General features: G+C 55.8%; 103 protein-coding genes, 1 tRNA gene, 3 rRNA genes, 1 other RNA gene and 1 other annotated feature (2 of these 109 cut by a window edge). Of the genes, 70 read left to right on the top strand and 38 right to left on the bottom strand.

The window, feature by feature from the left end:
• Positions 1-335 carry the beginning of an SDR family NAD(P)-dependent oxidoreductase gene (locus tag AC2TE5_RS17300; protein ID WP_252052509.1) on the bottom strand. 448 nt of this gene lie to the left of the window's left edge, so 335 of the gene's 783 nt are visible here — the first part of the coding sequence; its start codon is at positions 333-335; its stop codon lies beyond the left edge, outside the window.
• 75 nt (positions 336-410) lie between these two features.
• Positions 411-1502, bottom strand: a complete 1092-nt coding sequence (locus tag AC2TE5_RS17295) for an alkene reductase (RefSeq protein ID WP_252052510.1) — start codon at positions 1500-1502, stop codon at positions 411-413.
• Between the two features lie 129 nt (positions 1503-1631).
• Here AC2TE5_RS17295 and AC2TE5_RS17290 point away from each other — a divergent pair, with 129 nt between their 5' ends.
• A complete protein-coding gene (locus AC2TE5_RS17290; RefSeq protein WP_180264377.1) occupies positions 1632-2180 on the top strand; it encodes a TetR/AcrR family transcriptional regulator in 549 nt (182 codons plus the stop codon).
• 478 nt (positions 2181-2658) lie between these two features.
• On the opposite strand, the gene AC2TE5_RS17285 is transcribed toward AC2TE5_RS17290, so the two are convergent.
• The 4 genes from AC2TE5_RS17285 to smpB form a co-directional block, all read right to left on the bottom strand.
• Positions 2659-6288, bottom strand: coding sequence for a DEAD/DEAH box helicase (locus AC2TE5_RS17285; protein WP_332942171.1), 3630 nt, complete (start codon positions 6286-6288; stop codon positions 2659-2661).
• Positions 6289-6426: 138 nt separating this feature from the next.
• Positions 6427-7668, bottom strand: a complete 1242-nt coding sequence (locus AC2TE5_RS17280; RefSeq protein ID WP_332942172.1) for an integrase domain-containing protein — start codon at positions 7666-7668, stop codon at positions 6427-6429.
• Positions 7669-7872: 204 nt separating this feature from the next.
• Positions 7873-8236: a transfer-messenger RNA gene (ssrA, locus tag AC2TE5_RS17275) on the bottom strand.
• An 89-nt stretch (positions 8237-8325) separates the two neighbouring features.
• On the bottom strand, positions 8326-8808 hold the full coding sequence (gene smpB, locus AC2TE5_RS17270) for an SsrA-binding protein SmpB (protein WP_008502505.1): 483 nt from the start codon (positions 8806-8808) through the stop codon (positions 8326-8328).
• 156 nt (positions 8809-8964) lie between these two features.
• Between smpB and AC2TE5_RS17265 the strand changes: the two genes are divergently transcribed.
• A complete protein-coding gene (locus AC2TE5_RS17265; protein WP_484612085.1) occupies positions 8965-9402 on the top strand; it encodes a type II toxin-antitoxin system RatA family toxin in 438 nt (145 codons plus the stop codon).
• The gene (locus AC2TE5_RS17260) at positions 9392-9679 is read left to right on the top strand and encodes an RnfH family protein (RefSeq protein ID WP_484612084.1); all 288 of its coding nucleotides are present in this window, start codon (positions 9392-9394) and stop codon (positions 9677-9679) included. The genes AC2TE5_RS17265 and AC2TE5_RS17260 overlap by 11 nt, the downstream gene beginning before the upstream one ends.
• A gap of 106 nt (positions 9680-9785) precedes the next feature.
• Here the strand turns inward: AC2TE5_RS17260 and bamE are convergent, their stop codons facing one another.
• The 3 genes from bamE to nadK form a co-directional block, all read right to left on the bottom strand.
• The gene (bamE, locus tag AC2TE5_RS17255) at positions 9786-10124 is read right to left on the bottom strand and encodes an outer membrane protein assembly factor BamE (RefSeq protein ID WP_008502502.1); all 339 of its coding nucleotides are present in this window, start codon (positions 10122-10124) and stop codon (positions 9786-9788) included.
• Positions 10125-10262: 138 nt separating this feature from the next.
• Positions 10263-11924, bottom strand: coding sequence for a DNA repair protein RecN (gene recN, locus AC2TE5_RS17250; protein ID WP_484612083.1), 1662 nt, complete (start codon positions 11922-11924; stop codon positions 10263-10265).
• 85 nt (positions 11925-12009) lie between these two features.
• Positions 12010-12888 (bottom strand): NAD(+) kinase, encoded by an 879-nt coding sequence (nadK, locus tag AC2TE5_RS17245; RefSeq protein WP_008502500.1) that lies wholly within the window; start codon positions 12886-12888, stop codon positions 12010-12012.
• A 122-nt stretch (positions 12889-13010) separates the two neighbouring features.
• On the opposite strand from nadK, the gene grpE reads away from it, so the two are divergent.
• The gene (grpE, locus tag AC2TE5_RS17240) at positions 13011-13604 is read left to right on the top strand and encodes a nucleotide exchange factor GrpE (RefSeq protein WP_023308880.1); all 594 of its coding nucleotides are present in this window, start codon (positions 13011-13013) and stop codon (positions 13602-13604) included.
• Positions 13605-13656: 52 nt separating this feature from the next.
• Here the strand turns inward: grpE and AC2TE5_RS17235 are convergent, their stop codons facing one another.
• Together AC2TE5_RS17235 and AC2TE5_RS17230 are read right to left on the bottom strand one after the other, a co-directional pair.
• Positions 13657-14943, bottom strand: a complete 1287-nt coding sequence (locus AC2TE5_RS17235) for an HlyC/CorC family transporter (protein ID WP_032640969.1) — start codon at positions 14941-14943, stop codon at positions 13657-13659.
• Positions 14944-14961: 18 nt separating this feature from the next.
• Entirely contained in the window at positions 14962-15753 is a 792-nt protein-coding gene (locus tag AC2TE5_RS17230; RefSeq protein ID WP_014884879.1) for a cytochrome C assembly family protein, read from the bottom strand.
• A 166-nt stretch (positions 15754-15919) separates the two neighbouring features.
• On the opposite strand from AC2TE5_RS17230, the gene ffh reads away from it, so the two are divergent.
• From ffh to AC2TE5_RS17195, 7 genes are all read left to right on the top strand, one after another.
• Positions 15920-17281 carry a signal recognition particle protein gene (gene ffh / locus AC2TE5_RS17225; protein WP_014884878.1) on the top strand — a complete coding sequence of 454 codons (1362 nt, stop codon included), beginning with the start codon at positions 15920-15922 and terminating at the stop codon, positions 17279-17281.
• Between the two features lie 136 nt (positions 17282-17417).
• Positions 17418-17666 (top strand): 30S ribosomal protein S16, encoded by a 249-nt coding sequence (rpsP, locus tag AC2TE5_RS17220; protein ID WP_003863133.1) that lies wholly within the window; start codon positions 17418-17420, stop codon positions 17664-17666.
• Between the two features lie 15 nt (positions 17667-17681).
• Positions 17682-18221, top strand: a complete 540-nt coding sequence (gene rimM, locus AC2TE5_RS17215; protein WP_029741020.1) for a ribosome maturation factor RimM — start codon at positions 17682-17684, stop codon at positions 18219-18221.
• A gap of 31 nt (positions 18222-18252) precedes the next feature.
• Complete coding sequence (gene trmD, locus AC2TE5_RS17210) at positions 18253-19020, top strand: tRNA (guanosine(37)-N1)-methyltransferase TrmD (RefSeq protein ID WP_014832949.1); 768 nt, start codon at positions 18253-18255, stop codon at positions 19018-19020.
• Positions 19021-19063: 43 nt separating this feature from the next.
• The gene (rplS, locus tag AC2TE5_RS17205; protein WP_002914145.1) at positions 19064-19411 is read left to right on the top strand and encodes a 50S ribosomal protein L19; all 348 of its coding nucleotides are present in this window, start codon (positions 19064-19066) and stop codon (positions 19409-19411) included.
• A gap of 132 nt (positions 19412-19543) precedes the next feature.
• Positions 19544-19948 carry a DUF2946 domain-containing protein gene (locus tag AC2TE5_RS17200; RefSeq protein WP_484612082.1) on the top strand — a complete coding sequence of 135 codons (405 nt, stop codon included), beginning with the start codon at positions 19544-19546 and terminating at the stop codon, positions 19946-19948.
• 39 nt (positions 19949-19987) lie between these two features.
• The gene (locus AC2TE5_RS17195; protein ID WP_484612081.1) at positions 19988-21358 is read left to right on the top strand and encodes a PepSY-associated TM helix domain-containing protein; all 1371 of its coding nucleotides are present in this window, start codon (positions 19988-19990) and stop codon (positions 21356-21358) included.
• A gap of 2 nt (positions 21359-21360) precedes the next feature.
• On the opposite strand, the gene AC2TE5_RS17190 is transcribed toward AC2TE5_RS17195, so the two are convergent.
• The 4 genes from AC2TE5_RS17190 to AC2TE5_RS17175 all read right to left on the bottom strand — a co-directional run bounded on the left by AC2TE5_RS17190 (position 21361) and on the right by AC2TE5_RS17175 (position 24136).
• Entirely contained in the window at positions 21361-21846 is a 486-nt protein-coding gene (locus AC2TE5_RS17190) for an OmpA family protein (protein WP_213328583.1), read from the bottom strand.
• 12 nt (positions 21847-21858) lie between these two features.
• Complete coding sequence (dgcN, locus tag AC2TE5_RS17185; protein WP_407602773.1) at positions 21859-23079, bottom strand: diguanylate cyclase DgcN/YfiN; 1221 nt, start codon at positions 23077-23079, stop codon at positions 21859-21861.
• Positions 23072-23623 (bottom strand): regulatory sequestration protein YfiR, encoded by a 552-nt coding sequence (gene yfiR / locus AC2TE5_RS17180; RefSeq protein WP_228057921.1) that lies wholly within the window; start codon positions 23621-23623, stop codon positions 23072-23074. Before yfiR ends, dgcN begins: the two co-directional genes overlap by 8 nt.
• Before the next feature lie 138 nt (positions 23624-23761).
• Positions 23762-24136 carry a DUF2799 domain-containing protein gene (locus tag AC2TE5_RS17175; protein ID WP_213328581.1) on the bottom strand — a complete coding sequence of 125 codons (375 nt, stop codon included), beginning with the start codon at positions 24134-24136 and terminating at the stop codon, positions 23762-23764.
• Between the two features lie 214 nt (positions 24137-24350).
• Here AC2TE5_RS17175 and aroF point away from each other — a divergent pair, with 214 nt between their 5' ends.
• The 3 genes from aroF to AC2TE5_RS17160 are packed head-to-tail and all read left to right on the top strand — an operon-like array spanning position 24351 to position 27486.
• Entirely contained in the window at positions 24351-25421 is a 1071-nt protein-coding gene (gene aroF / locus AC2TE5_RS17170) for a 3-deoxy-7-phosphoheptulonate synthase AroF (protein ID WP_023308871.1), read from the top strand.
• A gap of 10 nt (positions 25422-25431) precedes the next feature.
• Positions 25432-26553, top strand: a complete 1122-nt coding sequence (gene tyrA, locus AC2TE5_RS17165; RefSeq protein WP_121424407.1) for a bifunctional chorismate mutase/prephenate dehydrogenase — start codon at positions 25432-25434, stop codon at positions 26551-26553.
• Positions 26554-26613: 60 nt separating this feature from the next.
• Positions 26614-27486 (top strand): SMP-30/gluconolactonase/LRE family protein, encoded by an 873-nt coding sequence (locus AC2TE5_RS17160; protein WP_484612080.1) that lies wholly within the window; start codon positions 26614-26616, stop codon positions 27484-27486.
• Here the strand turns inward: AC2TE5_RS17160 and pheA are convergent.
• The 4 genes from pheA to bamD all read right to left on the bottom strand — a co-directional run bounded on the left by pheA (position 27483) and on the right by bamD (position 30257).
• A complete protein-coding gene (gene pheA / locus AC2TE5_RS17155; RefSeq protein WP_484612079.1) occupies positions 27483-28643 on the bottom strand; it encodes a bifunctional chorismate mutase/prephenate dehydratase in 1161 nt (386 codons plus the stop codon). The genes AC2TE5_RS17160 and pheA overlap by 4 nt on opposite strands.
• Before the next feature lie 30 nt (positions 28644-28673).
• Positions 28674-28799 (bottom strand) — a sequence feature (Phe leader region).
• On the bottom strand, positions 28751-28798 hold the full coding sequence (gene pheL / locus AC2TE5_RS17150; protein WP_100249759.1) for a pheA operon leader peptide PheL: 48 nt from the start codon (positions 28796-28798) through the stop codon (positions 28751-28753). (Overlaps the previous feature by 48 nt.)
• Before the next feature lie 110 nt (positions 28800-28909).
• Positions 28910-29251: a ribosome-associated translation inhibitor RaiA gene (gene raiA / locus AC2TE5_RS17145; protein WP_003863162.1), complete on the bottom strand. Its 342-nt coding sequence runs from the start codon at positions 29249-29251 to the stop codon at positions 28910-28912.
• Positions 29252-29519: 268 nt separating this feature from the next.
• Entirely contained in the window at positions 29520-30257 is a 738-nt protein-coding gene (bamD, locus tag AC2TE5_RS17140) for an outer membrane protein assembly factor BamD (RefSeq protein ID WP_063144127.1), read from the bottom strand.
• Between the two features lie 131 nt (positions 30258-30388).
• Here bamD and rluD point away from each other — a divergent pair, with 131 nt between their 5' ends.
• From rluD to AC2TE5_RS17100, 8 genes are all read left to right on the top strand, one after another.
• Positions 30389-31369 carry a 23S rRNA pseudouridine(1911/1915/1917) synthase RluD gene (gene rluD, locus AC2TE5_RS17135; protein WP_023333072.1) on the top strand — a complete coding sequence of 327 codons (981 nt, stop codon included), beginning with the start codon at positions 30389-30391 and terminating at the stop codon, positions 31367-31369.
• Positions 31366-32097 (top strand): purine nucleoside phosphorylase YfiH, encoded by a 732-nt coding sequence (yfiH, locus tag AC2TE5_RS17130; RefSeq protein ID WP_484612078.1) that lies wholly within the window; start codon positions 31366-31368, stop codon positions 32095-32097. Before rluD ends, yfiH begins: the two co-directional genes overlap by 4 nt.
• Before the next feature lie 129 nt (positions 32098-32226).
• A complete protein-coding gene (clpB, locus tag AC2TE5_RS17125) occupies positions 32227-34800 on the top strand; it encodes an ATP-dependent chaperone ClpB (RefSeq protein WP_213328577.1) in 2574 nt (857 codons plus the stop codon).
• A gap of 428 nt (positions 34801-35228) precedes the next feature.
• Positions 35229-36768 (top strand): 16S ribosomal RNA (locus tag AC2TE5_RS17120).
• An 85-nt stretch (positions 36769-36853) separates the two neighbouring features.
• Positions 36854-36929, top strand: a tRNA-Glu gene (locus AC2TE5_RS17115).
• Positions 36930-37122: 193 nt separating this feature from the next.
• Positions 37123-40028, top strand: a 23S ribosomal RNA gene (locus AC2TE5_RS17110).
• A 72-nt stretch (positions 40029-40100) separates the two neighbouring features.
• Positions 40101-40216 (top strand): 5S ribosomal RNA (gene rrf / locus AC2TE5_RS17105).
• Together the 16S, 23S and 5S rRNA genes with 1 tRNA gene alongside form the textbook arrangement of a ribosomal RNA operon.
• Positions 40217-40424: 208 nt before the next feature.
• Positions 40425-41720, top strand: a complete 1296-nt coding sequence (locus AC2TE5_RS17100; protein WP_484612077.1) for an MFS family transporter — start codon at positions 40425-40427, stop codon at positions 41718-41720.
• On the opposite strand, the gene AC2TE5_RS17095 is transcribed toward AC2TE5_RS17100, so the two are convergent.
• The 5 genes from AC2TE5_RS17095 to trxC all read right to left on the bottom strand — a co-directional run bounded on the left by AC2TE5_RS17095 (position 41717) and on the right by trxC (position 47438).
• Entirely contained in the window at positions 41717-42040 is a 324-nt protein-coding gene (locus AC2TE5_RS17095; RefSeq protein WP_090420245.1) for a YfiM family lipoprotein, read from the bottom strand. The genes AC2TE5_RS17100 and AC2TE5_RS17095 overlap by 4 nt on opposite strands.
• A 45-nt stretch (positions 42041-42085) precedes the next feature.
• Positions 42086-43441: a CDP-diacylglycerol--serine O-phosphatidyltransferase gene (gene pssA, locus AC2TE5_RS17090; protein WP_213328229.1), complete on the bottom strand. Its 1356-nt coding sequence runs from the start codon at positions 43439-43441 to the stop codon at positions 42086-42088.
• A gap of 110 nt (positions 43442-43551) precedes the next feature.
• Positions 43552-46215, bottom strand: coding sequence for a bifunctional acetate--CoA ligase family protein/GNAT family N-acetyltransferase (locus AC2TE5_RS17085; RefSeq protein WP_484612076.1), 2664 nt, complete (start codon positions 46213-46215; stop codon positions 43552-43554).
• 35 nt (positions 46216-46250) lie between these two features.
• Entirely contained in the window at positions 46251-46949 is a 699-nt protein-coding gene (locus AC2TE5_RS17080; protein WP_213328028.1) for a tRNA-uridine aminocarboxypropyltransferase, read from the bottom strand.
• A 69-nt stretch (positions 46950-47018) separates the two neighbouring features.
• The gene (gene trxC / locus AC2TE5_RS17075; protein WP_023308858.1) at positions 47019-47438 is read right to left on the bottom strand and encodes a thioredoxin TrxC; all 420 of its coding nucleotides are present in this window, start codon (positions 47436-47438) and stop codon (positions 47019-47021) included.
• A 204-nt stretch (positions 47439-47642) separates the two neighbouring features.
• On the opposite strand from trxC, the gene AC2TE5_RS17070 reads away from it, so the two are divergent.
• Positions 47643-48773 carry a tRNA/rRNA methyltransferase gene (locus AC2TE5_RS17070; protein ID WP_484612075.1) on the top strand — a complete coding sequence of 377 codons (1131 nt, stop codon included), beginning with the start codon at positions 47643-47645 and terminating at the stop codon, positions 48771-48773.
• 40 nt (positions 48774-48813) lie between these two features.
• On the opposite strand, the gene ung is transcribed toward AC2TE5_RS17070, so the two are convergent.
• Positions 48814-49503: a uracil-DNA glycosylase gene (gene ung / locus AC2TE5_RS17065; RefSeq protein WP_023333064.1), complete on the bottom strand. Its 690-nt coding sequence runs from the start codon at positions 49501-49503 to the stop codon at positions 48814-48816.
• A 313-nt stretch (positions 49504-49816) separates the two neighbouring features.
• On the opposite strand from ung, the gene grcA reads away from it, so the two are divergent.
• On the top strand, positions 49817-50200 hold the full coding sequence (grcA, locus tag AC2TE5_RS17060; RefSeq protein WP_008502190.1) for an autonomous glycyl radical cofactor GrcA: 384 nt from the start codon (positions 49817-49819) through the stop codon (positions 50198-50200).
• A 50-nt stretch (positions 50201-50250) separates the two neighbouring features.
• Here grcA and srmB read toward each other — a convergent pair whose 3' ends face one another.
• Positions 50251-51579 carry an ATP-dependent RNA helicase SrmB gene (srmB, locus tag AC2TE5_RS17055; protein ID WP_023308854.1) on the bottom strand — a complete coding sequence of 443 codons (1329 nt, stop codon included), beginning with the start codon at positions 51577-51579 and terminating at the stop codon, positions 50251-50253.
• A gap of 132 nt (positions 51580-51711) precedes the next feature.
• Between srmB and trmN the strand changes: the two genes are divergently transcribed.
• Positions 51712-52449 (top strand): tRNA(1)(Val) (adenine(37)-N(6))-methyltransferase TrmN, encoded by a 738-nt coding sequence (trmN, locus tag AC2TE5_RS17050; RefSeq protein WP_023344703.1) that lies wholly within the window; start codon positions 51712-51714, stop codon positions 52447-52449.
• Here the strand turns inward: trmN and nadB are convergent.
• Positions 52434-54053, bottom strand: a complete 1620-nt coding sequence (nadB, locus tag AC2TE5_RS17045) for an L-aspartate oxidase (RefSeq protein ID WP_484612074.1) — start codon at positions 54051-54053, stop codon at positions 52434-52436. The genes trmN and nadB overlap by 16 nt on opposite strands.
• Before the next feature lie 363 nt (positions 54054-54416).
• Here nadB and rseD point away from each other — a divergent pair, with 363 nt between their 5' ends.
• The 12 genes from rseD to acpS all read left to right on the top strand — a co-directional run bounded on the left by rseD (position 54417) and on the right by acpS (position 63809).
• Entirely contained in the window at positions 54417-54479 is a 63-nt protein-coding gene (gene rseD / locus AC2TE5_RS17040) for a rpoE leader peptide RseD (protein ID WP_229255512.1), read from the top strand.
• Positions 54476-55051, top strand: a complete 576-nt coding sequence (rpoE, locus tag AC2TE5_RS17035; RefSeq protein ID WP_006176728.1) for an RNA polymerase sigma factor RpoE — start codon at positions 54476-54478, stop codon at positions 55049-55051. Before rseD ends, rpoE begins: the two co-directional genes overlap by 4 nt.
• Before the next feature lie 31 nt (positions 55052-55082).
• The gene (gene rseA / locus AC2TE5_RS17030; RefSeq protein ID WP_008502186.1) at positions 55083-55733 is read left to right on the top strand and encodes an anti-sigma-E factor RseA; all 651 of its coding nucleotides are present in this window, start codon (positions 55083-55085) and stop codon (positions 55731-55733) included.
• Positions 55733-56686, top strand: coding sequence for a sigma-E factor regulatory protein RseB (gene rseB, locus AC2TE5_RS17025; RefSeq protein WP_121425087.1), 954 nt, complete (start codon positions 55733-55735; stop codon positions 56684-56686). Before rseA ends, rseB begins: the two co-directional genes overlap by 1 nt.
• Positions 56683-57159 (top strand): SoxR-reducing system protein RseC, encoded by a 477-nt coding sequence (gene rseC / locus AC2TE5_RS17020; RefSeq protein ID WP_023308850.1) that lies wholly within the window; start codon positions 56683-56685, stop codon positions 57157-57159. Before rseB ends, rseC begins: the two co-directional genes overlap by 4 nt.
• 185 nt (positions 57160-57344) lie before the next feature.
• Positions 57345-59144: a translation elongation factor 4 gene (gene lepA / locus AC2TE5_RS17015; protein ID WP_063143397.1), complete on the top strand. Its 1800-nt coding sequence runs from the start codon at positions 57345-57347 to the stop codon at positions 59142-59144.
• A gap of 15 nt (positions 59145-59159) precedes the next feature.
• Positions 59160-60134 carry a signal peptidase I gene (gene lepB / locus AC2TE5_RS17010; protein ID WP_213328033.1) on the top strand — a complete coding sequence of 325 codons (975 nt, stop codon included), beginning with the start codon at positions 59160-59162 and terminating at the stop codon, positions 60132-60134.
• 222 nt (positions 60135-60356) lie between these two features.
• Positions 60357-61037 carry a ribonuclease III gene (gene rnc / locus AC2TE5_RS17005; protein WP_003860711.1) on the top strand — a complete coding sequence of 227 codons (681 nt, stop codon included), beginning with the start codon at positions 60357-60359 and terminating at the stop codon, positions 61035-61037.
• Complete coding sequence (era, locus tag AC2TE5_RS17000; RefSeq protein ID WP_042715851.1) at positions 61034-61939, top strand: GTPase Era; 906 nt, start codon at positions 61034-61036, stop codon at positions 61937-61939. The genes rnc and era overlap by 4 nt, the downstream gene beginning before the upstream one ends.
• A gap of 17 nt (positions 61940-61956) precedes the next feature.
• Positions 61957-62664 carry a DNA repair protein RecO gene (gene recO, locus AC2TE5_RS16995; protein ID WP_159514707.1) on the top strand — a complete coding sequence of 236 codons (708 nt, stop codon included), beginning with the start codon at positions 61957-61959 and terminating at the stop codon, positions 62662-62664.
• A gap of 33 nt (positions 62665-62697) precedes the next feature.
• The gene (gene pdxJ, locus AC2TE5_RS16990) at positions 62698-63429 is read left to right on the top strand and encodes a pyridoxine 5'-phosphate synthase (RefSeq protein ID WP_213328034.1); all 732 of its coding nucleotides are present in this window, start codon (positions 62698-62700) and stop codon (positions 63427-63429) included.
• Entirely contained in the window at positions 63429-63809 is a 381-nt protein-coding gene (acpS, locus tag AC2TE5_RS16985) for a holo-ACP synthase (protein ID WP_213328035.1), read from the top strand. The genes pdxJ and acpS overlap by 1 nt, the downstream gene beginning before the upstream one ends.
• Here the strand turns inward: acpS and AC2TE5_RS16980 are convergent.
• On the bottom strand, positions 63806-64066 hold the full coding sequence (locus AC2TE5_RS16980) for a YfhL family 4Fe-4S dicluster ferredoxin (protein WP_213328036.1): 261 nt from the start codon (positions 64064-64066) through the stop codon (positions 63806-63808). The genes acpS and AC2TE5_RS16980 overlap by 4 nt on opposite strands.
• Positions 64067-64112: 46 nt before the next feature.
• The gene (locus AC2TE5_RS16975) at positions 64113-64961 is read right to left on the bottom strand and encodes a MurR/RpiR family transcriptional regulator (RefSeq protein ID WP_023308844.1); all 849 of its coding nucleotides are present in this window, start codon (positions 64959-64961) and stop codon (positions 64113-64115) included.
• A 117-nt stretch (positions 64962-65078) separates the two neighbouring features.
• Here AC2TE5_RS16975 and murQ point away from each other — a divergent pair, with 117 nt between their 5' ends.
• From murQ to tadA, 4 genes are read left to right on the top strand one after another with little or no spacing between them, the layout of a single operon-like run.
• Positions 65079-65972, top strand: a complete 894-nt coding sequence (gene murQ, locus AC2TE5_RS16970) for an N-acetylmuramic acid 6-phosphate etherase (protein WP_484612073.1) — start codon at positions 65079-65081, stop codon at positions 65970-65972.
• Between the two features lie 11 nt (positions 65973-65983).
• On the top strand, positions 65984-67345 hold the full coding sequence (locus AC2TE5_RS16965) for a PTS transporter subunit EIIC (protein WP_213328038.1): 1362 nt from the start codon (positions 65984-65986) through the stop codon (positions 67343-67345).
• A gap of 3 nt (positions 67346-67348) precedes the next feature.
• On the top strand, positions 67349-67984 hold the full coding sequence (gene yfhb, locus AC2TE5_RS16960) for a phosphatidylglycerophosphatase C (RefSeq protein WP_484612072.1): 636 nt from the start codon (positions 67349-67351) through the stop codon (positions 67982-67984).
• Positions 67985-68008: 24 nt separating this feature from the next.
• A complete protein-coding gene (gene tadA / locus AC2TE5_RS16955; RefSeq protein WP_032659480.1) occupies positions 68009-68548 on the top strand; it encodes a tRNA adenosine(34) deaminase TadA in 540 nt (179 codons plus the stop codon).
• Here tadA and mltF read toward each other — a convergent pair.
• Complete coding sequence (mltF, locus tag AC2TE5_RS16950) at positions 68436-69986, bottom strand: membrane-bound lytic murein transglycosylase MltF (protein WP_484612071.1); 1551 nt, start codon at positions 69984-69986, stop codon at positions 68436-68438. The genes tadA and mltF overlap by 113 nt on opposite strands.
• 267 nt (positions 69987-70253) lie before the next feature.
• Between mltF and purL the strand changes: the two genes are divergently transcribed.
• The 5 genes from purL (at position 70254) to glnB (ending at position 78570) form a co-directional block, all read left to right on the top strand.
• Complete coding sequence (gene purL / locus AC2TE5_RS16945; RefSeq protein ID WP_484612070.1) at positions 70254-74141, top strand: phosphoribosylformylglycinamidine synthase; 3888 nt, start codon at positions 70254-70256, stop codon at positions 74139-74141.
• Positions 74142-74675: 534 nt separating this feature from the next.
• Entirely contained in the window at positions 74676-76103 is a 1428-nt protein-coding gene (gene qseE / locus AC2TE5_RS16940; RefSeq protein WP_213328043.1) for a two component system sensor histidine kinase QseE/GlrK, read from the top strand.
• A gap of 1 nt (position 76104) precedes the next feature.
• Entirely contained in the window at positions 76105-76842 is a 738-nt protein-coding gene (gene qseG, locus AC2TE5_RS16935; protein WP_193939301.1) for a two-component system QseEF-associated lipoprotein QseG, read from the top strand.
• A complete protein-coding gene (gene glrR / locus AC2TE5_RS16930; RefSeq protein WP_484612069.1) occupies positions 76829-78166 on the top strand; it encodes a two-component system response regulator GlrR in 1338 nt (445 codons plus the stop codon). The genes qseG and glrR overlap by 14 nt, the downstream gene beginning before the upstream one ends.
• A gap of 65 nt (positions 78167-78231) precedes the next feature.
• Entirely contained in the window at positions 78232-78570 is a 339-nt protein-coding gene (glnB, locus tag AC2TE5_RS16925) for a nitrogen regulatory protein P-II (protein ID WP_003860685.1), read from the top strand.
• A gap of 81 nt (positions 78571-78651) precedes the next feature.
• Here glnB and hmpA read toward each other — a convergent pair whose 3' ends face one another.
• Positions 78652-79842, bottom strand: a complete 1191-nt coding sequence (gene hmpA, locus AC2TE5_RS16920; protein ID WP_484612068.1) for an NO-inducible flavohemoprotein — start codon at positions 79840-79842, stop codon at positions 78652-78654.
• A 304-nt stretch (positions 79843-80146) separates the two neighbouring features.
• On the opposite strand from hmpA, the gene glyA reads away from it, so the two are divergent.
• Positions 80147-81400: a serine hydroxymethyltransferase gene (gene glyA, locus AC2TE5_RS16915; protein ID WP_008502165.1), complete on the top strand. Its 1254-nt coding sequence runs from the start codon at positions 80147-80149 to the stop codon at positions 81398-81400.
• Between the two features lie 54 nt (positions 81401-81454).
• Here the strand turns inward: glyA and AC2TE5_RS16910 are convergent, their stop codons facing one another.
• Positions 81455-81877: a DoxX family protein gene (locus tag AC2TE5_RS16910; RefSeq protein WP_063143407.1), complete on the bottom strand. Its 423-nt coding sequence runs from the start codon at positions 81875-81877 to the stop codon at positions 81455-81457.
• Positions 81878-82050: 173 nt separating this feature from the next.
• Between AC2TE5_RS16910 and AC2TE5_RS16905 the strand changes: the two genes are divergently transcribed.
• Positions 82051-83196: a 3-phenylpropionate MFS transporter gene (locus AC2TE5_RS16905; protein ID WP_484612067.1), complete on the top strand. Its 1146-nt coding sequence runs from the start codon at positions 82051-82053 to the stop codon at positions 83194-83196.
• Here the strand turns inward: AC2TE5_RS16905 and csiE are convergent.
• Positions 83191-84468, bottom strand: a complete 1278-nt coding sequence (csiE, locus tag AC2TE5_RS16900; RefSeq protein WP_484612066.1) for a stationary phase inducible protein CsiE — start codon at positions 84466-84468, stop codon at positions 83191-83193. The two genes, AC2TE5_RS16905 and csiE, sit on opposite strands and share 6 nt — an antisense overlap.
• A gap of 125 nt (positions 84469-84593) precedes the next feature.
• Here csiE and AC2TE5_RS16895 point away from each other — a divergent pair, with 125 nt between their 5' ends.
• Both AC2TE5_RS16895 and AC2TE5_RS16890 read left to right on the top strand, forming a co-directional pair.
• Positions 84594-85232, top strand: a complete 639-nt coding sequence (locus AC2TE5_RS16895) for a DUF1007 family protein (RefSeq protein WP_484612065.1) — start codon at positions 84594-84596, stop codon at positions 85230-85232.
• Positions 85223-86203 (top strand): nickel/cobalt transporter, encoded by a 981-nt coding sequence (locus tag AC2TE5_RS16890; protein ID WP_484612064.1) that lies wholly within the window; start codon positions 85223-85225, stop codon positions 86201-86203. The genes AC2TE5_RS16895 and AC2TE5_RS16890 overlap by 10 nt, the downstream gene beginning before the upstream one ends.
• A gap of 61 nt (positions 86204-86264) precedes the next feature.
• On the opposite strand, the gene suhB is transcribed toward AC2TE5_RS16890, so the two are convergent.
• A complete protein-coding gene (gene suhB / locus AC2TE5_RS16885; RefSeq protein ID WP_028014077.1) occupies positions 86265-87068 on the bottom strand; it encodes an inositol-1-monophosphatase in 804 nt (267 codons plus the stop codon).
• A 131-nt stretch (positions 87069-87199) separates the two neighbouring features.
• Between suhB and trmJ the strand changes: the two genes are divergently transcribed.
• From trmJ to sseB, 11 genes are all read left to right on the top strand, one after another.
• Entirely contained in the window at positions 87200-87925 is a 726-nt protein-coding gene (gene trmJ, locus AC2TE5_RS16880) for a tRNA (cytosine(32)/uridine(32)-2'-O)-methyltransferase TrmJ (RefSeq protein WP_023333041.1), read from the top strand.
• A gap of 219 nt (positions 87926-88144) precedes the next feature.
• Positions 88145-88636 carry a Fe-S cluster assembly transcriptional regulator IscR gene (iscR, locus tag AC2TE5_RS16875; RefSeq protein ID WP_023308826.1) on the top strand — a complete coding sequence of 164 codons (492 nt, stop codon included), beginning with the start codon at positions 88145-88147 and terminating at the stop codon, positions 88634-88636.
• 117 nt (positions 88637-88753) lie between these two features.
• The gene (gene iscS / locus AC2TE5_RS16870) at positions 88754-89968 is read left to right on the top strand and encodes a cysteine desulfurase (protein ID WP_008502157.1); all 1215 of its coding nucleotides are present in this window, start codon (positions 88754-88756) and stop codon (positions 89966-89968) included.
• A gap of 24 nt (positions 89969-89992) precedes the next feature.
• Complete coding sequence (gene iscU, locus AC2TE5_RS16865; protein WP_003860661.1) at positions 89993-90379, top strand: Fe-S cluster assembly scaffold IscU; 387 nt, start codon at positions 89993-89995, stop codon at positions 90377-90379.
• 13 nt (positions 90380-90392) lie between these two features.
• Positions 90393-90716 (top strand): iron-sulfur cluster assembly protein IscA, encoded by a 324-nt coding sequence (iscA, locus tag AC2TE5_RS16860; protein WP_003860659.1) that lies wholly within the window; start codon positions 90393-90395, stop codon positions 90714-90716.
• A 198-nt stretch (positions 90717-90914) separates the two neighbouring features.
• Positions 90915-91430, top strand: a complete 516-nt coding sequence (hscB, locus tag AC2TE5_RS16855) for a co-chaperone HscB (protein ID WP_119915345.1) — start codon at positions 90915-90917, stop codon at positions 91428-91430.
• 15 nt (positions 91431-91445) lie between these two features.
• Positions 91446-93296, top strand: coding sequence for a Fe-S protein assembly chaperone HscA (hscA, locus tag AC2TE5_RS16850; RefSeq protein WP_484612063.1), 1851 nt, complete (start codon positions 91446-91448; stop codon positions 93294-93296).
• 1 nt (position 93297) lies between these two features.
• Positions 93298-93633 carry an ISC system 2Fe-2S type ferredoxin gene (fdx, locus tag AC2TE5_RS16845; protein ID WP_032659448.1) on the top strand — a complete coding sequence of 112 codons (336 nt, stop codon included), beginning with the start codon at positions 93298-93300 and terminating at the stop codon, positions 93631-93633.
• A 1-nt stretch (position 93634) separates the two neighbouring features.
• Positions 93635-93835, top strand: a complete 201-nt coding sequence (iscX, locus tag AC2TE5_RS16840) for a Fe-S cluster assembly protein IscX (RefSeq protein WP_003860650.1) — start codon at positions 93635-93637, stop codon at positions 93833-93835.
• A 60-nt stretch (positions 93836-93895) separates the two neighbouring features.
• Positions 93896-95182, top strand: a complete 1287-nt coding sequence (pepB, locus tag AC2TE5_RS16835) for an aminopeptidase PepB (RefSeq protein ID WP_252032822.1) — start codon at positions 93896-93898, stop codon at positions 95180-95182.
• 141 nt (positions 95183-95323) lie between these two features.
• A complete protein-coding gene (gene sseB, locus AC2TE5_RS16830) occupies positions 95324-96100 on the top strand; it encodes an enhanced serine sensitivity protein SseB (protein ID WP_238459952.1) in 777 nt (258 codons plus the stop codon).
• Positions 96101-96117: 17 nt separating this feature from the next.
• On the opposite strand, the gene AC2TE5_RS16825 is transcribed toward sseB, so the two are convergent.
• The 4 genes from AC2TE5_RS16825 to AC2TE5_RS16810 form a co-directional block, all read right to left on the bottom strand.
• A complete protein-coding gene (locus AC2TE5_RS16825) occupies positions 96118-96888 on the bottom strand; it encodes a MurR/RpiR family transcriptional regulator (protein WP_213328051.1) in 771 nt (256 codons plus the stop codon).
• Positions 96888-97733, bottom strand: coding sequence for a 3-mercaptopyruvate sulfurtransferase (gene sseA, locus AC2TE5_RS16820; RefSeq protein ID WP_484612062.1), 846 nt, complete (start codon positions 97731-97733; stop codon positions 96888-96890). Before sseA ends, AC2TE5_RS16825 begins: the two co-directional genes overlap by 1 nt.
• 90 nt (positions 97734-97823) lie before the next feature.
• A complete protein-coding gene (locus AC2TE5_RS16815) occupies positions 97824-99191 on the bottom strand; it encodes a 6-phospho-alpha-glucosidase (protein WP_484612061.1) in 1368 nt (455 codons plus the stop codon).
• Positions 99192-99203: 12 nt separating this feature from the next.
• Positions 99204-100748 (bottom strand): PTS transporter subunit EIIC, encoded by a 1545-nt coding sequence (locus AC2TE5_RS16810; RefSeq protein ID WP_484612060.1) that lies wholly within the window; start codon positions 100746-100748, stop codon positions 99204-99206.
• Between the two features lie 286 nt (positions 100749-101034).
• Between AC2TE5_RS16810 and AC2TE5_RS16805 the strand changes: the two genes are divergently transcribed.
• The 9 genes from AC2TE5_RS16805 to bamB form a co-directional block, all read left to right on the top strand.
• Positions 101035-105987: an alpha-2-macroglobulin family protein gene (locus AC2TE5_RS16805; RefSeq protein WP_484612059.1), complete on the top strand. Its 4953-nt coding sequence runs from the start codon at positions 101035-101037 to the stop codon at positions 105985-105987.
• A gap of 1 nt (position 105988) precedes the next feature.
• Positions 105989-108313, top strand: coding sequence for a peptidoglycan glycosyltransferase PbpC (gene pbpC, locus AC2TE5_RS16800; protein ID WP_484612058.1), 2325 nt, complete (start codon positions 105989-105991; stop codon positions 108311-108313).
• Positions 108314-108469: 156 nt separating this feature from the next.
• A complete protein-coding gene (ndk, locus tag AC2TE5_RS16795) occupies positions 108470-108901 on the top strand; it encodes a nucleoside-diphosphate kinase (RefSeq protein WP_003860625.1) in 432 nt (143 codons plus the stop codon).
• 169 nt (positions 108902-109070) lie between these two features.
• A complete protein-coding gene (gene rlmN, locus AC2TE5_RS16790) occupies positions 109071-110237 on the top strand; it encodes a dual-specificity RNA methyltransferase RlmN (RefSeq protein ID WP_014171168.1) in 1167 nt (388 codons plus the stop codon).
• A 293-nt stretch (positions 110238-110530) separates the two neighbouring features.
• Entirely contained in the window at positions 110531-111544 is a 1014-nt protein-coding gene (gene rodZ / locus AC2TE5_RS16785; RefSeq protein WP_193939316.1) for a cytoskeleton protein RodZ, read from the top strand.
• 26 nt (positions 111545-111570) lie between these two features.
• Positions 111571-112689 carry a flavodoxin-dependent (E)-4-hydroxy-3-methylbut-2-enyl-diphosphate synthase gene (ispG, locus tag AC2TE5_RS16780; protein WP_023308814.1) on the top strand — a complete coding sequence of 373 codons (1119 nt, stop codon included), beginning with the start codon at positions 111571-111573 and terminating at the stop codon, positions 112687-112689.
• A gap of 80 nt (positions 112690-112769) precedes the next feature.
• Positions 112770-114044, top strand: a complete 1275-nt coding sequence (hisS, locus tag AC2TE5_RS16775; RefSeq protein ID WP_484612057.1) for a histidine--tRNA ligase — start codon at positions 112770-112772, stop codon at positions 114042-114044.
• 13 nt (positions 114045-114057) lie between these two features.
• Complete coding sequence (locus tag AC2TE5_RS16770) at positions 114058-114678, top strand: YfgM family protein (protein WP_063143428.1); 621 nt, start codon at positions 114058-114060, stop codon at positions 114676-114678.
• A 10-nt stretch (positions 114679-114688) separates the two neighbouring features.
• Positions 114689-115343, top strand: the 5' portion of a protein-coding gene (gene bamB, locus AC2TE5_RS16765; protein WP_213328058.1) for an outer membrane protein assembly factor BamB. The gene runs 524 nt beyond the window's last position; only the first 655 of its 1179 coding nucleotides appear in the window; the start codon lies at positions 114689-114691; the stop codon falls past the right edge of the window.

Here is a 115343-nt window from a genome sequence, read left to right as displayed (position 1 = left end):
ACATTAAGCGCGATTAGGCGTTCTATCGATTCAGGCGTCTGCTCTGTAAAACTCCTGTACTGCGCGATACCTGCGTTATTGATAAGAATACCGATCTGCTCGTCTTCACGCAGACGCGCTTCGATAGTCGCTAAATCGACCGCTTGCGTGAGGTCGGCTGGAAGAACATCAACAGAAATGCCATTTTCCCGTCGCAGACGATCGGCCAGTATCTCTAACTTTGCTTTGTCGCGGGCGACCAGTACCAGGTCATGTCCCCGACGGGCAAATCGTTCAGCGTAAACAGCACCAATACCTGTGGATGCACCCGTAATGAGAACTGAAGCGTTAGTCATAAGTTGCTCTTCTTTATTAATGTGTAAACTGATTCCGCAATGTGCGATTCAGGTCGAACCGTGATATTCACAGATCTACTTGCTGGTTCCGGTAAGCGACGGATAATCGGTGTACCCTTGTGCACCACCGCCATAAAGCGTTTCAGGATTAAGTGAGGCCAGCGGCGCACCCGTCTTCAGTCTTTCAACCAAATCCGGGTTGGAGATGAACGGACGACCGAAGGCAAACAGATCGGCCTTGCCTTGCTCAAGCTGAGTGGTCGCCAGCGCCAGGTCATAGCCATTGTTACCGATCCAGGTGTTGTTAAAGCGTCGACGTAGTGAGTCGTAGTCGAACGGTGATACATCGCGCGGGCCGCCCGTAGCACCTTCAACCACGTGGAGATACACGATGCCTAATGCATTGAGTTGCTCAGCGAGGTAGTCATATTGAGGTTGCGGATCACTGCAAGAAATTGCATTAGCAGGAGATACCGGCGAAATGCGCACGCCGGTGCGTTCCGCGCCAATCTCATCTTTTACGGCAGCAGTGACTTCTAACAGCAGGCGAGCACGATTCTCGACAGAGCCGCCGTATTCATCGGTACGCTGATTAGCACCATCTTTAAGGAACTGTTCCAGCAGATAACCATTCGCACCATGGATTTCGACTCCGTCAAACCCGGCGACAATGGCATTTGCAGCTGCCTTTCTGAAATCATCGATGATCCCCTTTATTTCCTCCACTTCCAGCGCACGTGGTTCAGAAACATCAGCAAAACCGTTGTTCACAAAGGTTTTCGTCTCAGCGCGGATAGCGGACGGTGCGACTGGTGCAGCGCCACCAGGCTGTAAATCGACATGCGAAATTCGCCCTACGTGCCAGAGCTGTACAAATATACGCCCACCTTTGGCATGGACTGCGTCAGTCACTTTGCGCCAACCCTCTATTTGAGCTTGCGTATAGATCCCCGGTGTATCCTGATATCCCTGCGCTTGTGGCGAAATCTGCGTGGCTTCGGTAATCAATAATCCTGCTGAAGCTCGCTGGGCGTAGTAAGTCGCTGCCAGTTCGCCCGGTACCAGCCCAGCACCAGCCCGGTTACGCGTTAGAGGGGCCATCACGATGTGGTTGGCAAGTGTTATGAGGCCAAGATCATAAGGTTGAAATAATGCCTGGTTCGTCATGTTTATCCGCCTGTAAATGATTGGTTGAGGTACTGATTTAATGATGGTGATCATAATCTAAAAAGTCAACCAGTTTGATTATGATCATCATCAATGTATAATCAGGCTCTATTTGAAGAGGGTAGAAACGTGAAAGTGTCAAAAGAGCAGGTTCGCGAGAACAGGATGCGAGTTGTTGAAACGGCCTCAGAACTTTTTCGTGAGCGTGGTTACGATGGTATCGGGATATCGGAACTGATGTCTGAGGCAGGGTTAACTCACGGTGGCTTTTACAAGCATTTTGGTTCCAAGGCAGATTTACTGTCTGAGGCCATGAACTGCGGCTTTACGCGATCCGCAGAAAAAACTGAGGGTGTTAATCGGGAAAAATTTATTGAATATTATCTCTCCCGACAACATCGTGATGACATGGGAAAAGGCTGCGTGATGTCGGCTCTGGGTACTGATGCAGCTCGTCAATCTGAATCAATAAAAGAGACGTTTGCGGCCGGAATTGAGCGGCAACTGGAAGTTTTAGGAACCGAAAATGGCACGCGCGCTGACTTGATAAATACCATCGCGCATCTTGTTGGCGCCCTGGTGTTGTCTCGTGCCTGTCCAGATAATTCCGCTCTTGCTGACGAAATTCTGGATGTTTGTCGCGAGCGTCTTATCAGTCATGACTCTTGTAAGGGATGAATTTTCTGGTAAAAGAATTTTGCTGTGCGGTTCATTTAAATAAATTGCGAATGTCCGTTCCTGGCACTAAACGGGCTAAAGCAGACTGATTTGATGAGATAAGGGTATAGATGAATTCTCCATACCCTTAAACGATTACTTCCCAGTTGATTTGCTTGGTTTCAGTCCTGGGGTATTGCCGGGTGTATCCTTATTATCACGTCTGCGTTGATCGGGTTTTCCTGTTGATTTTGCGATTGGTTTTGGACCAGGTTTAAGCCCCATAATCATACTCCTTAGCCATGTCAGAGGTTATTCCTCAGTGTGGATATAAGGGGAGCGGTAAGAATAATCAAGCTTGGATGGGCGGTGAAAAGTGACTGCTTGACTATTATGTGAGCAATGTCAGATTTTAACACATAGCGGCCAGCCCATTACTGAAGTTAGCCAAAAATGAGTCGCGATGAGCCCTCAATAATGAGGGCCACCTCGGAGATTGTTAGGCTGATTTCGCCAATTGCCGATGCAGGACCTGAAGGCTAGTTCCCGCCCCTGCCCATGCAGCAGCCGAGCCGACCACATACAGGTTTTGCTTGGCGCGTGAGACGGCTACATTGATTATGTTTGGTGGGCTTGCCGCCCACTGACGTGCCCTTTGCTGACTCGCTTTCGGCGCACCCAGCAACAGGATTACCGTGTCCGCCTCTCGGCCCTGGAACGTGTGGATTGTGCCTACACGATCACGGCACCATTCATCCAGCTTTACGCCGAACGTTCGCAGCAGATCAGTTTCACTGTCGAGACGCCGACGCATGTTCTGCTCTACGATCTTGAATGGTGTGATGATAAATACGTCCGGATTTGTAATGCCCGATGCTGCCAGCTCTTTGAGCATTCGCACAACCGCTTCGCCCTCGTCGGGACACCACTTCGTCTCAGCATCGCCATTGATATCCACCCAGTGAGATCTCCCCAAAGCCGAGCCGATAGATCCGGGTTTTTTAGGCCCGACAGCATGGACCATCTGCCCGGCATAGGCGATGGAGTTAGAAACATCAAACATTGGGTTCTGGCAACGCCTGTGAACGAGCAATGGCAGCCCGACTTCTCGATCACCTACGTCCATGACGAAGGTGGATTTGAAGCGCGATGCCTGATCAGCAAGGGTCTGCGTAGATGCTGCGGGGGCAGACCATTCGACTTGGTCAATGTCAAAGAACTTGCAGATTTCGGCGTTCAGCTTTTCAGGAAGTGAAACTACAGGTGGGATTTGCAACGGGTCACCTACCACGATGGAGCGCTTTGCCCGCATGATAGCTCCAACTGCTGCCTGAGGAACGGCTTGGCCCGCTTCATCTACCAGAAGCCAACCAATGCTCTCTGGTGGCAGATCCCCGAACATCGTCCGAACAGAGGCGAATGTCGTGGACACGGTCGGCACAACCACGAAAAGGCTTGACCAAAGGTCGGGGAGAAGTTCACGGTGAGCGGAAGACTGGAAGGCACCAGCTACCATGCCTGACATCAATAACCCAAGATTGTGTTGCAAGCGGCTGGCCGAAGCATCAATGAACGTTTTATGCACAGTCAGGGCAGCGGCGAAAAGATCCTCCCGCAGGCGATGAACCTCATCGGGAAGCCAGGGTGCAGTGAGGTGGATAGCCTCGTGCTCGCGCTCGAAGAACCTCTCATCAACGACCCTGTCTCCCATACGGTTTCGTGCCTGTGCCTCGGTTGCCTTCAATTTCGAGACAGCCTGACATTTGCTGGAAATTTCCTGGTCGAGTTGCTGTAACTGGGACTCAGTATTGCTCCACTCAGCCCTTGCAAGCTCTAGGGCACCGTCCGTCCCCTGCGCCCGTATGACTGATTGCTGCAAGGTCGCCGAGAGCTTCTGCAGTGTCGATCTCCACGACTTCCAGGCCGCAGTCGCAAACAAACGGGAGAAGAAACCTGGACGGCAAGCAAGATGGCTGTCGAGCATGATCTTGTCCTGCTCGATCTGCGATTTTGCCTTCTCATGCTCTCGTTGGCAGGATTCAGCAGTCTTGTGTGCCTCTTCGACGGCTTCATTCAGACTCGGTCGACGCTGTTCAGCTCTTTGAAGTTCGGTGATCGCTCCCTTGAGCGCCTGGATATCCCGTCGCATCTCTTCGATGCTGGCGATTTCGGCGTCTACCGTCTCCTTAAGTTTAAGAAAGGCGGTTCGCGCTTTCTGCCAGGCCGCAGCAGCATCCGCTTCGTTGGTGCTGGGCCGCTCATTGACAACCACGCTGGGCATCACGCGATCGATGGTTTCGCCAGTTCGCTCGTCCTTGATCTCACGCATGACATTTATGCCGCGAGCTGCTTTCAGGTAGGTAAGGAAACCACCGTCTTCATTCCACCAGAAACCTTGCTGAAACGCGCCTCGGTTGCTGCTCTTGCCGAGAGCTGCGGCGATCAAACCCCAGGTTTCGACAGTGTCGGAGGGGATGTCCCCCTCGGCCTCGGCTTCGAAATAGCCGGCGCGTTTGGGATTCGCAATCAGGTCGCTGATGGACCGGAAGTAGGCGATCTGTTCATGGCGACCATTGGCTACCTTGAGAGGAAGCTCTTTACTGACGTTTTCGACTGCTTTGTTATTGGAGGAGGCTACGACGATCTCATGGCCCTTCAAGGATGCATGTAACTTGTAGAAGTGCAGGAATGCATTGGAACCGAATGCCAGCTTCTCGCCAGTTGTGGAAAAGGCATCCTGCGGTTTGTTGAAGCCGGACATCGCCGTGGCCCGATCGAGAATGCATCCAACGACGATATCCCGGAGAAGAGTGGTCTTTCCGGTTCCCGGAGGCCCATTGACGCCGATGATACCTGGAGCATCATTCAGCTCAGCACGCGCCGCATTCACGGCAGCCTGTTGAAGCAGCACCAGTGGATGGCCACCTTTCGAAGGCCAACGAGCCTGCGGCATGAGCGACGGTGCGACGAACGGCTCAACTGCGGAAATGGGCGATAGCACGTCGATTTTCTGGTCAGGTCTTCCAATTCCCATGTAGCGGCGCAAACCGGTTCCGGCTTTGCCCGTCTCGAGCAATTTGGTTGCTTCACCGAGATCTTCAAGATAGAAGGAATTCAGTAACGAAGGTTCAGGCGGCGCCTTAGCCTTGAAATGATGAAACACCTTAATCGCGAATGTGGGTGGCTCAACCAAATGCTCGGGTACACTGAACTGCGATACAAGCCATTTATAAGCGTTATGAACAACATTCAGATCGATCGGTATGGGTTCTCCATCTTTGTTGTGGTGGCGAACCATTCGAACCAGATGATCGATAATGCGCGGCTCAACATTCGGCCAATTCCCTAAACTCCCAAGCTTCAGATCGAGAGCCGGCTTGAGTGCCCAGGCAAAACTGGACACGGCAACGCCTTTGTCCTCAAGCACAAAGCCTTCTTTGTCGATCAGGATCGAGCCGATGGCCGCTTTCTTACCGTCCGGGCGTGAACGCTCCTCATCCTCGCCAAAAACCTTGACCAGCTCGTCCGTCGCCTTGTCGAGAGCGATGGAGCCGAGGACGACCTCGAAATAAAGCTTATAACTGGGCTTGCTGCGGGCATTTGGTCCCCATGGAACACCTCGCTCCAATAGAGCAACCCTAGAGCGGTCGCCGGTTGCCATATCCTCTGGGCGTTTATAAGCTTGAGGCGACAGTGCTTCGAGGGCTGTCCATGCTGCCAGTATTGCTCGCGCATCATTCGCCTTACCTGATGGAGAAAAAGACGGGATCGGACCAAGGTCGATTTGGTCTTTGTCGAATTGCTCTCGTATGGCAGAGTCTGGGATGGCCTTCAGTTGAAGTTGCTCTTCCGCAGCAGGCGAATTGTGGGGCACAACTCGAGAAGATTGAATGGACACCGAATCGGGATGGTGTGTTGATGGGCTGGAAGCCGATATGGCGACCACGCTGTGGCCGCTAAGAGCAAATAGAGATTGCTCGATTTTAGCCGTCAGCGTCCGCGCCCTGGCAGTGTTGCGAAAGGTCAGCTCGCTCAACAACTGTTCAAGTTCGCTAGCATTGTTGCTGGACTGCTCGAAGATTGCTTCCAGATCGAAGATTGATTTTTGCGCATACTGCCGTGTCTTCATTTATTTCTGCGGCTCCATATCCCTTCAATTAAGAGATATTATGCTAATTAGCTTGATTTCTAAAACTATTAGCTTTCGCTTGAAATATAAATTCTCATCTGGCCCACTACTAAAGTGGGAACTGTCATTAATTATCCGTCATCCCGTTAAACGCTCTCCCCTCATACCTCCCACAATCATACTTCCGCGATCAGCAGCCATAACAAAATCAGCCCACCATTGCATCATCGGTCGCCGTTGCTCAAGGTAATCACTGCGGTTATAAGCGCGACGTACCTCATTTTTGTCAACATGAGCCAGTGCTGCTTCAATGACATCAGGCAGAAATCCTTCCTCATTGAGTGCCGTACTAGCGATAGAACGTAAACCATGTGATACGAGTATGCCTCCTAAGCCAGCACGCTTGAGTGCAGCATTCACTGTCTGGCTGTTCATCGGCTGGGTAGGCTTAATGCGACTGGGAAAGATAAATTCTCGATTACCACTTAACGGCTTCATCATCTCCAGTATCGCGATTGCTTCATCTGACAATGGAACAGTGTGGTCGCGGTTCATTTTCATGCGTGATGCAGGAATCTTCCATTCTCGTGCCTCCGTGTCTATCTCTTCCCAACGAGCCTCAGCCGCTTCGGCAGGGCGGGTTATGGTAAGAAGTTGCCACATGAACAGGCAGCGTGTGGAAAGGCTAATGCTGGCCGTTCGCATCGTCTGCATTAACTGAGGCAGCTGATCCGGACGAATACTGGGCATGTTTTTCTTCTGCGGCTTCTCGAATGCCTTGCCAATATTGACACTGGGAACAGCATCAATCAGGCCCGTGTTTTGGGCATAGATCATGACCTCATTGATGCGTTGGCAAAGGCGACGAACAGTTTCCAGTGCACCTCTGGCCTGTACCGGTTGCACGGCCTGAACCAGCATATGAGCTTTGATATCTGTAACGCTGACGTCACCAATCGCTGGAAATACATCTCTTTCAAGAGAGCGCCATATGTCCTCTGCATAGTCCTCGGTAACACTGGCTTTCTTCACATTCCACCAACGTTCTGCCACTAGCTGGAAAGTATTAGTTTTGGCTTCAAGCAAACTACGCAGTTGTTCTTGCTGATGTTCCTGGGGATCGATTTGTTTCACAAGGAGAGAACGGGATTCTGCCCGATAGCTTCGAGCATCGGCAAGCGTAACTGACGGGTAGTGGCCAATGCTCTTTTTCGCTCGCTTCTTGGTCACGGGGCGAATGTAGCGAAATTGCCAGATTTTACTCCCGCTGGATTTGATCAGTAGCTCAAGGCCATCGCCATCATAGAGCACATAGTCCGCTTCCTTGGGTTTGGCAGATTCGATTTCCTTAACGGAGAGAGGTTTGGTTTGTCTTGCCATTGCCAGATTTCCATAGTTTTAGGCACCTCAAAAACAATATAGCTTTATGAGGTGCCTAACAAGGTGCCTAAAAGGTTCGGATTTAATTAGTTCTCTTCGGACTTCGCGGGACAAATTGAGGGCACAAAAAAGCCCGCAGGGCTTGCGCCGTGCGGGCTCTTAGGACTTCATCGGATGACTCTGGTAATCACCGATGGAGAATTTTGGTGGAGCTGGCGGGAGTTGAACCCGCGTCCGAAATTTCTACATCCTCGGTACTACATGCTTAGTTTGTCTTTACATTCGCACGTCAGCTGCGGACAAACACGCCACTAACGAACTAGCCTGATTAGTTTTAACGCTTCAACCCCAGGCAGGGCTTCCACGCGATCTCTTTTGGGTTTGACCTCTCTTTGATCCCCGTCTTAAGAGCGGAAGCTAGGGAGAGAGGGCTCAGAGCAGGTTATTAAGCTGCTAAAGCGTAGTTTTCGTCGTTTGCGACTATTTTTTTGCGGCTTTTAACGAGGCAAACCGCCCCTCGGCATGCACCTTGGGTTTCGCAAATCCCGTCGAATCCAGAATCAGCCCCAATAGTGTTGAACTGAGTATACCAGATTTCACTTCCTGGATACCAGCCCGGAACGCTAACTTATTGAATAGTACAATAAGTGTGCAGAATCAACGTCCTGCGTTTTTCATGATGCGCGCTTTATCCAACTGCCACTCGCGCTCTTTCAGGTCAGTACGTTTGTCGTGCTGTTTTTTACCCTTCGCGACGCCAACTTTCACTTTGCACCAGGCGTTTTTCCAGTACAGCGACAGGGCGACCACGGTGAAACCTTCACGGTTGATGCGTCCGTAGAGAGATTCCAACTCACGCTTGTTCAGCAGCAGCTTGCGGGTGCGCGTTGGGTCACACACGTAGTGCGAGGAGGCGACGGTCAGCGGCGTAAAGTTCGCGCCGAACAGGAAGGCTTCGCCATCTTTCAGGATCACGTAGCTATCGCCAATGTTGGCTTTCCCGGCGCGCAGCGATTTTACTTCCCAGCCCTGCAACGCAAGGCCAGCTTCGAATTCTTCTTCAATGAAATACTCGTGGCGAGCACGCTTGTTGAGCGCAATGGTCGCCGAGCCTGGTTTATGTGCTTTTTTCTTCGTCATAAGTGTCGTAAAGCCGTCGGTAATCTGATTTCAAAAAGTCACCTCATTGCGTCCTGTGAGGTCTAACGCGCTATCTTAGCACGAGATGAGGCTTAGCGTTTTTTTAACAGGTGATAAATGTTATTATTTGTCCGTTGTGTGACCATGGGAAATGCTATGCCTCAGATTAGCCGTACTGCGCTCGTGCCTTACAGCGCGGAACAAATGTACCAGTTAGTGAACGATGTTCAGTCTTATCCAGAATTTATTCCGGGATGCACCGGGAGCCGCGTTCTGGAGTCCGGCCCGACGCAGATGACTGCGGCGGTGGATGTCTCCAAAGCGGGGATCAGCAAGACGTTCACCACCCGCAATACGCTGACCAGCAATCAGAGTATTTTGATGCATCTGGTGGATGGTCCGTTTAAAACCCTGATGGGGGGTTGGAAGTTTACGCCGCTGAGCGCTGAAGCCTGTCGCATCGAGTTCCAGCTGGACTTTGAATTTACCAATAAGCTGATTGAGCTGGCGTTTGGGCGCATCTTTAAAGAGCTGGCGTCCAATATGGTTCAGGCGTTTACCACCCGCGCCAAAGAGGTTTACAGTGTCGCATAAGATTGCTGTAGAAGTGGTGTACGCGCTGCCGGAGAAGCAGTATCTGCAGCGCGTGACGCTGGAAGAGGGGGCAACCGTTGAGGCGGCTATCCGCGCGTCCGGCATCCTTGAGCTTCGCAGCGATATCGACCTGGCGAAGAATAAGGTCGGGATTTACAGCCGTCCGGTGAAGCTGGGTGATGTGCTGAAAGAGGGCGATCGGGTGGAGATTTATCGTCCGCTGATTGCCGACCCGAAAGAGCTGCGTCGTCAGCGTGCGGAGAAAACGGGTAAGTAGCGTTTTCTCCCCCGGGCGCTTCGCTTACCGGGGCTACGATTCTGCGCAAGAATTCAGATACAAAAAAGGTGCTCATTGAGCACCTTTTTGCATTTCTGACTTCTGATTATTTGGTCAGGGCAGGCTTGTTGTCGATGTTGGTCAACACACCGGCGCTGCTGAAGGTCAGCGTCAGGGTCTGCTGGGTCGCATCTTCGTGGCCCGGCTTCTGACGGAATACATAGAACCAGGTGTTAGTGCCGAACGGATCGGACATCATCGGGGTTCCCAGTGCATAAGCGACCTGCTGTTGTGTCATCCCCACACGGATTTTGGACACATCGTTAGGGGTAAGGTAGTTCCCCTGGTTGATGTCAGGACGGTAAACCACTTTCTCCAGAGTGGAACAGCCTGCGGTCAACATCAGAAGAACCGCTGCGGCAGCGGTCAGCATTTTACAACGCATAGTGATTTGATTCCTTTTCGGGCCCGAGCAGAACGCGGCTCATATGTAATATGCCGATGATAATAGACCTTGCCCCACTTTGAAACCGGTCTGGCGGCGTTTTTGTTGTTCTGTATGACCCTGAGATCCCGAAAAAGTTTATGCCGCCAGCAGTTCTTTCGCGTTCGCGAGCGTGTTACGCGTGACTTCGCTGCCGCCGAGCAGGCGTGCCAGCTCCTGCAGGCGCGCACGTTTATCCAGCGGCTTCATGTGCGTTTCGGTCATTTCGCCGTCGGTTTCTTTGCTGACGATAAAGTGATGGTGGCCACAGCCCGCGACCTGCGGCAGGTGGGTGACACACATCACCTGCGTTGATTCGCCCAGTTGGCGCAGCAGTTTACCCACCACCGCCGCCGTTGGGCCGCTGATGCCGACATCCACTTCATCGAAAATCAGCGCCGGGGTTTCCATTTTACGCGCGGTAATCACCTGAATCGCCAGTGAAATACGCGACAGTTCACCGCCGGAGGCCACTTTGGAGATAGCCTGCAGCGGCTGCCCCGGGTTAGTGGTGACGCGGAACTCGATGCGGTCCGCACCTTCCGCCGTCAGGTGGTTCTCTTCAAAGCGAACATCAATGGTAAAGACGCCGTGCGGCATCGCCAGCGTGTGCATGCTGTCGGTGATGTGCTGGCTTAGCTCCTGGGCGTAATGCTGACGGATTTCATGCAGCTTTTGCGCTGTCGCCAGCGCCTGTTCATGGTGCAGGTTCACCGCCAGAGAGAGGGTTTCCTGCGAGTCAGCCTGATCGTCAAGCTGCTGCTGTTCTTCCAGCAGAGACTGGTAGTAGCCCGGCAGCTCTTCCGGCGTGACGTGGTGCTTGCGCGCCAGTGAAATCTGACGGGAGATACGCTGCTCCAGCTCAAACAGACGGTTCGGGTCGAGATCCAGACGTTCACAGTAGTGGCGCAGTTCGTCACTGGCTTCGGAGATCTGAATGGCCGCTTCTTCCAGCATATCCAGTACGCCTGAAAGCTTGCTGTCCATGCCGACCAGTTCGGTAATCAGCTGGCGGACGTTATACAGCTGGCTCTGCAGGTTCACGTCTTCGCCATCCGCCAGCAGGTTGAGCGCATTCTGGCTGGTTGAGAGCAGGTGGCCGCTGTTTGCCAGACGCTTGTACTCTTCGTCGATTTGCTCAAACTCACCCGGCTGCGGGTTGAATTCGTTCAGCTCTTTAAGCTGGTACGCCAGCAGCTCCGCACGTGCGGCGCGCTCCTGGCTTTGCTGCTGGTGCTGGGCAAGTTCACGGCAGCTCTGATGCCACTGGCGATAGTGCTCCGCCATAAGCTGAGTAAGCGCGTACTCACCCGCATAGCCATCCAGCAGCGCTTTCTGCTGTTCAGGTTTGACGAGTTGCTGATGCGCGTGCTGGCCGTGGATCTGGATAAGCAGCTGGCCGAGTTCGCGAAGCTGGGAAAGCGGAACCGCCGTGCCGTTGATAAAGCCACGTGAACGACCGTCGCTGCTGATCACGCGGCGAAGTAAACACTCACGTCCATCTTCAAGCTGGTTCTGTTCCAGCCAGCGCTGGGCGGCAGGGGTGTCTTTCAGGGAGAAACGGGCGCACAGGTCGGCACGGTTTGCGCCCATGCGCACCATATCGCCCTCTGCGCGACCGCCAAGGCACAAGCCGAGGGCATCAATGGCAATGGATTTACCTGCACCGGTTTCCCCGGTGATCGCCGTCATGCCGCTGTGGAAATCGATCTCAAGCTCACGAACAATGGCAAAGTTGCTGATGGTCAGTTGTGCCAGCATAATTGTTTTCCTGTATGAAAAACCATAACTGTGTTTTCATACAGTATAAACTGGTTTTTTATACAGTAAAGTACTGGATGCAAAATCAGAACAATTTTTTTGACCAGCCAAGCTTCGAGCTTAATGTGTTGAAATAGCTGTAATCTTTCGGATGAATTAGATTCAGGTGGTAATCACACCGACGAATGAGGACATCTTCACCTTCCTGGATCGGCAGCGCTATCTGGCTGTCGCAGCTGATCTCCAGGTCGTTACGGCGGTGCGAGAAGCGCAGACGTATCGTGCTGTCGCCGTTGATAACCAGCGGGCGGGCGGAGAGCGTGTGCGGGAACATTGGCACCAGGGTGATGGCATCCAGCGAAGGCGTCAGGATCGGGCCGCCGGCAGAAAGCGAGTAGGCGGTTGAGCCGGTCGGGGTGGAGATAATCAGCCCGTCAGAACGCTGGGAGAAGGCAAAAATTTCGTCAATATAGACTTCGAACTCGATCATGTGCGCCACTTTACCGGGGTGCAGCACCACCTCGTTAATCGCGGTGCTGATGCGCTTCTGGCAGTCCTGCTGGCATACCTGCGCTTCCAGTAAAAAGCGTTTTTCACTGATATAGTGGCCTTCCAGCACGTCGGCCAGCTGCTGTTGCGCATTGTCCGGGTCGAGGTCGGTTAAAAAGCCGAGATTGCCACGGTTGATGCCGATGACCTTAATGTCATAGCGCGCCAGCGTGCGGGCCGCACCGAGCATGTTGCCGTCGCCGCCCACCACCACGGCGAGATCGGCCTGTTGGCCAATTTCCGCCAGCGTGCCGGTTTTGACGCTCTTGAGCTGCAGCTCCTGGGCAATCTGCTGCTCGACCATCACTTCATAGCCTTTGCTACACAACCAGCGATACAACATTTCATGTGTCGTTAGTGCGGTAGGGTGACGCGGATGCCCGACTATCCCAATACACCTGAAATGATTATTCATTTTCTGGAGGTCCTTGTGCCTGATGAATGATGACAATCTGTCTTGTTCCCTTGAATCCCGGAAACTGATCCCCATAATAAGCGAAGTTAGCGAGATGAATGCAGAAAAACGCGGAGAAATTCATGAGTAGTAAAGAACAGAAAACGCCTGAGGGGCAAGCCCCTGAAGAAATTATCACGGAACAGCACGATGAAGTTGAGGCTGTAGAGCCAGACGCATCTGCTGAGCAGGTGGACCCGCGCGATGAAAAAATTGCGAATCTGGAAGCCCAACTGGTAGAAGCACAGAATCGCGAACGCGATGGTGTTCTGCGCATCAAGGCGGAAATGGAAAACCTGCGTCGTCGTACCGAGCAGGACGTTGAGAAGGCGCATAAATTTGCGCTGGAGAAATTCGTCAACGAACTGCTGCCGGTAATTGATAGCCTCGATCGCGCGCTGGAAGTGGCTGACAAAGCGAATCCGGACAACGCGGCGATGATCGAAGGTATCGAACTGACGCTGAAATCCATGCTCGACGTGGTGCGTAAGTTTGGCGTGGAAGTGATTGCCGATACCGACGTACCGCTGGATCCAAACGTTCACCAGGCGATTGCCATGGTGGAGTCCGAAGAGGTGGAAGCCGGTAAAGTGCTGGGCGTGATGCAGAAAGGTTACACCCTGAACGGCCGTACCATTCGCGCTGCGATGGTGACCGTGGCGAAAGCGAAAGCGTAATTTGCCATTCGTAGTGCCGGGTGGCGGCGTTCGCCTCACCCGGCCTACAGCCTTACTCAGCGATACTTTCGCGCAGGGGTTTAACGGGCAGGACTTTCACCTGCTTAATCATATTGTCCTGCACGTCCAGGATATCAATATCGTATTGCTCAATGCGTACCCGCGTGCCCGCCGCCGGGATTTCTTCCAGCGCTTCCAGAATCATCCCGTTAATGGTTCGAGCTTCATCTTCCGGCAAATGCCAGTTAAAGGCTTTGTTGAGTTCACGAATGTTCGCGCTACCGTCAATCAGCACCGAGCCGTCGTTTTGCGGGGTAACCTCTTCCGCGAGGGAAGGCGACATTGACGTGGTAAAGTCCCCGACAATCTCTTCCAGAATATCTTCGACCGTCACTAGCCCCTGAATATCGCCGTACTCATTGACCACCAGGCCTACTTTCTTCTTGTTGCGCTGGAATTTCACCAGCTGCGTGCTGAGCGGGGTCCCTTCCGGCACGTAGTAAATCTCGTCGGCGGCGCGCAGCATCACCTCTTTGGTGAACTCTTTTTTCTCGGTCATCAGACGGTAGGCTTCGCGCACGCGCAGCATGCTGATGGCGTCATCCAGCGAGTCGCGATAGAGCACAATGCGCCCGTGCGGGGAGTGCGTCAGCTGGCGAACGATGGCTTTCCAGTCGTCATTGATGTCGATACCGACGATTTCGTTACGCGGCACCATGATGTCGTTTACGCTCACCTTTTCCAGATCCAGCACCGACAGGAGCATGTCCTGATTGCGTCGGGAGATCTGCGAGCGGGATTCATGCACGATGGTGCGAAGCTCTTCTTTGCTGAGCGCGCTGCTGATGGTGACATCGGCTTTGATCCCCACCATCCGCATCAGTACGCGCGTCACCATGTTCAGCAGCCAGACCAGCGGCATCATCAGGATCAGCAGCGGTGCCAGCAGGAAGCTGCTCGGGTAGGCAACTTTCTCAGGGTAAAGCGCGGCGATGGTTTTCGGCAGCACTTCGGCAAACACCAGCACCACGAACGTCAGCACGCCGGTGGCAATCGCCACCCCGGCGTTGCCGTACAGGCGCATCCCGACAATAGTGCCGAGGGCGGAGGCCAGAATGTTGACAAGGTTGTTGCCGATGAGCACCAGGCTTATCAGGCGATCCGGCTTGCGGAGCAGTTTTTCAACGCGACGTGCGGCACGGTTACCCTGCTTAGCGCGATGACGTAACCGGTAGCGGTTTAAGGTCATCATGCCGGTTTCCGAGCCGGAGAAATAGGCGGAAATGACCACCATGACGATCAGCGTAACGATCAGCGTGGTGGTAGAGATGTGTTCCAGGGGGAACTCCTTTGTTTCTTAGCCAGCAAATTGCTGTATGAAGCGGCTGCCAAAATAGGCAAGGGTGAGAATGCCCGCACCCGCGACGTTGAACCAGACCACGCGACGACCGCGCCAGCCTTCATGATAATGGCCCCATAACAGGACAATATAGACAAACCACGCGATGATGGAGAGTACCGCTTTATCGATGTTCTCCACGCTGAACAGGTTCTTCATGTAAAACAGGCCCGTGCAGAGCGTCAGCGTCAGCAGCACCACGCCCACCTGGGTGATGTGGAACATCTTACGCTCAATGACCATCAGCGGCGGCATTTCATGGTTAAACGCCAGCTTTTTGTTTTTCAGCTGGTAGTCAATCCAGGCGAGCTGCATGGCGTAAAGCGCGGCGATGATCAGCGTCGCGTAGGCAAAGAGCGACAGGCCGATATGCACCAGCATCCCCGGGGTAGCCTCCAGATGCGTAATGAATTCATTAGGCATAAAGGTGGCGAGGGCCAGATTGATCAGCGCGAAGGTATAGACAATCGGCAGCAGCAGCCAGCCGCGATTTTTAGACGCGACGATGGTCATTACCGTACAGATCATCAGGCTGACCAGCGAGCCGACGTTGAGGACGCTCAGGTTTTGCACGCTGCCGTCGCCGGGAATGATGCGTGATTCCAGCGCAAACGCGTGGCTAATCAGTGCGATCACCGCGGAAAGAATAGCCATGCGCCGCCAGCCGCTGTTTTTTTGCAGCAGTCCGGGAACGATCAGCGCAAGGCTGACAGAGTAGGCAACAAGGGCGATCAGTGCGAAAACAGGCATATAGGCATCGACAGTTGTCTTAATAAGAAAGAGAAGCAGTATAACGTTACGTGACGCCTGCTCCAACCGTTGCATAACAACAAAGGCGCCTTCATGTTATACTCCGGCAAAATTCTGTGTATGTGTCGCCCATGGCGGCCCAACGTTTCTACTCAGGCGAGAGACAATGTTTGATAATTTAACCGATCGTTTGTCGCGCACGCTGCGCAACATCAGCGGCCGCGGACGCCTTACTGAAGAGAACATCAAGGAAACGCTGCGCGAAGTGCGCATGGCGCTGCTGGAAGCAGACGTCGCGTTGCCGGTTGTTCGTGATTTTATCAACCGCGTAAAAGAGAAGGCGGTTGGTCATGAAGTTAACAAGAGCCTGACCCCGGGTCAGGAGTTCGTCAAAATCGTTCGTAATGAACTGGTTTCGGCGATGGGCGAAGAGAACCAGGTGCTTAACCTGGCGGCTCAGCCGCCGGCCGTGGTGCTGATGGCGGGCCTGCAGGGTGCGGGTAAAACGACCAGCGTCGGTAAGCTGGGTAAGTTCCTGCGTGAAAAGCACAAGAAGAAAGTGCTGGTGGTCTCTGCGGACGTCTATCGCCCCGCGGCGATCAAACAGCTGGAAACCCTGGCCGAGCAGGTCGGCGTAGATTTCTTCCCGTCCGACGTGGCGCAGAAACCTGTCGACATCGTTAACGCTGCGCTGAAAGAAGCGAAGCTGAAATTCTACGACGTGCTGCTGGTGGATACCGCCGGTCGTCTGCACGTTGACGAAGCGATGATGGACGAGATCAAGCAGGTACATGCCTCTATCAACCCGGTAGAGACCCTGTTCGTTGTCGACGCCATGACCGGTCAGGATGCGGCGAATACCGCGAAAGCGTTTAACGAAGCGCTGCCGTTAACCGGCGTGGTGCTGACCAAGGTGGACGGTGATGCCCGCGGCGGTGCGGCGCTCTCCATTCGTCACATCACCGGTAAGCCGATTAAATTCCTCGGCGTGGGTGAGAAGACGGAAGCGCTGGAGCCGTTCCACCCGGACCGTATTGCCTCCCGTATCCTCGGCATGGGCGACGTGCTGTCGCTGATCGAAGATATCGAGAGCAAGGTTGACCGCGCGCAGGCCGAGAAGCTGGCCAGCAAGCTGAAAAAAGGCGACGGTTTCGATCTCACCGATTTCCTTGAGCAGCTGCGTCAGATGAAAAACATGGGCGGCATGGCCAGCCTGATGGGCAAACTGCCGGGCATGGGCCAGATCCCTGACAACGTGAAAGCGCAGATGGATGACAAGGTGCTGGTGCGTATGGAGGCGATCATCAACTCGATGACCCTCAAAGAACGCGCTAACCCGGACATCATCAAAGGTTCCCGTAAACGCCGTATCGCAGCCGGTTGCGGCATGCAGGTGCAGGACGTTAACCGCCTTCTGAAACAGTTCGACGACATGCAGCGCATGATGAAGAAAATGAAGAAAGGCGGCATGGCGAAGATGATGCGCGGTATGAAAGGGATGATGCCTCCAGGATTCCCTGGCCGATAAACCGTGTTTCGTGCTCAGTATCAATATGCTGATTGCATTTTCCCCAAAAATCAGTAAAATTTTCGGGCTTTTAATATGACACCCGGGCTCCGTTCCTCGATGGGGCCCGGTTGTTTTATTCACACAAGAGGATGTTATGGTTACTATTCGTTTAGCTCGTCACGGCGCTAAAAAGCGTCCGTTCTACCAGGTTGTTGTGACTGACAGCCGTAATGCACGCAACGGTCGCTTCATCGAGCGCGTTGGTTTCTTCAACCCACTGGCCGCTGGCGCAGAAGAAGAAACTCGTCTGGATCTGGATCGTATCGCTCACTGGGTTGGCCAGGGCGCTACTGTTTCCGATCGCGTTGCTACGCTGATCAAAGCAGCAAACAAAGCAGCTTAATCTGTCACGGTGGTCATGATGAGCAATAAAGCACCTGTTGAACCGATCGTATTGGGAAAAATGGGTTCTTGCTACGGTATCCGTGGTTGGCTCAGAGTGTTTTCCTCCACTGAAGACGCTGATAGCATTTTTGATTACCAGCCCTGGTTTATCCAGAAAGGCGGTAAGTGGGAAGAGGTCGAGCTGGAAAGCTGGCGTCACCACAATCAGGACATCATCATCAAGCTGAAAGGCGTTGACGATCGTGATGCCGCGAATGCGCTGACTAATTGTGAAATTGTCGTGGATTCGTCGCAGTTGCCACAGCTGGAAGAGGGCGACTACTACTGGAAAGACCTTATGGGTTGCCAGGTAGTCACTACCGAAGGCTACAGCCTGGGGAAAGTCATCGATATGATGGAAACCGGGTCAAATGACGTTCTCGTCATTAAGGCAAACCTGAAAGATGCATTTGGCATCAAGGAGCGGTTGGTTCCGTTCCTCGATGGACAGGTTATCAAGAAAGTCGATCTCACTACTCAAACCATTGAAGTAGATTGGGATCCTGGTTTTTAAATTCTCCGGATAAACGGTAAAAGACGGCGCTATGTGGATTGGCATAATTAGCCTGTTTCCTGAAATGTTCCGCGCGATTACCGATTACGGGGTAACTGGCCGGGCAGTAAAGAATGGCCTGCTGAGCATCCAGAGCTGGAGTCCTCGTGACTTTACTCATGACCGGCACCGTACCGTGGACGATCGTCCTTACGGCGGCGGACCGGGGATGCTAATGATGGTGCAACCCTTACGGGACGCCATTCACACAGCAAAAGCCGCGGCAGGTGAAGGCGCAAAGGTGATTTATCTGTCACCTCAGGGACGCAAGCTTGATCAAGCGGGCGTGAGCGAACTGGCGACGAATCAAAAGCTGATTCTGGTCTGTGGGCGCTACGAAGGGATAGATGAGCGCGTAATTCAAACCGAGATTGACGAAGAATGGTCTATCGGCGATTACGTTCTCAGCGGTGGTGAGTTACCCGCAATGACGCTGATTGACTCCGTCGCCCGGTTCATTCCGGGGGTTCTGGGCCATGAAGCTTCGGCAACGGAAGATTCCTTTGCCGATGGGTTGCTGGACTGTCCACACTATACTCGTCCTGAAGTGTTAGAAGGGATGGAAGTACCGGCAGTTTTACTGTCTGGAAACCATGCCGAGATACGTCGCTGGCGTTTGAAGCAGTCGCTGGGCCGAACCTGGCTTAGAAGACCTGAACTTCTGGAAAACCTGGCTCTGACTGAAGAGCAAGCAAAGTTGCTGGCCGAGTTCAAAACTGAACACGCGCACCAGCAGCATGAACATGATGGGAATGCGTAATACGCTCCCGAATATCAGTTTACCCAGGATAAGAGATTAAATTATGAGCAACATTATTAAGCAACTTGAACAAGAGCAGATGAAGCAGGACGTACCTTCCTTCCGTCCAGGTGACACCGTGGAAGTGAAAGTATGGGTTGTTGAAGGTTCCAAAAAACGTCTGCAGGCATTCGAGGGCGTGGTTATCGCTATTCGTAACCGCGGTCTGCACTCTGCATTCACTGTTCGTAAAATTTCCAACGGCGAAGGCGTTGAGCGTGTCTTCCAGACTCACTCTCCGGTAGTTGACAGCATTGCTGTTAAACGTCGTGGTGCTGTACGTAAAGCTAAACTGTACTACCTGCGTGAGCGTACTGGTAAGTCTGCTCGTATTAAAGAGCGTCTGAACTAAGATTCGCTTAAGCGACATCCTGTTAGAAAGGGCTGGCCGAAAGGCCGGCCCTTTTTTTATCCCTGCGCATTTCTCACGTTAACCCTTTTGTCATAAATCATTTACAATGCTCGCCTCTTGAATGGAGGGGACGTGGATAACGTACTGCATCAGCCTAACCGGAAACGCGCAGCGGCATTGACCGCGCTGTTTGCGATCCTGCTGATCGTGGTAGCGCCGCTTATCTCCGTCTCGTTGCAGAAAGATCCCATGAGCGCGATGCCAGCCATGCATCATGACATGAGCATGATGTCGATGGATGAGCATCACGGCGATATGCCGCACACGATGCCTGTCGACCATGCGGAAGCGTGCGGCTACTGCGTGCTGTTAGCGCACGTCCCTGGCGTGATGCTGGCGCTGATCGTCCTGCTCAGCGTGGTGCTGCAGAGGCTTCGCGTTAAGCCGCCGCGCCAGGCGGTCAGTCACTGGCACTTTTTCCCCTGGCTTTATCCTGATACCCGCGCGCCGCCGCGGCAGTCTGCTTTTTCCCTTTAAAAAATAAATCGATAACTTACTGCCTTAAAAAGGAAAAGTATGACTACCTGCACTCCGCGCGCGGCATGGGGAAACCTGCTGCGTCGCCTCCATTTCTACGTTGGGCTGTTTGTCGGCCCGTTTATCTTCTTTGCCGCGCTGACCGGTACGCTGTATGTGGCGACCCCGCAGCTGGAGAATGCGCTCTACCGGCACGCGCTCCACACGGATTCCGTGGGCGTGCCGCAGCCGCTGGCGGAACAAATTTCCGTGGCGGAAAAAACCGTTGGATCGGATGTGCGTTTGCACGCCGTTCGTCCGGGGCTGGCTGAAGGGGAAACCACCCGCGTGATGTTTGCTGACCCGGCGCTTGGGCCATCGGAGAACAGGTCTATTTTTATTGATCCGGTAAGCCTGACGGTGCTGGGGGATATGACGGTATACGGCACCAGCGGGATTTTACCGCTGCGTCAGACCATTGATTACCTGCATACCTCTCTGATGCTGGGCGACGTGGGGCGACTCTACAGCGAGCTTGCGGCCTCCTGGATGTGGGTTGCCGCGCTGGGCGGTGTTGGCCTATGGTTTTTTACCCGCCCCAAACGGCGGATCAATAATCGCTTCCAGAATCGACGTCGCCTGCACGTGACGCTGGGCTGGAGTCTGCTGGGCGGAATGCTGCTGTTCTCAGCAACCGGGCTGACCTGGTCCCAGTGGGCTGGCGGGAATGTTGACAGGCTGCGGGCTGAGATGAACTGGCTGACCCCGCAGGTGAACACGACGCTTTCCGGCCAACATGAGATCGTGGATGAACATGCCGAACACCGTGGCCATCACGGCGGAATGACGATGCCGGAAATGGCGATGGATTTGACGCAGTTTGACGGGGTGTTAAACGCGGCGCGTAAAGCAGGGATTGATGCCAACAGGCTGGAGATCCGCCCGGCGAAAACGGCGGATCGCGCCTGGACCGTGACGGAAATCGATCGCAGCTGGCCGACCCAGGTCGATGCCGTTGCGGTTGATCCTTCTACGATGCAGGTCCTGGACAGAACCCGATTCGAGGATTTCCCGCTAATGGCAAAACTGACCCGCTGGGGCGTAGATTTCCATATGGGGATCTTATTCGGGCTGGTGAATCAGCTGCTGCTCGTGGCGTTCGGCCTCGCCCTCTTCGTGCTCATCATCTGGGGTTACCGGATGTGGTGGATGCGTCGTCCGGCACAGTCGGCCGTGGATCCGGTGCAGACGCTTAGTCAGAGCTGGCTGGCGCTGTCAGGGTGGGGAAGAGGGGTTACGGTGATAATCAGCGTACTGCTTGGGCTGGCCTTGCCGGTCATGGGCGTGAGTCTGGCGCTGTTTGTTCTGGTGGACTGGCTGCGCTGGCGAGCGGCAACCAGGGTGACGCTCGCCGAAACATCCGCTAAATAACCCTATGGCGTGCTGATAACCACTGCGACGCGGCGGTTTTCAGCGCGCCCTTGCGGGGTACTGTTGCTCGCAACCGGGTATTTTTGACCTAATCCCTGCGTGGTGAGATTGCTGCGCGGGATATTTGCCCCCTTCGCCCAGGCATCGGCCACGGCGTTGGCGCGTTTTAACGACAGCGCTTCGTTGTAGCTTTCTTCACCGTAATTATCCGTATGACCGTCCATTCGCGCGTGGTTCAGGCCGGTTTCCGCCAGGCGGGAGGCCATGGATTGGATCTGCGTTTCACTTTCCGATCGCAGTCTGGCGTCATTTTTATCAAACAGGATGGTGTCCGACATGCCGAGCGACCAGTCACCGTTCAGTTCGTTAAAACCGTAAGACTTCATCGCCGCAATTTGCTCAGGAGTGAATTTGCCTTCCGGCGGCGACTGACAGCCTGCCAGAACCAGTGAGGCCAGTACTATCGGCGCGAAGTAACGTTTTAACATAGTGTATCCTTTCTAACTTATTGTTTTCGTACGCTGGTTTTTCACCTGGTACATATTGCGGTCAGCCCTCTCCAGTAACGCTTCCACGGAAGCATTTTCCCACGCCAGAGCAAAGCCAATGCTGAGTGACATCGATGCCTTTTGTCCGTTATGAAGATCAAACGGACGGATAAACTGCTGCGAAAGCGCAGCGCAAATATGTTGAACCTCAAGCTCAGAGTGCACGCCGTACAGCACCATGGCGAATTCGTCACCGCCAAGCCGGTATGCCTGGTGACGCTTGTCGCCAAACTCCATCATCCTGCTGGCGACTTCAATCAGCACGCAGTCTCCTGCCGCATGTCCCCAGGTGTCGTTAATAAACTTAAAATTATCACCGTCGAGGAAGAGCAGGGCCGAGTTCATTTTGGCAGAAGGGTCGTTCATTAAGGCAGCAATGCTGTTACGAAACGCAGCGCGGTTGGCAAGACCGGTGAGCGGGTCGTGCATGGCGGTACGCAACAGCTGGGCGTTTTTCGCCTGGAGCTTCAGCTGCCACTCTTCCATCTCATCCAGAAGGCTGTTGAAGTCTTCACCAAACTGGTGAAACTCTTCGATACGCCCGTCTTTCACCCGGCGGGAGAAGTTGCGGTTAGTACGAACGTCATGCACGACGTCGGTAATGTTTTGCAGGGCCGTGACCATGCCGTGATGCAAAGACTGGGTAATGGCGAGCGCGACGGCGGTAGCAAAAAGAATGCAGCCGGTAAGCACGGCAAACGACATCCAGATGAAATGGCTGATCAGGCTGTCGCGCGCGGTAAGGCGAATTTCGCCGATCGTTAAGCCGTTATGCATGATGGGCTGCGCAACCGGTACGGGGAAAAGCCAGCGGCTGACCAGCGCGCCCAGCGTGTCGTTGTTATCTTCCGGGTTCCAGGACCAGTAGGCAAACCGCTTTTTATGCGCGTTGATAACCTCGGCCTGGGCAAACTGGCCCTGTTTGCCCAGGGCTGCGAGCGTTTCGTTGGCCGCCAGGGAATCGTTGAACACCAGAGAGGCTTCCAGGCTGTGGCTCATTGTGGCGCCGGTTAGTTCGAGATTCTTTTGCGCGTATTGTTTTAAGGTTACGACGGAAGCAAAACAGAGCAACAGCCATATTAACGTCATCGTGATGATGACGCTTATCATGCTGTTTCGCCTTAACGTTCTTTTAAACGTCGGACGCGGCGTTGAAGTGAAATCTTTATCCATGCTGCTTATTCCGGGCAAGCATTAATACATCCGGATTGACTCTTACGCCACTGCGCGTCAATGCATCCAGGTTGACGGAGAACCGTACCTGGCCGCGATCGATTATCAGGCAAAAGGCACTGCCAATTACACATTCCGGATTTTGCTCTGAGATTAATAGCAATGCTCTGCCCTGATATTGACTTATTAATTCAAGTTGTTTTGCCGGTGATTCAGACCCGAAATAAATCGCATCGCACGTCGCGGCCAGGGCTTCCCGATCGTTACGAACAATAACGGGAGTATAAGGTAACTCGCTATGCCCCTCATCGCCGCTGAGGGCGTGCGTATAGTGAGAAGTGGCGTAGACGCAGAGTTTAGGCTGGCCGGAAAGTGACGGCCATCGCGTATAGCTCACAATGCCTGAGACAATCGAGCGTACCGATTTATCCGTTTCCGTAAGCGTGCCTGCCGCCGCAGGGCCCACCATAAGGAACAGCATTAACACCAGAGTGAGTCGGAAAAAAGAGATCAAGAATAAATTTCTCACCAGAATCCGCCACATCGCTCCGGAAATAGATGTCCTTAAGAGTTGCGGGCAGAATACCATTGTTTATCAGAGCCGTCATTATGTCAGAAATAGCCTAAGGCCGACCTAAGCTAAATCCTACAGTTGGTTATTTTCCGGTGGATAAAAATAGCCTTAATTCAGCCTGCTGGATTGCATACTTTCATCCATCCCTTTCTGCCATGACGCACGCAGTTTTGCCGCGTTTTCGGCAGTATCGCAGCTGGCAGGGAAAGATTTTCCTGCTAATCCCCAGGCATGCATAAACCCTTCTTCGCAGACTTTCTTCTGGCCATCGGCATAGCCGCGAAGATATTCGCTACGATCAACGTGTGTGTCGTTAAAACTATCGGCCAGGGCCTGGTTATCTTTAACCGGCAGGCCATTCATGGCGTCTTCTTTACCGGCATCAAACCAGGATGGGCTGGTCCAGTCAGGATGGAAAGTATAAGGATTGATCTGACAGCCCGTTAAAAACAGCGACAACAGCGCGAGAGCAATTGAACGCATAGCTATTCTCCTTTTTCTTCAGCATAGCCTGGCTAAAGAAAATCTGTGTGTAATTTAAATTTTACGGTTTTATCGGCTGTTTTTTTGCAATAAATTGGCTTGTGTAAAGTAAAGTGTACGTATTTTGGATTGAAATGTTTACTTTTTATGGTATCGTGGTTTCACCTCATTGAGGAAAACAACTATCGCAAACGAGCTTTACAGGATCGCCATCATGCAAAAAGACGCGCTGAACAACGTACATATCACTGACGAACAGGTTTTAATCACTCCGGATCAGCTGAAAGCGGAATTCCCGCTGAGCGTCGCGCAGGAGGCTCAGATCGAGCACTCCCGCCAGACCATTTCTGACATTATCGCTGGCCGCGATCCGCGCCTGCTGGTGGTATGCGGGCCTTGCTCCATTCACGATCCTGAAACCGCCATTGAGTACGCTCGTCGATTTAAAGCATTAGCGGAGGAGGTCAGCGATAGCCTCTATCTGGTGATGCGCGTCTATTTTGAGAAGCCACGTACTACCGTCGGCTGGAAAGGGTTGATTAACGATCCGCACATGGATGGCTCGTTTGATGTGGAAGCAGGCCTGAAGATTGCGCGTCGCCTGCTGGTGGAGCTGGTTAGCATGGGGCTGCCGCTGGCAACCGAAGCGCTGGATCCAAACAGCCCGCAGTACCTGGGCGATCTGTTCAGCTGGTCCGCGATTGGTGCGCGTACCACGGAATCGCAAACCCACCGCGAGATGGCGTCTGGTCTGTCGATGCCGGTTGGTTTTAAAAACGGTACCGATGGCAGCCTGGCGACGGCGATCAACGCCATGCGCGCTGCCGCCATGCCGCACCGTTTCGTCGGTATTAACCAGGCAGGCCAGGTCTGCCTCCTGCAAACGCAGGGCAACCCGGACGGCCATGTGATCCTGCGCGGCGGGAAAGCGCCTAACTACAGCCCGGCGGACGTGGCGCAGTGTGAAAAAGAGATGGAGCAGGCGGGACTGCGCCCGGCACTGATGGTAGATTGCAGTCATGGTAATTCAAATAAAGATTACCGTCGCCAGCCTGCGGTTGCGGAATCCGTGATCGCACAGATCAAAGATGGCAACCGTTCGATTATCGGACTGATGATTGAGAGCAACATTCATGAAGGCAATCAGTCATCGGAACAACCGCGTAGCGCAATGAAGCACGGCGTCTCCGTGACGGATGCCTGCATCAGCTGGGAGACGACCGATGCGCTGCTGCGTGAGATCCACAAAGATTTGAACGGCCAGCTGGCGACGCGTCTGGCTTAAGAGGTTTGTTATGGTTGCTGAATTGACCGCACTGCGCGATCAAATTGATGAAGTGGATAAGGCGCTGCTGGACCTGCTGGCGCGCCGCATGGCGCTGGTTGCCGAAGTCGGTGAGGTGAAAAGCAAATACGGCCTGCCGATTTACGTCCCGGAGCGCGAAGCCTCAATGCTGGCCTCCCGTCGTAAAGAGGCCCAGGCGCTGGGCGTTTCACCGGATTTGATTGAAGATGTTCTGCGCCGCGTGATGCGGGAATCCTATTCCAGCGAAAACGACAAGGGCTTTAAAACCCTCTGTCCGTCCCTGCGGCCGGTAGTGATTGTCGGCGGTGCAGGGCAGATGGGGCGTCTGTTTGAAAAAATGCTGACGCTTTCTGGCTATCAGGTGCGCATTCTGGAAAAAGAGGACTGGGGGCATGCTCCGGAACTCATGAAAGATGCCGGGATGGTTATCGTCAGCGTGCCGATCCACGTGACGGAGCAGATCATCGAAAAGCTGCCTCCTTTACCGAAAGACTGCATCCTGGTGGATCTGGCCTCCGTCAAAAATGGTCCGCTGCAGGCCATGCTGGCTGCGCATACGGGCCCGGTGCTGGGTCTGCACCCGATGTTTGGCCCGGACAGCGGCAGCCTGGCTAAGCAGGTGGTGGTTTACTGCGACGGTCGTCAGCCGGAAGCCTACCAGTGGTTCCTGGAACAGATTCAGGTATGGGGTGCGCGACTGCACCGCATCAGCGCGGTCGAGCACGATCAGAACATGGCGTTCATTCAGGCGCTGCGTCACTTTGCGACGTTTGCCTACGGTCTGCATCTGGCGGAAGAGAACGTGCAGCTTGAACAGCTGCTGGCACTCTCTTCACCTATCTATCGTCTGGAGCTGGCAATGGTCGGGCGCCTGTTTGCTCAGGATCCGCAGCTTTACGCGGACATTATTATGTCCTCCGAGAACAACCTTGCGCTCATCAAGCGCTACTATCAGCGCTTTGGTGAAGCCATTACGCTGCTGGAGCACGGAGACAAGCAGGCGTTTATCGACAGCTTCCGCAAGGTCGAGCACTGGTTTGGCGATTACGCGCAGCGTTTCCAGAGTGAGAGCCGAACGCTGTTGCGCCAGGCAAATGACAGTCGCCAGTAATGCGATGATGTATATACTGAAAGCCAGCAATGCTGGCTTTTTTTATTTTGGGGAACTGTCATGGCCGAACCGCAGCTGCTGTTGAATTATACCGGGCATCTGCCTGAATGCCCGACGTGGAGCGCAGAAGAGCACGCGCTCTACTGGGCTGATATTCTGGAAGGGGAGATCCACCGCTACCATCTGTCGACGGCAGAACACACCGTGCTCTCTTTCCATGAGGAGGTGGGCTGTTTTGCTCTGCGCGAGCAGGGTGGTTTTATCGTTGCGATGCGAACGGGTATCTGGCTGACCGATAAACACGGCCTGCTGCGCCGCAAGGTGTGTGATAACCCCTCTAACCCACAGCTCGCACGTTTTAACGACGGCGGCACCGATCGTCAGGGCCGGTTCTATGCGGGCACCTTTTGGGGGCCGGGAGATTACAACGGCGCGTTGCTGATGCGCATCGACAACGACCTGACGCCGAAGGTGATCCAGTGCGATATTCACGGGCACAACGGCTTAGCGTTTAGCCCGGACAAGCAGTGGATGTTTACCTCAGACACGCCAAACGGCGTAATTTACCGCACGCCGCTTGACGAGCAGGGCGAACCCGGCAGGCGAGAGGTGTTTCGTCAGTTTAAAGAGGGCGAAGGGATACCGGACGGCGCGGCCATGGATGTGGAAGGCTGCTACTGGAGCGCGCTGTTTGACGGCTGGCGTATTGCGCGATTTTCTCCGCAAGGGGAGCAACTGGAAGAATATCGCATGCCGGTACGTTGCCCGACGATGGTCTGTTTTGGCGGCGATGACATGAAAACGCTGTTTATTACCACCACGCGGGAAAATATGGACGTGGAGGAGGTGGCGAAGTATCCGCTCTCCGGCGCCATCTTCACCCTGCCCGTGAGCGTGGCAGGGATGAAGAAAAGCCGCTTTATCGAACGTTAAGCCGGGTCAACCGGGACCACGTTCTCGCTCGGATAGCAGCCCAGCACCTTCATGGAGCGCGTGATCTCGCCCAGTTCGCGCAGGGCTTTCTGCATGGATGCAGATTCCAGGTTGGCCTGGATATCAAGGTAGAACATCTCTTCCCACGGATTACCGTGGATCGGACGTGATTCCAGCTTCGTCATGATCAGATTGTGATTACGCAGTACCAGAAGGGCTTCAACCAGCGCACCGGCCTGTTGGCCAGTGGCCATGAGCAGGGTGGTTTTAGCCGGAACCTGATCCGAGACATCAATAGCTTTACGCGCCAGCACCACGAAACGGGTGATATTTTGCGTCTGGTTTGCCAGATTGCGTTCCAGTACCTGTAAAGCATACAGCGCGCCGCCCGCTTCGCTGCCGAGCGCAGCGACGGTTGGGGAGTTAGCCTGCGCCACTTTTTCCATCGCCGCCGAGGTGCTTTCGGTGTACTCAATTTTCCAGTTCGGATAGCGGTTCAGGAACTGGCTGCACTGCTGGAACGGCTGTGGATGACTGTAGACCGTCTCAATTTTGCTTAAATCCGTTGAGCCGGAGACCAGCACGCAGTGATCGATAGGGATCGTCAGCTCGCCAACCAGCGACAGGCTGGTGTGCTGCAGCAAATCGTAAACGTCGTTGATGGCGCCGGAGCTGGTGTTTTCAATCGGCACCACGGCGTAATCCGCCTGGCCGGTCTCAACCTGATTAAATATGTCGGCAAACTTCGCACAGCCGCTCTCGATAAACTCTTCGAAATGGCGTGCGGCATACTGTCGCGCGGCCAGGTGTGAATAAGAGCCTTTCGGCCCGAGGAAGGCGATACGCGCAGAGTGCGGATTGGTTTTATTCAGATGCTGCTGGAGTAACGCTTGCTGGGTGAGAACAGAGTCTTCGATGATGAGCTGGAACAACCGGGTGATGTAGTGGGCATCGAGGTGATGCGCTTTACCGAGCTGGATCAGACGCTCCAGCAGATCGCGCTCGCGGTCGATATCACGGACCGGGCGATGGGAGTCCAGCTTGGCTTTGCCCACTTCGACGGCGAGCGCGCGGCGTTCGGCCAGCAGCGCCAGTAATTTCTCGTCCAGCGCGCTGATTTTTACGCGCAGATCCAGTAACGGGTTTTCCGGTGTCATAGTGTTGCCTGTCTCATTTTATCGTTATCAATAAAAAAGGCCTCCCGCTGTGGGAGGCCTTGTTGTTCGTCTTCGCATTCTTTATCACACGACGAAACGCCTCCCAGTCAGGGGAAGGTAAAAAAGAATGCGAAGAAGAACGGCGTAAGTTTCATAAAGTCATCCTGTGATTGATACCGTTAAAGTACCCGTACTGTTTTCACCCTGTCAATAAAAAACAAAAAACGCGCCCGGAGGCGCGTTGGCGGTACACTCAATTTAAAGGATTACTCTTCTTCAACTTCTTCCGCGAAGCTGGCGTCTTTCACCGATGTTGCGGCGCGACGGGCTTCACCTTTGTGTTGCACTTTATTGAGCTGCCGTTCCAGCTTGTTGATCAAATCGTTAATAGCGGTGTACATATCCTCGTGTTTTGCGCTGGCGACCAGATGGCCGTTTGGAGTATTGATAGTTGCGTCAGCGATGAAACCCTGCGGCTCCTTGGACAGGATGATATGTGGATTAATCAAATGAGTTTGCCATTTATCCAGTTTGGCGAGACGGTCTGCGACGTGCTGGCGGATTGCCGGAGTAATTTCCATTTGTTTACTGGTAATGTTCATTGTCATAAATTTTACCTCTTGTCTTTCCGTCTTGGTGATTCCAGCATACCCGACCTAATGTCAAAATGTGTGATTTAGATCACGTTATTTTGTCGGTTTTTGTCAGGGAATCTTTTTTGTGAGGCAGGGCAGGAAGAGGTGAGATTTACCTTGTCGAAGGCAAAAATTGGGGCCATAGTTGACTGGATGTGTTGAGGCTAACGCGCTTCGGCGACGCTCTAAAATGAATAAAAAAACGGCAGCCTTCGGGCTGCCGTTTTGCATTGAGGCAAGATCAGGTGTTGCTGCTGTTCGCGGCGATGATTTTCGCCACTTTTTCAGCCTGAGCGGTCATCTGCATCTGACGGTAAGCGTTCTCCATCAGCTTCAGGCCGTCGCGCGTTGCCTGAGTATCCGGATAATCACGCAGCATACCTTCTACGCGGTTAACCACGGCAACCCATGCGCCACGGCGGGTATAGTATTCCGCCACGGAGTATTCATATTTCGCCAGACGATCTTTCAGGAACACCAGACGCTTGGTGGCGTCGGTCACGTACTGACTGTTCGGATAGCCGCGCACCAGCTTGGAGAAGTCATTGAAGGCATCACGCGCATGCTGCGGGTCACGGTCGGAACGATCCACGCCGAAGAAGCCCTGCAGCGCACTGTCGTCCAGCGCCATGTTGGTGAGGCCGCGCATGTACATCACATAGTCAATGTTAGGATGAGTCGGGTTCAGACGTATGAAACGATCGATGGTTGCCTGAGCCAGCGGCAGATCGGCATTTTTATAGTATGCATAGATAAGATCTAACTGTACCTGCTGCGAATACGGACCAAATGGATAGCGATTATCCAACGCTTCCAGTTGCGTTATCGCCTGTTTCCAGTTACCGTCCTGCAACTTTTGTTGTGCAGTCGCATAGATTTCATTCGGCGGATTGTCAGGGACCTGTTCATTTGAACCGGAGCAGCCCACCAAAGCCAGGCTCAACGTGGCCGCTGCCACCAGATATTTCATGCGCGTCATGACGTTTTGACTTTCCTCAAATGTTTGTCCGGGAGAAACTCTGTTCCTGCTCCCGATTAAGACCAGCTACAATAGCACACTATATTAAACGGCAAAGCCGTAAAACCCAACGTTAAACGAAGAAGCAGTTTATGGCACAACGAGTAGAACTCACCGCAACAGTCTCCGAAAATCAGCTCGGTCAACGCTTAGATCAGGCTTTGGCCGAATTGTTCCCTGATTATTCGCGTTCACGCATAAAAGAATGGATCCTTGACCAGCGCGTGCTGGTAAACGGCAAGATCTGGGACAAACCAAAAGAGAAAGTGTTAGGTGGGGAAGCTGTCGCCATCAATGCTGAAATCGAAGAGGAAATCCGCTTCGAGCCGCAGGATATCCCACTGGACATCGTCTATGAAGATGATGACATTCTGGTGATCAACAAGCCGCGCGACCTGGTTGTTCATCCGGGTGCGGGAAATCCTGACGGTACGGTACTTAACGCACTTCTCCATTACTATCCGCCGATCGTTGATGTCCCGCGCGCGGGCATCGTGCACCGTCTGGATAAAGACACCACCGGCTTGATGGTGGTGGCGAAGACCGTTCCTGCTCAGACTCGTCTGGTGGAGTCGCTGCAGCTGCGTGAGATCACCCGCGAGTATGAAGCGGTAGCCATTGGGCATATGACCTCTGGCGGAACGGTGGAAGAGCCAATCAGCCGTCACCCAACTAAACGTACCCATATGTCGGTGCATCCGATGGGTAAACCGGCGGTGACACACTATCGCATTATGGAACACTTCCGTATTCATACGCGCCTGCGTCTGCGTCTGGAAACCGGGCGTACTCACCAGATCCGCGTGCATATGGCCCACATTACCCATCCGCTGGTGGGGGATCAGGTCTACGGTGGTCGTCCGCGTCCGCCTAAAGGCGCATCGGATGAGTTCATCAGCGTATTGCGAAAATTCGATCGTCAGGCGCTGCACGCGACCATGCTGCGTCTTTATCACCCTATCACCGGTATTCAGATGGAGTGGCACGCGCCTATCCCGCAGGATATGGTGGACCTTATTGACGCCATGCGTGCTGATTTCGAAGAACATAAGGATCAAGTGGACTGGTTATGACCAAACTGATTGTCCCGGAGTGGCCATTGCCTGCAGGCGTGGCTGCCTGTAGTTCAACCCGTATTGGCGGTGTTAGCCAGGGCGCGTGGGAGTCTTTGAACCTCGGTGCGCACTGTGGCGACAACCTGGAACACGTTGAAGAGAACCGCAGGCGTCTGTTTGCTGCGGGGAACTTGCCGTCGAAACCGATCTGGCTGGAACAGGTTCATGGTAACGCGGTGCTGAAGTTGACGGGGGAACCCTATGCTTCTAAACGCGCTGATGCTTCTTACAGTAATACTCCGGGAACCGTTTGTGCCGTGATGACCGCTGATTGTCTGCCGGTTCTGTTCTGTAACCGTGCAGGTACCGAGGTGGCAGCAGCACACGCGGGCTGGCGTGGTCTGTGTGAAGGCGTGCTCGAAGAAACAGTCGCCTGCTTTAACGATGAGCCCGCCAATATTATGGCCTGGCTTGGCCCGGCCATTGGTCCTCGCGCTTTTGAAGTGGGGCCAGAGGTTCGCGAAGCCTTTATGGAAAAAGATCCGCAAGCGGTGGAAGCCTTCCTGCCTTCGGGGGAGAAATATCTGGCCGATATTTACCAGCTCGCCCGCCAGCGCCTGAATAACGTCGGCGTGACGCAGATCTTCGGCGGCGATCGCTGCACATTCACCGAAAAGGGTGATTTTTTCTCCTATCGCCGCGACAAGACCACGGGACGTATGGCAAGTTTCATTTGGCTGATATAACCTAAAGAATCAAGACGATCCGGTACGTGCCGTTTTCTTTTCACATAATTCAGGTCATTAACCTTGAATAATTGAGGGATGACCTCATTTAATCTCCAGTAGCAAATTTGACCTGTTATGGGAGGAGTTATGCGTCTGGATCGTCTTACTAATAAATTCCAGCTTGCTCTCGCCGATGCCCAGTCCCTCGCACTGGGGCACGACAACCAATTTATCGAACCTCTTCATTTAATGAGCGCCTTGCTGAATCAGGAAGGGGGATCGGTACGTCCTTTATTAACGTCCGCTGGCATTAATGCTGGCCAGTTACGCACCGCTATCGATCAGGCGCTGAGCCGTTTGCCGCAGGTAGAAGGTACCGGCGGCGATGTTCAGCCGTCGCAGGATCTGGTACGCGTGCTGAACCTTTGCGACAAGCTGGCGCAAAAACGTGGGGACAACTTTATTTCGTCAGAGCTGTTTGTTCTGGCGGCGCTTGAATCACGCGGTACCTTGACCGACCTGCTGAAATCTGCCGGCGCGACCACCGCCAATGTGACTCAGGCGATTGAGAAAATGCGCGGAGGTGAAAGCGTGAACGATCAGGGAGCCGAAGACCAACGTCAGGCTTTGAAGAAATTTACGGTCGATCTGACCGAGCGTGCTGAGCAGGGCAAACTTGACCCGGTTATCGGCCGTGATGAAGAAATCCGCCGTACGATTCAGGTACTGCAGCGTCGTACCAAGAACAACCCGGTGCTGATTGGTGAACCGGGTGTCGGTAAAACCGCCATTGTTGAAGGGCTGGCGCAGCGTATCGTCAACGGTGAAGTGCCGGAAGGCCTGAAAGGCCGCCGCGTACTGGCGCTGGATATGGGCGCGCTGGTGGCCGGTGCGAAATACCGCGGCGAGTTCGAAGAGCGTCTCAAAGGCGTGCTTAACGACCTGGCGAAACAGGAAGGCAACGTTATCCTGTTTATCGACGAACTGCACACCATGGTCGGTGCGGGTAAAGCGGACGGCGCGATGGATGCCGGGAACATGCTGAAACCTGCGCTGGCGCGCGGTGAACTTCACTGCGTCGGCGCCACTACGCTTGATGAGTATCGTCAGTACATTGAGAAAGATGCTGCGCTGGAACGTCGCTTCCAGAAAGTGTTTGTTGCTGAGCCAAGCGTTGAAGATACCATCGCGATCCTGCGTGGTCTGAAAGAACGCTATGAACTGCACCACCACGTGCAGATCACAGACCCGGCCATCGTTGCGGCGGCGACGCTTTCTCATCGTTATATCGCTGACCGTCAGCTGCCGGATAAAGCGATCGACCTGATTGATGAAGCGGCTTCAAGCATTCGTATGCAGATTGACTCGAAACCGGAAGAGCTGGACCGGCTCGACCGACGCATCATTCAGCTCAAGCTGGAACAGCAGGCGCTGAAGAAAGAGTCTGATGAAGCCAGTAAGAAACGCCTGGATATGCTCAATGAAGAACTGGACGATAAAGAGCGCCAGTATTCTGAGTTGGAAGAAGAGTGGAAAGCCGAGAAAGCATCCCTTTCCGGCACTCAGACCATCAAAGCTGAGCTCGAACAGGCCAAAATTGCCATAGAGCAGGCGCGTCGCGTCGGCGATCTGGCGCGGATGTCTGAACTGCAGTACGGCAAAATTCCTGAGCTGGAAAAACAGCTTGAGATAGCGACACAGTCAGAAGGGAAAACGATGCGTCTGTTACGTAATAAGGTGACGGATGCAGAAATCGCGGAAGTGCTTGCTCGCTGGACCGGTATTCCGGTGGCGCGCATGCTGGAAGGCGAGCGTGAAAAACTGTTGCGCATGGAGCAAGATCTCCACAATCGGGTGATTGGTCAGAACGAAGCGGTTGAGGCGGTATCGAACGCTATTCGCCGTAGCCGAGCGGGGCTGTCCGATCCAAACCGTCCGATTGGTTCGTTCCTGTTCCTGGGGCCGACGGGTGTCGGTAAAACCGAGCTGTGTAAAGCGCTGGCTAACTTTATGTTCGACAGCGACGATGCGATGGTGCGTATCGATATGTCCGAGTTTATGGAGAAACACTCCGTCTCACGTCTGGTCGGTGCGCCTCCGGGATACGTTGGTTATGAAGAAGGTGGCTATCTGACGGAAGCGGTTCGCCGTCGCCCTTATTCCGTCATCCTGCTGGATGAAGTGGAAAAAGCGCACCCGGATGTGTTCAACATCCTGCTTCAGGTGCTGGACGATGGTCGTCTGACCGACGGGCAGGGGAGAACGGTCGACTTCCGTAATACGGTTGTCATCATGACCTCGAACCTGGGTTCCGATTTGATTCAGGAACGTTTCGGCGAACTGGATTACGGTCATATGAAGGATCTGGTACTCGGTGTGGTCAGCCATAGCTTCCGTCCGGAGTTCATCAACCGTATTGATGAAGTAGTGGTCTTCCATCCTCTGGGTGAGAAACACATTGCGTCGATTGCGCAGATCCAGCTGCAGCGTCTGTACAAACGTCTGGAAGAGCGTGGGTATGAAATTCACATCTCCGACGATGCGCTGAAGCTGCTGAGCGAGAATGGTTACGATCCGGTGTACGGTGCGCGTCCATTAAAACGTGCTATCCAGCAGCAGATCGAAAACCCGCTGGCGCAGCAGATCCTCTCCGGAGAGTTGATTCCAGGCAAAGTTATTCGTCTGGAAGCCAACGACGATCGCATTGTGGCAGTGCAGTAAGTCACAAAACGCAAAAACGAGCCGCTTGCGGCTCGTTTTTGTTTAAAAACTAGGCGAAAATTGAGGTCTGGAGTTAGTTTTGCCTGGAAAATGAGCAGTCAGTAAATAAATTTAACTTTATCCTTGCAGGTTCGGAATTACTCCCTATAATGCGCCTCCACTGACACGGAACAACGGCACACACGCCGCCGGGTCAGCAGAGAAAAGCAAAAATAAACGCTTGACTCTGAAGCGGGAAAGCGTAATATGCACACCCCGCGCCGCTGCGAAAAGCGAAGCGGCACTGCTCTTTAACAATTTATCAGACAATCTGTGTGGGCACTCAAAGTGACATGGATTCTTAATGTCTTCGGACAATAAATGAATACCAAGTCTCTGAGTGAACATACGTAATTCATTACGAAGTTTAATTCACGAGCATCAAACTTAAATTGAAGAGTTTGATCATGGCTCAGATTGAACGCTGGCGGCAGGCCTAACACATGCAAGTCGAGCGGTAGCACAGGGAGCTTGCTCCTGGGTGACGAGCGGCGGACGGGTGAGTAATGTCTGGGAAACTGCCTGATGGAGGGGGATAACTACTGGAAACGGTAGCTAATACCGCATAACGTCGCAAGACCAAAGAGGGGGACCTTCGGGCCTCTTGCCATCAGATGTGCCCAGATGGGATTAGCTAGTAGGTGGGGTAACGGCTCACCTAGGCGACGATCCCTAGCTGGTCTGAGAGGATGACCAGCCACACTGGAACTGAGACACGGTCCAGACTCCTACGGGAGGCAGCAGTGGGGAATATTGCACAATGGGCGCAAGCCTGATGCAGCCATGCCGCGTGTATGAAGAAGGCCTTCGGGTTGTAAAGTACTTTCAGCGGGGAGGAAGGCGATAAGGTTAATAACCTTGTCGATTGACGTTACCCGCAGAAGAAGCACCGGCTAACTCCGTGCCAGCAGCCGCGGTAATACGGAGGGTGCAAGCGTTAATCGGAATTACTGGGCGTAAAGCGCACGCAGGCGGTCTGTCAAGTCGGATGTGAAATCCCCGGGCTCAACCTGGGAACTGCATTCGAAACTGGCAGGCTAGAGTCTTGTAGAGGGGGGTAGAATTCCAGGTGTAGCGGTGAAATGCGTAGAGATCTGGAGGAATACCGGTGGCGAAGGCGGCCCCCTGGACAAAGACTGACGCTCAGGTGCGAAAGCGTGGGGAGCAAACAGGATTAGATACCCTGGTAGTCCACGCCGTAAACGATGTCGACTTGGAGGTTGTTCCCTTGAGGAGTGGCTTCCGGAGCTAACGCGTTAAGTCGACCGCCTGGGGAGTACGGCCGCAAGGTTAAAACTCAAATGAATTGACGGGGGCCCGCACAAGCGGTGGAGCATGTGGTTTAATTCGATGCAACGCGAAGAACCTTACCTACTCTTGACATCCAGAGAACTTAGCAGAGATGCTTTGGTGCCTTCGGGAACTCTGAGACAGGTGCTGCATGGCTGTCGTCAGCTCGTGTTGTGAAATGTTGGGTTAAGTCCCGCAACGAGCGCAACCCTTATCCTTTGTTGCCAGCGGTTCGGCCGGGAACTCAAAGGAGACTGCCAGTGATAAACTGGAGGAAGGTGGGGATGACGTCAAGTCATCATGGCCCTTACGAGTAGGGCTACACACGTGCTACAATGGCGCATACAAAGAGAAGCGACCTCGCGAGAGCAAGCGGACCTCATAAAGTGCGTCGTAGTCCGGATTGGAGTCTGCAACTCGACTCCATGAAGTCGGAATCGCTAGTAATCGTAGATCAGAATGCTACGGTGAATACGTTCCCGGGCCTTGTACACACCGCCCGTCACACCATGGGAGTGGGTTGCAAAAGAAGTAGGTAGCTTAACCTTCGGGAGGGCGCTTACCACTTTGTGATTCATGACTGGGGTGAAGTCGTAACAAGGTAACCGTAGGGGAACCTGCGGTTGGATCACCTCCTTACCTTAAAGAACCTGCCTTTGCAGTGCTCACACAGATTGTCTGATGAAAAGTAAATAGCAAGGCGTCTTGCGATTGAGACTTCAGTGTCCCCTTCGTCTAGAGGCCCAGGACACCGCCCTTTCACGGCGGTAACAGGGGTTCGAATCCCCTAGGGGACGCCACTTGCTGGTTCGTGAGTGAAAGTCGCCGACCCCCGTATCTCAAAACTCATCTTCGGGTGACGTTTGAGATATTTGCTCTTTAAAAATCTGGATCAAGCTGAAAATTGAAACGACACATCTTAAATGGTGTGTTCGAGTCTCTCAAATTTTCGCAAGTCGGTGATGAATCGAAAGAAACATCTTCGGGTTGTGAGGTTAAGCGACTAAGCGTACACGGTGGATGCCCTGGCAGTCAGAGGCGATGAAGGACGTGCTAATCTGCGAAAAGCGCCGGCGAGGTGATATGAACCTTTGACCCGGCGATGTCCGAATGGGGAAACCCAGTGTGATTCGTCACACTATCGTTAACTGAATACATAGGTTAACGAGGCGAACCGGGGGAACTGAAACATCTAAGTACCCCGAGGAAAAGAAATCAACCGAGATTCCCCCAGTAGCGGCGAGCGAACGGGGAGCAGCCCAGAGTCTGAATCAGCTTGTGTGTTAGTGGAAGCGTCTGGAAAGTCGCACGGTACAGGGTGATAGTCCCGTACACGAAAGCACACAGGTTGTGAACTCGAAGAGTAGGGCGGGACACGTGGTATCCTGTCTGAATATGGGGGGACCATCCTCCAAGGCTAAATACTCCTGACTGACCGATAGTGAACCAGTACCGTGAGGGAAAGGCGAAAAGAACCCCGGCGAGGGGAGTGAAAAAGAACCTGAAACCGTGTACGTACAAGCAGTGGGAGCACCTTCGTGGTGTGACTGCGTACCTTTTGTATAATGGGTCAGCGACTTATATTCTGTAGCAAGGTTAACCGTATAGGGGAGCCGAAGGGAAACCGAGTCTTAACTGGGCGTTAAGTTGCAGGGTATAGACCCGAAACCCGGTGATCTAGCCATGGGCAGGTTGAAGGTTGGGTAACACTAACTGGAGGACCGAACCGACTAATGTTGAAAAATTAGCGGATGACTTGTGGCTGGGGGTGAAAGGCCAATCAAACCGGGAGATAGCTGGTTCTCCCCGAAAGCTATTTAGGTAGCGCCTCGTGAACTCATCTTCGGGGGTAGAGCACTGTTTCGGCTAGGGGGCCATCCCGGCTTACCAACCCGATGCAAACTACGAATACCGAAGAATGTTATCACGGGAGACACACGGCGGGTGCTAACGTCCGTCGTGAAGAGGGAAACAACCCAGACCGCCAGCTAAGGTCCCAAAGTCATGGTTAAGTGGGAAACGATGTGGGAAGGCACAGACAGCCAGGATGTTGGCTTAGAAGCAGCCATCATTTAAAGAAAGCGTAATAGCTCACTGGTCGAGTCGGCCTGCGCGGAAGATGTAACGGGGCTAAACCATGCACCGAAGCTGCGGCAGCGACACTTAGGTGTTGTTGGGTAGGGGAGCGTTCTGTAAGCCGTTGAAGGTGTCCTGTGAGGGATGCTGGAGGTATCAGAAGTGCGAATGCTGACATAAGTAACGATAATGCGGGTGAAAAGCCCGCACGCCGGAAGACCAAGGGTTCCTGTCCAACGTTAATCGGGGCAGGGTGAGTCGACCCCTAAGGCGAGGCCGAAAGGCGTAGTCGATGGGAAACAGGTTAATATTCCTGTACTTGGTGTTACTGCGAAGGGGGGACGGAGAAGGCTATGTTAGCCGGGCGACGGTTGTCCCGGTTTAAGCATGTAGGCGGAACGATTAGGTAAATCCGGTCGTTTATTAACGCTGAGGTGTGATGACGAGGCACTACGGTGCTGAAGTAACAAATGCCCTGCTTCCAGGAAAAGCCTCTAAGCATCAGGTAACATCAAATCGTACCCCAAACCGACACAGGTGGTCAGGTAGAGAATACCAAGGCGCTTGAGAGAACTCGGGTGAAGGAACTAGGCAAAATGGTGCCGTAACTTCGGGAGAAGGCACGCTGATGTGTAGGTGAAGCCCCTGCGGGTGGAGCTGAAATCAGTCGAAGATACCAGCTGGCTGCAACTGTTTATTAAAAACACAGCACTGTGCAAACACGAAAGTGGACGTATACGGTGTGACGCCTGCCCGGTGCCGGAAGGTTAATTGATGGGGTTAGCGGCAACGCGAAGCTCTTGATCGAAGCCCCGGTAAACGGCGGCCGTAACTATAACGGTCCTAAGGTAGCGAAATTCCTTGTCGGGTAAGTTCCGACCTGCACGAATGGCGTAATGATGGCCAGGCTGTCTCCACCCGAGACTCAGTGAAATTGAACTCGCTGTGAAGATGCAGTGTACCCGCGGCAAGACGGAAAGACCCCGTGAACCTTTACTATAGCTTGACACTGAACACTGGTCCTTGATGTGTAGGATAGGTGGGAGGCTTTGAAGCGTGGACGCCAGTCTGCGTGGAGCCGACCTTGAAATACCACCCTTTAATGGCTGGTGTTCTAACGTAGACCCGTAATCCGGGTTGCGGACAGTGTCTGGTGGGTAGTTTGACTGGGGCGGTCTCCTCCCAAAGAGTAACGGAGGAGCACGAAGGTTAGCTAATCCTGGTCGGACATCAGGAGGTTAGTGCAATGGCATAAGCTAGCTTGACTGCGAGAGTGACGGCTCGAGCAGGTGCGAAAGCAGGTCATAGTGATCCGGTGGTTCTGAATGGAAGGGCCATCGCTCAACGGATAAAAGGTACTCCGGGGATAACAGGCTGATACCGCCCAAGAGTTCATATCGACGGCGGTGTTTGGCACCTCGATGTCGGCTCATCACATCCTGGGGCTGAAGTAGGTCCCAAGGGTATGGCTGTTCGCCATTTAAAGTGGTACGCGAGCTGGGTTTAGAACGTCGTGAGACAGTTCGGTCCCTATCTGCCGTGGGCGCTGGAGAATTGAGGGGGGCTGCTCCTAGTACGAGAGGACCGGAGTGGACGCATCACTGGTGTTCGGGTTGTCATGCCAATGGCATTGCCCGGTAGCTAAATGCGGAAAAGATAAGTGCTGAAAGCATCTAAGCACGAAACTTGCCCCGAGATGAGTTCTCCCTGACCCTTTAAGGGTCCTGAAGGAACGTTGAAGACTACGACGTTGATAGGTCGGGTGTGTAAGCGCAGCGATGCGTTGAGCTAACCGATACTAATGAACCGTGAGGCTTAACCTTACAACGCCGAAGCTGTTTCGGCGGACGAGAGACAGAAGATTTTCAGTTTTGATACAGATTTAACAGAATTTGCCTGGCGGCTTTAGCGCGGTGGTCCCACCTGACCCCATGCCGAACTCAGAAGTGAAACGCCGTAGCGCCGATGGTAGTGTGGGGTCTCCCCATGTGAGAGTAGGGAACTGCCAGGCATCAATTAGAAGAACCCCGTACCGGAAGGTGCGGGGTTTTTTGCTTTGTGCTTCCCTCTCTGGCCTTTCTCTTAATCCCTTATCCTGCTAATGGAATGTGTGATCTCTGTCTCAATGTAATCTATAACAAAATTATAACATTTCATTTACGAGGTAATTGAGTCTCCAGGCTCAATACGCCGCTGTTTATGGCAGGAGCATAATCACAATGACAGAAAGCATTACATCAAACGGGACGCTGGCCAACAGTGATACCCGAAGAAGGGTATGGGCAATCGTCAGCGCCTCTTCAGGGAATCTGGTTGAATGGTTCGACTTTTACGTCTACTCATTCTGTTCACTCTACTTCGCACATATTTTCTTCCCCTCCGGCAACACCACGACGCAGCTGCTTCAAACGGCAGGGGTATTTGCCGCAGGATTCTTGATGCGACCCATCGGGGGGTGGCTGTTTGGCCGCATTGCGGATCGTCGCGGGCGTAAGGCTTCTATGCTGATCTCGGTGTGTATGATGTGCTTTGGCTCTCTGGTGATCGCCTGCTTACCGGGATATGAATCGATTGGTACCTGGGCGCCGGCGCTACTTTTACTGGCCCGCTTATTCCAGGGATTATCGGTGGGCGGTGAATACGGTACCAGTGCGACCTACATGAGTGAGATTGCACTGGAAGGCCGTAAAGGTTTTTACGCCTCATTCCAGTACGTCACGCTGATTGGTGGTCAACTGCTGGCCATCCTTGTGGTGGTGATCCTGCAGCAGATTCTGACGGACGAACAACTTTATGCCTGGGGATGGCGAATTCCTTTCGCGATGGGCGCTGTACTGGCAGTTGTTGCACTTTGGCTGCGCCGTCAGTTAGATGAAACCTCTCAGAAGGAAGTCAGAACGCTGAAGGAGGCGGGAACATTCAAAGGGTTATGGCGTAACCGCAAAGCTTTCCTTATGGTGCTGGGCTTTACTGCGGGCGGCTCTCTCAGTTTCTACACGTTCACCACCTATATGCAGAAGTACCTGGTGAACACTACCGGCATGCACGCAAACATCGCCAGCGTAGTCATGACCGTGGCGCTGTTTGTCTTTATGCTCATACAGCCCATTATCGGTGCACTCTCGGATAAAATCGGTCGACGCACGTCGATGCTGATTTTTGGCGGGCTGTCGGCGTTATGTACCGTACCTATTCTGTCTGCCCTTCAGCATGTGACTTCTCCATATGCCGCGTTTGCGCTGGTGATGCTGGCGATGGTGATTGTCAGTTTCTATACCTCTATCAGCGGGATACTGAAAGCTGAAATGTTCCCGGCGCAGGTCCGTGCTTTAGGGGTAGGGCTCTCTTATGCGGTTGCTAATGCGCTATTTGGCGGATCGGCGGAGTACGTTGCGTTGTCGCTTAAATCATGGGGAAGTGAAACGACATTCTTCTGGTACGTAACGATAATGGGCGCACTGGCCTTTGTTGTATCCCTGATGCTGCATCGCAAAGGGAAAGGCATTCGACTTTAATAGCGCGCCATCTGCCACACGGCATAGCCGGTCGTTGCGCCGGCGACATCCCAGGCGAAATCTTTCCAGCTCCAGCCGCTCCCTGCGGGGCGGCTATCCCACAGTTCTTTTGAGGCCCCAAGACCGACTGAGAACATCAATCCTATCGCCGCGCTACGATCCCGGCTATATCCCTGATGCTGCGCATATTCATTACCGGCTGCGGACAACATCGCAGAAGCGAGGAAATGCTGTGCTTTATCCTGTCCGGACCAGCTATCGTTGGCCATATGGCTACAGCCGCTCAAAAAGAAGACGCTCAATAACAGAGGAATACGCATCAACGGGCCCTATAAAAAAGCCCTGCGGATGGCAGGGCCTGGACATTACAGAATACGGCTGATAAGTCGGTCGATACGGATACGACGTAAGCGGCGGATAAGCTTGCGGACTTTCACCGGATAATCGGCAATGCTCTGCAGTTCGCGGTAATGATTAACCACAGTGGTATGTGTGCGAATCAGCTCCAGCTCACGCTCACGTTTTGTGGCTAACTCATGCTGCGGGTCATGGATCAGGATAGCGTTTTCCAGATCCAGTCGCCACGCGCGTGGGTTCAGGTTGTTACCGGTCAGCAGCATCCACTCATCGTCGACCCACATTCCTTTCAGATGGTAAGTGTTGTCTTCGTCTTTCCAGAGACGCACAACCAGCTGGTCAGTGTTTACGTAATACTGTAAACGGCTCAGGAAACGGCGCAGGTTAATCTCATAGAGATAAGGCAGCGCACCGATGATTTTGAACGGCTGATCTTCAGGAATGAAGAAGTCGTTTGCGGTTTTATCACCAACGATGATTTCCACTTTTTTACCGTCGCGCAGCAGCTGAATGATATTACGCACCAGCACGGCAGGAAGGTTGAAGTACGGCGTACAGATGGTGAGTTTCTGCTCCGCGCACGGCATCAGATGGAAGATCGTTTTGTTCAACAGGCTCGATTTGCCGAGCCCTACCAGCGGGGTAACGGATAACTCTTCGTTGTTCGCATCGCCCTGGAAATGATAGACCGCGTCACGCAGCTCCTGGCGGAAGGCGCGAACATCGTTTTTGATTTCCGGGCTTTTAGGACGCTCGGGATCGTCAAGGCGATTAACACCGCGTCCATGGACCAGGTTTTTATCAACCCAGTTGAACATGATATCGGCCATCTGCGGATTACGGATCAGATGGTAGCGGTCGTAGCGATATTTATCGAGCTGATGAAGGTAAACATCATTCAGACTTGCGCCGCTGTAAAGCACGCTGTCATCAATGATGAAGCCCTTGAAATGAAGTACGCCGAGCGCTTCACGGGTATTAACCGGGACGCCATAAACAGGCACATCAACGCCAGGATTTTCCTGCGCCGTGCGGCAATACCAGTCGGCATTGGTGTTTGACGCAGCCGCGCCAATACGGCCACGCTGAGCGCGATGCCAGTCGACCAGCACGCGAACATCGAGTTCCGGGCGCTGACGTTTGGCTTCATAGAGCGCGTTCAGGATCGCGCGCCCGCCTTCATCCTGTTCAAGATACAGCGCCACAATGCAAATGCGTCGCGTGGCGCTGGCAATCTTTTCCAGAAGCGTCTCCCGAAAATGAGCGGGAGCGTAAAAGAACTCTACATCATCAACTGACTGAGAAATCTTCGGTAGTTGAGCAAGGTGTTGTTGATGTTTATTACGCTTAAATTTTGACAACATCACAGTGCGTTTCTTCTCTGTTCATTGAAGGGTTGTCTGTACCATGCAAACAACATAAGCGGACAATGATACCACCAGTCCCGTCCAAAGTGGGTAACATTTCCAGTAGCTTACTCGCGTTTGTCTGCTGATGTCAGACTGAGGGACAAGGCCACAATACCTTCGTCCAGCTGAATATCAACGTCAAACCCAAGTTTTCGCGCCAGGGTCACCATACCGCGATTGTTAGGCATAGTAATGCCATTGAGGCGTAACAATCCGTGATCTCGCGTATAACTGATGAGTTTTTCCAGCAGCCGTCTTCCCAGACCCAGGCCTTTAAGATCGGAGCGCACCAGCACCGCAAACTCCGCATCGACGTTATCCGGGTCAGAAATCGCACGCGTGACGCCGAGGATCTCATCCCCCTTATCGGAGCGACGAACGGCAACAAACGCCATTTCTCGATCGTAGTCGATCTGGGTCATATTGGCTAAATCATCGTGGGTAAATTCGTTGATTTCGCTAAAATAGCGATAATAAAGATCCTCTTTCGTGACCTGAGAGATAAAGGCCCGCAGCTGGGGCTCATCTTCCGGCAGAATAGGGCGGAACAAGGCGCGTTCCCCATTCTTCATCTCAACCCACTCCTCCAGCTGTAGGGGATACGGGCGGATTGCCAGACGGCTCTCTCTGTCTCCGTCGAATGGCGCGATATCCAGGGTCACGTCCAGCGCCGTGAACTCATTGCCGGAGGCGAGTAGCGGATGAATGTCCAGCCGCTGGATCTCAGCACAATCCACAATCAGGTTAGAGACCTGTACCAGGAACTGGCTTAACCCGGCAATATCAAGCGGACGCAGCGCGCTCCGGCCACGGATCTTTTTACTTTTAATCGCCTGGATGATCAGATAGCGCGCCAGGTTCATGTTCAGCGGCGGTAAAGCGACCACGGCCTGCTCCTCCGGGCGCCACTCAACGCCACCTTCCCCCAGCATGATGAGCGGGCCGAAGACGGGATCGTGTTCGACCACCACCCGTAATTCCTGAGCCCCAGCGCGGTTGGCCATGCTTTGCACCAGCAATCCGTGGATCCTTGCCTGCGGCCAGGCCATTTTGACCCGGTCGAAAATGGCATCAGCTGCCTGCTGCACCTCAGTCGCAGTACGCAGGTATAACATAACCCCCTGTACATCAGACTTATGCGGGATGTCCGGGGAGCGCAGCTTCAGGGCCACCGGATAGCCAATTTGCTCGGCAATATGCACGGCCTCAGCGCTGTCGCTGGCGATCCAGGTCGGCAGGGTTTGCATCCCGTAGCTGCCCAGAATGGGCTGGACCTCATGCGTATCAAGCGACGTCGCGCCTTCTTCAATGGCCTGCTGCAACAGCCGGTGAACGTCGACGGTGTTCGCCGTCAGATTCCCGGGCAAAGCCGGGGTCTCACGCAGCTGTTTCTGGTTGCGGCGATATTCCACCATATGCATGAACGCGGTGATGGTGCCTTCCGGCGTACGGTAGGTTGGCAGCCCGGCCTCGCTGAACAAGCGCCGCGCCTCCTGAGAGGAAAATTCACCGCACCAGTTGGTGAGCAGGGTGACATATTTGCCTCGTGGATGGTTGTGCACGGCGTCAATGAGCGCGCGCGCGCTTTCGCTGCCCGGTGCGACCGCGCTCGGGGAGTGGATAATCATCAGCGCATCAAAATCCTGGCTATCCAGCAAAATGGAAATCACCCTGATATAGCGGTCGCTGCTGGCGTCATCGCGCAAATCAAGCGGATTGCCGGGCGTCACGCTGGTCGGAAGCGCGTCTTTCAGGCGCTGTAGCGTCTCTTCACTCAGCGTTGCCAGCTTGCCGAAGCGCCGCCACAGCTCATCCAGCGCGAGCGCGGCAGGGGCGGCACCGTTACTGACAATCATTAATTTCTCACCGCGCAACGGGCGCATATGGCTTAACGTCTCAACGGCGGAAAAAAGCTCGTGCGTATCCTGCACCCGCAGCAACCCCGCGCGCTGGATGGCGGCATCCCATGCAGGATCCATGCCGGAATGCGAATGCAGCAAACGCTGTGCCGCAGGGCTTCGTCCGCTTTTGATCACCAGGATCGGCTTATTGCGCGAAGCGCTTCGTGAAGCCGAGACAAAACGACGCGCGTCGCTGAGGTGCTCAAGATAAAGCAGGATCGCACTGGTTTTGCCGTCACGCGCCAGAAAATCCAGTAGCTCATCAACGTCGATATCCAGGCTGTCGCCCAGGGCAATGAAGTAGGAGAATCCCATTTCACGCTGCTGCGCCCAGTCGAGGATGGTGTTCGATACCGCAGCCGACTGCGAGATAAATGCGAGTTTGCCTTTGCGGATTGGAACCGGGGAGAAACTGGCATTCAGCCCCTGCCAGGGGGCGAGCAGGCCCAGACTGTTTGGCCCGAGAATGCGCATTTGATAGCGGCTGGCGCAGGCCAGAAGCTCGGCTTTCTGTTCAGGGGGAGACGAGAGAATAATGCAGGTTTTACAGCCCTTCTTGCCGAGTGACTCCAGCAGTTCCAGGTTACGCTTCGCGTTTGTACAGAGCACGGCAAGATCCGGTACGAAAGGCAGGCTTTGTACGTCAGGCCATGCAAGCACCCCCTGAACGGCCTTATAAGCCGGCGTGACGGGCATGACGGGGCCATTAAAACCCCCGGCCAGCAGGTTGCGCATCATCAGATAGCCAGCACGATCCGGTTTCATTGATGCGCCGATGACGGCAATGGATTTAGGACGAAGTAGCGCTTCTAACCCTCGCTGGCTCATGCAGGCCTCCTGTGAATGCAAGCGACCTGATGATTTTAAACGCTTTCTGGCTCGAGTGCTGTGACGCTGCCCTTATGAACGGTTTTTCCCGCCAGATAGCGCTCCCGGAAGCATGAGAAATGGTTGCCCAGGGCGCCAGCTGCGGCGGTATCTCCCGCTAAATCCAGAAGCGCAATGGCCACTTCGGCGGTGCAGTATTGCCCGTCAGCATGCGCTTCACGCAGGCGGTAGGCGGAGACGCGGGAAAGATCGACAGAAATCACCGGCAGCGCGTCGAGATAGGGGCTTTTGCGAAACATTTTCCGCGCTTCGGTCCAGGTACCGTCCAGCATAATAAACAGCGGTGGTTTACCGGATGGCGGCACTGAAAGCACCTGGCGATCCACGCCTGCATATGACGCGGGGAAAACGACCATCGGCTGATAGTCCTTGCTTGCCACTAAGTCGAGCAGGGCCTGAGGTGGCTCCGTACGGGACCACTGAAACGCGGCCGTATCCGGCAGAATATCGGCGATAAGACGCCCTGTATTGCTGGGTTTCATCGGCTCGGTATCGAACATGACCAGACAAAAACGGCTCTCCGCCGTACTCGGAGCCAGCGTCTCGCACAGACAAACCTTCAGCGGCAGCAGGCAGCGCTGACAGCGGCGAATACGGTTGCCTCGGGCGAGGAACGGTCGGGTGGCGCGCGCAAGGCGTTCGGCGCGTAATTTAAGGACAGCGTTATCAGTCATGGGCGAAATGCAGGAAAAACACTATTTTCGCAGAGGCGGGAGCGGGGCACAAGATGTGCCCCGTGAATGTTACAGCGACTCGTTTAACCAGCTTTCAAAAGGCGCTTTTGGAACCGCACCGTTGAGCATATCGATCACTTCGCCATTTTTGAAAATCATAATGGTCGGGATGCTGCGAATACGAAAACGTGCGCTCAGTTCGGGTTCAGCTTCGGTATTGACCTTCACGAACCGCATTTTTCCGCTGCGCTCTTCGGCCACATCTTCGAAGATCGGCGCGAAGCTACGGCATGGGCCGCACCATGGCGCCCAGAAATCGATCACGACAGGAAGATCGTCCTTGAGGAGTTTGTCCAGCGTAGCACCCGTCGCGTTAATGACATCGCCATCAAATAATTCATGGCCACAACGTCCGCATTTCGCACCATCTTCCATCCGATCGTCCGGAATGCGATTAAGAGCCTGACAGTTGGCACATACGGTATTCATAACTAACCTCTGATAGAGCCGTGGGACAGCGGCAGAACGCCGATAATGTTTCTAATATGTTACATATTATCAATGAGCCTGTTTGAAACAACAATGCGTTTTATTCAATGAGAACAATAGTCACAGGCTTTTGTACGAAATTATGGCTATGCGCTGGCACATCGGGTAATCTGCGCGCTTCGCGCAGCGCTGGTGGAGAAAAGCATGAACGACGAAATGAAAAACAAAAGCGGCAAGGTCAAAGTGATGTATGTCCGCAGTGATGATGACTCTGATAAACGCACCCAAAATCCGCGTACCGGAAAAGGTGGCGGGCGTCCGGCGTCTTCTCGTGCAGACGGTGGCCGTCGCCCCGCCCGCGATGACAAAAATAACCGCGGTGATGACCGCAAACGTGACGATCGCAAACGCGATGACCGTCCGCGTTCCGACCGCCCACGCAGTGACCGTCCACGCGACGATCGTCCGCGTGATGACTTCTCACGCGATAACGCCTCCCCGTGGCGCACCGTTTCTCGCGCCCCTGGCGATGAGACGCCGGAAAAAGCCGATCACGGCGGTATCAGCGGTAAAAGCTTCATCGACCCGGAAGTGCTGCGCCGTCAGCGCGCAGAAGAGACCCGCGTGTATGGCGAAAACGCCTGCCAGGCGCTGTTCCAGAGCCGTCCTGAGTGTATCGTCCGCGCCTGGTTTATCCAGAGCGTGACTCCGCGCTTTAAAGAAGCACTGCGCTGGATGGCTGCGAACCGTAAAGCCTACCACGTTGTGGATGATGCCGAGCTGACCAAAGCGTCCGGTACTGAACACCACGGCGGCGTCTGCTTCCTGATCAAAAAACGTAATGGCACGACCGTGCAGCAGTGGGTCAGCCAGGCGGATGCCGATGACTGCGTGCTGGCGCTGGAAGATGTGGGTAACCCGCACAACCTGGGCGCAATGATGCGCAGCTGCGCGCACTTTGGCGTGAAAGGCGTGCTGTTGCAGGATGCCGCGCTGCTGGAATCCGGCGCCGCGATCCGTACTGCGGAAGGCGGAGCCGAGCACGTACAGCCGATCACCGGCGACAGCGTTCTGGATGCCCTTGAGCAGTTCCGTAAAGCGGGCTATTCCATCGTGACTACCTCGAGCCATTCCGGTACGCCGCTGTTTAAAGCGACGCTGCCGCGTAAAATGGTGCTGGTATTAGGTCAGGAACGCGATGGTCTGTCTGACGCGGCGCTCTCCAGTGCGGATCTGAGCGTCTCTATCGACGGGACAGGTAATGTGGAAAGTCTGAACGTATCCGTTGCGACCGGCGTACTGCTGGCCGAGTGGTGGCGTCAGAACAAGGCATAAGCCTCTTAATGTGCCGGGCCTGACCCGGCACATTCAAATCCTACTCGCTCTCTGCCGGTAATACAGGCATCCAGTCAATTGGCGTTTCGCCACGTTTTTCCAGCCATTCATTCGCCAGAACAAAATGATTACTGCCAAAGAAACCGCGATGAGCAGACAGCGGTGACGGGTGCGGTGCTTTCAACACGTGATGACGCTGACGATCGATAATCGCCCCTTTCTTCTGCGCGTGAGAACCCCAGAGTAAAAACACGACCCCTTCACGATGCTCGTTGATAAGGCTGATGACTTTATCGGTAAAGGTTTCCCACCCAAGGCTGGCGTGCGAGTGCGCCTGGCCCGCCCGTACGGTAAGCACCGTATTCAGTAACAGCACGCCCTGGCGCGCCCAGCTTTCCAGGTAGCCGTGGTTTGGCCGGGTAAACCCGGGCACGGTTCCCTCAAGCTCTTTATACATGTTGAGCAGAGAAGGGGGGATAGCCACGCCCGGACGGACGGAAAACGCCAGCCCATGCGCCTGCCCAGGGCCGTGATAGGGATCCTGGCCCAAAATCACCACTTTCACATCGCTCAGTTCGGTGTAGCGAAAGGCGTTGAACACATCTTTCTGTGGCGGGTAAATCGTCTGTCCAGACTGACGCTCAGCGGCAACGGTGCTGAGCGTATTGATAAAATAAGGCTGCTGCTTTTCTTCTGCCAGCACGTCATGCCAGGTTAAAGGTGTTGTCATCTCGCTCTCCTGCGAATCTCAATCTGTGACTAGCTTACCTGTTTAACCCCGGTGAGCAAAATTACACGCTGAAAAGTGCGCTAAGTGGCTAAATTTATTTTGAAAAGATGCAGGGCAAGTTGAATTGGTAAGGTTGCGAAATTGATCTAAAACAATAAATTCAAACCACACTCTTTATGTGGTTGGTGTTTTTGTTGATTTAAATCAATAAATCACCGGGGTGTGAATGATATATATACACACAAGAAACAATGGTTTTACCAATTGGCCGCGAGAGGCCGACATCAGTTAATGTAGCCTAGGGAGGCAACACATGATTACAGGTATCCAGATTACTAAAGCTGCAAATGACGATCTGCTCAATTCTTTCTGGCTGCTGGACAGCGAGAAAAACGAAGCGCGCTGTGTCGTTGCGAAAGCGGGTTTTGCTGAAGATGAAATCGTGCCGGTGAGCAAACTGGGCGAAATCGAGTACCGTGAAATTCCAATGGAAGTGAAACCGGAAGTGCGCGTGGAAGGTGGTCAGCACCTGAACGTAAACGTACTGCGCCGCGAAACGCTGATGGACGCGGTTGAGCATCCTGAAAAATACCCGCAGCTGACCATCCGCGTGTCCGGCTATGCGGTTCGCTTTAACTCACTGACTCCAGAACAGCAGCGCGATGTTATCGCCCGTACCTTTACTGAAAGCCTGTAACGGCTTCAGCAGGGGGGAATAAAAAAGCCGGGGAAATCCCCGGCTTTTTTTTACTCTTCAGTTTTCGTCTCTGGTGCGGCAGAGCTTGGCTTACGGCGCTTACCAATATTTTTGGTATCGCGGTGGCGCTGCTTCACGCGCGGTTTCTCTTTTTCTTTCTCTTTTCTCTCAGCACGTTTCGCGAGCGCTTTCTTGGACGGTTTACCCGTCATCTTTTCACTCGGCGCGCGCGTGGTCGGGCGGAGTTCGTCAATAACGCGCGCTTTCAGCGGCTCATCAACATAGCGGCCAATCTTCTGCAGCAGCAGGTAGTCATGCGCTTCGACCAGTGAAATCGCAATCCCTTTGCGGCCCGCGCGGCCGGTACGGCCAATACGGTGCAGGTAGGTATCTCCGCTGCGCGGCATATCGAAGTTAATGACGTGGCTGACGTCCGGGATGTCGATCCCACGAGCGGCAACGTCAGTCGCAACCAGCACGTTAACGCGACCGTCGGTCAGGCGCTTGATGCCTTCGGTACGCTTGATCTGCGCCATCTCGCCTTCAAGATAGCAGTTGTTGATCCCGGCGTTACGCAGCATTTCAGCCAGCTCGTGCACGCGCTCGCGCTTACGCACAAACACGATGGTGCGCAGAGCATCTTCCTGCTTCAGCAGGTGTTTCAGCAATTCGACCTTGTGCTCGAGGTTGTCCGCGCGGTAGTACCACTGGTGGATCTTCTTACGCTCACGGGTGGACGGCGTCGCCGAGACTTCAACCGGATCTTCCAGCAGACGCTCTGCGAAGTCTTTGATCGCTTCCCCTTCGAGGGTGGCAGAGAACAGCATCGTCTGGTTACGCCAGCGCGTTTCCCCGGCAATATGCTCGATATCCTGTGCGAAGCCCATGTCCAGCATGCGGTCGGCTTCGTCGAGGATCAGCGTTTCAACCGCGCGGCAGTCGAAGTTCTCTTCTTTAATGTACTGCAGCAGGCGTCCCGTAGTCGCAACGACGATGTCCTGGTTTTCGCTGAACACTTCGGCGTGGTTCATATACGCAACGCCACCGGTGATGGTGGCGATATCCAGATGAGTATTTGCCGCGAGTTCACGCGCGTGATCGGCAACCTGCATTGCCAGTTCGCGCGTAGGCGTCAGGATTAAAATACGCGGCGGGCCAGATTTTTTACGTGGAAAATCGAGCAGATGCTGCAACACAGGCAGCAAATAGGCTGCTGTCTTCCCCGTGCCGGTTGGCGCAGAACCGAGCACATCGCGGCCCTCAAGCGCAGGCGGAATGGCCGCTGCCTGAATGGCGGTCGGGCGTGTAAAGCCTTTGCTCTCAAGTGCATTGAGCAGGCTTTCATCGAGTTCAAGTTCGGAAAAAGTCGTTACAGTCATGTTCTACCTCTGTTTGGGGCGCTGATTATAGACGTTACGGCTGTAATCTTCATCTGTTTGTATGGATATCGCTTTTCGGCCACTTCGCTTTCCCCTATGCTACTCCAGTTTCACTTAGAAGGTTGCCCTGACATGTCTCAACTCAAAGCGCAGCTGCGCCGCGATGGTTTTACGTTCAAACAATTTTTTGTCGCCCACGATCGCTGTGCCATGAAAGTCGGTACAGACGGTATTTTACTGGGAGCGTGGGCGCCTGTCGCAGGTGTTAAGCGTATTCTTGATATCGGTACCGGCAGCGGGCTGGTGGCGTTGATGCTGGCGCAGCGTACGGAAGAACATGTCACCATTGATGCCGTCGAACTGGATGCGCAGGCCGCAGAGCAGGCGAGTGATAATATGGCCGAATCTCCCTGGGCAGCCCGAATGAAGGTGGAATGCGCAGATGTGCTCGCCTGGGCGCCTGAGCAAACCGCGCGTTACGATCTGATCGTCAGCAATCCTCCCTACTACGAACCCGGCGTTGAGTGCGGGACACCCGAGCGTGAACAGGCGCGTTATACCGGCTCCCTCGATCATAAAGCGCTACTCACCAGTGCGGCAGAACTCATCTCCGAAGAAGGTTTTTTCTGCGTGGTCCTGCCTGAGAGTACCGGCAACACGTTCATCGGTATCGCGCAGGAGATCGGCTGGACGTTACGTCTGCGTACCGATATTTCGGATACGGAAGGGCGACTGCCGCACCGCGTGCTGCTGGCGCTCTCGCCAAAAGAGGGTGAATGCTTTAATGACCGGATGGTGATCCGTGGGCCAGACCAGCGTTATTCCGAAGATTACACTGCTCTGACCCAGGCGTTTTATCTGTTTATGTAAACCTGCGGGGCGAGTATCGACGGGCCGGACTCAGCAAGCTGATCCGGGTAGTCGAGGGTATAGTGCAGCCCACGGCTCTCTTTACGCATCATCGCGCAGCGAACAATCAGCTCGGCCACCTGCACCAGATTGCGTAGCTCCAGCAGGTTATTGGATACGCGGAAATTGGCATAGTACTCATCAATTTCCTGCTGCAGCATGGTGATGCGGCGCAAGGCGCGTTCCAGGCGTTTCGTGGTGCGCACAATCCCCACGTAGTCCCACATAAAGAGCCGTAGCTCATGCCAGTTGTGCTGGATCACGACCAGCTCGTCCGGGTTATCCACGCGGCTTTCATCCCAGGCTGGCAGGTGCTCTGTCTCGCGGGCGTAAGGCATGCGCTTGGTGATGTCTTCCGCTGCTGACCAGCCGTACACCAGACATTCAAGCAGCGAGTTAGAGGCCATACGGTTCGCGCCGTGAAGTCCGGTATAGCTGACCTCACCGATAGCATACAGACCGTCCACATCGGTACGTCCATGATCGTCAACCATCACGCCACCGCAGGTATAGTGGGCCGCTGGCACAATGGGCACCGGATCGCGCGTTAAATCAATGCCAAGATTGAGCAGCTTTTCGTAAATCATCGGGAAATGCTGGCGAATGAACTCTGCTGGCTTATGGCTGATATCAAGATACATGCAGTCCACGCCAAGACGTTTCATTTCATGATCGATGGCGCGGGCAACGATATCGCGCGGGGCCAGTTCGCCCCGTGCGTCAAAGTCGGGCATAAAGCGGGAGCCGTCAGGGCGCTTCAGATAAGCGCCTTCACCGCGCAGGGCTTCCGTCAGCAGGAAGTTGCGCGCCTGAGGGTGGAACAGGGCGGTTGGGTGAAACTGATTAAACTCGAGGTTCGCCACCCGGCAGCCAGCGCGCCAGGCCATCGCGATACCGTCTCCGGAGGCAATGTCCGGGTTCGTGGTGTACTGATACACCTTGGAGGCGCCGCCCGTCGCCAGCACCACTGCCTTCGCCTGGCAGGTTTCCACCTTCTCTTTATTACGGTTCCAGACCCAGGCGCCCACCACGCGACGCGTGCCGGGCAGGCCAATCTTGTCGGAAATGATCAGGTCAACGGCATTACTTCGCTCGAGAACGCGAATATTAGGATGGTTCAGCGCTTTGCTGACCAGCGTGGTTTCCACTTCTTTTCCGGTGGCATCCGCTGCGTGCAGGATTCGGCGGTGGCTATGGCCGCCTTCGCGTGTCAGATGGTAGCTCTCTTCACCGTTGGGTTGAACCTGTGTATCGAATAAAACGCCCTGGTCGATGAGCCACTGAACGCAGTGGCGGGCGTTGCTGGCGACAAACTCTGCGGCGTGCGCATCCACGATCCCGGCCCCGGCAATCAGCGTATCGTCGACGTGGGATGCAATGCTGTCTGTTTCATCAAACACGGCGGCAATGCCGCCCTGGGCATAAAACGTAGAACCTTCACTTATCGGTCCTTTACTCAGAACGATAACGTTTTGATGCTCGGCCAGGCGCAGCGCCAGAGAGAGACCGGCAGCGCCGCTGCCGATGATCAGTACATCACAATGGAGTTCAGATGTTGTGTTCATGATTGTTGTTTAATTTACTAAACAGTGTTAGGTCAGAATAGCACTCGAATGCGATTTATCGCACGTTTTTTTTAGAGGCTGTTGCAATGGCTAAACGCGTAAGCGGAGGTAAACGGAGGGTAAATGAGTGAAATTATTTTGCGAAGCAGATCGTTAGCGTCAGATTTTGTGGTGAAATAAAGCCTGTGTTGCGTTACTCTTCTGGCGGGAAAAAGATGTTTCTTGTCAGAAAGTGGTGCGTATCGTGAACAGACTTATAATGAGAGAAAATGAACGGTCTGCGGCGCGATGAACAAAAACAAAGGCGTTACGGAACTTATTGAAGATCAGACACTCTAATTCGGTGCTTGCTCAAAGTGCGGTATTTTAGAGTGGCGTTTCGATAACGCGTGGAATTTAGGTTTGGGGAGACATTACCTCGGATGAGCGAGCAGTTAACGGACCAGGTCCTGGTTGAACGGGTCCAGAAGGGAGATCAGAAAGCCTTTAACTTACTGGTGGTGCGCTACCAGCATAAGGTGGCGAGTCTGGTTTCCCGCTATGTACCGTCAGGCGATGTGCCTGATGTGGTGCAAGAGTCTTTTATTAAGGCCTATCGCGCGCTGGATTCTTTCCGGGGAGATAGTGCTTTTTATACCTGGCTGTACCGTATTGCGGTCAATACGGCAAAGAATTATCTGGTCGCTCAGGGCCGTCGTCCGCCTTCAAGTGATGTGGACGCAATCGACGCCGAAAACTTCGAAAGTGGCGGCGCATTGAAAGAAATTTCGAACCCTGAGAACTTAATGTTGTCAGAAGAACTGAGACAAATCGTTTTTCGCACGATCGAGTCGCTCCCGGAAGATTTACGCATGGCAATTACGTTACGGGAGCTGGATGGTCTGAGCTATGAAGAGATAGCCGCTATCATGGATTGTCCGGTCGGCACGGTACGTTCACGAATTTTCCGTGCGCGAGAAGCTATTGATAATAAAGTTCAACCGCTTATCAGGCGTTGACGATAGCGGGATACTGGAAAAGGTATTAGGCATGCAGAAAGAAAAACTTTCCGCTTTAATGGATGGTGAAACGGTGGATAGTGAGCTGCTCAACGAGCTGTCTCATTCACCCGAAATGCAAGAGACCTGGGAGAGTTACCATCTCATCCGTGACACCCTTCGCGGTGACACCGGCGAGGTTCTCCATTTCGATATCTCAGCCCGCGTCATGGCGGCGATTGAGAATGAGCCTGTCCATCAGACCACTCCGCTGATTCCTGAAGCTCAACCTGCGCCTCACCAGTGGCAGAAAATGCCGTTCTGGCAAAAGGTGCGTCCGTGGGCCAGCCAGCTTACCCAAATGGGTGTGGCTGCATGCGTATCGCTTGCAGTTATTGTTGGCGTCCAGCACTATAATACTCAGTCTGAAACTAATCAGCAGCCAGAAGCGCCAGTGTTTAACACACTGCCGATGATGGGCAAAGCCAGCCCGGTAAGTCTGGGCGTACCGGCTGATGCTTCCGCCAGCGGCGGTCAGCAGCAGCAGGTTCAGGAGCAGCGCCGTCGCATTAATGCGATGTTGCAGGATTACGAGTTGCAGCGTCGTCTGCACTCTGAACAGCTTCAGTTTGAGCAGGCCCAGACACAGCAAGCTGCTGTGCAGGTGCCCGGAAACCAAACTTTAGGAACGCAATCGCAGTAATGAAGCAACTTTGGTTCGCCATGTCTCTGATGGCGGGTAGCCTGTTCTTCTCTGCCAACGCCTCGGCTGATGTTTCATCCGGGGCGTTGTTGCAGCAAATGAATCTGGCTAGCCAGTCACTCAATTACGAGTTGGCATTTATCAGCATCAATAAGCAGGGCGTCGAGTCGTTACGCTATCGTCATGCCCGTCTTGATAACCAGCCGCTCGCCCAGCTTCTACAGATGGATGGTCCGCGTCGGGAAGTTGTCCAGCGTGGCAACGAAATCAGCTATTTCGAGCCAGGCCTGGAACCTTTCACGCTGAATGGCGATTATATCGTTGATTCTCTACCGTCACTCATTTACACCGACTTCAAACGGCTTGCCCCTTACTACGATTTTATTTCGGTAGGGCGTACCCGCATCGCGGACAGACTGTGCGAGGTGATTCGCGTTGTTGCCCGGGACGGAACGCGCTACAGCTATATCGTCTGGATTGACGCCGAAACCAAACTCCCCATGCGTGTTGACCTCCTCGATCGTGACGGCGAAACGCTGGAACAGTTCCGGGTTATCTCCTTTAGCGTGAACAATCAGGTTGGTAACAGCATGCAGAACCTGGCTAAGGCCAGCCTGCCGCCGCTGCTTTCTGTTCCTGCCGGGGATTCCGTTAAGTTCAACTGGGTACCTGCCTGGATCCCGCAAGGGTTTAGCGAAGTGTCCAGCAGCCGTCGTCAGCTGCCAACGATTGAAACGCCGGTGGAATCGCGCCTCTATTCCGACGGCTTGTTCAGCTTCTCGGTGAATATCAATCGCGCAACGGCAAACAGCGCCGAACAAATGCTGCGTACCGGGCGCCGTACGGTGAGTACAACGGTCCGCGATAACGCAGAGATCACCATTGTGGGAGAACTTCCTCCGCAAACGGCGAAGCGCATCTCCGACAGCATTAAATTCAGGGCCGCACAATGATCAAAGAGTGGGCGACGGTTGTCTCGTGGCAGAACGGCATTGCGCTGGTTAGCTGCGATGTAAAAGCCTCATGCAATAGCTGCGCATCCCGCGCCGGCTGCGGCAGCCGCGTGCTGAATAAGCTCGGGCCGCAAACATCGCACACGATTTCTGTGCCAAGCGAACAGCCGCTGATGGCGGGGCAAAAGGTAGAGTTGGGCATCGCGGAAGGCAGTCTGCTGAGTTCCGCCATGCTGGTGTATCTCTCTCCGCTGGTCGGGCTGTTTATCATGGGCGGCCTGTTTCAGATGCTGTTTGGTACCGATGTGGCCGCCATGTGCGGTGCCGCATTGGGTGGCGTAGGGGGATTCTGGCTTGCCAAAGGTCTTTCTCCGACGCTCGCCGCGCGCGAGGAGTGGCAGCCTGTCATTCTCAGCGTTGGGCTGGCGCCAGACCAGCTTCGTGTTGAAACGCTCTCTTCTGAGGCCCGGTGATCCATCGGGCTTTATCATTTTTTACACCCTAAAACAGAAAACGTCCTTTCTTCACGCTATACCTGTCTCTAAGTGCATTTCCAGGTAGCGAGGATGTAGTGTAGAATGCTGCGTTTTCGCACTGAAAAACGTCAGGCTAAGAACAGCGGCCTCCAGGAATTCGTAAGGCATAATTATTTAACTATATGAAGAACATACGTAACTTTTCGATCATTGCTCACATTGACCACGGTAAGTCGACGCTGTCTGACCGTATTATCCAGATTTGCGGTGGCCTGTCTGATCGTGAAATGGAAGCCCAGGTTCTGGACTCCATGGACCTGGAACGCGAACGCGGTATCACCATTAAAGCGCAGAGCGTTACGCTTGATTACAAAGCGGCTGATGGTGAAACCTATCAACTGAACTTTATCGACACCCCAGGCCACGTTGACTTCTCCTATGAGGTTTCACGCTCGCTCGCGGCCTGTGAAGGCGCGCTGCTGGTGGTGGATGCCGGGCAGGGCGTTGAAGCCCAGACCCTGGCAAACTGCTACACCGCGATGGAAATGGATCTCGAAGTTGTGCCGGTTTTGAACAAGATCGACCTGCCAGCCGCCGATCCTGAGCGCGTAGCGGAAGAGATTGAAGATATTGTCGGCATTGACGCGACCGACGCCGTGCGCTGCTCCGCGAAAACCGGTGTGGGCGTAACCGACGTGCTGGAACGCCTGGTACGTGACATTCCGGCCCCGGAAGGCGATCCGGATGCGCCACTGCAGGCGCTGATTATCGACTCCTGGTTCGATAACTATCTGGGCGTAGTCTCGCTGGTGCGTATTAAAAACGGCACCATGCGTAAAGGCGACAAAATCAAGGTAATGAGTACCGGACAGGTCTACAACGCCGACCGTCTGGGTATCTTCACGCCAAAACAGGTTGACCGTACCGAGCTGACGTGCGGCGAGGTAGGCTGGCTGGTCTGCGCCATTAAAGACATCCTCGGCGCGCCGGTGGGCGATACCCTGACCGGTGCGCGTAACCCGGCAGATAAAGCGCTGCCAGGCTTTAAAAAGGTGAAACCGCAGGTTTACGCGGGTCTGTTCCCGGTCAGCTCTGACGACTATGAAAACTTCCGCGACGCGCTCGGTAAACTGAGCCTGAACGATGCTTCCCTGTTCTACGAGCCAGAAAGCTCAACGGCGCTGGGCTTCGGCTTCCGCTGTGGCTTCCTTGGTCTGCTGCACATGGAGATCATTCAGGAGCGTCTGGAGCGTGAATACGATCTGGATCTGATCACCACGGCACCGACCGTAGTCTATGAAGTTGAAACCACCTCGAAAGAAGTGATCTACGTTGACAGCCCGTCCAAGCTGCCGCCGCTGAACAACATTCATGAACTGCGTGAGCCTATTGCAGAGTGTCACATGCTGCTGCCGCAGGAATTCCTGGGTAACGTCATTACGCTGTGTATTGAGAAGCGTGGCGTGCAGACCAACATGGTTTACCACGGTAACCAGGTGGCGCTGACCTATGAAATCCCAATGGCGGAAGTGGTTCTCGACTTCTTTGACCGTCTGAAGTCCACCTCCCGTGGCTATGCGTCACTGGATTACAACTTCAAACGCTTCCAGGCCTCCAACATGGTGCGTGTGGACGTGCTGATCAACGGCGAGCGCGTGGATGCGCTGGCGCTGATCACCCACAACGACAACGCGCCATACCGTGGCCGCGAGCTGGTTGAGAAGATGAAAGAGCTGATCCCGCGTCAGCAGTTCGATATCGCGATTCAGGCGGCCATTGGCAACCACATTATCGCGCGTTCAACCGTGAAACAGCTGCGTAAAAACGTTCTGGCCAAGTGCTATGGCGGTGACGTCAGCCGTAAGAAAAAGCTGCTGCAGAAGCAGAAAGACGGTAAGAAGCGTATGAAGCAGGTCGGTAACGTCGAGCTGCCGCAGGAAGCATTCCTTGCCATCCTTCACGTTGGTAAAGACGGCAAATAACCCTAAGGAGTTGGCATGGCGAACATGTTTGCCCTGATCCTGGTCATTGCTACCCTGGTGACAGGTCTGCTGTGGTGTCTGGATAAGTTTATCTTCGCCCCAAAACGTCGTGAACGTCAGGCTGCCGCACAGGCAGCCACTGATGATGGGATTGACGCGAAAACCCTGAAGAAGGTCGGTCCGAAACCGGGCTGGCTGGAAACGGGTGCCTCGGTATTTCCGGTGCTGGCGATTGTGCTGGTGGTACGTTCGTTTATTTACGAGCCGTTCCAAATCCCATCAGGTTCAATGATGCCAACGCTGCTAATTGGTGATTTTATTCTGGTAGAGAAGTTTGCCTACGGCATTAAAGATCCTATCTACCAGAAAACGCTGATCGAAACCGGTCATCCGAAACGTGGCGACATCGTGGTGTTCAAATATCCGGAAGACCCGCGCCTGGACTACATCAAGCGTGCGGTAGGTTTGCCGGGTGATAAAGTCACTTACGATCCGGTTGCGAAAGAAGTCACCGTTCAGCCGGGCTGCAGCTCCGGTACCGCATGTGAAAACGCGCTGCCAATCACCTACTCAAACGTTGAGCCAAGTGATTTTGTGCAGACCTTCGCCCGTCGTAACGGCGGCGAAGCGACCAGCGGATTCTTCCAGGTACCGAAAGGTGAAACCAAAGAGGACGGCATCCGTCTGGTTGAGCGCAAAGAGACGCTGGGCGATGTGACGCACCGTATCCTCACCGTGCCAATCGCGCAGGATCAGCTGGGTATGTACTATCGCCAGCCGGGCCAGCAGCTGGCGAGCTGGATTGTACCGCCAGGACATTACTTCATGATGGGTGACAACCGCGATAACTCTGCGGACAGCCGTTACTGGGGCTTTGTGCCGGAAGCGAATCTGGTGGGTAAAGCTACCGCCATCTGGATGAGTTTTGAGAAGCAGGAAGGCGAATGGCCGACCGGTGTACGCCTGAATCGTATCGGCGGAATCCATTAATTCTCACTAAATGAACGCGTAGCCGCTTTAATTAGCGGCTACGTGAATTATTTCCACGATAAATCTCTTCGAACTAACGACATCCCCTGTCGTTGTGTATAGAATATTCCCCCGAAGTTTAAGGTTGGCCCTGCAAGGGTGCCACGGCACACGAAACCGCGTTGGTTTTCTCAGGTCGGTTTCGTGTGCTGCATTTTTGACGCATTCATTTATTGGTATCGCATGAACCCCATCGTAATTAATCGGCTTCAACGGAAGCTGGGCTACACTTTTCATCATCAGGAGTTGTTGCAACAGGCATTAACCCACCGCAGTGCCAGCAGCAAACATAATGAGCGTCTCGAGTTTTTAGGCGACTCTATTTTAAGTTTCGTGATTGCGAATGCGCTTTATCACCGTTTCCCGCGCGTGGATGAAGGTGATATGAGCCGCATGCGTGCCACGCTGGTTCGGGGTAATACCCTTGCGGAAATCGCGCGCGAATTTGAGCTGGGCGAATGTCTGCGTCTTGGACCGGGTGAACTGAAAAGCGGCGGCTTCCGTCGTGAATCTATTCTTGCCGATACGGTCGAAGCATTAATTGGTGGTGTGTTCCTGGACAGCGATATCCAGACCGTAGAAAAGCTGATCCTGAACTGGTATCAGACCCGTCTGGACGAAATCAGTCCGGGCGATAAACAAAAAGATCCGAAAACGCGTCTGCAGGAATATTTGCAGGGTCGTCATCTGCCGCTGCCATCTTATCTGGTGGTGCAGGTACGTGGCGAAGCGCACGATCAGGAATTTACCATCCATTGCCAGGTCAGTGGCCTGAGTGAACCGGTGGTGGGCACAGGTTCAAGCCGTCGTAAGGCTGAACAGGCTGCCGCCGAACAGGCGTTAAAAATGCTGGAGCTGGAATGAGCATCGACAAAACCTATTGCGGATTTATTGCCATCGTCGGACGTCCGAACGTTGGTAAATCCACCCTGCTGAATAATCTGCTCGGGCAGAAGATTTCTATCACCTCGCGTAAGGCGCAGACCACGCGTCACCGCATCGTCGGCATCCATACTGAAGGCGCGTATCAGGCGATCTACGTCGATACCCCAGGCCTGCACATGGAAGAGAAGCGCGCCATCAACCGTCTGATGAACAAGGCGGCGAGCAGCTCGATTGGCGACGTAGAGCTGGTGATTTTCGTTGTTGAAGGCACCCGCTGGACGCCGGACGACGAGATGGTGCTGAACAAGCTGCGTGACGGCAAAACGCCGGTCATCCTCGCGGTCAACAAAGTTGATAACGTGCAGGAAAAGGCCGACCTGCTGCCGCATCTACAGTGGCTCGGTAGCCAGATGAACTTCCTCGACATCGTTCCGCTGTCTGCTGAGACCGGCCTGAACGTGGATACCATCGCGGGCATCGTGCGTAAGCATCTGCCGGAAGCGATTCATCACTTCCCGGAAGACTACATCACCGATCGCTCTCAGCGCTTTATGGCGTCTGAAATCATCCGTGAAAAGCTGATGCGTTTCCTGGGCGCTGAACTGCCGTACTCTGTGACGGTGGAGATCGAGCGTTTCCAGACCAACGAACGCGGTGGCTACGACATCAACGGCCTGATCCTCGTTGAGCGCGAAGGGCAGAAGAAGATGGTGATCGGCAACAAAGGGGCCAAGATCAAAACCATCGGTATTGAAGCCCGTAAGGACATGATGGAGATGTTCGAAGCGCCGGTTCACCTCGAACTGTGGGTGAAAGTGAAATCTGGCTGGGCCGATGATGAGCGTGCTCTGCGCAGCCTCGGTTACGGCGAAGACCAGTAACTTAAGACGACGAGCATATGGATGGATGGCAGCGCGCCTTTGTCCTGCACAGTCGTCCCTGGAGCGAAACCAGCCTCATGCTGGACGTCTTCACGGAAGAGTCGGGCCGCGTGCGCCTTGTTGCGAAAGGCGCACGTTCCAAACGTTCTAATCTGAAAGGTGCCCTACAGCCTTTCACGCCGCTGCTGGTACGCTTTGGTGGGCGAGGGGAAGTGAAAACCCTGCGCAGCGCCGAAGCCGTCTCCCTGGCGCTTCCTCTTTCTGGCATCACGCTCTACAGCGGTCTGTATGTCAACGAACTCATCTCACGGGTTCTTGAACATGAGACTCGCTTCTCTGAACTTTTCTTCGATTATCTGCACTGTATCCAGGCGCTTGCTGGCGCAACCGGCACGCCCGAACCCGCCTTGCGTCGTTTCGAACTGGCGCTTCTGGGCCACCTCGGGTACGGCGTAGATTTTCTGCACTGTGCGGGCAGCGGGGACGAGGTAGAAGACACCATGACCTACCGCTACCGTGAAGAAAAGGGCTTCATTGCCAGTATCGTGATAGACAACAGCACCTTTACCGGGCGCCAGCTCCGGGCGCTGTATGAGCGCGAGTTTCCCGATCTGGACACCCTGCGCGCAGCAAAACGCTTTACCCGGATTGCCCTCAAGCCGTATCTTGGCGGCAAGCCCTTAAAGAGCCGCGAATTATTCAGGCAGTTTGTGCCGAAACGTTAGACCACAGAATCGAAAAGAAAACCGAGGATTGTCATGGCTGAATTACTGTTAGGCGTCAACATCGATCATATCGCCACGCTGCGTAATGCGCGCGGCACGGCGTATCCCGATCCGGTTCAGGCAGCGTTTATCGCTGAACAGGCTGGCGCTGACGGCATTACCGTTCACCTGCGTGAAGACCGTCGCCACATTACTGACCGCGACGTGCGCATTCTGCGTCAGACGCTGGACACCCGTATGAATCTGGAGATGGCGGTTACCGAAGAGATGCTGGCCATTGCCTGCGAGACTCAGCCGCATTTCTGCTGCCTGGTGCCGGAAAAACGCCAGGAAGTGACCACCGAAGGCGGTCTGGATGTGGCCGGGCAGCTCGACAAAATGCGCGATGCCTGCAAACGTCTGGCGGATGCCGGTATCCTGGTTTCTCTGTTTATCGACGCCGATTTCGCCCAGATTAAAGCGGCGGCCGACGTGGGCGCACCGTATATTGAAATTCACACCGGCTGTTATGCCGATGCCAAAAATGACGCCGAACAGGCCAAAGAGCTGGAGCGTATCGCCAAAGCGGCCACGTATGCCTCAAGCCTGGGCCTGAAGGTTAACGCCGGTCACGGCCTGACCTACCACAATGTGAAGGCCATTGCCGCCCTGCCGGAAATGCACGAGCTGAACATCGGCCACGCCATCATTGGCCGTGCGGTGATGAGCGGTCTGAAAGAGGCGGTTTTAGAAATGAAACGCCTGATGCAGGAAGCGCGTCAGTAATGGCCATTCTGGGCTTAGGCACCGATATCGTTGAAATAGCCCGCATTGAAGCGGTGATCGCCCGTAGCGGCGATCGCCTCGCAAGACGCGTGCTGAGCGATAACGAGTGGGCCATCTGGGAAGCGCATCAGCAGCCGGTGCGCTTTCTGGCAAAGCGCTTTGCGGTAAAAGAGGCGGCGGCCAAAGCCTTCGGGACCGGCATTCGTAACGGCCTGGCGTTTAACCAGTTCGAAGTATTTAACGATGAGCTGGGCAAACCGAGCCTGCGTCTGTGGGGGGAAGCGCAAAAGCTGGCGGAAAAGCTGGGGGTGAATTACATGCACGTGACGATCGCGGATGAACGCCACTATGCCAGCGCGACGGTGATCATCGAAAGTTAAAGCTTGTCCGCGTGGTGCATCAGGACAAACTTATCCCATAGCTGCTCTTCGCTCTCGAGGTGGGCCGGATCCTTCAGGATGGTATTCGGGATCGGGCACACTTTCTGACAGGTCGGCGTTTCATAGTGGCCGATGCATTCCGTGCAGCGGTCGCTGTTAATCTCATAAATGCTGTCGCCCATCGAAATCGCCTGGTTTGGGCATTCGGGCTCGCACATATCGCAATTAATGCATTTTTTGGTAATTAACAGCGCCATCAGGAAATTCTCAGAAACAACACAAATTGGGCGGGCATTATACGCGTCAAACCAGTTTCTTTACCAGTTCTTCGCTGTGACGAATGCGCTCGGGCGCGCGCTCGAGATCCTGCTGCACCAGCGCCATAAACAGCAGGTCCGTCAGCATCATCTGCGCGCTGGTGGACGAGATAGCCGCGCTGCGCGTGGCCTGCTCTTCGGCAATGGTATATAAACAGCGCGTGGCCCGCTGCTGCAGGGCATTCGGAGTAAAACCGGTGATCGCCAGAATTTTACCGCCGACGCGCAGGGCTTCATCGGTGGCCATATTGATTTCACGGCGCTCGCCTGAGTAGGAGATAGCCAGCAGCAGATCGTCAGGATCCATCGCCTGTACGGTCGCCAGCAGGGCGTGCATATCCTGCTCGACGATGGCGTTAAGCCCAATTTTCGTCAGCTTCCAGCCAAAGTTCCGCGCCACAAGTCCGGACGCGCCGATGCCGGTCAGTATGATGCGCCGCGCGCCGCGCAGCATCGCCACGCTCTCCAGCAGCTTCTCTTCCGTATTCACGTCGAGCGTCGCATGCATGGCCGCCACGTTCTCTTTGATCAGCTTTTCGCCGACCAGCCGCATCGGGTCATCGCCGCGGATCTGATTATGCACCGGCATGGACTGCGGGTTGGGGTTGCTCACCAGCGCTTCGCTGATCGCCAGCTTGAGGGCGGGGAACCCCTTAAAGCCAATCTTCTGCGCAAATTTCACCACGCTGGACTGGCTCACGCCGGCTTCACTCGCCAGCTGCTGCGAGCTGAGATGGCGCGCGTGGTCAGGTTGAGAAAGCAGAAAATCCGCCAGCTTCTTGTCGCTTTGGGCAAAGCCTGCGTAGCGCTGGCGAATGCGAATTAAACAGTTCATACGGTCTCCTGGCGAAAATATGATTATCTGCGCAAATACGAATTTTGCTCGCCTGAATGAATTTTATATTCCATTATAGTGTGATTATTATGAATTAAAAATTCTTGAGGTACAAAAATGAATCTTGGCTCACTTGTTTCTGAAACGCGTAACCCGCAAACCATGGATCTGGATGCGCTCTCCACCCTGGAGCTGGTTAACCGCTTTAATCAACAGGATACGCTGGTCGCGCAGGCAGTGAAAGAGACATTACCCGAGGTGGCGAAAGCTGTCGATGCGGCGGCGGAAGCCCTCAAGGCCGGCGGCCGTATTATCTACATGGGGGCGGGCACCAGCGGGCGTCTTGGGGTGCTGGATGCGTCAGAATGTCCGCCAACCTTTGGGGTTCCGCATGGTCTGGTCGTTGGGTTGATTGCCGGTGGACCCGGCGCGCTGCTGAAAGCCGTTGAAGGGGCGGAAGATAACAAACAGCTGGGTGAGGATGACCTGAAGGGTCTGAATCTGACCGCGAAGGATCTGGTGGTCGGGCTGGCGGCATCCGGGCGCACGCCGTACGTCATTGGCGGCCTGGAATACGCCAACCAGACCGGCTGCACGACGGTGGCCATCTCCTGTAATCCGGGCTCCCCGATTGCGCAGGTGGCCGCTATCGCTATCTCTCCGGTTGTCGGGCCGGAAGCGCTCACCGGCTCCACGCGCCTGAAATCCGGGACCGCGCAAAAGCTGGTGCTCAATATGATCTCTACCGGCGCGATGGTGAAGTTCGGCAAGGTGTATCAGAACCTGATGGTGGATATGCAGGCCACCAACGTCAAGCTGGTGGACAGAGCCTGCCGCATGGTGATGGAGGCGACAGGCGCGGGCCGTGAAGAGGCAGAAGCGGTACTCAAGCAGACCGATCACGATGTTAAACCGGCCATTCTGATGATCTTAAGCGGGCTGGATGCGGCGACCGCGAGAGCCAAACTCGCTGTGCATAACGGCTTCTTACGGGCGGCATTAGAAAACTAACAGAGGCGTCTATGGACAAAACAGCAGCGCTCGCCAGCGATATCCTGCAGGGGATTGGTGGGGAAAAAAATATTCAGCGTCTCGAAAACTGCATGACGCGCGTGCGCGTCGAGGTGCATAACGACGACCAGCTTGACGTGCCGCGCCTGAAGCAACTCTCCGGCGTCAGCGGCTACGTGAAGCAGGGGCAGCAGCACCAGCTGATCGTCGGGCCGGGGAAAGCGGCGCAGGTTGTCGATGCCATGCGCGCGCTGATGGGCGGTAGCGCGAGCGCGTCGATGGACGATGCGGAGCGCACCAAAGCACAGGCAAAGGCCAAATACAAAGCCCCCATGAGCGATGCGCTGCGTCAGCTGGCAAACGTCTTCATTCCGCTGATCCCGGCGTTTATTGCCTCAGGCCTGATCACCGGGATCATCAACATCCTCAAGCGACCGGATATTGTGGGGGATTTCGCCACGCAGTATCCGAACCTGCTGGGGATTCTCGGGATCTTCGGCAGCGCTGTTTTCGCCATCATGAACATTCTGGTCGGGGTGAATACCGCGAAGGTGTTTGGCGGATCGCTGGCGATGGGTGGGGTAATGGCGGGTATTTTGTCCAGCCCTCAGCTGGCGCAGATAACGCTGTTTGGCGAGGCGCTCCAGCCCGGGCGCGGTGGGGTGATCGCCGTGCTGCTGGTGGTCATCCTGATGTGCTGGATCGAGAAAAGGCTTCGCGCGATCCTGCCTGGCTCGATCGAGCTGATCCTCAACCCGCTGCTGACCACGTTAATTACCGGTAGCGTAGCGATTGTGGCCCTCCAGCCGTTAGGCGGGTGGATCTCTGAAGCCATCGCTCACGGTGCATCTCTGGCTATTGACCGCGGCGGCCTGCTGGTGGGCGCTGTGCTTTCCGGTACCTTCCTGCCGCTGGTGCTGACCGGTCTGCACCAGGGGCTGGTGCCGATCCACGTCGAGCTGGTGCAGTCGCACGGCTATAACGCGCTGCTGCCTATCCTGTCGATGGCGGGCGTGGGGCAGGTGGGCGCGGCGATTGCCGTACTGATGAAAACCCGCAACGCGCGTCTGAAAAAAATGATTAAAGGCGCACTCCCGGTCGGACTGCTCGGCATCGGCGAGCCGCTGATTTTCGGCGTTACGCTGCCGCTGGGTAAACCGTTCCTCGCCGCCTGTCTGGGCGGTGCGGTAGGCGGGGCGCTCATTAGCTACTGGAAAGTCGCTACCGTTATCACCTTTGGGCTTTCCGGTTTACCGCTGGCATTAACCATCGTGACCGGAAAAGTGATGCTCTATCTGTTAGGCTATTTAGTAGCGGTGATCGCCGGGTTCCTGTTTACCTGGCTGTTAGGTTTCAACGACCCAGAGGAGTAAGGTTTGGCAAATCACGGGCGTCGCGTTGTCTTTTTCGACCTGGATGGAACGCTGCATCAGCAGGATATGTTTGGTACGTTTATGCGTTACCTGCTGCGGCGTCAGCCTTTGAATGCGCTGCTCGTGCTGCCGCTCCTACCGGTTATCGGGATCGCGCTGCTGGTGAAAGGCCGGGCGGCGCGATGGCCGATGAGCCTGCTGCTGTGGGGATGTACCTTTGGGCACAGCGAAGCGCGGCTCAAACAGCTCGAAAAGGATTTTGCGCACTGGTTTCGCGGCCACGTCGCCGCCTTTCCGGTGGTGCAGGCGCGCCTCACCAGCTACCTCGACGCGAACGATGCCGACATCTGGCTGATTACCGGCTCCCCGCAGACGCTGGTGGAGCAGGTCTATTTTGATACCCCCTGGCTTCCGCGCGTGAATCTTATCGCCACGCAAATTGCCCGCGGCTACGGCGGCTGGGTGCTGACCCTGCGATGCCTGGGGCATGAAAAAGTGGTCCAGCTGGAGAAACGCATCGGTACGCCGCTGCGCCTGTACAGCGGCTACAGCGACAGCAAGCAGGACAACCCGCTGCTCTATTTTTGCCAGCACCGCTGGCGCGTCACGCCTGCGGGCGAACTTCAGCAACTCGAATAGTCTTCTCTAAAACGGACGTGTATAATGCCGCCCGCTTTTCGACTGGAGTATCAACCGTTGTCCAACCCTGAATACAATCATGAATACTGGATGCGCCATGCGCTGACGCTGGCTCAACGCGCCTGGGAAGAGGGCGAAGTGCCCGTGGGCGCGGTTCTGGTTCATAACAATCAGGTGATTGGCGAAGGGTGGAACCGTCCTATTGGACGCCACGATCCTACAGCCCACGCGGAAATCATGGCGCTTCGCCAGGGCGGTCTGGTGCTGCAAAACTATCGCCTGCTTGATACCACGCTGTATGTGACGCTGGAGCCGTGCGTGATGTGCTCCGGCGCGATGGTGCACAGCCGGATCGGGACTCTGGTTTTCGGCGCGCGGGATGAAAAAACTGGTGCGGCCGGTTCGCTGATGGACGTGCTGGGTCACCCGGGCATGAACCACCAGGTGAAGACTATCGGTGGGGTGCTTGCACCAGAGTGTTCGGGGTTATTAAGCGATTTCTTTCGAATGCGCCGTCAGCAGAAAAAGCAGCAAAAGGCAGAATTGAAGCTGTCGGACGATTAAGCTCGTCCGGCGCCACGACCGGGTAACTTTGAGCCAGCTGTTTGGCCTCCGTCGCCTCTTTCTCTTTCTCCAGCAGATACCCAACCAGGCTAATCTGATATTTACGGATATTTTCCACGTAGGCGTAGGCTTCATGCCCGCGCGCGTAGCCGTATGTTAGCTTGTTATACCATGGCTTCTGGCTCAGCAGCGGCAGGCGCTGCTTAACGTCTGACCAGCTGTCCGGGTTACCTTTCGTTTTGGCCGTCAACGCGCGTGCATCAAGCATATGCGCGTAGCCCATATTGTAGGCCGCCAGCGCAAACCAGATCCGCTCTTCTTCCGGCACCGTTTCCGGTACTTTGGCCATCATATCCTGCAGATAGCGCGCACCGCCGCTGATGCTCTGTTCGGCATCGGTACGGTCATTGACGCCCAGGCTCAGCGCGGTATTTTTGGTTAACATCATCAAACCGCGTACGCCCGTGGGCGACGTGGCCTGGGTGTCCCAGTGAGATTCCTGATACGAAATAGCCGCCAGCAGCTTCCAGTCAATCTCCTGGGCGTATTTTTCGAACAGCGGCTGCAGGTCCGGCAGGACGCTGTCTACCGCGCGCAGGAAGCTGCGGGTGTCAACGTAGTCAAAGTCATCACCGTGCCCGAGGTACTTCTCCTCGAGACGCGCCAGGGTACCGTCTTCATTGATGGTGTTGAAGAAATCGAGCATCGCGGCAGAGAAGGTCTGATCGTCATCAAGCTGGCTAAACCAGGTCACGGGCTGCTCGTCGGTGACGTCCAGCGCCACGGCGATTTCAGGATGCACCCGCTGGAACAGGCTGATCGCAACCGAATCGGCGATGGTGTAGGGCACTTTCTGGTCTTTTACCTGCTCCAGCAGCTCGGTCGTACCGAGTTTCGGATCCACCGTCCAGCTCAGGTCGGGATATTTCTTCTCCTTGAGTTCACGCAGATCGTCAATCACCACGTGTCCGGGCGCAATCGTCAGCTGCCGATCGTTAATCGAGGCCAGCGAGCGCGGGCGAAGACTCCCGACGCGGTAAACCAGCTGCTGCGAAACGGAATAGTAGGTCGGGCCTGGCTGGTAGTTCTTGCTGCGCTCGCTGTTATACACCAGCCCGGCGGCAAGCATATCGGCATCGTCGTTATCGAGGTCGTCAAACAGCTGGTTGATATTCTGGCGGACGGTGATTTTAAGCTTCACGCCAAGATAATCGGCGAACTGTTGTGCCAGCTCGTAATCCAGGCCAATGATTTTGCCGTTGATGTCGCTGTAAATCAGTGGAGAGTTGAGGGTACTGACGCGCAATTCCCCCCGCTCCTGAATGGCGGCGATACGGTTTTCGGCTTTGCCGAACCAGGGGATGGAAGGCCAGAGGGCCACTGCCAGCAGCAACGTTACAATGCCGATGAGCAGATAATTAATCTTTAATTTTTTCAATTAGTTAATTCTCTGCGACGCCGGTTGCCTCAGTCTGCTGTAGCCATGTTAATCATAAGGTTTGCCATTGAATGAGCGGCATTTTGCGTAAACTTGCGCCACTTGGCAACCAATTAGAGAGACAGGTCACATCTATTGTTAAATCTCCGTGCAAATTTTATTTCGACGCAAACGGTTTCGTCGGCGCTCAGGATTCTCTATAATGACGCCCGTTTTCCCCCCTTGCGCACACTGTAAGCGCCCCGGCGCTTCGAAGACGAGAGACTTATGATGGAAATTCTGCGTGGTTCGCCTGCACTGTCTGCCTTCCGTATCACTAAACTGCTGGCACGTTTTCAGGCGGCCGACCTTCCGGTAAGCAATATTTACGCTGAGTATGTCCATTTTGCTGACCTGAATGCCCCCCTGAATGCAGAGGAGCGCGTACAGCTGGAACGCCTGCTCAAGTATGGTCCAAGCCTGAGCAGCCATACGCCAACCGGCAAACTGATCCTTGCGACGCCTCGTCCGGGCACCATCTCCCCCTGGTCTTCCAAAGCCACCGACATCGCCCACAACTGTGGCCTGAACCAGATTAACCGTCTGGAACGCGGCGTGGCGTACTACGTGGAAGCCTCTACCCTGAGCGACGCGCAGTGGCAGGCGGTTGCGGCTGAACTGCACGATCGCATGATGGAGAGCGTATTTGCCTCTCTCGATGACGCGCAGAAGCTTTTCTCTCACCATCAGCCTGCGCCGGTACAGAGCGTAGACCTGCTGGGGCAGGGCCGCCAGGCGCTGATTGACGCCAACCTGCGTCTCGGCCTGGCGCTGGCAGAAGACGAAATCGACTACCTGCAGGATGCGTTTGTTAAGCTCAACCGTAACCCGAACGACATCGAACTCTACATGTTCGCGCAGGCTAACTCTGAGCACTGCCGCCACAAGATTTTCAACGCCGACTGGATTATTGATGGCGAACAACAGCCGAAGTCGCTGTTCAAAATGATCAAAAACACCATGGAGCAAACTCCTGACCACGTGCTGTCTGCCTATAAGGACAACGCCGCGGTAATGGAAGGTTCCGAGGTGGGCCGCTTCTTCGCCGATCGCGAAGCAGGGCGCTATGACTTCCATCAGGAGCCTGCGCATATCCTGATGAAAGTGGAAACCCACAACCACCCGACGGCGATCTCCCCGTGGCCGGGTGCGGCGACCGGCTCCGGCGGTGAAATCCGTGACGAAGGTGCGACCGGTCGTGGCGCTAAACCTAAAGCGGGTCTGGTCGGTTTCTCCGTTTCCAACCTGCGTATCCCGGGCTTTGAACAGCCGTGGGAAGAAGATTTCGGCAAGCCAGAGCGCATTGTGACTGCCCTGGATATCATGACCGAAGGCCCGCTGGGCGGCGCGGCGTTTAACAACGAGTTTGGCCGTCCGGCGCTGAACGGTTACTTCCGTACCTATGAAGAGAAGGTGGACAGCCACAACGGCGAAGAGCTGCGCGGCTACCACAAGCCGATCATGCTGGCGGGCGGGATCGGCAACATCCGTGCCGATCACGTGCAGAAAGGCGAGATCGTCGTTGGCGCGAAGCTGATCGTGCTCGGCGGCCCGGCGATGAACATCGGTCTGGGCGGCGGAGCGGCCTCTTCTATGGCCTCCGGCCAGTCTGACGCGGATCTCGACTTCGCCTCCGTGCAGCGTGACAACCCTGAGATGGAGCGTCGCTGCCAGGAAGTGATCGACCGCTGCTGGCAGCTGGGCGATGCCAACCCGATCCTCTTCATCCACGACGTGGGCGCGGGCGGTTTGTCCAACGCCATGCCGGAGCTGGTGAGCGACGGCGGCCGCGGTGGTCGTTTCAACCTGCGCGATATCCTGAGCGATGAGCCGGGCATGAGCCCGCTGGAAATCTGGTGTAACGAATCCCAGGAGCGCTACGTGCTGGCGGTTGCTGCGGATCAGCTGCCGCTGTTTGACGAGCTGTGCCGCCGCGAGCGTGCGCCGTATGCCGTCATCGGTGAAGCGACCGAAGAGCAGCATCTGAGCCTGAGTGACACCCACTTTGACAACCAGCCGATCGATCTGCCGCTCGACGTTCTGCTCGGTAAAACGCCGAAGATGACCCGCGACGTAACGACCCGCAAAGCGGCGGGCAAAGCGCTGGATCGCCAGGGCATTACCGTTACCGACGCGGTTAACCGCGTGCTGCACCTGCCTGCCGTGGCGGAGAAAACCTTCCTCGTGACCATCGGCGACCGCACCGTGACCGGTATGGTATCGCGCGACCAGATGGTCGGCCCGTGGCAGATCCCGGTTGCTAACTGCGCCGTGACCACCGCGAGCCTCGACAGCTACTACGGCGAAGCGATGGCTCTCGGCGAACGCACCCCGGTGGCGCTGCTGGACTTCGCGGCCTCTGCCCGTCTGGCCGTCGGTGAAGCGCTGACCAACATCGCCGCGACGCAGATTGGCGATATCAAACGCATTAAGCTCTCCGCAAACTGGATGGCCGCAGCCGGTCACCCTGGCGAAGATGCTGGCCTGTATGAAGCCGTGAAAGCGGTGGGCGAGGAGCTGTGTCCTGCCCTCGGCCTGACCATTCCGGTGGGCAAAGACTCCATGTCGATGAAAACCCGCTGGCAGGAAGGCAGCGAGCAGCGCGAGATGACCTCTCCGCTGTCGCTGGTGATCACCGCGTTTGCCCGCGTGGAAGACGTGCGCCACACCGTTACGCCGCAGCTTGCGACCGAAGACAACGCCCTGCTGCTGATTGACCTGGGTAAAGGCCACAACGCGCTGGGTGCCACCGCGCTGGCGCAGGTTTACCGCCAGCTCGGCGACAAGCCAGCCGACGTTCGCGACGTTGCCCAGCTTAAAGGCTTCTACGATGCCATCCAGGCGCTGGTGGCGCAGCGTAAGCTGCTGGCCTACCACGACCGTTCCGACGGCGGCCTGCTGGTGACCCTGGCAGAGATGGCCTTCACCGGCCACTGCGGCGTGGAAGCGAACATTGCCACGCTTGGCGAAGACCGTCTGGCGGCGCTGTTCAACGAAGAGCTGGGTGCCGTGATTCAGGTACGTGCGGCGGATCGCGACGCGGTTGAAGCCATTCTGGCGAAGCACGGTCTGGCAGACTGCGTGCACTATCTGGGTAAAGCCGTTCAGGGCGACCGCTTCGTCATTGAAGCAGACGGTCACGCCGTGTTCAGCGAAAGCCGCACCACGCTGCGCATGTGGTGGGCGGAAACCACCTGGCAGATGCAGCGCCTGCGTGATAACCCGGAATGCGCCGACCAGGAACACAACGCCAAGGCTAACGACAACGATCCAGGCCTGAACGTGAAGCTCTCCTTCGACATCAACGAAGACATTGCCGCGCCGTACATTGCGACCGGCGCGCGTCCGAAAGTGGCGGTGCTGCGCGAGCAGGGCGTTAACTCCCACGTTGAGATGGCGGCTGCCTTCCACCGCGCGGGCTTTGACGCTATCGACGTCCACATGAGCGACCTGCTGGCCGGGCGTACCGGTCTGGAAGATTTCCAGGCGCTGGTGGCGTGCGGCGGCTTCTCCTACGGCGACGTGCTGGGCGCGGGCGAAGGCTGGGCGAAGTCCATCCTGTTCAACAGCCGCGTGCGCGACGAGTTCGAAACCTTCTTCCACCGTCCGCAGACCCTGGCGCTGGGCGTGTGTAACGGCTGTCAGATGATGTCTAACCTGCGCGAGCTGATCCCGGGCAGCGAAGCCTGGCCGCGCTTTGTGCGCAACCAGTCTGACCGCTTCGAAGCGCGCTTCAGCCTGGTGGAAGTGACCCAAAGCCCGTCTCTGCTGCTGCAGGGGATGGTCGGTTCACAGATGCCAATCGCCGTTTCCCACGGTGAAGGTCAGGTAGAAGTGCGTGATGCTGCGCATCTGGCTCAGCTGGAGAGCAAAGGCCTGGTGGCGCTGCGCTTTGTCGATAACTTCGGCAAGGTGACAGAAACCTACCCGGCTAACCCGAACGGCTCCGCCAACGGTATTACGGCAGTGACCAGCGAAAGCGGTCGTGCGACCATCATGATGCCGCACCCGGAACGCGTGTTCCGTACCGTGAGCAACTCCTGGCACCCGGAAAGCTGGGGCGAGGACAGCCCGTGGATGCGTATCTTCCGCAACGCGCGTAAGCAGCTGGGTTAAGTTTTAGCACCCTAACCCTTGTAGGCCCGGTAAGCGTAAGCGCACCGGGCTTTTTTATGCGTGTCGCAAAACTGCGACAAAGAGGGTATGCGACTGTCTCTAAATGGAGACACTTAACTCATTGATTTATATATGGCAGTAAAGGTTCCCGTTAAGGTGTTGCTTAATAGCGACACTTAGCCTGGAAATCATTCAACCGATAATTAACCGGTTAAACGAGTAAAAATCATATATTTCAATGTGTTAATATTTTGTTTTGCATTCTGGCACGGGTGTTGCATAATATTAACCAGTGGCTCATTCACCTTCTTATGTCAGCCCCTTCGGGACGCGCTACATAAACTTCGAATGACGCACAAAAAGGTGCCTGCCGTCCAACTACTGATCATAGCGATGCTTTATCAGGCCAGGGCGAAACGTCGAGTTAGGCACCGCCTCATTCCATGACAAAGCCGGGTTTTTACCCGGCTTTGTTGTATCTGAAGGGCAGACTCAGTTACGCTCTGCGTAAACCCCCATTAAGAGAGTAATGCGTTGAAACGCTGGCCCGTTTTCCCCCGTTCCCTGCGGCAGCTCGTCATGATGGCCTTCCTGCTGATCCTGCTGCCGCTGCTGATCCTTGCCTGGCAGGCGTGGCAAAGTCTGAACGCGCTGAGCGCGCAGGCGGCTTTGACCAACCGCACGACGCTCATCGACGCCAGGCGCAGTGAAGCGATGACCAACGCCGCGCTGGAGATGGAGCGTAGCTATCGTCAGTATTGCGTGCTTGACGATCGGACGCTGGAAAAGGTTTATCAGAGTCAGCGTAAACGCTACAGCGAAATGCTGGACGCTCACGCGGGGGTTTTGCCTGACGACAAGCTCTATCAGGCGTTACGTCAGGATTTGAACGATCTTGCGCAGCTGCAGTGCAGCAACAGCGGCCCGGATGCCGCCGCCGCCGCGCGTCTTGAAGCTTTTGCCAGCGCCAACACCGAGATGGTGCAGTCAACGCGCACGGTGATTTTCTCTCGCGGCCAGCAGCTCCAGCAGGAGATTGCCGAGCGCGGCCAGTTCTTCGGCTGGCAGGCGCTGGTGCTTTTCCTGGTGAGTCTTGGGCTGGTACTGCTCTTTACCCGCATGATCATCGGCCCGGTGAAGGGCATTCAGCGTATGATCAACCGCCTGGGAGAGGGAAAATCGCTCGGGGATACGGTCGCTTTTAAAGGCCCTCGCGAGCTGCGATCCGTCGGCCAGCGCATTATCTGGCTGTCCGAGCGCCTGGCGTGGCTCGAATCTCAGCGCCATCAGTTTCTGCGCCATATCTCTCATGAGCTTAAAACGCCGCTGGCCAGCATGCGTGAAGGAACGGAGCTGCTGGCGGACGAAGTGGCCGGGCCCCTTACGCCAGAACAGAAAGAAATTGTCGAGATCCTGGATAACAGCAGCCGTAATCTGCAAAAGCTAATTGAGCAACTGCTGGACTACAACCGCAAGCTGGCAGACGGGGCGGTCGTACTGGAAAACGTTGCGATTGAGCCGCTGGTGGATATGGTGATCTCCGCCCATAGCTTGCCAGCAAGAGCTAAAATGATGCATACCGGCGTCGAGCTGAATGCGCCTGCGTGCCTGGCTGAGCCCATGCTGCTGATGAGCGTTCTGGATAATCTTTACTCCAATGCGGTGCACTATGGTACTGAATCCGGTAACATTTATATCCGAAGTAATACGAATGGTTCACGGGTGTTTATTGACGTCGCAAACACCGGCACCCCGATCCCCGATGACGAAAAAATCATGATCTTCGAACCCTTTTTCCAGGGGAGTCATCAGCGGAAAGGCGCGGTTAAAGGAAGCGGGCTGGGCTTGAGCATCGCCCGGGACTGCATACGACGCATGCAGGGTGAGCTAAACATTGCCGCGGACGAACGTTCAGATGTTTGCTTCCGTATCGAACTGCCCCTGAGCCGGAAAAATCAATAAAATGAATCTATGTCTGGTGAGTATGTCACACGTCTTTTTCCGCGCCGTACGCGCGGTGTTTTCCTGCAACACGCTTCGCCTGAGCCTGCCCTGTTTATTTCTGGCTGGGTGTGTTTCCCATACGCCACAAAGTGCCATTAGCGATAAACAAGAAGATAAATGGCCCGATAACCAACTGGCAGATTTCCTCTCAACCCGCTGTGAAGACATCTGGAACCTGTCAGGACATGACGTTGAAAGCAACCCGCTGTTCTGGCTGCGTGGAATAGACTGCGCCCAGCGTCTTGCGCCGGTAGACGCCCGTTCGAAGGCGGCGATGCTGGATGACGACACCTGGCAGGACGCGTTCAAGCGTGGGATTTTACTCGCAGATGCGAAAATCACCCCCGTTGAACGCCGCGTCAATGTGACCCGACTGGACACGTTTGTGGTCAATCTTCCGGTACAGGTACGCCCGGTATACCAGCTCTGGCGCGATGGGCAGACATTACAGCTTCAGCTGTCTGAAGAGCGCTCCCGCTACAGCAAGCTGCAACAGTCAACCGACAGCGAGCTTGATACGCTGCGTCAACAGCAGCAACATTTACGTACGCAACTGGATACCACGACGCGTAAGCTGGAGAATCTGACCGATATCGAAAGGCAGCTTTCGTCGCGTAAATATCAGCCGGGGAGTTCATCCGCGGCACCGGATAGCGATACGCCGAAACAAGAGGATGTGAAGCATGACGAGCCGTAAACCTGCCCATCTGTTACTGGTGGATGACGATCCCGGGCTGCTAAAGCTGCTGGGCATGCGTCTGGTGAGTGAAGGCTACAGCGTCGTGACCGCTGAAAGCGGGCTGGAGGGGCTGAAGATCCTCGGCCGCGAGAAAATCGATCTGGTGATAAGCGACCTGCGGATGGACGAAATGGATGGCCTGCAGCTGTTTGCGGAGATCCAGAAGCAGCAGCCGGGTATGCCCGTGATTATCCTGACGGCGCACGGGTCGATCCCGGATGCGGTTGCCGCGACGCAGCAGGGGGTATTCAGCTTCCTGACCAAGCCGGTGGACAAAGACGCGCTCTATAAGGCCATCGACAGCGCGCTGGAACATGCCGCCCCGTCGGGGGATGAAGCATGGCGAGAGTCCATCGTCACCCGCAGCCCCATTATGCTGCGTCTGCTTGAACAGGCCCGGATGGTGGCGCAGTCCGACGTCAGCGTGCTCATCAACGGCCAGAGCGGAACCGGGAAAGAGATCCTGGCGCAGGCAATCCATAACGCCAGCCCGCGCAGTAAAAACGCCTTTATCGCCATTAACTGCGGCGCGCTTCCGGAACAGCTGCTTGAATCTGAACTGTTTGGTCACGCCCGCGGCGCATTCACCGGCGCGGTGAGCAGCCGGGAAGGGCTGTTCCAGGCAGCAGAAGGTGGCACGCTGTTCCTGGACGAGATTGGCGACATGCCCGCGCCGCTGCAGGTCAAACTGCTGCGCGTGCTGCAGGAGCGAAAAGTTCGCCCGCTGGGCAGCAACCGCGACATTGATATTAATGTGCGAATTATTTCCGCCACCCACCGCGATCTGCCAAAAGTGATGGCCCGCAACGAGTTTCGCGAAGATCTCTACTACCGCCTGAACGTGGTGAACCTGAAGATCCCGGCGCTGGCGGAACGGGCGGAAGACATTCCGCTGCTGGCGAACCACCTTTTGCGCCAGGCGGCCGATCGCCATAAACCGTTCGTCCGCGCGTTTTCCACCGACGCGATGAAGCGGCTGATGGCCGCAGGCTGGCCGGGCAACGTGCGTCAGCTGGTGAACGTGATTGAGCAGTGCGTGGCGCTGACCTCGTCACCGGTGATCAGCGATGCGCTGGTGGAGCAGGCGCTGGAGGGGGAAAACACGGCCCTGCCGACGTTTGCCGAAGCGCGGAATCAGTTTGAGCTCAACTATCTGCGCAAGCTATTGCAGATCACCAAAGGCAACGTGACCCACGCGGCGCGCATGGCCGGACGCAATCGCACCGAGTTCTACAAGCTGCTGTCGCGCCACGAGCTGGAAGCAAACGATTTTAAAGAGTAATGCCGTATGGTACTGTGAGCAATCGATTACGAGGCAGCTTACAGGCAAGAGTTTAAGGACCCACCATGAAAAAGATTGATGCGATTATTAAACCTTTCAAACTGGATGATGTGCGTGAAGCGCTGGCGGAAGTCGGCATCACCGGGATGACCGTGACGGAAGTGAAAGGTTTTGGTCGTCAGAAGGGCCACACCGAGCTTTACCGTGGCGCAGAGTACATGGTCGACTTTCTGCCGAAAGTAAAAATTGAAATCGTGGTCAGCGACGATATCGTCGATACCTGCGTGGATACCATAATCCGCACCGCGCAGACGGGCAAAATCGGCGACGGTAAAATCTTCGTCTTTGACGTGGCGCGCGTGATCCGTATCCGTACCGGCGAAGAAGACGACGCCGCGATTTAACAATGCCAACGGTTTTGTAGGCCGGGTAAGGCGCAGCCGCCACCCGGCGAAAAAAAGCCCCTCGAACGAGGGGCTTTTTCATTACAGCACCTTATGCGGCCCGAAACATTCGTAATGAATATTGTCTTTGTTCACACCCAGCTCTACCAGCTGCTTCGCGGCATACTGCATGAACGCCACCGGTCCGCAGACGTAGAACTGCATGTCCGGCGCGCTAAACGCCCCTTCCATCTGGCTTAAATTCATCAGGCCTTCGCTGTCAAACAGTGCGGCTGCGCGGTCTGCATCCGTCGGCAGGCGATACCAGGCGTGCGCGGTGAAGCGCGGCAGGGACGCCCCGAGCGTTTTCACTTCATCCGCAAAGGCGTGCACGTCGCCGTTTTCCGCAGCGTGGAACCAGTTGACCTGCGCGCCGTGGTTTGCTTTCGCCAGCGTATCGAGCATCGCCAGCATTGGCGTTTGGCCGACGCCCGCAGAGATCAGCGTAACCGGGGTATTCGTTTCAACGGCCATAAAGAAATCGCCCGCCGGCGCGGCCAGATGGACCACGTCGCCCACGTTAGCTTCGTTGTGGAGCCAGTTGGAGACCTGACCGCCGTCCTCACGCTTCACGGCAATACGGTAGCCTTTGCCGTTTGGCTTGCGGGTAAGAGAATACTGGCGGATCTCCTGATGCGGGAAGCCTTCAGGCTTCAGCCACACGCCCAGATACTGGCCTGGCTGGTAATCGGCAACCGGCTGTCCGTCCACCGGCTCAAATTCAAAGCTGGTAATCAATGCGCTGCGCGGGGTTTTCTCGACGATGCGGAAGGCTCGCGTGCCTTCCCAGCCGCCGTTCTTGCTGGCGTTTTCGCTGTAGATCTGTGCTTCACGGTTGATAAACACGTTTGCCAGCACGCCGTAGGCTTTACCCCACGCGTCCAGCACCTCCTGACCCGGGCTGAACATCTCGTCCAGCGTCGCCAGCAGGTGGCCACCCACAATGTTGTACTGCTCGGGTTGAATCTGGAAGCTGGTGTGTTTCTGGGCGATTTTTTCCACCGCGGGCAGCAGCGCAGCCAGGTTTTCAATATTGCTGGCGTAGGCCGCGATGGCGTTGAACAGCGCTTCGCGCTGATCGCCGTTACGCTGGTTGCTCATGTTGAAAATTTCTTTGAGCTCCGGGTTGTGCGTGAACATGCGATCGTAGAAATGGGCGGTGAGTTTAGGGCCGGTTTCCACCAGCAGGGGAATGGTGGCTTTAACGGTAGCGATGGTTTGAGCGTCGAGCATGAGCGCATCCTTCTGATGTGACTTTAATAATGTATTTTAAATGCATCTTATAAAAAATACCCCTGCGTTGTAAATGGTTCTTTGCAAGATGAAAAATATGCATCACAAACCTGAAAAGAAATCCGCTGGAAATGACGAGAGCTTTATTCCTCAAACCCTTGCGTGGCGCGTAGGAAAACGTTTGCGTAAAATCGTTTGTCAAGACCTGTTATCACAGAACTAATCAGTTATACTGTTGCCCGTCGTCCAACAGGACTGCCTTTTCAGGCCAAAATTTACTTGTTAGCTGAGTCAGGAGATGCGGATGTTAAAGCGTGAAATGAACATTGCCGATTATGATGCCGAACTGTGGCAGGCTATGGAGCAGGAAAAAGTACGTCAGGAAGAGCACATCGAACTGATCGCCTCCGAAAACTACACCAGCCCGCGCGTCATGCAGGCGCAGGGTTCTCAGCTGACTAACAAATATGCTGAAGGTTACCCGGGCAAACGCTACTACGGCGGTTGCGAGTACGTTGATATCGTTGAGCAGCTGGCTATCGACCGTGCGAAAGAACTCTTTGGCGCTGACTACGCGAACGTGCAGCCGCACTCTGGCTCTCAGGCTAACTTCGCGGTCTACACCGCGCTGCTGCAGCCGGGCGATACCGTTCTGGGTATGAACCTGGCGCAGGGCGGCCACCTGACTCACGGCTCCCCGGTTAACTTCTCCGGCAAACTGTACAACATCATCCCTTACGGTATTGATGAGTCCGGTAAAATTGACTACGAAGACATGGCGAAGCAGGCTAAAGAGCACAAACCGAAGATGATCATCGGTGGCTTCTCCGCTTACTCCGGTATCGTTGACTGGGCAAAAATGCGTGAAATCGCGGACAGCATCGGTGCTTACCTGTTCGTCGACATGGCGCACGTTGCGGGCCTGATTGCCGCTGGCGTTTACCCGAACCCGGTTCCACACGCTCACGTTGTGACCACCACCACCCACAAAACCCTGGCGGGTCCGCGCGGTGGCCTGATCCTGGCGAAAGGCGGTGACGAAGAGCTGTACAAAAAACTGAACTCCGCCGTGTTCCCAAGCGCGCAGGGCGGCCCGCTGATGCACGTTATCGCGGCTAAAGCGGTAGCGCTGAAAGAAGCGATGGAGCCAGAGTTCAAGGTTTATCAGCAGCAGGTTGCTAAGAACGCCAAAGCGATGGTGGAAGTGTTCCTGAACCGTGGCTACAAAGTGGTATCCGGCGGTACCGAAAACCACCTGTTCCTGCTGGATCTGGTTGATAAGAACCTGACCGGTAAAGAAGCTGACGCTGCCCTGGGCCGCGCCAACATCACCGTGAATAAAAACAGCGTGCCAAACGATCCGAAGAGCCCGTTCGTGACCTCCGGTATCCGTATCGGTTCTCCGGCCGTGACTCGCCGCGGCTTTAAAGAAGCGGAAGTAAAAGAGCTGGCCGGCTGGATGTGTGACGTTCTGGACAACATCAATGACGAAGCGGTAATCGAGCGCGTCAAAGGTAAAGTTCTGGATATCTGCGCACGCTTCCCGGTATACGCATAATTCATCTGCTTTGCAGAAATAAAAAAGGCCGCGCATGCGGCCTTTTTTTATGGCTTAACGCCGGTCGAGGGAAATGGCCCCCGGTCCGACAATGGCCAGCAAAATAAAGGCGCCAGCAATGCTGATATTCTTGTAGAAGTTAATCATATTCGGCACGACCGCATCACCGGTCATATCCCAGTAGTGGTGTCCAATCACCGCCGTTCCGAGGGTATAGAATACAAACAGTACCGCGAGAGGGCGGGTGAAAAAGCCCAGCACGATCAGGATAGCGGCAGGCACTTCCATCACCACCGCAATAATGGCCGCCAGCATGGGCATCGGTGCACCCAGCGAGGTCATATATTGTACGGTGCCGCTAAAGCCCGTTAGTTTTGGATAACCAAAGATAATAAACAGCACGACAAGCGCGATGCGGCCAATCAGCAGCAGCAGGTGACGTGACTGACCGAAATCGAAATAACGTAGTGAGTTCATGGCAGAAAAACCTCTGCAAGTGGAGTAATTTAAACGTAATACATATTTTCATTCCCTGCCATAAGCCAGGCGACTGCACAAGATGTTAATTTTCCGTTAATTTATAGCAGGCTATCGACTTGCTTAATTTTTATATTCTCGCCAGACTATGGCCTCGATTTCGGGAGGGATTCATGGTCTTGCATTCCACGCGCTGGCTGGCGCTCAGTTATTTCACCTATTTCTTTAGCTACGGTATTTTTCTGCCCTTCTGGAGCGTCTGGCTCAAGGGTATCGGCCTGACTCCCGAGACCATCGGCGTCCTGCTGGGGGCCGGGCTGGTAGCGCGTTTCCTCGGCAGCCTGCTGATTGCCCCGCGCGTCAGCGATCCCTCCTTGCTGATCAAGGCTGTGCGCATTCTTGCTCTGCTGACGCTGGTCTTTGTTGCCTGCTTCTGGGTCAGCCACCAGTTTGCCTGGCTGATGGTGGTGATGGTCGGCTTTAACCTGTTCTTCTCCCCGCTGGTACCGCTGACGGATGCCCTGGCGAACACCTGGCAAAAGCAGATCACCATGGACTATGGGCGCGTGCGCCTGTGGGGCTCTATTGCCTTTGTGATTGGCTCCGCGCTGGTGGGTAAACTGGTCAGCCTTTACGATTACCGCGCCATTCTCGCCCTGCTGAGTATCGGTATTGCCTCAATGCTGCTGGGCATGCTGCTGCGGCCGTCGATAATGCCGCATGGGGAAAGCCGACATCAGGAGAGCGCAGGCTGGCCCGCCTGGCGGAGCCTGGTAGCACAAAGCTGGCGTTTTCTGGCGTGTGTCTGTCTGCTTCAGGGGGCGCATGCGGCGTACTATGGGTTCAGCGCCATCTACTGGCAGGGGGCGGGATATTCTGCTTCCGCAGTGGGCTATCTGTGGTCGCTGGGCGTGGTGGCCGAAGTCATTATTTTCGCCCTGAGCAAGAAGCTGTTCCGTCGCTTTGGCGCGCGAGACCTGCTGCTGCTTTCCGCCGTGTGCGGCGTGGCGCGCTGGGGCATTATGGGCTGGACGACCGAACTGCCGTGGCTGATCGTGGCGCAAATTCTTCACTGCGGCACCTTTACCGTGTGTCATCTGGCGGCGATGCGCTATATCGCTGCGCGCGAGGGCGGGGACGTTATTCGCCTGCAGGCCGTTTATTCGGCGGTTGCAATGGGGGGGAGTATCGCCATCATGACGGTCTTTGCGGGGTTCCTCTACCAGCATCTGGGGCATGGCGTCTTCTGGGTGATGGCGCTGGTCGCCTTACCCGCCATCGTTGTTCGCCCTAAAGTGGCCGCTCGCGCGTCGCTATGATTCCAGCATGGCGCGAATATGTTCTTGCTGCTGCGCGTTCAATGTCTCAACGGCATGGATCAGCGGCGGCGAGAACAGCGGCAGGACGGTAGGGTAGGGGGTGATAACCAGCGCGGCCTCGCGCGGTGCCCCCTCTTTCTGGAAAGCCTGCAGCGTCAGATAGCGAATATTGAGCGGCAGCAGCGTCAGCTCGCGAAGCTGCTGTTCAATCAGATCCTCACTGGCCTTATCGTCTCCCGTCAGCAGGATCACCTGTTTTTCGTGCAGATCGGTCTCCTGCATCAGCCAGGCACCGAAAATCACCGCGACAAGGCTCATCTCTTCATCAGAAAAACGCAGCCCAAATTCCGCCTCCAGCTCAAACAGCGCTTCCTTCGTGGTGCGTAACAGCCGGGGATAGAGACGATGGATCTCCTCCGGCAGGCTAGTGTCGATGCCGATCTCAAACAGCGAGCGGTCCAGCGCCTGAGCAAGATGGATATACAGCTGATCGGTCAGCCCCTGTTCGTCGCTGAAGTTCATCCCGGTCTGCGAGCGAAAACGGGCGACCATGCGCACGATGGCGCGGCGCAAGCGCTGATCCTGCTGGTGCTTATCGAGCACCGGATCGGGCGTGCGGAGCATCATAAACAGCAGCGCCAGAAACAGCTGTTCTTCCCCGTGCGCTCCCTGCGGGACGCGCCGTCTCCAGTGACGCACGATCTCCTGGGCCGTAAAATACTCCCCTCTCGACTGGGTCCAGCTGCGCTGAACGTGAGAAAACTGCGGCGTATTCCCGAGCTGGTGCTGAATAAGACAGTATTGTAAATAGAGCTGTAAAAACTGGACGTCGCGGCATTCAAACTGGCGCTGCAGCTTGCGTGAGCAGAAGCCGATCAGCGCCCGCAGGTTCGCATCGTCGTAAAGCGGCCGCGCAATGCCGTGTTGTTTAAGCGCGGTTTTTAATGCGGGGGTAAACTGGTGCGAGACAAACTGCGGGCAAAGCCGCAGCGCCCGACGCAGCCAGTGCAGCAGGCATAAACGCTGATTCAGGGCTGTGCCTTCAATCCGGTAGCTGCCGTCGTGGTGCGTGACGATGTCCAGCCGGTGATAGCGCTGGATTTCATCGCGCGTCTCGGCTATATCTTGCCGTGCCATCGCGTCGTCAACCCCGTTGGCAGCAATTATGCTCTGTGCGGTGACGGCAGCATCGGGCAGGTAAAGCATCAAAAGCACCTGGCAGCGGCGCTGCGAACTGGAAAGCACAGATGGAATTTCAAGCGTCGTCATCATCTGTCGGGTATCCAGTGTGAATGTTTGATAAGAATAGCTAAAGGATGAGCGCTGAAAAGCGCGCCGGCAGGCCTTTCACTCAGGATTGCTGGGGAACATCACAGAATTTTTGACGTGAGGAATTGATGCAAACAGTTAAACAAAGTGCGATGGCGTTATTTTTGGCGGCGATCGGCTTCACCGCCAGCGCACACCCTCACAGTTTTATTGACCTCCAGACGGAGCTGGTCACCGACGGCACGCAGCTGAGCGGCCTGAAGATGCGCTGGACGATGGATGAAATCACCTCGGCCGATCTGCTCTACGATGCGGGAAACGCGAAGCCCGGCGACGAAATCTGGAAAAAGCTGGCGGCGGAAGTGATGGCCAACGTGCTCGGCCAGCACTACTTCACGGAATTCTGGCACAACGGGCAGAAGGTCAAATTTCTTAACCGGCCAACGGAATACGGTATGACGCGTGACGGGCATCAGGCGGTGCTGACGTTCGTGCTTCCTCTGGCGCATCCGCAGCCGCTGGCGGGGCAAACGTACCGTTTTTCCACCTTTGATCCTACCTACTACGTCGACATGCGCTATGACAAAGACAGCGACGTACGGCTGCCGGACGCTCTGCAAAAAAACTGCAAAATTGGCGTGCATACCCCGAAACCCAGCGAGGAGACGCTGAACTTTGCGGTCTCGCTTGATAAAGAAGATGCACCGCCTGAAGACATGGAGTTGGGTAAACAGTTCGCGCAGGAGGTGACGTTACAATGTCAGTGATCTCCTCTCCGGTTCGGAAACCGCGCCGCTGGCTTCACCTCTGGCCGCTGGCGCTCTTTCTCCTGCTAGCCGTTTGCGGTTCGCTCTGGCTGTGGCAGGCCTGGCCGCAGGTTATGATGAAAAGCATTGTCTGGCAGCGTGAGGTCAACCAGCAGATGAGCGGTCTGCTGAAGGCGGTGGCGGAAAACCCGACCAAAGCGGGTGGTTCCCTGCTGGCGTTCAGCTTTATCTATGGCGTTCTGCACGCGCTGGGGCCGGGGCACGGCAAAATTGTCATCACAACCTGGCTCGCCACACATCCGTCGAAGCTCAAATCGAGTATCGGCCTGACGCTGGCCTCCTCCCTGCTTCAGGGCAGCGTCGCGATTGCGCTCGTCGTGGTCGTGCTTTCGCTGCTACAGCTTCCCGCGCGCCAGCTGCACCTGAGCAGCTTCTGGCTGGAGAAGGGGAGCTACGCGCTGGTGGGCGTGCTGGGGCTGATCCTCTGCTGGCGGGCGCTGAAAAAGCTGCGCGTGCTGCTGCAAAAACCGAAATTCAAAACCTTTACGCCGCACCACGTTCATGATGAAACCTGCGGCTGCGGACATCAGCATTTGCCCACGCAGGAACAGTTGCAGAACGGCGACGACTGGCGCGCGCGGCTGATGATTATTCTCTCGATGGGCATGCGCCCGTGCTCGGGGGCAATTATGGTGCTGCTGTTCAGTAAGGTGATAGGCGTGTTTGGCTGGGGAATGCTCTCGGCGCTGGCGATGGCGGCAGGAACGTCTCTCACCATTTCGTCGTTAGCGCTGCTGGTACACAGCTTCCGTCAGCTGGCGGTCAAACTCAGCGGCAATAAAACGCCGGTATTGTGGAGACAGGTCGGGTGGACAACGCTCGCGCTGGCGGGCGGGGTGATTCTGCTGGTAGCGGCGGTGACGATGTGGATGAGCGCGGTGCCGGTAGGAAGGGGATTGCGGCCTTTCTAGTAGGGCGCGGTCTGATGCCCTCACCCTGACCCTCTCCCACAGGGAGAGGGAATTACCGGGATTAACGCTTCAGCGCATCGCTCAGTTCATCACGCATGTTTGCCAGCATGGCTTTAACAACGCGTGGGTTACCCGCAACGATGTTGCCAGTGGTCATGTAGTTGTGGCCGCCGGTGAAGTCGCAAACAATCGCGCCTGCTTCACGTGCGATCAGCTCGCCCGCAGCAAAGTCCCAAGGCTTCAGTGACAGCTCGAAGTAACCGTCAACGCGGCCGGTCGCCACGTAGGCCAGATCCAGCGCAGCAGAACCGGTGCGACGGAAGTCCGCGCATTCGGTGAACAGTTTGCCCAGGATATTCATATAGGTGGTCGCGTGCTGTTTCGCCTTGAACGGGAAACCGGTCGCCAGGATGGTGCCGTCCAGATCGCGTGCGTTGCTGCAGCGCAGACGGTAGCCGTTCAGCTGTGCACCCTGACCGCGGGTAGCGGTGAACAGTTCGTTACGCATTGGATCGTAAACAACGGCGACTTCAGTACGGCCTTTAATACGTACTGCGATAGACACAGAGAAGTGTGGCAGGCGTTTGACGAAGTTGGTGGTGCCATCCAGTGGATCGATAACCCATTGAACATCCTGATCGGTACCTTCATGTTCACCGCTTTCTTCGGTGATGATGGTGTGCTGTGGGTAAGATTTGCGGATCGTTTCGATAATAATCGCTTCTGCGGCTTTATCGACGTTAGTCACGAAATCATTGCTGCCTTTCTGGCTGGTTTCTACGGAGTCTGGCGTTTCGTAGTGTTTGGCAATTACATTACCCGCCTTGCGCGCTGCGCGCACGGCGATGGTCAGCATCGGATGCATCGGTCTCTCTCACTGGATGTTAAAGAACAGGAAAATCGGCGCAGAGTATAGCAGTGGGATCGGATTATGTCTCCCGTTTATGATAATATGCCCGAATATTCTTCAGACGCTGAATTCAGACATTAAAAATTATGCTGCAAAACATTCGAATCGTGCTGGTTGAAACATCGCACACCGGCAACATGGGCTCCGTTGCCCGCGCTATGAAAACCATGGGCTTAACAAACCTGTGGCTGGTTAACCCGCTGGTGAAACCAGACTCGCAGGCCATCGCCTTGGCGGCCGGTGCCAGCGACGTGATCGGCAACGCCCAGATCGTCGACACCCTTGACGAAGCGCTGGCCGGTTGCAGCCTCGTTGTCGGCACGAGCGCACGTTCACGCACGCTGCCGTGGCCGATGCTGGATCCGCGCGAATGCGGCCTGAAAAGCGTCTCAGAAGCGGAGCAGGCACCGGTTGCGCTGGTGTTTGGCCGCGAGCGCGTTGGCCTGACCAACGACGAGCTGCAGAAGTGCCACTATCACGTTGCCATCGCGGCGAACCCGGAATACAGCTCGCTGAACCTGGCGATGGCGGTGCAGGTTATCGCCTATGAAGTGCGTATGGCGTGGCTGGCGACGCAGGAGAAACCGGTCGAACCGAAAGAAGAGACGGCCTACCCTCTGGTGGACGACCTTGAGCGCTTCTACGGTCACCTGGAGCAGACGCTGCTCTCAACCGGCTTTATCCGTGAAGGCCACCCGGGCCAGGTAATGAACAAGCTGCGCCGTATGTTTACCCGTGCGCGCCCGGAAAGCCAGGAGCTGAACATCCTGCGCGGAATTCTGGCGTCGATTGAGCAGAAGAATAAGGAATAGTGCCGGTTTGTTTTCTCCCTCTCCCCGTGGGAGAGGGCCGGGGTGAGGGCATCAGGCCGCACCCAGGTAAAACGGCACGGAAGGTTAAATACCTGACTAAAACAGTCAAGTAAATAGTTGACCATTTTAGTCAGGAATGTCAGACTTGGCCCTGCTATGCAATACCCCATTTTACTATAAAAAACCCCGGGCAGGGGCGAGTTTGAGGTTAAGTAAGACATGAGACTGACATCTAAAGGGCGTTATGCCGTGACCGCGATGCTGGACGTTGCGCTCAACTCCGAAGCGGGCCCGGTTCCGTTGGCTGATATTTCTGAACGACAAGGGATCTCCCTCTCTTATCTGGAACAGCTGTTCTCCAGACTGCGTAAAAATGGACTGGTTTCCAGCGTTCGTGGCCCAGGCGGCGGTTATCTGCTGGGTAAAGACGCGGGCAGTATTGCAGTTGGTGAAGTGATTAGCGCAGTTGACGAATCCGTTGACGCGACCCGTTGCCAGGGCAAAGGCGGCTGCCAGGGCGGCGACAAATGCCTGACCCACGCGCTGTGGCGCGATCTGAGCGACCGTCTCACCGGCTTCCTGAACAACATCACCCTGGGTGAACTGGTCAATAACCAGGAAGTTCTGGATGTCTCGGGTCGTCAGCACGGTCAGGATTCCCAACGCAGCACCCGCGCGCAGGACGCTATCGACGTCAAACTGCGCGCGTAATAAAACGATAAAGATTTCAGAATCAGGCCGGGACGGTCACGTCCCGCGTACTCGGTCGTACATCCAGCCGGTTGCCTGATTCCTTGCATTGAAGCGATGTACGGAGTTTAAAGAGCAATGAAATTACCGATTTATCTCGATTACTCCGCAACCACGCCGGTGGACCCGCGTGTTGCCGAGAAAATGATGCAGTGTCTGACCCTGGACGGAAACTTTGGTAACCCAGCTTCCCGTTCACACCGTTTTGGCTGGCATGCTGAAGAGGCGGTTGATATCGCCCGTAATCAGATTGCTGACCTGGTGGGCGCCGACCCGCGTGAGATTGTTTTCACCTCCGGTGCGACCGAATCCGACAACCTGGCGATCAAAGGTGCAGCCAACTTTTATCAGAAAAAAGGCAAGCACATCATCACCAGCAAAACCGAACACAAAGCCGTGCTGGACACCTGCCGTCAGCTGGAGCGCGAAGGGTACGAAGTGACCTATCTCGCGCCACAGAGCAACGGTATTATTGACCTCAAAGAGCTCGAAGCGGCCATGCGTGATGACACCATTCTGGTTTCCATCATGCACGTCAACAACGAAATCGGCGTGGTACAAGACATCGCGACCATCGGCGAAATGTGCCGCGCGCGCGGTATCATCTACCACGTGGATGCGACCCAGAGCGTGGGCAAACTGCCTATCGACCTGAGCCAGCTGAAAGTGGATCTGATGTCCTTCTCCGGCCACAAAATCTATGGCCCGAAAGGCATCGGCGCGCTGTATGTTCGTCGTAAACCGCGTATCCGCATCGAAGCACAGATGCATGGTGGCGGTCACGAGCGCGGCATGCGTTCCGGTACGCTGCCTGTTCACCAGATCGTGGGCATGGGCGAAGCTTACCGCATTGCAAAAGAAGAGATGGAAACCGAGATGGCGCGCCTGCGCACGCTGCGTAACCGTCTGTGGGACGGCGTGAAGGATATGGAAGAAGTGTATCTGAACGGCGATCTCGAGCAGGGCGCTCCGAACATCCTCAACGTCAGCTTCAACTATGTTGAAGGCGAATCGCTGATCATGGCCCTGAAAGACCTGGCGGTTTCTTCCGGTTCTGCCTGTACGTCTGCAAGCCTCGAGCCATCCTACGTGCTGCGCGCGCTGGGTATGACTGACGAGCTGGCACACAGCTCTATCCGTTTCTCTTTAGGTCGTTTCACTACCGAAGAAGAGATTGACTACACCATCAAGCTGGTTCGCAACTCCATCGGCCGTCTGCGCGACCTTTCTCCACTGTGGGAAATGTTTAAGCAGGGCGTGGATCTGAACAGCATTGAATGGTCACATCACTAATCGGTACATAAGGAGAATTCAATCATGGCATACAGCGAAAAAGTCATCGATCATTACGAAAACCCGCGCAACGTTGGCTCTTTTGACAACAGCGACGAATCTGTCGGTAGCGGCATGGTTGGCGCACCGGCGTGTGGCGACGTGATGAAGTTGCAGATTAAAGTCAACAATGAAGGTATCATTGAAGACGCGCGCTTCAAGACCTACGGCTGCGGTTCTGCTATCGCGTCCAGCTCCCTGGTCACCGAATGGGTGAAGGGCAAGTCTCTGGACGAAGCACAGGCAATCAAGAACACGGATATTGCTGAAGAACTCGAACTGCCACCGGTGAAAATTCACTGTTCAATTCTGGCAGAAGACGCGATCAAAGCCGCCATTGCGGATTACAAAAGCAAACGTGAAGCAAAATAATTGAGGTTTGAGTATGTCGATTACCCTTAGCGACAGCGCTGCCGCGCGAGTAAGCTCTTTTCTGGCGAACCGTGGTAAAGGCTTTGGCCTGCGACTGGGCGTACGTACCTCCGGCTGTTCTGGTATGGCTTACGTACTGGAGTTTGTTGATGAACCGGCGTCTGACGACACCGTGTTTGAAGACAAGGGCGTGAAGGTGGTGGTCGATGGCAAAAGCCTGCAATTCCTCAACGGCACTCAGCTGGACTTCGTTAAAGAAGGCCTGAACGAAGGGTTCAAATTCACGAACCCGAACGTCAAAGACGAGTGTGGTTGCGGCGAAAGCTTCCACGTTTAACCGCGTTCCGCTGTTATACCGATTAATTCGTGTTGCAGAAAGGCGGCAAGCGAGTGAATCCCCAGGAGCTTACTTAAGTAAGTGACTGGGGGGAACGAGCGCAGACAACGCATCTGCAGCGCGAAGTAAGAAGGTATAACCCCACCGTGGCTCTGCTGCGCGTGGGGTTTCTTCTAACAGGCTACCCCTGAGATTGTTATGGATTACTTCACTCTCTTCGGACTACCCGCTCAATACCCGATTGATCTGCAGGCGCTGACGATCCGCTTTCAGGATCTGCAGCGTCAGTATCACCCGGATAAATTCGCCAGTGGTACTCAGGCAGAACAGCTGGCTGCGGTATCGCACTCTGCGACCATCAACCAGGCCTGGCAGACGCTGCGTCATCCGCTGAGCCGTGCCGAGTACCTACTCTCGCTCCACGGTTTCGATCTGGCGAGCGAACAGCATACCGTGCGCGACACCGCGTTTCTGATGGAACAGCTGGAACTTCGCGAAGAGCTGGATGAGATTGAACAGGCCAAAGACGAAGCGCGTCTGGAAAGCTTCATCACGCGCGTGAAGGGCATGTTCGATACCCGCCATCAGCAGATGGTGGAGCAACTGAACAACGAGACCTGGGACGTGGCGGCAGATACTGTGCGCAAACTCCGTTTTCTCGATAAACTGCGAAGCAGTGCTGAACAACTCGAAGAAAAGCTGCTCGATTTTTAAATTTCGGAAGCAATTATGGCCTTATTACAAATTAGTGAGCCTGGCTTAAGTGCCGCACCGCACCAGCGTCGTCTGGCGGTGGGTATTGACCTCGGCACCACCAATTCCCTCGTGGCGACCGTGCGCAGCGGCCAGGCGGAAACGCTGGCCGACGAGCAGGGCCGCCATCTGCTGCCTTCCGTGGTCCACTACCAGCAGCAGGGTCACGCGGTCGGCTATGACGCCCGCGCCAACGCCGCGCGCGATCCGGCCAACACCATCAGCTCCGTAAAGCGCATGATGGGCCGCTCGCTGGCCGATATTCAGACCCGCTATCCGCATCTGCCGTATCAGCTGCAGGCCAGTGAAAACGGCCTGCCGATGATCGCAACCGCGGCCGGTCTGCTGAACCCGATTCGCGTGTCCTCCGACATCCTCAAAGCGCTGGCGGCGCGCGCGACGGCGACGCTCGGCGGCGATTTAGACGGCGTGGTGATTACCGTTCCTGCCTATTTTGACGATGCACAGCGTCAGGGCACCAAAGACGCCGCGCGTCTGGCGGGCCTGCACGTGCTGCGCCTGCTGAACGAACCGACGGCGGCGGCGATTGCCTACGGCCTCGACTCCGGTCAGGAAGGGGTCATTGCGGTTTACGATCTCGGCGGCGGTACCTTTGATATCTCGATCCTGCGCTTAAGCCGCGGGGTGTTTGAAGTGCTGGCGACCGGCGGGGATTCCGCGCTGGGCGGCGATGACTTCGACCATCTGCTGGCTGACTACATTCGCGAGCAGGCGGGCATCAGCGATCGCAGCGATGCGCGCGTTCAGCGTGAGCTGCTGGATGCGGCTATCGATGCCAAAATCGCCCTGAGCGATGCGCAGACAGTCACTGTTAACGTTGCAGGCTGGCAGGGTGACATCACCCGCGACAAGTTCGACGACCTGATTGCCCCGCTGGTGAAACGCACCCTGCTGGCCTGCCGTCGCGCATTGAAAGATGCGGGCGTTGAGGCAAACGAGGTGCTGGAAGTCGTCATGGTGGGCGGCTCGACCCGCGTGCCGCTGGTGCGCGAGCGCGTGGGCGAATTCTTTGGCCGCACGCCGCTGACCTCCATCGACCCGGATAAAGTGGTTGCCGTAGGCGCTGCAATCCAGGCCGATATTCTGGTCGGCAACAAACCGGACAGCGAAATGCTGCTGCTTGACGTCATTCCGCTGTCGCTGGGGTTAGAAACCATGGGCGGCCTGGTGGAGAAAGTGATCCCGCGTAACACCACCATTCCGGTGGCGCGCGCGCAGGAGTTCACCACCTTCAAAGACGGCCAGACCGCGATGTCCATCCACGTGATGCAGGGCGAACGCGAGCTGGTGCAGGACTGCCGCTCTCTGGCGCGCTTTGCGCTGCGCGGTATTCCGGCGCTGCCTGCAGGCGGGGCGCATATTCGCGTTACCTTCCAGGTGGATGCGGACGGCCTGCTGAGCGTCACGGCGATGGAAAAATCCACCGGCGTGGAATCGTCCATTCAGGTGAAGCCGTCCTACGGCCTGACCGATGGCGAAATCGCCTCCATGATTCAGGACTCAATGAGCTACGCCGAGCAGGATGTGAAGGCGCGTATGCTGGCTGAACAGAAAGTTGAAGCCGCCCGCGTGCTGGAAAGCCTGAACGGCGCGCTTGCTGCCGATGCCGCGCTGTTAAGCGCCGCTGAGCGTCAGGTGATTGACGATGCTGCCGCGCACTTAAGCGCTGTCGCAGTAGGCGATGACGCTGACGCAATAGAAGAAGCCATTAAAAACGTTGATAAACAAACCCAGGACTTTGCTGCTCGCCGCATGGACAAATCTGTCCGCGTCGCGCTGAAAGGCCAGTCCGTGGACGAGGTTTAATATGCCAAAGATTGTAATTTTGCCTCATGCGGACCTCTGTCCGGATGGCGCTGTTCTGGAAGCGAAGACCGGTGAAACCATTCTCGATGTTGCCCTGCGTGCAGGTATCGAAGTGGAACATGCCTGTGAGAAATCCTGTGCCTGCACCACCTGCCACTGCATCGTGCGTGAAGGTTTCGACTCTCTCGCCGAGAGCACCGAAGACGAAGACGACATGCTGGATAAAGCATGGGGTCTGGAGCCAGACAGCCGCCTGAGCTGCCAGGCCACGGTGACCGATGAAGATCTGGTCGTGGAATTCCCACGCTACACCATCAACCACGCACGCGAGCATTGATATGGGACTGAAGTGGACAGACAGCCGTGAAATCGGCGAAGCGCTCTACGACGCGAACCCGGATCTCGATCCGAAGACCGTACGATTCACCGACATGCACCAGTGGATCTGCGATTTAGAGGATTTCGACGACGATCCAAACGCATCCAATGAAAAAATTCTGGAGGCGATTCTGTTAGTCTGGTTAGATGAAGCAGAATAAATAACATAACGGGCTGCCTTCAGGCGGCCCGTTTGCTAGTTGCTAATAAGGAAAAATAAAATGACCGAAGCGATGAAGATTACGCTCTCGAATCAGCCTGCCGACGCACGCTGGGGCGAGAAAGCCACCTACAGCATTAATAACGACGGCATTACCCTGCACCTGACCGGCAAAGATGATACCGGCCTGATCCAGCGCGCCGCCCGTAAAATTGACGGTCTGGGCATTAAGCATGTCTCCCTGGAAGGCGAAGGCTGGGACACCGACCGCAGCTGGGCATTCTGGGCGGGCTATAAGGGCCCGAAAGGCACCCGCAAAATTGAGTGGGCAAACCTCGATGCCGCCGGTCAGAAAGAGCTGGAAAGCCGCCTGCAAATTATCGACTGGGTACGCGACACCATCAACGCCCCGGCTGAAGAGCTCGGTCCGGAGCAGCTGGCGCAGCGCGCCGTTGACCTGCTGTGCGGTGTGGCGGGCGACAAAATGTCCTACCGCATCACCAAAGGTGAAGACCTGCGCGAGCAGAATTACATGGGTATCCACACCGTGGGCCGTGGTTCTGAGCGTCCTCCGGTCCTGCTGGCGCTGGATTACAACCCAACCGGCGATAAAGCGGCACCGGTCTTTGCCTGCCTGGTGGGTAAAGGCATCACCTTCGATACCGGCGGCTACAGCCTGAAGCAGAGCGCGTTCATGGACTCCATGAAGTCTGACATGGGCGGCGCGGCAACCATCACCGGCGCGCTGGCGTTTGCCATCACTCGCGGTCTGAACAAGCGCGTGAAGCTGTATCTCTGCTGCGCGGACAACATGGTGAGCGGTAACGCCTTCAAGCTGGGCGACATCATTCGCTACCGCAACGGCAAAAACGTCGAAGTGATGAACACCGACGCCGAAGGCCGTCTGGTGCTGGCCGATGGCCTGATCGACGCCTCTGCCCAGAAGCCGGAGCTGATTATCGACATGGCGACCCTCACCGGCGCGGCGAAAACGGCGCTGGGCAACGACTACCATGCGCTGTTCAGCTTCGACGACAAGCTGGCCGCTCGCCTGCTGGCAAGCGCCGCTGCGGAAAACGAGCCGTTCTGGCGTCTGCCGCTGGCCGAGTTCCACCGCAGCCAGCTGCCGTCCAACTTTGCCGAGCTGAACAACACCGCGAGCGCGGCGTACCCGGCGGGTGCAAGCACCGCAGCAGGCTTCCTGTCCCACTTCGTTGAGAATTATCACGAAGGCTGGCTGCACATCGACTGCTCCGCAACGTACCGTAAAGCGGCGGTTGAGCAGTGGTCCGCGGGCGCGACCGGTCTGGGCGTGCGTACCGTGGCGAACCTGCTGACGGCTGAGTAATCTTTTTCGCCGGGTGGCGCTGCGCTTGCGCGGGGCTACGGTGTCATCGTATTGCCCGGCGGCGCTGCGCTTGCACGGGCCTACGGTTTTGTAGGCCGGGTAAGCGAAGCGCCACCCGGCGTTTTTTGAAGTAGCGAAACTATGTCAGAAACCAAAAACGAATTAGAAACCCTGCTGGAGCAGGCGGCGACCGAGCCCGCCCACCGTCCGGCATTTTTCCGCACGCTGCTGGAATCCACCGTCTGGGTGCCGGGCACCGCGGCGGAAGGTGAGCAGGTTGTCGAAGACAGCGCGCTGGATCTGCTGCACTGGGAGAAAGACGACGGCACCTCGGTGATCCCATTTTTCACCTCGCTGGAAGCCCTGCAGGAAGCGGTAGAAGACGAACAGGCGTTCGTCGTAATGCCGGTGCGTACTCTGTTTGAAATGACGCTAGGCCAGACGCTGTTCCTCAACGCTAAATTGCCAACCGGGAAAGAGTTCACGCCGCGCGAAATCAGCCACCTGATGGGTGAAGAGGGCAACCCGCTCAGCACCCAGGAGGTGCTGGAAGGGGGCGAAACGCTGCTGCTCTCTGAAGTGGCCGAGCCGCCCGCGCAGATGATCGATTCCCTGACCACGCTGTTTAAAACGCTCAAGCCCGTCAGGCGTGCGTTTCTCTGCTCCATTAAAGAGCGCGCGGACGAACATCCGGTACTGCTGATTGGTATTGAGGCGGACGGCGATATCGAGGATATCATCCAGGCGGCGGGAAGCGTGGCGACCGACACGCTGCCGGGCGATGAGCCGATTGATATCTGCCAGGTGAAAAACGGTGAGAAGGGCATCAGCCACTTTATTACCGAGCATATCACCCCGTTCTACGAGCGTCGCTGGGGCGGCTTCCTGCGCGATCTCAAAACTAACCGCATCATCTGATTACGGCGGGGTGAATATCACCCCGTTGCTTCCAGCAGCAGTAAATCCATCAGCAGCACCAGATTCGACTCAAACGACGTCACCCCTGCGGCTTCGGCGGCGAAGTGTACCGCTTCGTCATAGAGGGCAAAATGCACGTCCGCCATCCCCGCCAGCGTGTTGGCCGAGGCGCGGGTAAACGCGACGATCGTCATGCCGACGTTTTTGGCGATGCGCGCTTTATCCAGCACCTGTTCCGTTTCGCCGCTGCGCGAGACGGCAATAAACACCTGATAGCGGGCAGCGTTGCTGAGGAAAATATTCCGGCTGTCCCCCGGCCCGGAGATAAACGCCGTTTTGCCCAGCACCTGCAGCTTCTTGGTCAGGTACTCCGCAAACAGATAGGAAAACCCGGCGCCGTAGAGAAAGAAGCTCTCTTTCTGGCGCAGCAGGTCGGCAAACTGCTGGCGCTTCTCCTGCGTGACCCACTGGAAGGTGTGCTGATAGTTGGCGATAAACTGATTAAACAGCGCCGGGAGTTCTGGAAGGGAGGGAGCCTGGGCGGCAATATGCGGCGTGTCGGAGAGCAGCTGCTTACAGTGCCAGATAAACTCGCTAAAGCCGCTGAATCCCAGCTTCTGGCACAGCCGCATGATGGTGGCGGTAGAAACAAACGTCGCCTGCGCGAGCTCTCGCACCGTGATGTTGCCCACCAGCAGCGGATGCTCCGTGAGGTGGGCGAGGACGCGATACTCCGCGCGGGTCAGCGATGCCCCGCGCGTTAACAGCGTGGCCAGGCGGTTATCCATTATTTCGCGGGTTCGACAGGCAGATCGTCTCGCGCACCCCATTCGCTCCAGGCGCCGTCGTAAAGCGTGACGTCGTTTACGCCGAGCGTGGCGAGCGCCAGGATCGCCACGCAGGCCGTGACGCCGGAGCCGCAGCTGGCAATAATCGGACGATGTAAATCCATGCCTGCGCGGTCAAAAATGGCGCGCAGCTCGTCGGTGGTTTTCAGCTCGCCCTCAAACACCAGGTCCCCCCACGGCACGTTCAGCGCGCCCGGAATATGTCCGCGCTTCAGCCCCGGACGCGGTTCATCCGCTTCGGCATTGAAGCGCGGAGCAGGACGGGCATCGACGATTTGCGCTGTTTTTTCATGGCTCACGACCAGCACGTCGGTCAGGCGTTTCACCACGTGCGCGTCGAACGTGGCATCAAATTCGCCTTCCGGCAGCGTCACGTCGCCCTGCTGAAGGGGCAGCTCGTCGCGCTTCCAGCCCGCCAGCCCGCCCGCCAGAATCGAGACTTTTTCCACGCCGAAGTTCTTCAGCATCCACCACGCGCGCGGTGCGGAGAAGAGGTTACCTTCATCATAGACAACGAGGTGTTTGTCTTTGCTGACGCCCAGCTCGCGCATTGCCACGGAAAATGCTTCCGGGCGCGGCAGCATGTGCGGCAGAGGGGAGGTGTGATCGGAGAGGGCTTCAATATCAAAAAATACCGCGCCAGGCAGGTGACCTGCGCGGTATTCAGCGGGAACATCGCGATGCTCTTGCCCAGGAGGGGCCATACGCGCGTCAATAATCTGAACTTCCGGATCGTCGCCGTGCTCAATCAGCCAGTCGGCGGCGACAAAATATGAGGTGGACATGGGTTGCCTCCATTCTTTTCCGTAAAAAAGGATTGTCGGTGTTTTTTCTGACACCGACAAGCAAACCACGTTCAACTCGCGAGCAAGCCCCTATTTTTTCACCGTTTCGCCGTCCTGCCAGGCTTTTTGCAGCGCGGGCCAGTAGTCGCGGTTGGCCTCGATCATCTCATCCAGAATCGCTTTTGCATGTTCCATGGTCGGCACGGTGCGGTTGAGGGTGAACGCCTGCAGGGCTTTCTCATAGCTGCCCTCAATGGTCGCCTCCACCAGCAGCTGTTCAGAGGCGAGCTGCTGTTGCAAAAGGGTCTGATGGAACAGCGGCACCTGACCGATGCGAATCGGTTCCGGGCCTTCGGAGGTGATATACGCGGGCACTTCCACCACGGCATCGTAAGGCAGGTTGGTAATCGCGCCGCGGTTCTCCACCATCACCAGATGGCGGCTCCGCAGGTTAAAGGCCAGCGAGCAGGCGACATCGACGATAAACTCGCCGTGCACGCCCACGTGGAAGGCATCCGGCAGGATCCCGGTGCGCTTATATTCTTCGGCTGCGGCGAACAGCTTTTTCTCACGCCCGTCCATCACTTCATTGGCGCGGGTATAGTCCGGGTTCTGATGCTCCACAATCTGGTTCGGCATCAGGTAGTACTGCAGATACGGGTTCGGCAGATACTCCGGGAAGTTGTCCATGATTGGCTTAATGTTGCGCCAGGTTCTTACCCACGAAGGATCCGAGTGCTGCGGGTCGGTTTTGGCCGCATCTTCCGTCAGCAGGCCAAACTTCGCGATATGCTTACGCAGCTCCGGCAGCTTGTCTTTGCCGTCCACCAGTACGCGGGTAAACCAGCCGAAGTGGTTCAGACCGAAGTAGTCGACTTCGAGCTTGTGTCGATCGACTCCCAGAATCGCCCCCATATTGCGCATCGCGGCCACCGGCATATCGCAGATGTTCAGCACCCGCGCATTTGGCCGCAGGCGGCGCACGCCCTCCGCGACGATCGCCGCCGGGTTGGAGTAGTTCACGATCCAGGCTTTTTCATGCGCGTAGCGATCGACCAGATCGATAAGCTCCACCATCGGCAGGATCGTGCGCAGGCCGTAGGCCAGGCCGCCGGGTCCGCAGGTCTCCTGGCCGACCACGCCGTGACGCAGCGGGATCTTCTCGTCCTGCTCGCGCATCCTGTACTGGCCGACGCGCATCTGGGCGAAGACAAAATGCGCGCCGCTAAAGGCCACTTCCGGGTCACTGGTGACGGTAAATTTGATGCTCTGACTGTGGTCGCGAATGACCTTCTCTACGACGGGCGCAATGGTGTTCTGACGCGCCTCGTCGATGTCATAAAGGCGAATTTCGGCCAGCGGGAAATCCTGCAGGCGCACCATCAGGCTTTTCACAATACCCGGCGTGTAGGTGCTACCGCCGCCGGCGATCGACAGAGTGAATGGGGGTGTAAACATCTTTAGCTCCTTTCAGAGAAACGTCTCAACGGCTTCTCGCATTTTTTTGACGTGCAGCCCGTAGACCACCTGAACGTTGTTACCTTGTTTGATTATCCCTTTCGCGCCGGTCGCCTTCAGGCGCGGCTCGTCGATGATGTCGACGTCCTTCACCGTGACGCGTAAGCGGGTGTAGCAGTTATCCACCACTTCAATGTTTTCCCGGCCGCCCAGCCCCACCACGATGGATTCGCCCAGCCCGTCGTTATTGCCTTTGGCCTGGTACTCCTGCTTGCTGTAGAGGCGCGTCTCCTTATCGTCATCCTCACGGCCTGGCGTCTTCATGTTGAAGCGCAGGATCAGGAAGCGGAACACCACGAAGTAGAGGGCAAACATGATCAGCCCGACCACGATGTACATCGGCCAGTTGGACTTCTCCGTGCCGAGCGGCAGGTTGTAAAGGATGAAGTCAATAATCCCGTTGGCGCCGATGGCGTGAACGCCCAGCAGCGAGAACAGCATCATGCCGATGCCGGTCAGCACCGCGTGCACCACGAAGAGCAGCGGGGCGACGAACAGGAAGGAGAACTCAATCGGCTCGGTCACGCCGACCAGCAGCGAGGTCAGCGCCGCCGGGATCAGAATGGCTTTCGCAATCGCTTTACGCTCCGGCTTTGCGGTCATATACATCGCCAGCGCGGCGGCAGGCAGGCCGAACATCTTGCTGATGCCGCGCGCGTCCCACACTACGGTGCTGCTGAGCTGCTTCACGTCCGGGCAGGCCATCTCGGCGAAGTAGATATTGCGCGCGCCCTGATAGGTTGCGCCGCACACCTCCTGCGTGCCGCCCAGCTCGGTATAGAGGAACGGCGTATAAACCAGATGGTGCAGGCCGGTGGGGACCAGAATGCGTTCCAGGAAACCGTAGATTGCCACGCCAAACGGCCCGGAGCCTTTGATGGCCAGCGCCAGGGCGCTAATGCCGTGCTGGGCAAACGGCCACAGTTCACTCATCACCACGCCGAGCAGCATGGAGACGGGGAGCATGACGATGGCGACAAAGCAGTGGCCGGAGTAAATCGCCATCGCGCCGTTAAACTGTACGCCGGAGTATTTGTTGTACAGATAGCCTGAGAGCGCCCCGGTCAGGATCCCGGCAAAGACACCCATCTCCAGCACCTGCATGCCCAGCACCATGGTTTGCCCGGCCGCTTTCATCTGGGCAGCTGGCGCCAGCGCGCCCTGCAGCTGTAGCGTGACGTTCATGGCGTTGATGAACACGATAAAGGTCACCAGGCCAATCAGCGCGGCATAGCCTTTATCACGCGTCGCCAGACCAATCGGGATCCCGACGGCAAACACCAGCGCCAGGTTCACCAGCACCGACACGGCAGATTTCGCGATAAGCTGACCAATGTGCTGAATCAGGGGATGGCCAAGAAACGGCAGGTATTCAGCGAGGTTACCGTTACCCAGCACGTTACCAAAGGCGATAAACAGACCGACGATCGGTAAGATAAGTACCGGTCCGTACAATGATTTTCCGAAATTTTGTAGGGCGTTCACGGCTCGTTTCATGGCTTTCTCTCTTTTTGAACCGCGCACTCGGGGTGCGTCATGGTCATAAAACTAGCAGTCTTCAGGCGTGCTTATCCAGCTATCTTCTTGTTTTAAAAACAAATGACGTGAAAGGTAACATGTGACGTTATGCGCTGTGATCGCGGTTCCATCACGGCGTAGCGGCGTGATGTCATTCTGCGAGGCGCTTTCCAGATTCTAAAATTGGACTTTTTGAATTAATGAAACTTGCGGATAATACTTATCCGGACGACGACCAACAGGCTCCATGGGCCAGGGACAAAGGATGAAACCGTTTCGCTTAGCCGCGCTCTCTCTTGCGCTGCTTACCACGTTTACGCTTGTCGGCTGCGATAACAGCGACGACAAATCTCAGGCTGCGGCTCCCGCGGCATCCACCGCATCAACACCGAAAGCCGCGGAAAAGCCCAATGCTGAAACGCTGACTAAGCTGGCCGCCCAAAGTCAGGGAAAAGCGCTGACGCTGCTGGATACCTCAGAAGTTCAGCTCGACGGTGCCGCCACGCTGGTGCTGACCTTTTCTGTTCCGCTGAATCCCGATCAGGATTTCGCGAAAACCGTGCATGTCGTGGACAAGAAAAGCGGCAAGGTTGATGGGGCGTGGGAACTTGCGCCTAACCTGAAAGAGCTTCGCCTGCGCCATCTGGAGCCTAACCGCAATCTGGTCGTCACCGTTGAACGCGATCTGCAGGCGCTGAACAAGGCGACGTTTGGCATTGATTATGAAAAAGCCCTGACCACCCGGGACGTTGAACCCACCGTTGGTTTTGCCAGCCGCGGCTCGCTGCTGCCGGGCAAAGTGGTGGAAGGTCTGCCGGTGATGGCGCTCAACGTCAACAATGTTGATGTCAACTTTTACCGCGTGAAGCCTGAATCGCTGGCTTCCCTTGTCAGCCAGTGGGAGTACCGTAACTCGCTGACCAACTGGGAGTCCGATAACCTGCTGAAGATGGCGGAGCTGGTTTACACCGGTCGATTCGATCTTAATCCGGCGCGCAATACGCGCGAAAAATTGCTGTTGCCCCTGAAGGATATTAAACCGCTCCAGCAGTCTGGCGTTTATATCGCGGTCATGAACCAGGCAGGGCACTACAACTACAGCAACGCCGCGACGCTCTTTACCTTAAGCGATATTGGACTGTCCGCTCACCGTTATCACAACCGCCTGGACATCTTCACCCAGAGCCTGGAAAACGGTGCGGCGCAGTCCGGCGTGACCGTTACCCTGCTGAATGACAAAGGCCAGACGCTTGCCGAAGCAAACAGCGATGCTGACGGCCATGCGAAGCTTGAAACCGACAAAGAGGCCGCGCTGATCCTGGCCAGTAAAGATGGCCAGACCACGCTGCTTGACCTCAAGCTACCGGCACTCGACCTGGCGGAGTTTGATATCGCGGGGAGCCCGGGCTACAGCAAGCAATTCTTTATGTTTGGCCCACGCGATCTCTACCGCCCGGGTGAAACGGTGATCCTCAACGGTCTCCTGCGCGACAGTGACGGTAAGCCACTTCCGGATCAGCCTGTGAAGCTTGACGTGCTGCGTCCGGATGGACAGGTCGCGCGTACGATTGTCGTCAAGCCAGAGAACGGACTCTATCGCTTTAACTATCCGCTGGACAGCGGAGCGCAGACCGGTATGTGGCATATCCGCGCCAACACGGGCGATAACCTGCAGCGCCTGTGGGACTTCCACATCGAAGACTTCATGCCAGAGCGTATGGCGCTCAACCTGAGCGGACAAAAAACGCCGGTTTCACCGCAGGATAACGTGGACTTTAACGTGGTGGGTTATTACCTGTATGGCGCCCCGGCCAACGGTAATTCTCTGCAGGGCCAGCTTTTCCTGCGTCCGCTGCGTGACGCGGTGGCTGCGCTGCCGGGTTTCCAGTTTGGCGATATCGCCGAGGAGAACCTGAGCCGCAGTCTGGATGAAGTTCAGCTTACGCTTGATGAGCAGGGGCGTGGACAGGTTTCTACCGAAAGCCAGTGGAAAGAGGTGCATTCTCCGCTGCAGCTGATCCTGCAGGCCAGCCTGCTGGAGTCCGGCGGCCGTCCGGTGACGCGTCGCGCTGAGCAGGCCATCTGGCCAGCGGCTGAGCTGCCGGGTATTCGCCCTCAGTTCGCCAGCAAGGCCGTTTACGACTACCGCACCGATACCACCGTCAACCAGCCGATTGTTGACGAGAACGGCAACGCCAGCTTCGATATCGTTTACGCCGATGCCAGCGGCGCGAAAAAAGCGGTGTCCGGTTTGCAGGTTCGCCTGATCCGCGAGCGCCGTGACTACTTCTGGAACTGGTCTGAGAGCGAAGGCTGGCAGTCTCAGTTCGATCAGAAAGACCTGGTTGAAGGCGAGCAGGAGCTGACCCTCAAGGCCGACGAGACGGGTAAAGTCACCTTCCCGGTGGAGTGGGGCTCATATCGTCTGGAGGTTAAAGCGCCTGATGAGATGGTCAGCAGCGTGCGCTTCTGGGCAGGGTATAGCTGGCAGGATAACAGCGACGGCACCGGGGCCGCGCGCCCTGACCGCGTGACGCTGAAGCTGGATAAACCCGCCTATCAGCCTGGCGACACCATCAACCTGCACATTGCAGCGCCGGCCGCAGGTAAGGGCTATGCGATGATCGAGTCCAGCGAAGGGCCGCTGTGGTGGAAAGAGATCGACGTACCGGCAAACGGGCTCGATCTCGCTATCCCGGTCGACAAGGCCTGGAAACGTCACGATCTCTACCTGAGCACGCTGGTAGTACGTCCTGGAGATAAATCCAAATCCGCCACCCCGAAGCGCGCGGTCGGCCTGCTGCATCTGCCGATGGGCGACGAAAATCGCCGCCTGAATATTGCGCTCGATAACCCGCAGAAGATGCGTCCAAACCAGACGCTCTCGGTGAAGGTGAAAGCCAGCGTTAAAGAGGGGGCGGTGCCGCAGAAAGTGAACGTGCTGGTCTCGGCGGTGGACAGCGGCGTGCTGAACATTACCGATTACGTTACGCCCGATCCGTGGCAGGCTTTCTTCGGCCAGAAGCGCTACGGCGCGGATATCTACGATATCTACGGCCAGGTCATTGAAGGGCAGGGCCGCCTGGCCGCGCTGCGCTTTGGTGGTGACGGTGATGAGCTGAAGCGCGGCGGCAAACCGCCGGTGAACCACGTCACCATTATTGCCCAGCAGGCACAGCCGGTAACGCTGGATGCCAACGGAGAAGGCACGATTACGCTGCCGATTGGGGATTTCAACGGCGAGCTGCGTCTGATGGCGCAGGCCTGGACGGAAGACGATTTCGGCAGCAGTGAAAGCAAGGTTGTGGTGGCCGCGCCGGTCATTACCGAGCTTAATACGCCGCGCTTCCTGGCAAGCGGAGACACCTCTCGGCTGACGCTGGATATCACCAACCTGACCGACAAGCCGCAAACGCTGAACGTCGCCCTGACCGCAACCGGCAAACTGTCTCTGGAGGGCGCACAGCCGCAGCCGGTTCAGCTGTCTCCTGGCGCGCGGAGCACCCTGTTTATTCCGGTGCGTGCGCTGGAAGGTTATGGTGACGGTGAGGTTACCGCGCAGGTGACCGGTCTGCAGCTTCCGGGCGAGACTTTCGCACCGCAGCAAAAGAGCTGGAAAATCGGCGTGCGTCCGGCGTTCCCGGCGCAGACGGTGAATACCGGTGCCATGCTGAACCCCGGCGAGTCCTGGACCGCACCGGCGCAGCACAGCAACGGTATCTCTCCTGCCACCCTGCAGGGACAACTGCTGCTGAGCGGTAAACCACCGCTCAACCTGGCGCGCTATATTCGCGAGCTGCAGGCGTATCCGTATGGCTGCCTGGAGCAGACCACCAGTGGCCTGTTCCCGTCGCTCTACACCAACGCGGCGCAGCTTGCTGCACTTGGCATCAAGGGCGACTCCGATGACAAGCGCCGTGCAGCGATTGATATTGGCATCTCCCGTCTGCTGCAGATGCAGCGTGAAGACGGCGGTTTTGCGCTGTGGGATAAAAACGGTCCGGAAGAGTACTGGCTGACGGCCTACGTGACCGACTTCCTGGTGCGCGCGGGCGAGCAGGGTTATAGCGTACCTGCCGATGCAGTGAATAACGCCAATAGCCGCCTGCTGCACTATCTGCAGGATCCGGGCATGATGTCCATTCGCTACAGTGACGATACTCAGGCCAGCAAGTTCGCCGTGCAGGCCTATGCCGCGCTGGTGCTGGCCCGTCAGCAGAAAGCGCCGCTGGGCGCGCTGCGTGAAATCTGGGATCGCCACGGGCAGGCGGCTTCCGGGCTGCCGCTGATGCAGCTGGGCATGGCGCTCAAACTGATGGGCGATGCGCCGCGCAGCCAGCAGGCGCTGGATCTGGCGCTCAAAACGCCGCGTAACGACAGCAAAACCTGGATGGCCGATTACGGCAGCACGCTTCGCGATAACGCGCTGATGCTCTCCCTTCTGGAGGAGTACAAGCTGCTGCCGGATGCGCAGAATACGCTGCTGAATGCGCTGTCTGAAGAGGCCTTCAGCCAGCGCTGGCTGTCAACGCAGGAGAGCAATGCGCTGTTCCTGGCAGGACGTTCGCTGCAAACCTTGTCCGGCACATGGCAGGCGAAAACGTCTCTGTCTGAGACCGCATCAGGCGGCGATAAGTCACTGGTACAAAACGTGAGCGGCGACCAGCTTGGCGCGCTGCAGGTCACTAATACCGGAACGACACCGCTGTGGGTGCGTCTGGACAGCACCGGCTATCCGGAATATGCCCCTCAGCCGAGCTCGAACGTGCTGCAGGTTGAACGTCATATCCTGGCAACCGACGGCAGCAGTAAATCGCTCTCTTCCCTGAAGAGCGGCGAACTGGTGCTGGTGTGGCTGGACGTTAAAGCCAGCCAGAACGTGCCGGATGCGCTGGTGGTGGATCTCCTCCCTGCTGGTCTGGAGCTGGAAAACCAGAACCTGGCGAGCAGCAGCGCCAGCCTGCAGGACAGCGGCAGTGAGGTACAGAACCTGCTCAGCCAGATGCAGCAGGCGGATATTCAGCATATGGAGTTCCGCGACGACCGCTTTGTGGCTGCCGTGCCGGTAAACGAAGGTCAGTCGGTCACGCTGGTTTATCTGGCCCGCGCCGTGACGCCGGGAACCTACCAGGTGCCGGTGCCGATGGTGGAGTCTATGTACGTTCCGCAGTGGCGGGCAACGGGTGCGGCCAGCGGCCCGCTGATTGTTGTTCCGTAATATGCAGATAGCTCGTCTGACACGCTCCCGCTGGCTATGGCTGGCGGGAGCGCTTCTCGTTTTATGGGGGCTGATCGTTGCCGCCGACCGCCTGTGGCCGTTGCCTCTGAAAGAGGTTAACCCCGCCCGGGTGGTGGTAGATGAGAAGGGCACGCCGCTCTGGCGCTTTGCGGACAGCGACGGGATCTGGCGCTACCCGGTTACGATTGAAGAGGTCTCGCCCCGCTATCTTGAGGCGCTGATCCAGTACGAAGATCGCTGGTTCTGGGACCATCCAGGCGTAAACCCGCTCTCTGTTCTGCGCGCCGCCTGGCAGGATCTCAGTTCCGGCAAAGTCGTCTCTGGCGGCAGTACGCTGACCATGCAGGTGGCACGCCTGCTGGACCCGCATCCGCGTACCTTTGGCGGCAAAGTTCGCCAGCTCTGGCGGGCGATGCAGCTGGAGTGGCATCTTTCCAAGCGCGACATTCTCACTCTCTATCTCAACCGTGCCCCATTTGGCGGCACGCTGCAGGGCGTCGGAGCTGCAAGCTGGACCTATCTCGGCAAACCGCCGTCGCAGCTCAGCTATTCCGAAGCGGCGCTGCTGGCGGTACTGCCGCAGGCACCCAGCCGCTTACGTCCGGACCGCTGGCCTGAGCGGGCCGAAGCGGCACGCAATAAAGTGCTCGACCGCATGGTCACGCAGGGCGTCTGGTCCGCGAAGCAGGTCAAAGAATCGCGGGAAGAATCGGTATGGCTGGCGCCCCGACAGATGCCGCAGCTGGCGCCGCTCTTTGCGCGCATGATGCTCGGCAAAAGCCGCGACACCAAAATAGTCACCACGCTGGATGCCGGACTGCAGCGGCAGCTGGAAGAGCTGGCGATGAACTGGAAATCTCGCCTGCCGGCGCGCAGCTCGCTGGCGATGATCGTCGTGGATCACACCGATATGAAAGTGCGCGGCTGGGTCGGATCGGTGGATATTAACGATGACACGCGTTTCAGCCATGTGGATATGGTCAATGCGATCCGATCCCCGGGATCGGTGTTAAAGCCCTTTATCTACGGTATGGCGCTGGACGATGGCCTGATCCATCCCGCCTCGCTGCTCCAGGACGTTCCCCGAAAAACCGGTGATTATCGCCCAGGGAATTTTGACAGCGGGTTCCACGGACCGGTCAGCATGAGTGAAGCGCTGGTGCGCTCCCTCAACCTGCCCGCGGTACAGGTACTGGAAGCCTACGGGCCTAAACGGTTTGCCGGAATGCTGAGCAACGCGGGATTGCCGCTGATCCTGCCCGCGGGGGCGCAGCCGAATCTTTCTCTGATCCTCGGCGGGGCAGGCGCGCGGCTGGCCGATATCGCTGCGGCCTATAGCGCCTTTGCCCGACACGGTAAGGCGGGAAGGCTGCGGTTACAGCCGGGCGATCCGCTGAGTGAACGTCCGCTGGTATCGCAAGGCTCGGCGTGGATTATTCGCCGTATTCTGGCGAACGAGGCGCAGCCGCTCCCGGATAATGCGCTGCCGCAAATCGCGCCGCTGGCATGGAAAACCGGCACCAGCTACGGCTACCGCGATGCCTGGGCCATCGGTCTGAATGCCCGTTACGTGATTGGCATCTGGACCGGACGACCGGACGGCACGCCGGTGGCGGGGCAGTTTGGTTTCGCCAGCGCGGTTCCGCTATTAAACCAGGTCAATAACCTGCTTCAGTCACGCTCAACGGTAGACGAAGCCCGCCTGCCGCGCGATCCGCGCCCGAAGATCGTCGGGCGGGGCGTGATCTGCTGGCCTGGCGGCCAGTCGCTGCCGGAAGGGAGTGAAAACTGTCGGCGTCGCCTGTCGACTTGGCTGCTGGAAGGGAGTGAACCGCCCACGCTACTCTTGCCCGAACAGGAAGGCATACGCGGCATTCGCTTCCCGGTCTGGCTGGATAAAACGGGTAAGCGTGTGGCCGCAGATTGCCCTGATGCAACGGAAAAAGTCCTGGATGTCTGGCCGCTGCCGCTGGAGCCGTGGCTGCCTGCGACCGAGCGTCGCGCGGTACGGGTCCCGCCTTCATCAACAACCTGTCCTCCGCTTTCGCAGGACGCACCTGCGCCACTCATCCTGACAGGCGTGCGCGAAGGGGCCGTTATCAAACGTCTCCCGGGTGAATCCCGCGTTTCGCTGCCGCTTCAGGCGACCGGCAACAGCGGTGAGCGCTGGTGGTTTTTGAACGGTGAACCGCTGAGCGTGAAGGGAAGGGTTTACACATTACAGCTTGATAAGTCGGGTGATTATCAGTTACTCGTTATGGATGAGAGCGGGCAGGTCGCGACGGTGAATTTTACGCTGCAGTGATCTGAAAACAGCTTTCAGATGTGAGCTGTTGCTAAAACTCGTCTTATTTTAAAAAAATGTTACCTGAATCCATAGGCAATGGCGCTATTGCTCATTATAATCCGCGCCACACCATACTCAGGTATGCAAAACAACAGAACATTGACAGAGGTTATCATGGCTATTGAACGTACTTTTTCCATCATCAAACCAAACGCGGTGGCAAAAAACGTTATTGGCAGCATCTTCGCTCGCTTTGAATCTGCAGGGTTCAAAATTGTTGGCACCAAAATGCTGCACCTGACCGTTGAGCAGGCTCGCGGCTTCTACGCTGAGCACGAAGGTCGCCCATTCTTTGACGGCCTGGTTGAGTTCATGACCTCCGGTCCAATCGTGGTATCCGTGCTGGAAGGCGAAAACGCAGTACAGCGTCACCGTGACCTGCTGGGCGCAACCAACCCGGACAACGCGCTGGCAGGTACTCTGCGCGCTGACTATGCGGACAGCTTCACCGAGAACGGCACCCACGGTTCTGACTCTGTTGAATCTGCTGCACGCGAAATCGCTTTCTTCTTCGCAGAAGGCGAAGTGTGTCCACGTACCCGTTAATTTAACGGTTTCGTTTACACATTATTTTCGTAAATGCCGCGTCCAGACGTGGCATCCCTGCGTCAGACTTTGTACAATGCAACGCCCCGGACGAGCAGACTGCTTTCCGGGGCGTTTCTATTCAACCCTCCACGGGCCATAACGTGTAACAACGAGGCCGGAAAATATTATGTCTGAACTAGTGAATACCTCCGAAGTCGCCATTCCTGCGGTTCCCAATAAAAATGGAAAAATTAACCTGCTGGATCTGAACCGTCAGCAGATGCGCGAGTTCTTTAAAGAGATGGGTGAAAAGCCGTTTCGTGCCGATCAGGTCATGAAGTGGATGTACCATTACTGCAGCGACAATTTTGATGACATGACCGACATCAATAAGGTCCTGCGCAACAAGCTCAAAGAAGTGGCTGAAATCCGCGCACCGGAAGTGGTGGAAGAGCAGCGCTCCGCGGATGGCACCATCAAATGGGCGATTGCGGTCGGCGATCAGCGCGTTGAAACCGTCTACATCCCGGAAGAAGACCGCGCCACGCTGTGCGTCTCCTCTCAGGTAGGCTGTGCGCTGGAGTGCAAATTCTGCTCAACCGCGCAGCAAGGCTTTAACCGTAACCTGCGCGTGTCAGAAATTATCGGCCAGGTCTGGCGTGCCGCGAAAATCGTGGGCGCGGCAAAAGTAACCGGTACGCGTCCTATCACCAACGTGGTGATGATGGGGATGGGTGAGCCGCTGCTGAACCTGACCAACGTGGTTCCGGCGATGGAAATCATGCTGGATGACTTCGGTTTTGGCCTGTCCAAGCGTCGCGTCACGCTGTCTACCTCTGGCGTCGTGCCTGCGCTGGACAAGCTGGGCGATATGATTGACGTTGCGCTGGCGATCTCCCTGCATGCACCAAACGACGAAATTCGTGACGAAATTGTGCCGATCAACAAAAAGTACAATATCGAAACCTTCCTCGCTGCGGTGCGTCGCTATCTGGAGAAATCCAACGCCAACCAGGGCCGCGTGACCATCGAGTACGTGATGCTTGACCACGTCAACGACGGTACCGAACATGCGCATCAGCTGGCTGAACTGCTGAAAGATACGCCATGCAAAATCAACCTCATCCCATGGAACCCGTTCCCCGGCGCGCCGTATGGCCGTAGCTCGAACAGCCGTATCGACCGTTTCTCCAAGGTGCTGATGGAGTATGGTTTCACCACCATCGTGCGTAAAACCCGTGGTGATGACATTGATGCAGCATGCGGACAGCTGGCAGGGGATGTTATTGACCGTACCAAACGTACTCTGCGTAAACGCATGCAGGGCGAGACGATTGCGGTTAAAGCTGTTTGATTATTATGCACTCGCGGCGCATTATCTGCGCCGTGAAGCATAACCTTACTGAATAATCAGTCAGATTCGTGATGACTGATCAATAATTACGGTGCGTTTCATTCGACTTTCGGGCAGTATGTAACGACGTAACAACAGTTTAGCCGTACGGGCAGGGCTGTACTGTCATCTCCGGGCTGACAGTCTTATACTCTCTGTTCGAGGTTAACTGACCAGAAGTTTCGCGGTGCGGGTGGCATTGTGACTCACCGGCACCTGAACCCTTATTTTTCACGTACCAGTAGTTGTAGCGAATGAATACTGAAGCCACTCACGACCAACATGAAGCACTCTCCACTGGCGTTCGTCTTCGCAACGCCCGTGAACAACTCGGACTCAGCCAGCAAGCCGTTGCGGAACGCTTGTGCCTGAAGGTTTCCACGGTTCGCGATATTGAAGAAGATAAGGCACCCGCCGATCTGGCTTCAACGTTCCTGCGCGGTTATATCCGCTCTTACGCAAAACTGGTGCATATCCCCGAAAACGAATTACTGCCAATGATGGAGAAGCAGGCCCCGGTCCGTGCAGCAAAAGTTGCGCCGATGCAGACCTTCTCCCTGGGGAAACGTCGTAAAAAACGTGATGGCTGGCTGATGAGCTTTACCTGGCTGGTGCTGTTTGTGGTGATCGGTCTGACCGGTGCATGGTGGTGGCAAAACCACAAGGCGCAGCAGGAAGAGATCACCACCATGGCCGATCAATCCTCCGCTGAACTCAACCAGGCCGGTAGTGAGAACGGCCAGAACGTGCCGCTGAATACCGACGGTGCAGCTTCCTCCAGCGAGCCACAGACCGCAGCGCCAGACGCGTCGGCGACCGGTGCAGCACAGGCCCCGGCAGCAACGGCTAACACCGCTGCGCCGCAGGCTCAGGATCAAAACGCGGTTGTGGCCCCTTCTCAGGCGAATGTTGATACTGCGGCGAACGCGCCTGCGGCTACTCAGCCTGCAGACAATAGCGCAGCGACTCTGCCAACCAGCCCGGCGGGGACGGCGACAGCAGCCGATCCCAACGCGCTGGTGATGAACTTCAGCGCCGACTGCTGGCTTGAAGTGACTGACGCGACAGGTAAAAAACTGTTCAGCGGCCTGCAGCGTAAAGATGGCACGTTAAACCTAACGGGTCAGGCTCCCTATAAACTTAAAATCGGCGCTCCGGCAGCGGTACAGATCCAGTATCAAGGAAAACCTGTCGACCTGAGCCGCTTTATCAGAACTAACCAGGTTGCGCGTCTTACCGTTAATGCCGAACAATCAGCAGCACAGTAACAGACGGGCAACGCGGGAGATTTTTCATGCATAACCAGGCTCCGATTCAACGTAGAAAATCGAAACGGATTTACGTTGGGAATGTGCCAATCGGCGATGGGGCACCTATCGCCGTTCAGTCGATGACCAACACGCGCACCACCGATGTGGAAGCGACGGTCAATCAAATCAAAGCATTAGAACGTGTAGGCGCGGACATTGTTCGCGTCTCCGTCCCAACCATGGATGCCGCTGAGGCGTTCAAGCTGATTAAACAGCAGGTCAGCGTTCCGCTGGTGGCTGATATCCACTTCGACTACCGCATCGCACTGAAAGTGGCCGAATACGGCGTCGATTGCCTGCGTATTAACCCGGGCAACATCGGTAACGAAGAGCGTATCCGCATGGTAGTGGACTGCGCCCGCGATAAAAATATTCCTATCCGTATCGGCGTTAACGCCGGTTCTCTGGAAAAAGACCTGCAGGAAAAATACGGTGAGCCGACGCCCCAGGCGCTGCTCGAATCCGCGATGCGCCATGTGGATCATCTGGATCGTCTTAACTTTGACCAGTTTAAGGTCAGCGTAAAAGCGTCCGACGTATTTCTCGCGGTTGAATCTTATCGCCTGCTGGCAAAGCAGATCGACCAGCCCCTGCACCTCGGGATCACCGAAGCGGGCGGCCTGCGCAGCGGCTCTGTTAAGTCTGCGATCGGTCTGGGGCTGCTGCTCTCTGAAGGGATCGGTGACACCCTGCGCGTCTCGCTGGCGGCCGATCCGGTCGAAGAGATCAAAGTCGGTTTCGATATCCTGAAGTCGCTGCGCATTCGCGCGCGCGGGATCAACTTCATTGCCTGCCCAACCTGTTCGCGTCAGGAGTTCGATGTGATCGGGACGGTGAATGCCCTGGAGCAACGTCTGGAAGACATTATCACCCCGATGGACGTCTCCATCATCGGCTGCGTGGTAAACGGTCCGGGTGAAGCACTGGTGTCAACCCTGGGCGTGACCGGCGGTAACAAGAAAAGTGGTCTCTATGAAGATGGCGTTCGTAAAGATCGTCTGGATAATAGCGACATGATCGACCAGCTTGAAGCCCGCATCCGCGCCAAAGCCGCCATGATGGACGAAACACAGCGTATCAGCGTTCAGCAGGTTGAAAAATAACGTGATGGGAAGCGTGCCGCTTCCCATGTATGATTGAACCCATTCTTTGGGTTTTTTTTGTATATAGAAAGAGAATAAACGTGGCAAAAAACATTCAAGCCATCCGCGGCATGAACGATTATCTGCCTGGCGAAACCGCCATCTGGCAGCGCATTGAAGGCACACTGAAGCAGGTGCTCGGCAGCTACGGTTACAGCGAAATCCGTTTGCCGATTGTAGAGCAGACCCCGTTATTCAAACGCGCGATTGGTGAAGTCACCGACGTGGTTGAAAAAGAGATGTACACCTTTGAGGACCGCAACGGCGACAGCCTGACCCTGCGTCCGGAAGGTACGGCGGGCTGCGTACGCGCCGGCATCGAACATGGTCTTCTGTACAATCAGGAGCAGCGCCTGTGGTATATCGGCCCGATGTTCCGCCACGAACGTCCTCAGAAAGGTCGTTATCGTCAGTTCAATCAGCTGGGTGTGGAAGTCTTTGGCCTGCAGGGCCCGGACATCGACGCTGAGCTGATTATGCTGACCGCCCGCTGGTGGCGCGCCCTCGGTATCGCCGATCACGTTTCCCTTGAGCTGAACTCTATCGGTTCTCTGGATGCACGCGCTAATTACCGCGATGCTTTGGTAGCGTTCCTGGAACAGCATAAAGAGAAGCTGGACGAAGACTGCAAACGTCGTATGTACAGCAACCCGCTGCGCGTTCTGGATTCCAAAAACGCGGACGTTCAGGCACTGCTGAACGATGCGCCTGCGCTGGGTGACTACCTGGATGAAGAATCTCGCGAACACTTCGCGGGCCTCTGCAAGCTGCTTGAAGCGGCAGGCATCGCCTATACCGTGAACCAGCGCCTGGTGCGCGGTCTGGACTACTACAACCGTACCGTGTTTGAGTGGGTGACCACCAGCCTCGGCTCTCAGGGCACCGTATGTGCGGGCGGCCGTTATGACGGTCTGGTTGAGCAGCTTGGCGGTCGTGCAGCGCCTGCTGTTGGCTTCGCGATGGGCCTTGAGCGACTTGTTTTGCTGGTTCAGGCAGTTAATCCGGAATTTAAAGCAGATTCCGTTGTCGATATATACCTGGTGGCCTCAGGCGCGGAAACGCAGTCTGCGGCGATGCAGCTTGCCGAACGCGTGCGCGATGCGCTACCGGGCGTTAAGCTGATGACCAACCATGGCGGCGGCAACTTCAAAAAACAGTTTGCTCGTGCCGATAAGTGGGGCGCAAGTATTGCACTGGTGCTGGGCGAGTCCGAAGTGGCTAACGGCGAAGTGGTGGTGAAGGACCTGCGCTCTGGTGAGCAGACAACGGTAACGCAGGACGGCGTTGCGGCGCACTTGCGCACTCTATTGGGCTAAGGAGAAGGACTGCGTGGAAATTTACGAGAACGAACACGATCAGGTCGACGCGATTAAACGCTTCTTTGTTGAAAACGGCAAAGCGCTGGTTGTTGGGGTTATTTTAGGTGTCGGTGCGCTGATGGGCTGGCGTTACTGGAACAGTCATCAGGCGGATTCCGCGCGCGGCGCGTCACTGTCCTATGAAACTACCGTTAGCGCAATTCGTGCCGATCAGCCGCAAACGCTGGCTGCGGCAGAAAAATTTGCGGCTGACAACAAAAACACCTACGGTGCACTGGCTGCGCTGGAAGTGGCTCAGCAGTACGTTGATAAGAACGAACTGGATAAAGCCGCTGCTCAGCTCTCTCAGAGCCTTGCTGCGGCCAGCGATGAGAACCTGAAAGCGGTGATCAATCTGCGCCTGGCACGTATTCAGGTTCAGCAGAAGAAAGTTGACGATGCGCTGAAAACGCTCGATACCATCAAAGGCGAAGGTTTTGCTGCCATCGTTGCCGATCTGCGCGGTGAAGCACTGCTGAGCAAAGGTGACAAAGCGGGCGCGCGTAAAGCGTGGCAAGCTGGCGTAGAGAGCAATGCTTCACCTGCGCTGAGCGAAATGATGCAGATGAAAATAAATAATTTGTCCGTCTGAGAGGGACCCGATGCAATTGCGTAAATTACTTCTGCCAGGACTGCTTTCTGTTACGTTATTGAGTGGTTGTTCACTGTTCAGTGGCGAAGAAGACGTTGTGAAAATGTCCCCACTGCCGACGGTTGAAAACCAGTTTACCCCATCCACCGCGTGGGATGTCTCCGTGGGCAATGGGATTGGTGATTTCTATTCCAACCTTCATCCGGCGTATGCAGACAGCGTTGTCTATGCTGCTGACCGCAAAGGTACCGTGAAAGCGGTGAACGCCGATGACGGGAAAGAAGTCTGGTCCGTTAACCTGGCGGAAAAAGACGGCTGGTTCTCCCGTAAACCTGCACTCCTGTCTGGCGGTCTGACCGTTGCCGGTGGTCATGTCTACGTGGGCAGCGAAAAAGCGCAGGTTTATGCGCTGAACAGCAGCGACGGCTCCATTGCCTGGCAAACAACCGTGGCGGGTGAATCCCTGTCTCGTCCGGTGGTGAGCGACGGCCTGGTGCTGATTCATACCAGCAACGGCCAGCTGCAGGCGCTTAACGAAGCGGACGGTCTGGTGAAATGGACCGTTAACCTGGATATGCCTGCGCTCTCTCTGCGCGGCGAATCTGCCCCGGCGACCGCATTTGGTGCTGCCGTTGTGGGCGGTGACAACGGTCGCGTGAGCGCAG

Source organism: Enterobacter sp. N5-15 (assembly GCF_057221635.1).
The sequence above is the reverse complement of the archived record's forward strand: the minus strand, read 5'-3'. Positions and strand labels throughout refer to the sequence as shown.

Coding starts and splice junctions, on each gene's coding strand:
- AC2TE5_RS17295 (WP_252052510.1), bottom strand. CDS start 1,502: ATGACGAACCAGGCATTATTTCAACCTTATGATCTTGGCCTCATAACA.
- AC2TE5_RS17285 (WP_332942171.1), bottom strand. CDS start 6,288: ATGAAGACACGGCAGTATGCGCAAAAATCAATCTTCGATCTGGAAGCA.
- AC2TE5_RS17280 (WP_332942172.1), bottom strand. CDS start 7,668: ATGGCAAGACAAACCAAACCTCTCTCCGTTAAGGAAATCGAATCTGCC.
- smpB (WP_008502505.1), bottom strand. CDS start 8,808: ATGACGAAGAAAAAAGCACATAAACCAGGCTCGGCGACCATTGCGCTC.
- AC2TE5_RS17265 (WP_484612085.1), top strand. CDS start 8,965: ATGCCTCAGATTAGCCGTACTGCGCTCGTGCCTTACAGCGCGGAACAA.
- bamE (WP_008502502.1), bottom strand. CDS start 10,124: ATGCGTTGTAAAATGCTGACCGCTGCCGCAGCGGTTCTTCTGATGTTG.
- recN (WP_484612083.1), bottom strand. CDS start 11,924: ATGCTGGCACAACTGACCATCAGCAACTTTGCCATTGTTCGTGAGCTT.
- nadK (WP_008502500.1), bottom strand. CDS start 12,888: ATGAATAATCATTTCAGGTGTATTGGGATAGTCGGGCATCCGCGTCAC.
- grpE (WP_023308880.1), top strand. CDS start 13,011: ATGAGTAGTAAAGAACAGAAAACGCCTGAGGGGCAAGCCCCTGAAGAA.
- AC2TE5_RS17230 (WP_014884879.1), bottom strand. CDS start 15,753: ATGCCTGTTTTCGCACTGATCGCCCTTGTTGCCTACTCTGTCAGCCTT.
- ffh (WP_014884878.1), top strand. CDS start 15,920: ATGTTTGATAATTTAACCGATCGTTTGTCGCGCACGCTGCGCAACATC.
- rpsP (WP_003863133.1), top strand. CDS start 17,418: ATGGTTACTATTCGTTTAGCTCGTCACGGCGCTAAAAAGCGTCCGTTC.
- rimM (WP_029741020.1), top strand. CDS start 17,682: ATGATGAGCAATAAAGCACCTGTTGAACCGATCGTATTGGGAAAAATG.
- trmD (WP_014832949.1), top strand. CDS start 18,253: ATGTGGATTGGCATAATTAGCCTGTTTCCTGAAATGTTCCGCGCGATT.
- rplS (WP_002914145.1), top strand. CDS start 19,064: ATGAGCAACATTATTAAGCAACTTGAACAAGAGCAGATGAAGCAGGAC.
- AC2TE5_RS17195 (WP_484612081.1), top strand. CDS start 19,988: ATGACTACCTGCACTCCGCGCGCGGCATGGGGAAACCTGCTGCGTCGC.
- AC2TE5_RS17190 (WP_213328583.1), bottom strand. CDS start 21,846: ATGTTAAAACGTTACTTCGCGCCGATAGTACTGGCCTCACTGGTTCTG.
- dgcN (WP_407602773.1), bottom strand. CDS start 23,079: ATGGATAAAGATTTCACTTCAACGCCGCGTCCGACGTTTAAAAGAACG.
- yfiR (WP_228057921.1), bottom strand. CDS start 23,623: ATGTGGCGGATTCTGGTGAGAAATTTATTCTTGATCTCTTTTTTCCGA.
- AC2TE5_RS17175 (WP_213328581.1), bottom strand. CDS start 24,136: ATGCGTTCAATTGCTCTCGCGCTGTTGTCGCTGTTTTTAACGGGCTGT.
- aroF (WP_023308871.1), top strand. CDS start 24,351: ATGCAAAAAGACGCGCTGAACAACGTACATATCACTGACGAACAGGTT.
- tyrA (WP_121424407.1), top strand. CDS start 25,432: ATGGTTGCTGAATTGACCGCACTGCGCGATCAAATTGATGAAGTGGAT.
- AC2TE5_RS17160 (WP_484612080.1), top strand. CDS start 26,614: ATGGCCGAACCGCAGCTGCTGTTGAATTATACCGGGCATCTGCCTGAA.
- pheA (WP_484612079.1), bottom strand. CDS start 28,643: ATGACACCGGAAAACCCGTTACTGGATCTGCGCGTAAAAATCAGCGCG.
- raiA (WP_003863162.1), bottom strand. CDS start 29,251: ATGACAATGAACATTACCAGTAAACAAATGGAAATTACTCCGGCAATC.
- bamD (WP_063144127.1), bottom strand. CDS start 30,257: ATGACGCGCATGAAATATCTGGTGGCAGCGGCCACGTTGAGCCTGGCT.
- rluD (WP_023333072.1), top strand. CDS start 30,389: ATGGCACAACGAGTAGAACTCACCGCAACAGTCTCCGAAAATCAGCTC.
- yfiH (WP_484612078.1), top strand. CDS start 31,366: ATGACCAAACTGATTGTCCCGGAGTGGCCATTGCCTGCAGGCGTGGCT.
- clpB (WP_213328577.1), top strand. CDS start 32,227: ATGCGTCTGGATCGTCTTACTAATAAATTCCAGCTTGCTCTCGCCGAT.
- AC2TE5_RS17100 (WP_484612077.1), top strand. CDS start 40,425: ATGACAGAAAGCATTACATCAAACGGGACGCTGGCCAACAGTGATACC.
- AC2TE5_RS17095 (WP_090420245.1), bottom strand. CDS start 42,040: ATGCGTATTCCTCTGTTATTGAGCGTCTTCTTTTTGAGCGGCTGTAGC.
- pssA (WP_213328229.1), bottom strand. CDS start 43,441: ATGTTGTCAAAATTTAAGCGTAATAAACATCAACAACACCTTGCTCAA.
- AC2TE5_RS17085 (WP_484612076.1), bottom strand. CDS start 46,215: ATGAGCCAGCGAGGGTTAGAAGCGCTACTTCGTCCTAAATCCATTGCC.
- AC2TE5_RS17080 (WP_213328028.1), bottom strand. CDS start 46,949: ATGACTGATAACGCTGTCCTTAAATTACGCGCCGAACGCCTTGCGCGC.
- trxC (WP_023308858.1), bottom strand. CDS start 47,438: ATGAATACCGTATGTGCCAACTGTCAGGCTCTTAATCGCATTCCGGAC.
- AC2TE5_RS17070 (WP_484612075.1), top strand. CDS start 47,643: ATGAACGACGAAATGAAAAACAAAAGCGGCAAGGTCAAAGTGATGTAT.
- ung (WP_023333064.1), bottom strand. CDS start 49,503: ATGACAACACCTTTAACCTGGCATGACGTGCTGGCAGAAGAAAAGCAG.
- grcA (WP_008502190.1), top strand. CDS start 49,817: ATGATTACAGGTATCCAGATTACTAAAGCTGCAAATGACGATCTGCTC.
- srmB (WP_023308854.1), bottom strand. CDS start 51,579: ATGACTGTAACGACTTTTTCCGAACTTGAACTCGATGAAAGCCTGCTC.
- trmN (WP_023344703.1), top strand. CDS start 51,712: ATGTCTCAACTCAAAGCGCAGCTGCGCCGCGATGGTTTTACGTTCAAA.
- nadB (WP_484612074.1), bottom strand. CDS start 54,053: ATGAACACAACATCTGAACTCCATTGTGATGTACTGATCATCGGCAGC.
- rpoE (WP_006176728.1), top strand. CDS start 54,476: ATGAGCGAGCAGTTAACGGACCAGGTCCTGGTTGAACGGGTCCAGAAG.
- rseA (WP_008502186.1), top strand. CDS start 55,083: ATGCAGAAAGAAAAACTTTCCGCTTTAATGGATGGTGAAACGGTGGAT.
- rseB (WP_121425087.1), top strand. CDS start 55,733: ATGAAGCAACTTTGGTTCGCCATGTCTCTGATGGCGGGTAGCCTGTTC.
- rseC (WP_023308850.1), top strand. CDS start 56,683: ATGATCAAAGAGTGGGCGACGGTTGTCTCGTGGCAGAACGGCATTGCG.
- lepA (WP_063143397.1), top strand. CDS start 57,345: ATGAAGAACATACGTAACTTTTCGATCATTGCTCACATTGACCACGGT.
- lepB (WP_213328033.1), top strand. CDS start 59,160: ATGGCGAACATGTTTGCCCTGATCCTGGTCATTGCTACCCTGGTGACA.
- rnc (WP_003860711.1), top strand. CDS start 60,357: ATGAACCCCATCGTAATTAATCGGCTTCAACGGAAGCTGGGCTACACT.
- era (WP_042715851.1), top strand. CDS start 61,034: ATGAGCATCGACAAAACCTATTGCGGATTTATTGCCATCGTCGGACGT.
- recO (WP_159514707.1), top strand. CDS start 61,957: ATGGATGGATGGCAGCGCGCCTTTGTCCTGCACAGTCGTCCCTGGAGC.
- pdxJ (WP_213328034.1), top strand. CDS start 62,698: ATGGCTGAATTACTGTTAGGCGTCAACATCGATCATATCGCCACGCTG.
- acpS (WP_213328035.1), top strand. CDS start 63,429: ATGGCCATTCTGGGCTTAGGCACCGATATCGTTGAAATAGCCCGCATT.
- AC2TE5_RS16980 (WP_213328036.1), bottom strand. CDS start 64,066: ATGGCGCTGTTAATTACCAAAAAATGCATTAATTGCGATATGTGCGAG.
- AC2TE5_RS16975 (WP_023308844.1), bottom strand. CDS start 64,961: ATGAACTGTTTAATTCGCATTCGCCAGCGCTACGCAGGCTTTGCCCAA.
- murQ (WP_484612073.1), top strand. CDS start 65,079: ATGAATCTTGGCTCACTTGTTTCTGAAACGCGTAACCCGCAAACCATG.
- AC2TE5_RS16965 (WP_213328038.1), top strand. CDS start 65,984: ATGGACAAAACAGCAGCGCTCGCCAGCGATATCCTGCAGGGGATTGGT.
- tadA (WP_032659480.1), top strand. CDS start 68,009: ATGCCGCCCGCTTTTCGACTGGAGTATCAACCGTTGTCCAACCCTGAA.
- purL (WP_484612070.1), top strand. CDS start 70,254: ATGATGGAAATTCTGCGTGGTTCGCCTGCACTGTCTGCCTTCCGTATC.
- qseG (WP_193939301.1), top strand. CDS start 76,105: ATGAATCTATGTCTGGTGAGTATGTCACACGTCTTTTTCCGCGCCGTA.
- glrR (WP_484612069.1), top strand. CDS start 76,829: ATGACGAGCCGTAAACCTGCCCATCTGTTACTGGTGGATGACGATCCC.
- glnB (WP_003860685.1), top strand. CDS start 78,232: ATGAAAAAGATTGATGCGATTATTAAACCTTTCAAACTGGATGATGTG.
- hmpA (WP_484612068.1), bottom strand. CDS start 79,842: ATGCTCGACGCTCAAACCATCGCTACCGTTAAAGCCACCATTCCCCTG.
- glyA (WP_008502165.1), top strand. CDS start 80,147: ATGTTAAAGCGTGAAATGAACATTGCCGATTATGATGCCGAACTGTGG.
- AC2TE5_RS16910 (WP_063143407.1), bottom strand. CDS start 81,877: ATGAACTCACTACGTTATTTCGATTTCGGTCAGTCACGTCACCTGCTG.
- AC2TE5_RS16905 (WP_484612067.1), top strand. CDS start 82,051: ATGGTCTTGCATTCCACGCGCTGGCTGGCGCTCAGTTATTTCACCTAT.
- csiE (WP_484612066.1), bottom strand. CDS start 84,468: ATGATGACGACGCTTGAAATTCCATCTGTGCTTTCCAGTTCGCAGCGC.
- AC2TE5_RS16895 (WP_484612065.1), top strand. CDS start 84,594: ATGCAAACAGTTAAACAAAGTGCGATGGCGTTATTTTTGGCGGCGATC.
- AC2TE5_RS16890 (WP_484612064.1), top strand. CDS start 85,223: ATGTCAGTGATCTCCTCTCCGGTTCGGAAACCGCGCCGCTGGCTTCAC.
- suhB (WP_028014077.1), bottom strand. CDS start 87,068: ATGCATCCGATGCTGACCATCGCCGTGCGCGCAGCGCGCAAGGCGGGT.
- trmJ (WP_023333041.1), top strand. CDS start 87,200: ATGCTGCAAAACATTCGAATCGTGCTGGTTGAAACATCGCACACCGGC.
- iscR (WP_023308826.1), top strand. CDS start 88,145: ATGAGACTGACATCTAAAGGGCGTTATGCCGTGACCGCGATGCTGGAC.
- iscS (WP_008502157.1), top strand. CDS start 88,754: ATGAAATTACCGATTTATCTCGATTACTCCGCAACCACGCCGGTGGAC.
- iscU (WP_003860661.1), top strand. CDS start 89,993: ATGGCATACAGCGAAAAAGTCATCGATCATTACGAAAACCCGCGCAAC.
- iscA (WP_003860659.1), top strand. CDS start 90,393: ATGTCGATTACCCTTAGCGACAGCGCTGCCGCGCGAGTAAGCTCTTTT.
- hscB (WP_119915345.1), top strand. CDS start 90,915: ATGGATTACTTCACTCTCTTCGGACTACCCGCTCAATACCCGATTGAT.
- hscA (WP_484612063.1), top strand. CDS start 91,446: ATGGCCTTATTACAAATTAGTGAGCCTGGCTTAAGTGCCGCACCGCAC.
- fdx (WP_032659448.1), top strand. CDS start 93,298: ATGCCAAAGATTGTAATTTTGCCTCATGCGGACCTCTGTCCGGATGGC.
- iscX (WP_003860650.1), top strand. CDS start 93,635: ATGGGACTGAAGTGGACAGACAGCCGTGAAATCGGCGAAGCGCTCTAC.
- pepB (WP_252032822.1), top strand. CDS start 93,896: ATGACCGAAGCGATGAAGATTACGCTCTCGAATCAGCCTGCCGACGCA.
- sseB (WP_238459952.1), top strand. CDS start 95,324: ATGTCAGAAACCAAAAACGAATTAGAAACCCTGCTGGAGCAGGCGGCG.
- AC2TE5_RS16825 (WP_213328051.1), bottom strand. CDS start 96,888: ATGGATAACCGCCTGGCCACGCTGTTAACGCGCGGGGCATCGCTGACC.
- sseA (WP_484612062.1), bottom strand. CDS start 97,733: ATGTCCACCTCATATTTTGTCGCCGCCGACTGGCTGATTGAGCACGGC.
- AC2TE5_RS16815 (WP_484612061.1), bottom strand. CDS start 99,191: ATGTTTACACCCCCATTCACTCTGTCGATCGCCGGCGGCGGTAGCACC.
- AC2TE5_RS16810 (WP_484612060.1), bottom strand. CDS start 100,748: ATGAAACGAGCCGTGAACGCCCTACAAAATTTCGGAAAATCATTGTAC.
- AC2TE5_RS16805 (WP_484612059.1), top strand. CDS start 101,035: ATGAAACCGTTTCGCTTAGCCGCGCTCTCTCTTGCGCTGCTTACCACG.
- pbpC (WP_484612058.1), top strand. CDS start 105,989: ATGCAGATAGCTCGTCTGACACGCTCCCGCTGGCTATGGCTGGCGGGA.
- ndk (WP_003860625.1), top strand. CDS start 108,470: ATGGCTATTGAACGTACTTTTTCCATCATCAAACCAAACGCGGTGGCA.
- rlmN (WP_014171168.1), top strand. CDS start 109,071: ATGTCTGAACTAGTGAATACCTCCGAAGTCGCCATTCCTGCGGTTCCC.
- rodZ (WP_193939316.1), top strand. CDS start 110,531: ATGAATACTGAAGCCACTCACGACCAACATGAAGCACTCTCCACTGGC.
- ispG (WP_023308814.1), top strand. CDS start 111,571: ATGCATAACCAGGCTCCGATTCAACGTAGAAAATCGAAACGGATTTAC.